At 65.1% G+C, this 113,153-nt stretch carries 107 protein-coding genes and 1 pseudogene (2 of these 108 running past the window's edge); 63 read left to right on the top strand and 45 right to left on the bottom strand.

Features of this window, described 5'->3' with window-relative positions:
• Positions 1-154, bottom strand: partial view of a flavin reductase family protein gene (locus C4S73_RS09360; RefSeq protein ID WP_103872205.1) — the beginning only. The gene continues 365 nt to the left of window position 1, outside the view; the window shows 154 of its 519 coding nt (coding positions 1-154); it begins with the start codon at positions 152-154; its stop codon lies off the left edge, out of view.
• A gap of 148 nt (positions 155-302) precedes the next feature.
• Complete coding sequence (locus tag C4S73_RS09355) at positions 303-1,007, bottom strand: GntR family transcriptional regulator (protein ID WP_103872204.1); 705 nt, start codon at positions 1,005-1,007, stop codon at positions 303-305.
• A gap of 134 nt (positions 1,008-1,141) precedes the next feature.
• On the opposite strand from C4S73_RS09355, the gene C4S73_RS09350 reads away from it, so the two are divergent.
• The 10 genes and pseudogenes from C4S73_RS09350 (at position 1,142) to C4S73_RS09305 (ending at position 10,629) form a co-directional block, all read left to right on the top strand.
• A complete protein-coding gene (locus tag C4S73_RS09350) occupies positions 1,142-2,044 on the top strand; it encodes a dihydrodipicolinate synthase family protein (RefSeq protein ID WP_103872203.1) in 903 nt (300 codons plus the stop codon).
• A 14-nt stretch (positions 2,045-2,058) separates the two neighbouring features.
• A complete protein-coding gene (locus tag C4S73_RS09345) occupies positions 2,059-2,385 on the top strand; it encodes a cupin domain-containing protein (RefSeq protein WP_103872202.1) in 327 nt (108 codons plus the stop codon).
• Positions 2,382-3,614, top strand: a complete 1,233-nt coding sequence (locus C4S73_RS09340) for an NAD(P)/FAD-dependent oxidoreductase (protein ID WP_103872201.1) — start codon at positions 2,382-2,384, stop codon at positions 3,612-3,614. Before C4S73_RS09345 ends, C4S73_RS09340 begins: the two co-directional genes overlap by 4 nt.
• Positions 3,615-3,644: 30 nt before the next feature.
• Positions 3,645-4,655 (top strand): 4-hydroxyproline epimerase, encoded by a 1,011-nt coding sequence (locus C4S73_RS09335; protein ID WP_103872200.1) that lies wholly within the window; start codon positions 3,645-3,647, stop codon positions 4,653-4,655.
• 291 nt (positions 4,656-4,946) lie between these two features.
• Positions 4,947-5,864 (top strand): branched-chain amino acid ABC transporter permease, encoded by a 918-nt coding sequence (locus tag C4S73_RS09330; RefSeq protein ID WP_103872199.1) that lies wholly within the window; start codon positions 4,947-4,949, stop codon positions 5,862-5,864.
• A gap of 3 nt (positions 5,865-5,867) precedes the next feature.
• Positions 5,868-7,262 (top strand): high-affinity branched-chain amino acid ABC transporter permease LivM, encoded by a 1,395-nt coding sequence (livM, locus tag C4S73_RS09325; RefSeq protein ID WP_103872198.1) that lies wholly within the window; start codon positions 5,868-5,870, stop codon positions 7,260-7,262.
• Positions 7,262-8,086 (top strand): annotated as a pseudogene (locus tag C4S73_RS09320) (ABC transporter ATP-binding protein); the annotation flags it as partial. The gene livM and the pseudogene C4S73_RS09320, both read left to right, overlap by 1 nt.
• 26 nt (positions 8,087-8,112) lie before the next feature.
• Entirely contained in the window at positions 8,113-8,844 is a 732-nt protein-coding gene (locus tag C4S73_RS09315) for an ABC transporter ATP-binding protein (RefSeq protein ID WP_103872196.1), read from the top strand.
• Between the two features lie 164 nt (positions 8,845-9,008).
• Positions 9,009-9,383 (top strand): DUF6867 family protein, encoded by a 375-nt coding sequence (locus tag C4S73_RS09310; protein WP_103872195.1) that lies wholly within the window; start codon positions 9,009-9,011, stop codon positions 9,381-9,383.
• 130 nt (positions 9,384-9,513) lie between these two features.
• Entirely contained in the window at positions 9,514-10,629 is a 1,116-nt protein-coding gene (locus C4S73_RS09305; RefSeq protein ID WP_103872194.1) for a branched-chain amino acid ABC transporter substrate-binding protein, read from the top strand.
• A 115-nt stretch (positions 10,630-10,744) separates the two neighbouring features.
• Here the strand turns inward: C4S73_RS09305 and C4S73_RS09300 are convergent, their stop codons facing one another.
• From C4S73_RS09300 to C4S73_RS09275, 6 genes are all read right to left on the bottom strand, one after another.
• Positions 10,745-11,326: an RBBP9/YdeN family alpha/beta hydrolase gene (locus tag C4S73_RS09300; RefSeq protein WP_103872193.1), complete on the bottom strand. Its 582-nt coding sequence runs from the start codon at positions 11,324-11,326 to the stop codon at positions 10,745-10,747.
• A gap of 105 nt (positions 11,327-11,431) precedes the next feature.
• On the bottom strand, positions 11,432-12,388 hold the full coding sequence (locus tag C4S73_RS09295; RefSeq protein ID WP_103872192.1) for a cobaltochelatase CobT-related protein: 957 nt from the start codon (positions 12,386-12,388) through the stop codon (positions 11,432-11,434).
• Positions 12,389-13,696, bottom strand: a complete 1,308-nt coding sequence (gene purB / locus C4S73_RS09290; protein ID WP_103872191.1) for an adenylosuccinate lyase — start codon at positions 13,694-13,696, stop codon at positions 12,389-12,391.
• 144 nt (positions 13,697-13,840) lie between these two features.
• Positions 13,841-14,524, bottom strand: coding sequence for a ribulose-phosphate 3-epimerase (rpe, locus tag C4S73_RS09285; protein WP_103872190.1), 684 nt, complete (start codon positions 14,522-14,524; stop codon positions 13,841-13,843).
• A gap of 117 nt (positions 14,525-14,641) precedes the next feature.
• Positions 14,642-15,319, bottom strand: a complete 678-nt coding sequence (locus tag C4S73_RS09280; RefSeq protein WP_244595517.1) for a glutathione S-transferase family protein — start codon at positions 15,317-15,319, stop codon at positions 14,642-14,644.
• Between the two features lie 45 nt (positions 15,320-15,364).
• Complete coding sequence (locus tag C4S73_RS09275) at positions 15,365-16,342, bottom strand: hypothetical protein (RefSeq protein ID WP_103872189.1); 978 nt, start codon at positions 16,340-16,342, stop codon at positions 15,365-15,367.
• Positions 16,343-16,615: 273 nt separating this feature from the next.
• Here C4S73_RS09275 and C4S73_RS09270 point away from each other — a divergent pair, with 273 nt between their 5' ends.
• The 4 genes from C4S73_RS09270 to C4S73_RS09255 all read left to right on the top strand — a co-directional run bounded on the left by C4S73_RS09270 (position 16,616) and on the right by C4S73_RS09255 (position 22,203).
• Entirely contained in the window at positions 16,616-17,863 is a 1,248-nt protein-coding gene (locus C4S73_RS09270; RefSeq protein ID WP_103872188.1) for an NAD(P)/FAD-dependent oxidoreductase, read from the top strand.
• Between the two features lie 224 nt (positions 17,864-18,087).
• Positions 18,088-19,221 (top strand): dipeptidase, encoded by a 1,134-nt coding sequence (locus C4S73_RS09265; RefSeq protein ID WP_103872187.1) that lies wholly within the window; start codon positions 18,088-18,090, stop codon positions 19,219-19,221.
• A gap of 189 nt (positions 19,222-19,410) precedes the next feature.
• The gene (locus C4S73_RS09260; protein WP_103872186.1) at positions 19,411-21,288 is read left to right on the top strand and encodes a methyl-accepting chemotaxis protein; all 1,878 of its coding nucleotides are present in this window, start codon (positions 19,411-19,413) and stop codon (positions 21,286-21,288) included.
• A 105-nt stretch (positions 21,289-21,393) separates the two neighbouring features.
• Positions 21,394-22,203, top strand: coding sequence for an RNA methyltransferase (locus C4S73_RS09255; RefSeq protein WP_103872443.1), 810 nt, complete (start codon positions 21,394-21,396; stop codon positions 22,201-22,203).
• A 197-nt stretch (positions 22,204-22,400) separates the two neighbouring features.
• Here C4S73_RS09255 and C4S73_RS09250 read toward each other — a convergent pair whose 3' ends face one another.
• The gene (locus tag C4S73_RS09250; protein WP_160115708.1) at positions 22,401-24,686 is read right to left on the bottom strand and encodes a TonB-dependent hemoglobin/transferrin/lactoferrin family receptor; all 2,286 of its coding nucleotides are present in this window, start codon (positions 24,684-24,686) and stop codon (positions 22,401-22,403) included.
• Between the two features lie 404 nt (positions 24,687-25,090).
• On the opposite strand from C4S73_RS09250, the gene C4S73_RS09245 reads away from it, so the two are divergent.
• Both C4S73_RS09245 and C4S73_RS09240 read left to right on the top strand, forming a co-directional pair.
• Complete coding sequence (locus tag C4S73_RS09245) at positions 25,091-26,350, top strand: flavin monoamine oxidase family protein (RefSeq protein ID WP_103872184.1); 1,260 nt, start codon at positions 25,091-25,093, stop codon at positions 26,348-26,350.
• A 190-nt stretch (positions 26,351-26,540) separates the two neighbouring features.
• On the top strand, positions 26,541-27,041 hold the full coding sequence (locus C4S73_RS09240) for a hypothetical protein (protein WP_103872183.1): 501 nt from the start codon (positions 26,541-26,543) through the stop codon (positions 27,039-27,041).
• A 186-nt stretch (positions 27,042-27,227) separates the two neighbouring features.
• Here C4S73_RS09240 and C4S73_RS09235 read toward each other — a convergent pair whose 3' ends face one another.
• Complete coding sequence (locus C4S73_RS09235) at positions 27,228-28,154, bottom strand: bifunctional helix-turn-helix transcriptional regulator/GNAT family N-acetyltransferase (RefSeq protein ID WP_103872442.1); 927 nt, start codon at positions 28,152-28,154, stop codon at positions 27,228-27,230.
• A gap of 143 nt (positions 28,155-28,297) precedes the next feature.
• Here C4S73_RS09235 and murI point away from each other — a divergent pair, with 143 nt between their 5' ends.
• A complete protein-coding gene (murI, locus tag C4S73_RS09230; RefSeq protein ID WP_103872182.1) occupies positions 28,298-29,170 on the top strand; it encodes a glutamate racemase in 873 nt (290 codons plus the stop codon).
• A gap of 10 nt (positions 29,171-29,180) precedes the next feature.
• Here the strand turns inward: murI and C4S73_RS09225 are convergent, their stop codons facing one another.
• Complete coding sequence (locus tag C4S73_RS09225; protein WP_146071309.1) at positions 29,181-30,611, bottom strand: hypothetical protein; 1,431 nt, start codon at positions 30,609-30,611, stop codon at positions 29,181-29,183.
• A gap of 226 nt (positions 30,612-30,837) precedes the next feature.
• Here C4S73_RS09225 and rpsD point away from each other — a divergent pair, with 226 nt between their 5' ends.
• On the top strand, positions 30,838-31,455 hold the full coding sequence (gene rpsD / locus C4S73_RS09220; RefSeq protein ID WP_103872180.1) for a 30S ribosomal protein S4: 618 nt from the start codon (positions 30,838-30,840) through the stop codon (positions 31,453-31,455).
• A gap of 115 nt (positions 31,456-31,570) precedes the next feature.
• On the opposite strand, the gene C4S73_RS28170 is transcribed toward rpsD, so the two are convergent.
• Positions 31,571-31,723 (bottom strand): hypothetical protein, encoded by a 153-nt coding sequence (locus tag C4S73_RS28170; protein ID WP_160115707.1) that lies wholly within the window; start codon positions 31,721-31,723, stop codon positions 31,571-31,573.
• A 208-nt stretch (positions 31,724-31,931) separates the two neighbouring features.
• Positions 31,932-32,561: a Spy/CpxP family protein refolding chaperone gene (locus C4S73_RS09215; protein WP_160115706.1), complete on the bottom strand. Its 630-nt coding sequence runs from the start codon at positions 32,559-32,561 to the stop codon at positions 31,932-31,934.
• Positions 32,562-32,780: 219 nt separating this feature from the next.
• On the opposite strand from C4S73_RS09215, the gene C4S73_RS09210 reads away from it, so the two are divergent.
• The 5 genes from C4S73_RS09210 (at position 32,781) to C4S73_RS09190 (ending at position 38,246) form a co-directional block, all read left to right on the top strand.
• Positions 32,781-33,779 (top strand): P1 family peptidase, encoded by a 999-nt coding sequence (locus C4S73_RS09210; protein WP_103872178.1) that lies wholly within the window; start codon positions 32,781-32,783, stop codon positions 33,777-33,779.
• A 231-nt stretch (positions 33,780-34,010) separates the two neighbouring features.
• Positions 34,011-34,310, top strand: coding sequence for a hypothetical protein (locus C4S73_RS09205; protein WP_103872177.1), 300 nt, complete (start codon positions 34,011-34,013; stop codon positions 34,308-34,310).
• Between the two features lie 11 nt (positions 34,311-34,321).
• A complete protein-coding gene (locus C4S73_RS09200; protein ID WP_160115705.1) occupies positions 34,322-35,782 on the top strand; it encodes a methyl-accepting chemotaxis protein in 1,461 nt (486 codons plus the stop codon).
• 54 nt (positions 35,783-35,836) lie between these two features.
• A complete protein-coding gene (locus C4S73_RS09195; protein ID WP_103872441.1) occupies positions 35,837-36,625 on the top strand; it encodes an ATP12 family chaperone protein in 789 nt (262 codons plus the stop codon).
• A 91-nt stretch (positions 36,626-36,716) separates the two neighbouring features.
• The gene (locus C4S73_RS09190; RefSeq protein WP_103872440.1) at positions 36,717-38,246 is read left to right on the top strand and encodes an acyl-CoA carboxylase subunit beta; all 1,530 of its coding nucleotides are present in this window, start codon (positions 36,717-36,719) and stop codon (positions 38,244-38,246) included.
• A 133-nt stretch (positions 38,247-38,379) separates the two neighbouring features.
• On the opposite strand, the gene C4S73_RS09185 is transcribed toward C4S73_RS09190, so the two are convergent.
• The 4 genes from C4S73_RS09185 to C4S73_RS09170 are packed head-to-tail and all read right to left on the bottom strand — an operon-like array spanning position 38,380 to position 42,099.
• Positions 38,380-39,516: an ABC transporter permease gene (locus C4S73_RS09185; RefSeq protein WP_103872175.1), complete on the bottom strand. Its 1,137-nt coding sequence runs from the start codon at positions 39,514-39,516 to the stop codon at positions 38,380-38,382.
• A complete protein-coding gene (locus tag C4S73_RS09180; RefSeq protein WP_103872439.1) occupies positions 39,513-40,430 on the bottom strand; it encodes an ABC transporter ATP-binding protein in 918 nt (305 codons plus the stop codon). The genes C4S73_RS09185 and C4S73_RS09180 overlap by 4 nt, the downstream gene beginning before the upstream one ends.
• A 20-nt stretch (positions 40,431-40,450) precedes the next feature.
• Complete coding sequence (locus C4S73_RS09175; protein ID WP_103872174.1) at positions 40,451-41,410, bottom strand: HlyD family secretion protein; 960 nt, start codon at positions 41,408-41,410, stop codon at positions 40,451-40,453.
• Entirely contained in the window at positions 41,407-42,099 is a 693-nt protein-coding gene (locus C4S73_RS09170; protein ID WP_103872173.1) for a CerR family C-terminal domain-containing protein, read from the bottom strand. The genes C4S73_RS09175 and C4S73_RS09170 overlap by 4 nt, the downstream gene beginning before the upstream one ends.
• 179 nt (positions 42,100-42,278) lie before the next feature.
• On the opposite strand from C4S73_RS09170, the gene C4S73_RS09165 reads away from it, so the two are divergent.
• The 3 genes from C4S73_RS09165 (at position 42,279) to dksA (ending at position 45,263) form a co-directional block, all read left to right on the top strand.
• Positions 42,279-43,652, top strand: a complete 1,374-nt coding sequence (locus C4S73_RS09165) for an MBOAT family O-acyltransferase (protein WP_103872172.1) — start codon at positions 42,279-42,281, stop codon at positions 43,650-43,652.
• Between the two features lie 43 nt (positions 43,653-43,695).
• Positions 43,696-44,655: a hypothetical protein gene (locus C4S73_RS09160; RefSeq protein WP_103872171.1), complete on the top strand. Its 960-nt coding sequence runs from the start codon at positions 43,696-43,698 to the stop codon at positions 44,653-44,655.
• Positions 44,656-44,840: 185 nt separating this feature from the next.
• Positions 44,841-45,263 (top strand): RNA polymerase-binding protein DksA, encoded by a 423-nt coding sequence (gene dksA / locus C4S73_RS09155; RefSeq protein ID WP_103872170.1) that lies wholly within the window; start codon positions 44,841-44,843, stop codon positions 45,261-45,263.
• A gap of 268 nt (positions 45,264-45,531) precedes the next feature.
• Here dksA and flgH read toward each other — a convergent pair whose 3' ends face one another.
• Genes flgH through flgF form a run of 4 tightly spaced genes read right to left on the bottom strand, consistent with a single transcriptional unit; the run spans position 45,532 to position 48,927 of the window.
• Positions 45,532-46,284 carry a flagellar basal body L-ring protein FlgH gene (gene flgH, locus C4S73_RS09150; RefSeq protein ID WP_103872169.1) on the bottom strand — a complete coding sequence of 251 codons (753 nt, stop codon included), beginning with the start codon at positions 46,282-46,284 and terminating at the stop codon, positions 45,532-45,534.
• 19 nt (positions 46,285-46,303) lie between these two features.
• Positions 46,304-47,356: a flagellar basal body P-ring formation chaperone FlgA gene (gene flgA, locus C4S73_RS09145; protein ID WP_103872168.1), complete on the bottom strand. Its 1,053-nt coding sequence runs from the start codon at positions 47,354-47,356 to the stop codon at positions 46,304-46,306.
• A 15-nt stretch (positions 47,357-47,371) separates the two neighbouring features.
• Complete coding sequence (flgG, locus tag C4S73_RS09140) at positions 47,372-48,163, bottom strand: flagellar basal-body rod protein FlgG (protein WP_103872167.1); 792 nt, start codon at positions 48,161-48,163, stop codon at positions 47,372-47,374.
• Between the two features lie 20 nt (positions 48,164-48,183).
• Positions 48,184-48,927 (bottom strand): flagellar basal-body rod protein FlgF, encoded by a 744-nt coding sequence (flgF, locus tag C4S73_RS09135; RefSeq protein WP_103872166.1) that lies wholly within the window; start codon positions 48,925-48,927, stop codon positions 48,184-48,186.
• 290 nt (positions 48,928-49,217) lie between these two features.
• On the opposite strand from flgF, the gene fliL reads away from it, so the two are divergent.
• The 5 genes from fliL to C4S73_RS09110 all read left to right on the top strand — a co-directional run bounded on the left by fliL (position 49,218) and on the right by C4S73_RS09110 (position 52,579).
• Complete coding sequence (fliL, locus tag C4S73_RS09130) at positions 49,218-49,724, top strand: flagellar basal body-associated protein FliL (protein ID WP_103872438.1); 507 nt, start codon at positions 49,218-49,220, stop codon at positions 49,722-49,724.
• A gap of 123 nt (positions 49,725-49,847) precedes the next feature.
• A complete protein-coding gene (gene fliM, locus C4S73_RS09125) occupies positions 49,848-50,960 on the top strand; it encodes a flagellar motor switch protein FliM (RefSeq protein ID WP_244595538.1) in 1,113 nt (370 codons plus the stop codon).
• Positions 50,961-50,977: 17 nt separating this feature from the next.
• Entirely contained in the window at positions 50,978-51,430 is a 453-nt protein-coding gene (locus tag C4S73_RS09120; protein WP_103872164.1) for a DUF6468 domain-containing protein, read from the top strand.
• Complete coding sequence (locus C4S73_RS09115) at positions 51,427-52,275, top strand: MotE family protein (RefSeq protein WP_244595516.1); 849 nt, start codon at positions 51,427-51,429, stop codon at positions 52,273-52,275. The genes C4S73_RS09120 and C4S73_RS09115 overlap by 4 nt, the downstream gene beginning before the upstream one ends.
• A 97-nt stretch (positions 52,276-52,372) precedes the next feature.
• Positions 52,373-52,579, top strand: a complete 207-nt coding sequence (locus C4S73_RS09110; protein WP_103872162.1) for a hypothetical protein — start codon at positions 52,373-52,375, stop codon at positions 52,577-52,579.
• Between the two features lie 149 nt (positions 52,580-52,728).
• Here C4S73_RS09110 and C4S73_RS09105 read toward each other — a convergent pair whose 3' ends face one another.
• Positions 52,729-53,100 carry a response regulator gene (locus tag C4S73_RS09105; RefSeq protein WP_103872161.1) on the bottom strand — a complete coding sequence of 124 codons (372 nt, stop codon included), beginning with the start codon at positions 53,098-53,100 and terminating at the stop codon, positions 52,729-52,731.
• 332 nt (positions 53,101-53,432) lie between these two features.
• Here C4S73_RS09105 and C4S73_RS09100 point away from each other — a divergent pair, with 332 nt between their 5' ends.
• Positions 53,433-56,852: a hypothetical protein gene (locus tag C4S73_RS09100; RefSeq protein WP_146071308.1), complete on the top strand. Its 3,420-nt coding sequence runs from the start codon at positions 53,433-53,435 to the stop codon at positions 56,850-56,852.
• 6 nt (positions 56,853-56,858) lie between these two features.
• Here C4S73_RS09100 and fliP read toward each other — a convergent pair whose 3' ends face one another.
• Positions 56,859-57,623 carry a flagellar type III secretion system pore protein FliP gene (fliP, locus tag C4S73_RS09095; RefSeq protein WP_425290327.1) on the bottom strand — a complete coding sequence of 255 codons (765 nt, stop codon included), beginning with the start codon at positions 57,621-57,623 and terminating at the stop codon, positions 56,859-56,861.
• Positions 57,624-57,812: 189 nt separating this feature from the next.
• Entirely contained in the window at positions 57,813-59,267 is a 1,455-nt protein-coding gene (locus C4S73_RS09090; RefSeq protein WP_160115704.1) for a flagellar biosynthetic protein FliO, read from the bottom strand.
• Positions 59,268-59,523: 256 nt separating this feature from the next.
• On the opposite strand from C4S73_RS09090, the gene C4S73_RS09085 reads away from it, so the two are divergent.
• The 11 genes from C4S73_RS09085 to C4S73_RS09035 all read left to right on the top strand — a co-directional run bounded on the left by C4S73_RS09085 (position 59,524) and on the right by C4S73_RS09035 (position 70,986).
• Entirely contained in the window at positions 59,524-59,925 is a 402-nt protein-coding gene (locus C4S73_RS09085) for a flagellar basal body rod protein FlgB (protein ID WP_103872158.1), read from the top strand.
• A gap of 90 nt (positions 59,926-60,015) precedes the next feature.
• Positions 60,016-60,426: a flagellar basal body rod protein FlgC gene (gene flgC, locus C4S73_RS09080; protein WP_103872157.1), complete on the top strand. Its 411-nt coding sequence runs from the start codon at positions 60,016-60,018 to the stop codon at positions 60,424-60,426.
• A 29-nt stretch (positions 60,427-60,455) separates the two neighbouring features.
• The gene (gene fliE, locus C4S73_RS09075; RefSeq protein ID WP_103872156.1) at positions 60,456-60,779 is read left to right on the top strand and encodes a flagellar hook-basal body complex protein FliE; all 324 of its coding nucleotides are present in this window, start codon (positions 60,456-60,458) and stop codon (positions 60,777-60,779) included.
• 22 nt (positions 60,780-60,801) lie between these two features.
• A complete protein-coding gene (gene fliQ / locus C4S73_RS09070) occupies positions 60,802-61,068 on the top strand; it encodes a flagellar biosynthesis protein FliQ (RefSeq protein ID WP_103872155.1) in 267 nt (88 codons plus the stop codon).
• A gap of 80 nt (positions 61,069-61,148) precedes the next feature.
• Positions 61,149-61,907: a flagellar biosynthetic protein FliR gene (gene fliR / locus C4S73_RS09065; RefSeq protein ID WP_103872436.1), complete on the top strand. Its 759-nt coding sequence runs from the start codon at positions 61,149-61,151 to the stop codon at positions 61,905-61,907.
• 7 nt (positions 61,908-61,914) lie between these two features.
• A complete protein-coding gene (gene flhB, locus C4S73_RS09060; protein ID WP_103872154.1) occupies positions 61,915-62,982 on the top strand; it encodes a flagellar biosynthesis protein FlhB in 1,068 nt (355 codons plus the stop codon).
• A gap of 61 nt (positions 62,983-63,043) precedes the next feature.
• Positions 63,044-65,563: a cell cycle histidine kinase CckA gene (cckA, locus tag C4S73_RS09055; protein ID WP_425290326.1), complete on the top strand. Its 2,520-nt coding sequence runs from the start codon at positions 63,044-63,046 to the stop codon at positions 65,561-65,563.
• 57 nt (positions 65,564-65,620) lie between these two features.
• Positions 65,621-66,100: a hypothetical protein gene (locus tag C4S73_RS09050; protein ID WP_103872152.1), complete on the top strand. Its 480-nt coding sequence runs from the start codon at positions 65,621-65,623 to the stop codon at positions 66,098-66,100.
• A 271-nt stretch (positions 66,101-66,371) separates the two neighbouring features.
• A complete protein-coding gene (gene recA, locus C4S73_RS09045; RefSeq protein ID WP_103872151.1) occupies positions 66,372-67,457 on the top strand; it encodes a recombinase RecA in 1,086 nt (361 codons plus the stop codon).
• A gap of 174 nt (positions 67,458-67,631) precedes the next feature.
• Positions 67,632-70,274: an alanine--tRNA ligase gene (gene alaS / locus C4S73_RS09040; protein ID WP_103872150.1), complete on the top strand. Its 2,643-nt coding sequence runs from the start codon at positions 67,632-67,634 to the stop codon at positions 70,272-70,274.
• A 64-nt stretch (positions 70,275-70,338) separates the two neighbouring features.
• Positions 70,339-70,986 carry a hypothetical protein gene (locus C4S73_RS09035; protein WP_146071307.1) on the top strand — a complete coding sequence of 216 codons (648 nt, stop codon included), beginning with the start codon at positions 70,339-70,341 and terminating at the stop codon, positions 70,984-70,986.
• A 135-nt stretch (positions 70,987-71,121) separates the two neighbouring features.
• On the opposite strand, the gene C4S73_RS09030 is transcribed toward C4S73_RS09035, so the two are convergent.
• Complete coding sequence (locus C4S73_RS09030) at positions 71,122-72,336, bottom strand: NADP-dependent isocitrate dehydrogenase (RefSeq protein WP_103872148.1); 1,215 nt, start codon at positions 72,334-72,336, stop codon at positions 71,122-71,124.
• A 274-nt stretch (positions 72,337-72,610) separates the two neighbouring features.
• Here C4S73_RS09030 and C4S73_RS09025 point away from each other — a divergent pair, with 274 nt between their 5' ends.
• From C4S73_RS09025 to C4S73_RS09015, 3 genes are all read left to right on the top strand, one after another.
• Entirely contained in the window at positions 72,611-73,426 is an 816-nt protein-coding gene (locus tag C4S73_RS09025) for a hypothetical protein (protein WP_103872147.1), read from the top strand.
• A 62-nt stretch (positions 73,427-73,488) separates the two neighbouring features.
• Positions 73,489-74,226 carry an SDR family NAD(P)-dependent oxidoreductase gene (locus C4S73_RS09020; RefSeq protein ID WP_103872146.1) on the top strand — a complete coding sequence of 246 codons (738 nt, stop codon included), beginning with the start codon at positions 73,489-73,491 and terminating at the stop codon, positions 74,224-74,226.
• Between the two features lie 206 nt (positions 74,227-74,432).
• Positions 74,433-74,978, top strand: coding sequence for a 2,4'-dihydroxyacetophenone dioxygenase family protein (locus tag C4S73_RS09015; protein ID WP_103872145.1), 546 nt, complete (start codon positions 74,433-74,435; stop codon positions 74,976-74,978).
• 273 nt (positions 74,979-75,251) lie between these two features.
• Here C4S73_RS09015 and C4S73_RS09010 read toward each other — a convergent pair whose 3' ends face one another.
• Positions 75,252-75,683: a flagellar assembly protein FliX gene (locus tag C4S73_RS09010; RefSeq protein WP_244595515.1), complete on the bottom strand. Its 432-nt coding sequence runs from the start codon at positions 75,681-75,683 to the stop codon at positions 75,252-75,254.
• A 205-nt stretch (positions 75,684-75,888) separates the two neighbouring features.
• On the opposite strand from C4S73_RS09010, the gene C4S73_RS09005 reads away from it, so the two are divergent.
• The 8 genes from C4S73_RS09005 to flaF all read left to right on the top strand — a co-directional run bounded on the left by C4S73_RS09005 (position 75,889) and on the right by flaF (position 82,510).
• Positions 75,889-77,022: a flagellar basal body P-ring protein FlgI gene (locus tag C4S73_RS09005; RefSeq protein WP_103872144.1), complete on the top strand. Its 1,134-nt coding sequence runs from the start codon at positions 75,889-75,891 to the stop codon at positions 77,020-77,022.
• Positions 77,022-77,417: a rod-binding protein gene (locus C4S73_RS09000; RefSeq protein ID WP_103872143.1), complete on the top strand. Its 396-nt coding sequence runs from the start codon at positions 77,022-77,024 to the stop codon at positions 77,415-77,417. The genes C4S73_RS09005 and C4S73_RS09000 overlap by 1 nt, the downstream gene beginning before the upstream one ends.
• The gene (locus tag C4S73_RS08995) at positions 77,404-77,892 is read left to right on the top strand and encodes a hypothetical protein (protein ID WP_103872142.1); all 489 of its coding nucleotides are present in this window, start codon (positions 77,404-77,406) and stop codon (positions 77,890-77,892) included. The genes C4S73_RS09000 and C4S73_RS08995 overlap by 14 nt, the downstream gene beginning before the upstream one ends.
• 159 nt (positions 77,893-78,051) lie before the next feature.
• The gene (locus C4S73_RS08990; RefSeq protein ID WP_103872141.1) at positions 78,052-78,507 is read left to right on the top strand and encodes a hypothetical protein; all 456 of its coding nucleotides are present in this window, start codon (positions 78,052-78,054) and stop codon (positions 78,505-78,507) included.
• A gap of 416 nt (positions 78,508-78,923) precedes the next feature.
• Positions 78,924-80,225 carry a flagellin N-terminal helical domain-containing protein gene (locus C4S73_RS08985; RefSeq protein ID WP_103872140.1) on the top strand — a complete coding sequence of 434 codons (1,302 nt, stop codon included), beginning with the start codon at positions 78,924-78,926 and terminating at the stop codon, positions 80,223-80,225.
• Between the two features lie 190 nt (positions 80,226-80,415).
• A complete protein-coding gene (locus C4S73_RS08980; RefSeq protein WP_103872139.1) occupies positions 80,416-81,720 on the top strand; it encodes a flagellin N-terminal helical domain-containing protein in 1,305 nt (434 codons plus the stop codon).
• A 42-nt stretch (positions 81,721-81,762) separates the two neighbouring features.
• Positions 81,763-82,155 (top strand): flagellar biosynthesis repressor FlbT, encoded by a 393-nt coding sequence (gene flbT / locus C4S73_RS08975; RefSeq protein ID WP_103872138.1) that lies wholly within the window; start codon positions 81,763-81,765, stop codon positions 82,153-82,155.
• On the top strand, positions 82,139-82,510 hold the full coding sequence (gene flaF, locus C4S73_RS08970; RefSeq protein WP_103872137.1) for a flagellar biosynthesis regulator FlaF: 372 nt from the start codon (positions 82,139-82,141) through the stop codon (positions 82,508-82,510). Before flbT ends, flaF begins: the two co-directional genes overlap by 17 nt.
• A 131-nt stretch (positions 82,511-82,641) precedes the next feature.
• On the opposite strand, the gene C4S73_RS08965 is transcribed toward flaF, so the two are convergent.
• From C4S73_RS08965 to C4S73_RS08940, 6 genes are all read right to left on the bottom strand, one after another.
• A complete protein-coding gene (locus C4S73_RS08965) occupies positions 82,642-84,144 on the bottom strand; it encodes a flagellin (protein ID WP_103872136.1) in 1,503 nt (500 codons plus the stop codon).
• Positions 84,145-84,151: 7 nt separating this feature from the next.
• Positions 84,152-86,020 carry a flagellar hook-associated protein FlgK gene (gene flgK, locus C4S73_RS08960; RefSeq protein ID WP_103872135.1) on the bottom strand — a complete coding sequence of 623 codons (1,869 nt, stop codon included), beginning with the start codon at positions 86,018-86,020 and terminating at the stop codon, positions 84,152-84,154.
• Between the two features lie 62 nt (positions 86,021-86,082).
• Positions 86,083-87,510 carry a flagellar hook protein FlgE gene (locus C4S73_RS08955; RefSeq protein WP_103872134.1) on the bottom strand — a complete coding sequence of 476 codons (1,428 nt, stop codon included), beginning with the start codon at positions 87,508-87,510 and terminating at the stop codon, positions 86,083-86,085.
• 180 nt (positions 87,511-87,690) lie between these two features.
• The gene (locus C4S73_RS08950; protein WP_103872133.1) at positions 87,691-88,698 is read right to left on the bottom strand and encodes a YcjF family protein; all 1,008 of its coding nucleotides are present in this window, start codon (positions 88,696-88,698) and stop codon (positions 87,691-87,693) included.
• A gap of 19 nt (positions 88,699-88,717) precedes the next feature.
• Positions 88,718-90,163: a YcjX family GTP-binding protein gene (locus C4S73_RS08945; protein ID WP_103872132.1), complete on the bottom strand. Its 1,446-nt coding sequence runs from the start codon at positions 90,161-90,163 to the stop codon at positions 88,718-88,720.
• Positions 90,164-90,332: 169 nt separating this feature from the next.
• Positions 90,333-90,860, bottom strand: a complete 528-nt coding sequence (locus tag C4S73_RS08940) for a SixA phosphatase family protein (protein WP_103872434.1) — start codon at positions 90,858-90,860, stop codon at positions 90,333-90,335.
• An 82-nt stretch (positions 90,861-90,942) separates the two neighbouring features.
• Here C4S73_RS08940 and C4S73_RS28900 point away from each other — a divergent pair, with 82 nt between their 5' ends.
• Positions 90,943-91,074 (top strand): hypothetical protein, encoded by a 132-nt coding sequence (locus tag C4S73_RS28900; RefSeq protein WP_280177585.1) that lies wholly within the window; start codon positions 90,943-90,945, stop codon positions 91,072-91,074.
• On the opposite strand, the gene C4S73_RS08935 is transcribed toward C4S73_RS28900, so the two are convergent.
• Positions 91,049-91,894: an AAA family ATPase gene (locus C4S73_RS08935; protein ID WP_103872131.1), complete on the bottom strand. Its 846-nt coding sequence runs from the start codon at positions 91,892-91,894 to the stop codon at positions 91,049-91,051. The genes C4S73_RS28900 and C4S73_RS08935 overlap by 26 nt on opposite strands.
• A 263-nt stretch (positions 91,895-92,157) precedes the next feature.
• Here C4S73_RS08935 and C4S73_RS08930 point away from each other — a divergent pair, with 263 nt between their 5' ends.
• Positions 92,158-93,948, top strand: a complete 1,791-nt coding sequence (locus C4S73_RS08930) for a cation:proton antiporter domain-containing protein (RefSeq protein WP_103872130.1) — start codon at positions 92,158-92,160, stop codon at positions 93,946-93,948.
• On the opposite strand, the gene C4S73_RS08925 is transcribed toward C4S73_RS08930, so the two are convergent.
• Together C4S73_RS08925 and C4S73_RS08920 are read right to left on the bottom strand one after the other, a co-directional pair.
• Positions 93,887-94,999, bottom strand: coding sequence for a glycosyltransferase family 4 protein (locus C4S73_RS08925; protein ID WP_103872433.1), 1,113 nt, complete (start codon positions 94,997-94,999; stop codon positions 93,887-93,889). The genes C4S73_RS08930 and C4S73_RS08925 overlap by 62 nt on opposite strands.
• Positions 94,999-95,826: a UDP-2,3-diacylglucosamine diphosphatase gene (locus tag C4S73_RS08920; RefSeq protein WP_103872129.1), complete on the bottom strand. Its 828-nt coding sequence runs from the start codon at positions 95,824-95,826 to the stop codon at positions 94,999-95,001. Before C4S73_RS08920 ends, C4S73_RS08925 begins: the two co-directional genes overlap by 1 nt.
• A 124-nt stretch (positions 95,827-95,950) precedes the next feature.
• Here C4S73_RS08920 and C4S73_RS08915 point away from each other — a divergent pair, with 124 nt between their 5' ends.
• From C4S73_RS08915 to C4S73_RS08905, 3 genes are all read left to right on the top strand, one after another.
• The gene (locus C4S73_RS08915) at positions 95,951-96,730 is read left to right on the top strand and encodes an SDR family oxidoreductase (RefSeq protein WP_103872128.1); all 780 of its coding nucleotides are present in this window, start codon (positions 95,951-95,953) and stop codon (positions 96,728-96,730) included.
• 148 nt (positions 96,731-96,878) lie between these two features.
• Positions 96,879-97,808 carry a DMT family transporter gene (locus C4S73_RS08910; RefSeq protein WP_103872127.1) on the top strand — a complete coding sequence of 310 codons (930 nt, stop codon included), beginning with the start codon at positions 96,879-96,881 and terminating at the stop codon, positions 97,806-97,808.
• Positions 97,809-97,938: 130 nt separating this feature from the next.
• Entirely contained in the window at positions 97,939-98,559 is a 621-nt protein-coding gene (locus C4S73_RS08905) for a helix-turn-helix domain-containing protein (RefSeq protein ID WP_103872126.1), read from the top strand.
• A 4-nt stretch (positions 98,560-98,563) separates the two neighbouring features.
• Here the strand turns inward: C4S73_RS08905 and C4S73_RS08900 are convergent, their stop codons facing one another.
• From C4S73_RS08900 to lysM, 8 genes are all read right to left on the bottom strand, one after another.
• A complete protein-coding gene (locus C4S73_RS08900; RefSeq protein ID WP_103872432.1) occupies positions 98,564-99,496 on the bottom strand; it encodes a c-type cytochrome in 933 nt (310 codons plus the stop codon).
• A gap of 132 nt (positions 99,497-99,628) precedes the next feature.
• On the bottom strand, positions 99,629-100,060 hold the full coding sequence (locus tag C4S73_RS08895) for a c-type cytochrome (protein WP_103872431.1): 432 nt from the start codon (positions 100,058-100,060) through the stop codon (positions 99,629-99,631).
• A 130-nt stretch (positions 100,061-100,190) separates the two neighbouring features.
• Entirely contained in the window at positions 100,191-102,500 is a 2,310-nt protein-coding gene (locus C4S73_RS08890) for a xanthine dehydrogenase family protein molybdopterin-binding subunit (protein ID WP_103872125.1), read from the bottom strand.
• A 131-nt stretch (positions 102,501-102,631) separates the two neighbouring features.
• Positions 102,632-102,946, bottom strand: a complete 315-nt coding sequence (locus C4S73_RS08885; protein WP_103872124.1) for a rhodanese-like domain-containing protein — start codon at positions 102,944-102,946, stop codon at positions 102,632-102,634.
• Positions 102,947-102,962: 16 nt separating this feature from the next.
• The gene (locus C4S73_RS08880) at positions 102,963-104,282 is read right to left on the bottom strand and encodes a TRAP transporter large permease (RefSeq protein WP_244595514.1); all 1,320 of its coding nucleotides are present in this window, start codon (positions 104,280-104,282) and stop codon (positions 102,963-102,965) included.
• Positions 104,279-104,782 carry a TRAP transporter small permease gene (locus C4S73_RS08875; protein ID WP_103872123.1) on the bottom strand — a complete coding sequence of 168 codons (504 nt, stop codon included), beginning with the start codon at positions 104,780-104,782 and terminating at the stop codon, positions 104,279-104,281. The genes C4S73_RS08880 and C4S73_RS08875 overlap by 4 nt, the downstream gene beginning before the upstream one ends.
• A gap of 18 nt (positions 104,783-104,800) precedes the next feature.
• Entirely contained in the window at positions 104,801-105,853 is a 1,053-nt protein-coding gene (locus C4S73_RS08870) for a TRAP transporter substrate-binding protein (RefSeq protein ID WP_103872429.1), read from the bottom strand.
• A gap of 369 nt (positions 105,854-106,222) precedes the next feature.
• Positions 106,223-106,666 (bottom strand): peptidoglycan-binding protein LysM, encoded by a 444-nt coding sequence (lysM, locus tag C4S73_RS08865; protein WP_103872122.1) that lies wholly within the window; start codon positions 106,664-106,666, stop codon positions 106,223-106,225.
• Between the two features lie 249 nt (positions 106,667-106,915).
• On the opposite strand from lysM, the gene C4S73_RS08860 reads away from it, so the two are divergent.
• Positions 106,916-107,344 (top strand): GlcG/HbpS family heme-binding protein, encoded by a 429-nt coding sequence (locus tag C4S73_RS08860; protein ID WP_103872121.1) that lies wholly within the window; start codon positions 106,916-106,918, stop codon positions 107,342-107,344.
• A 114-nt stretch (positions 107,345-107,458) separates the two neighbouring features.
• Positions 107,459-108,514 carry an NAD(P)/FAD-dependent oxidoreductase gene (locus C4S73_RS08855; protein WP_103872120.1) on the top strand — a complete coding sequence of 352 codons (1,056 nt, stop codon included), beginning with the start codon at positions 107,459-107,461 and terminating at the stop codon, positions 108,512-108,514.
• Positions 108,515-108,577: 63 nt separating this feature from the next.
• On the opposite strand, the gene C4S73_RS08850 is transcribed toward C4S73_RS08855, so the two are convergent.
• Both C4S73_RS08850 and C4S73_RS08845 read right to left on the bottom strand, forming a co-directional pair.
• The gene (locus tag C4S73_RS08850) at positions 108,578-111,082 is read right to left on the bottom strand and encodes a glycosyltransferase family protein (RefSeq protein WP_200827967.1); all 2,505 of its coding nucleotides are present in this window, start codon (positions 111,080-111,082) and stop codon (positions 108,578-108,580) included.
• 200 nt (positions 111,083-111,282) lie between these two features.
• Positions 111,283-112,533, bottom strand: a complete 1,251-nt coding sequence (locus C4S73_RS08845) for a urate hydroxylase PuuD (RefSeq protein WP_103872119.1) — start codon at positions 112,531-112,533, stop codon at positions 111,283-111,285.
• 172 nt (positions 112,534-112,705) lie between these two features.
• On the opposite strand from C4S73_RS08845, the gene uraH reads away from it, so the two are divergent.
• Together uraH and puuE are read left to right on the top strand one after the other, a co-directional pair.
• The gene (gene uraH / locus C4S73_RS08840; RefSeq protein ID WP_103872118.1) at positions 112,706-113,059 is read left to right on the top strand and encodes a hydroxyisourate hydrolase; all 354 of its coding nucleotides are present in this window, start codon (positions 112,706-112,708) and stop codon (positions 113,057-113,059) included.
• 6 nt (positions 113,060-113,065) lie between these two features.
• On the top strand, positions 113,066-113,153 hold the 5' end (the start) of the coding sequence (gene puuE / locus C4S73_RS08835; RefSeq protein WP_103872117.1) for an allantoinase PuuE. The gene runs 1,337 nt beyond the window's last position; the window shows 88 of its 1,425 coding nt (coding positions 1-88); the start codon lies at positions 113,066-113,068; its stop codon lies off the right edge, out of view.

Here is a 113,153-nt window from a genome sequence, read left to right as displayed (position 1 = left end):
AGGCAACAGCCGTCGCCGTCAGCCCCATCCGCCCGGCCGGACCGAGCGTGGTGACGATATGCACGGCGCTCGCCACCTGGGCCATCGCATTGCGAAAAGTCGACGGCGCGGGCTCGATTGCGAGCTCGATTTCGGACTGAATTGTCTTTGTCATCGGCTCGATCTGCCGGAAGGGGCGGGTTCGCCGTTCATGTAGGGGGTTCGAGGCCCAAACACCAGACGCCTTGCCGCGCCCGAATTTGCCGCATCACATGATTCGCATAGATATATCACAATGAATTCACCTCGATGCATGCTGCACATCAATCGCGGCTAAGGGTCGCCAGGAGGCCCTTGCGGAGATGCAGCATCAGCGCATCGCTCGCCCCCATCGCAGCAGTTGGATCGGCCTTCGCCACGGCCTGCGCGAAGGCGACATGATGGGCCGCCGCCGGCACGAGATCGTCCTGCCGCTCGAAATGGTACCAGGCGCGCCGGATCAGGGCCTGGAGCGGCTCGACCGCGCGTGTCGCATAGGGGCTGCGCGCCGCTTCGGCAACCACCGCGTCGAGTTCCTTGTCGAGCCGCATATAGGCGCCGGCATCGCCGATCTCGGCAGCGGCGCGCATCGCCTTGGCAGCTTCGATGATCGCGATCCGCTCACGGGGACTGGCTCTTTTTGCCGCATCCGAAGCGATAAGCCGCTCAAGAACCTCGCGCGCATCGAGCGCCGCCATGATGTCGATCGCATTAATGCCGGCGACGACGACGCCCTTGCGCGGCAGGATTTCGACCATGCCCTGCTGCGCCAGCCGGATCAGCGCCTCGCGTACCGGGGTCCGCCCGACGCCGACGAGGTCGATCATCTGCGCCTCCGTCAGCACGGCGCCCGGGCGCAGCGACAGCGTCACGATGGCCTCTTCCAGCCGGCGATAGGCCACCTCCGACAGGCTTGGCGCGGCCTGCCCCACCAGCATCGGGCCGGCCTCTTCGATGAGGCGGGAATCGGGTCCCGGAGACGCGCTCATGCATGGCCCTTGGTCGAGGAAATCCGGATTGACGCGGCACCGCTTCTTGATATATCAATCATCTCACAGCCGCCCGAGAACACGACTTTGCCATCTGCAAGCGAAACGGGCCAGCGCGCAAGGAGCTTTGTGTCATGACCAAATGGACCGGCGTTCTGCCTGCGGTCACCACGAAATTCACCGTCGACGACCAGCTCGACGTCGCCGAGATGGAGCGCTGCTTCAAGCTCCAGCTCGATGCCGGCGTCCACGGCCTGATCATTGCCGGCTCGCTCGGGGAAGCATCGACGCTGGACCCCGACGAGAAGATCGAGGTCCTGAAGATCGCGCTGCGTGTCGCCGGCGGCAAGGTCCCGGTGCTGCTGACCGTGGCGCAGGGCTCCACCCGGGGCGCCTGCAAGCTGGCCGAGGCCGGCGCCAAGGCCGGCGCCGCCGGTTTCATGGTGCTGCCCGGCATTCCCTACAAGTCAGAGCCGCACGAGACGATCGCGCATTACCGTTCTGTCGCGAAGGCAGGCGGGCTTCCCGTCATGATCTACAGCAATGCCCCGGCCTATGGCGTCGACATCACGCCGGCGATGCTGGAGGAGATGGCCGACGAGCCGCTGTTCACGGCGATCAAGGAATCGTCCGACGATATCCGCCGCATCACCGAAATGAAGACACGCTTCGGCGATCGCTTCGCGATCCTGACCGGGGTCGACAATCTGGCGCTCGAAAGCCTCGCGCTGGGCGCGGACGGCTGGGTCGCCGGCCTCGTCGTCGCCTATCCCAAGGAGACGGTGGCGATCTACGAGTTGGCGAAGGCCGGCCGCATGGCCGAGGCGATCGCGATCTATCGCTGGTTCCGTCCCCTGCTCGATCTCGACGTCTCCGCCCGACTGGTGCAGAACATCAAGCTGGTCGAAGCGCTGGCGATCGGCTCCAATGATCGCTGCCGCGCCCCGCGCATCGCTCTCCAGGGTGCGGAACGCGCGCGTTTGACCGCCATCGTCCAGGCGGCGGAAGCAAAGCGTCCGGCGCTGCCCTCGTTCTGAAGCCGGAGGCCGGGATGGCTTTCACCTGCACGATCCCCGCCACTCCGACCGTCCAGCAGGACGACGAGGCCATCCGCATCACGCGCTGGGATTTCGAACCCGGCGCCGTGACGGGCTGGCACAGCCATGGCTGGCCCTATTTCGTGGTGATGCTGGTGGCGGGCACGCTGCGCATCCATGACGGCAAGAGCGAAACCGACGTGCCGCTCGGCCTGGGGCAGGCCTATATGCGCCCTGCCGGCATCGAGCACGACGTCATGAACGGCTCCGACCATCCGATCGCCTTCGTCGAGATCGAGGTCAAGCAGCCCGCCGCCCTGAAGCAGCTGAGCCTGCCGTGAAGGTCGCGGTCGTCGGCGCTGGCATCGTCGGCTCGGCTATCGCCCATGCGCTGCTCGACGATGGCCACGAGGTCCTGATCATCGACAAGGAGGGACCGGCTTTCGGCCCCTCGCGCGGCAATGCCGGCTGGATCGCCCATACCGATATCCTGCCGATCGCCAGCCCCAAGATCCTGCGGCAGGTGCCGAAATTTCTGCTCGATCCGCTCGGTCCGCTGACGATCCGCCCGGCCTACCTCCCGAAACTTCTTCCCTGGCTCACCCGTTTCGTGCTGGCCGCTCGCCCGCAGGCCTATGAGCGCTCGATCCGTGGCCTCGTCGCCCTGCAGCAACTCGCCTTGCCTGCATGGCTCGCGCGGGCCGACAAGGCCGGGCTGACCCGCCATATCCACCGTCATGGCGGGCTCTACGCCTTCACCGATGCGGCAGCCTTCGCAGAAGCCCGGCTGATCGCCGCAAGGCAGGCCGAATTCGGCATCAGGGTCGACATGATCGGCCCCGACGAACTGTACCAGCTCGAACCCGCGCTCAAGCACCGCTTCGTCGGCGCTGCCTTCCACCCCGACGCCGCCCATATCAGCGACCCGCTCCAGCTGACGCTCGCGCTGTTCGAGGCGGCGCTGGCGCGTGGCGCGGTCTTCGAGAAAGCTGAGGTCGCCAACATCTCGACCGGCGAGCGCCCTGCCTTGATCGGACCCGACGGTTGGCAGCGCGTCGTCGACCGCGCGGTGATCGCGGCCGGCGCATGGTCGAAGCCGCTGGCTGCGGCGCTCGGCGACCGTGTCCCGCTCGATACGGAGCGCGGCTACAATGTCAGCTTTCCCGGAGTGACCGGCCTGACCAGCCGCCCGGTCGGTTTCGAGGGCCACGGCTTTGTCATGACGCCATTGGAGAGCGGCCTGCGCATCGGCGGCGCGGTCGAGTTCGGCGGACTGGAAGCCAGCCCCAACCACGCCCGCACCAGGCTGCTCTACGACAAGGCCACAGGCTTCGTAGAGGGATTGCCAGCCTTCGAGATCGGCAATCTCTGGATGGGTTTCCGCCCATCGCTGCCCGATTCGCTTCCGGTCATTGGCCCCGCGAATCGCAACCGCAACGTGCTCTACGCCTTCGGCCACGGCCATTACGGCATGACGCAATCGACCGCGACGGCCGACATCGTTGCTGCTCTCGTCGCTGGCCGCGCGCCCGCGATCGATATCGCGCCGTTCAGCCCAAGGCGCTTCTGAATCAGACCATCAGCCAACAAGGCCAAGCCCATGACGACCCATACTTTCTTCTGCGTCGACGGCCACACCTGCGGCAATCCCGTGCGCCTCGTGGCCGGCGGCGGGCCCCGGCTGGAGGGCGCCAACATGGTCGAGAAGCGCGCCCATTTCCTTGCCGAATATGACTGGATCCGCACTGGGTTGATGTTCGAACCGCGCGGCCACGACATGATGTCGGGCGCAATTCTCTACCCGCCGACGCGCGCCGATGCCGACATCGCTTTCCTCTTCATCGAGACGTCCGGCTGCCTGCCGATGTGCGGCCACGGCACCATCGGTACCGTGACCATGGCGCTGGAGCGCGGGCTGGTGACGCCGCGCCAGGAAGGCGTGCTGAAGATCGATACGCCGGCCGGGCTGGTGACCGCGACCTATGTCCGCAACGGGCCTTATGTCGACAGCGTCCGCATCACCAACATCGCCTCCTACCTCCATGCGACCGGCCTCACTGCAGAGGTCGAGGGGTTGGGCGAGGTGACGGTCGATGTGGCCTATGGCGGCAATTTCTACGCGATCGTCGACCGGCAGGCCGTGTTCAAGGACATAGCGGACGTCAACCCGTCCGACCTCCTGCGCTGGAGCCCGAAGCTGCGCGCTGCTTTCGGCGCGAAATACGAATTCATCCATCCGGAAAACCCGGCGATCAACGGGCTCAGCCATGTCCTCTGGACGGGCGCACCGACCAAGCCTGAGGCACACGCCCGCAACGCCGTATTCTATGGCGACAAGGCGCTCGACCGCTCGCCCTGCGGCACCGGGACCTCCTCGCGCATGGCGCAATGGGCGGCGCAGGGAAAGCTGAAGGTCGGCGACGACTTCATCCATGAAAGCATCATCGGCACGCTCTTTCGCGGCCGGGTCGAACAGGCCGCGCAGGTCGGCCCCTTCGAGGGAATCATTCCCTCTATCGAGGGCTGGGCCCGCATGACCGGCTACAACACCATCTTCATCGACGACCGTGATCCTCTCGCCCATGGCTTTCAGGTCGCGGACCGGCCCTGAGTCATGGTTCGCCCTCGCGAAACCTCGATTTGCCATGCCCCAGGCGCAGGCCGGCGCCGCTATTGCGCTGCACAACAAGCAATCATGTTGCGCGAATTCGCCTCCGGACGGCAAAGATCACTGCCTAATCCTTTAGCAAGAAGCGGCAGATTGCTTTTGACAGAAAGTTTGTGCGGGGCGATTGTCGGCACCGCACGCCATTGCTAGGCATGCATAGTAATCGCATCCCGCATGCGTCGGTGTCATGCCGACGAAGAGAACGGGAGCTGGTTCGAGGGGTTAGCGTCGTCGATGGAAGTATTCCTGCAGCAGCTCATAAATGGGCTGACCCTGGGGTCGATCTACGGCCTCATCGCCATCGGCTACACGATGGTTTTCGGCATCATCGGCATGGTGAATTTCGCTCATGGCGACATCTTCATGCTGTCGGCCTTCATCGCGCTGATCTTTTTCATGCTGATCGCCTCCTGGTTCGGCGCGGGGCTGATCGTGGTGGCGCTGATCTTCGTCCTGATCCTGGCGATGTTCTTCACCTCGCTGTGGAACTGGACGATCGAGCGGGTGGCCTACAGGCCGCTGCGCGGCTCCTTCCGCCTCGCCCCGTTGATTTCGGCCATCGGCATGTCGATCTTCCTGTCGAATTTCGTGCAGGTCGTGCAGGGGCCGCGCAACAAGTCGATCCCGCCGATGCTCAACAAGTCGATCACCCTGATCGAGAGCACGACCTATTCGGTCCAGATTTCCTACAAGCAGATCACCATCATCGTGACCACCGCAGTGCTGCTCGCGGCCTTCTGGTACATCGTCCAGAAGACACCGCTCGGCCGGGCCCAGCGCGCCTGCGAGCAGGACCGCAAGATGGCTGCGCTGCTCGGCATCGACGTCGACCGCACGATCTCGATCACCTTCGTGATGGGCGCGGCGCTCGCGGCGGTCGCAGGCGTCATGTACCTCGTGCTCTACGGCGTGGTCTCCTTCAATGACGGCTTCGTTCCCGGCGTGAAGGCCTTCACCGCGGCCGTTCTCGGCGGCATCGGATCGCTGCCCGGAGCCGTCATCGGCGGGCTCCTGATCGGGCTGATCGAAGTGATGTGGTCGGCCTATTTCACGATCGACTACAAGGATGTCGCGGCCTTCTGCATCCTGGCGATCGTGCTCGTCTTCATGCCCTCGGGCATCCTCGGCCGCCCCGAAGTCGAGAAAGTCTGACACATGGCACAGACAAGCTCGACCCCGAACGCGACACCTGGCCCCCGCAAGCTCGACCTGAAGGCCGCGCTGAAGGAAGCCGGCTTCGCGGCCTTCGTGACACTAGGCCTCTGCATCCCCATCATCGCCTGGGGCACCCGCCAGAACATGGACAATGTCCTGGTGCTCGACCCGCGCTGGGACGCGGTGGCCTGGGCAGTGGGGATCGTCTTCGTCGGCCGCTTCCTTATGGCGCTGCGCCAGCAGGGCAAGGCCGACCGCAAGTCGCTGGTGCGCTTCCTACCGCATGGCACTTTCGCCTTCTTCCAGCGCAATTCGCGGGTCTTCTCGCTATTCGGGCTGGGTTTCCTCGTCACCTTCCCGATCATCGCGATCAATCTCGCGGGCTGGGGCGGCGCGCTGAAATGGATCGACAATTTCGGCGTCCAGATCCTGATCTACGTCATGCTCGGCTGGGGGCTGAACATCGTCGTCGGCCTCGCCGGCCTGCTCGATCTCGGCTATGTCGCGTTCTACGCCGTGGGCGCCTATTCCTACGCGCTGCTCGCCAAGAATTTCGGCCTGTCCTTCTGGATCCTGCTGCCCATGTCGGGCATCCTGGCCGCGTTCTGGGGCATGCTGCTCGGTTTCCCCGTGCTGCGGCTGCGCGGTGATTATCTGGCGATCGTGACGCTCGCCTTCGGCGAGATCATCCGCCTCATCCTGATCAACTGGGTCGAGTTCTCGAATGGCTATGCCGGCATTTCCGGCATCCCGCGCCCGAGCTTCTTCGGCATTCCGTTCAATGCCAGCGATGAGGGCTTCGCGGCGGTCTTCGGGCTCGAATTTTCGCCGCTCTACAGAACGATCTTCCTATACTACCTGATCCTGGCGCTTGCCCTGCTGACCGCCTTCGTCAGCCTGAGGCTGCGCCGGCTCCCGGTTGGCCGCGCCTGGGAAGCGCTGCGCGAGGATGAGATCGCCTGCCGCTCGCTCGGCATCAACACGACCAATACCAAGCTCACCGCCTTCTCGATCGGCGCCATGTTCGGCGGCTTCGCCGGCGCTTTCTTCTCGGCGCGGCAGGGTTTCATCAGCCCCGAATCCTTCGTCTTCATGGAATCGGCGATCATCCTGGCCATCGTCGTGCTCGGTGGCATGGGCTCGCTCTGGGGCTGTGCGATCGCCGCGATCGTCATGATCGGCGGTACGGAACTGCTGCGCGAGCTCGACTGGCTGAAGGCGATCTTCGGCAACGACTTCGACCCGACCAAATACCGCATGCTGATCTTCGGCTTCGCCATGGTCGTGATCATGATCTGGAAGCCGCGCGGGCTGATCTCGACACGAGAACCGACGACATTCCTGAAGGAAAAGAAGACCATCTCGGCCGATATGGTTCAGGAGGGGCACGGCTGATGGCAACCGTTCCGCTCCACGACCGGCCGCTGCTGCAGGTCGAACATCTGACCATGCGCTTCGGCGGCCTCACCGCCGTCAACGATCTCTCCTTCGAGGCCCGCAAGGGCGACATCACGGCGCTGATCGGCCCCAACGGCGCCGGCAAGACGACGGTGTTCAACTGCATCACCGGCTTCTACAAGCCGACCGAAGGTATGATGACCCTGACGCAGGATTCCGGATCCAGCTATCTGCTCGAGCGGATGCCCGATTTTCGCATCTCCTGGAAAGCCAAGGTCGCCCGCACCTTCCAGAACATCCGCCTTTTCGGCGGCATGACGGTGCTGGAGAACCTGCTGGTCGCGCAGCACAACCCGCTGATGATCGCGTCGGGCTTCACCTTTCTCGGCGTTCTCGGCATCGGCGGTTATCGCTCCCGCGAGAAGGAGGCGATCGAGAAGGCCAAGTTCTGGCTGGAGAAGATCAACCTGATCGACCGCGCCGACGATCCCGCGGCCGACCTGCCCTATGGCGACCAGCGCCGGCTCGAGATTGCGCGCGCCATGTGTACCGATCCGGTTCTGCTCTGTCTCGACGAGCCGGCCGCCGGCCTCAATCCACGCGAAAGCCACGACCTCAACACGCTGCTGCTCTCGATCCGCAAGGATATCGGCACGGCGCTGCTGCTGATCGAGCACGACATGTCGGTGGTGATGGAAATTTCAGACCATGTCGTGGTGCTCGACTACGGCACCAAGATCTCCGACGGCACTCCCGCCGAGGTCAAGGCCGATCCAAGAGTGATCGCGGCCTATCTCGGCGTCGATGACGAAGAGGTCGCAGCTGTCGAAGCGGAGGTCGGACTGGCGTGACCGAAGCAGCTCCCCTCCTCGCCGTCCGCGGCGTCAAGACCTATTACGGCAAGATCATCGCCTTGAAGGGCGTCGACATCGACGTGCGGCAAGGCGAGATCGTGACCATGATCGGCGCCAACGGCGCCGGCAAGTCGACCCTGATGATGACGATCTTCGGCAACCCGCAGGCGCGCGAAGGCACCATCACCTATGAGGGCCGCGACATCACGAAGATGCCGAGCCACGAGATCGCCCGCCTTGGAATTGCGCAATCCCCCGAAGGGCGACGCATCTTTCCGCGCATGACCGTGTTCGAGAACCTGCAGATGGGCGCGTCGCTGCGCGACCTCTCCCATTTCGACGAGGACCTCGAAAAGATCTGCGTGCTCTTCCCGCGCATCAAGGAGCGGCTGCAGCAGCGCGGCGGCACGCTTTCGGGCGGCGAACAGCAGATGGTCGCGATCGCCCGCGCCCTGATGGCCCGCCCCAAGCTGCTCCTGCTCGACGAGCCCTCGCTCGGCCTCGCCCCGCTGATCGTCAAGCAGATCTTCGAGGCTATCCGCGAGCTCAATCGCAGCGAGGGCCTCACCGTCTTCCTGGTCGAGCAGAACGCCTTCCACGCGCTCAAGCTCGCCCATCGCGGCTATGTGATGGTCAACGGCCTGGTGACCATGAGCGGCAGCGGCCAGGAACTGCTGGCAAGCCCCCAGGTGCGCGCGGCCTATCTCGAAGGCGGGCGGCATTGAAGCGACATCTCTCCCAAGCAGCCCTCATCCTGAGGAGCCGCGTAGCGGCGTCTCGAAGGATGGTTCAGAGCGCGCTGGAACATCCTTCGAGACGCAGCCTCAGGGCTGCTCCTCAGGATGAGGGCTGTGGCTGCGATATCGAAGCGAATGTTGGAGCCTAGGCCATGCAAGGCATCCTCTACGAAGAACCGACGATCTGGCTGTTCCTGCTGGTCACGGTGGTGATGGGCGGCTGGCTGGCCTGGATGGCGGGCCGCGCGATCGCCCTGACATGGCGCCCGAACTTCCAGCTCGTGATCTATATGCTTGCGCTCGGACTATTCGTGCGCTTCATCCATTTCGCGTTGTTTCAGGCGACGCTGCTGACGCTGCACTATTACATCGTCGATACGGTCATTCTGATGGCATTCGGCTATGCCGGTTGGCGTTTTAACCGCGCGCGGCAGATGACGACGCAATATCGCTGGCTGTTCGAGCGCTCCGGCCCGTTCGGCTGGAAGCCGCGCCCGGGAGCGCAGATTAAGCCCGAATTAGCCTGAAAAAGGCACCAAGCTTGACGCGTGACAGACCGTTGAAAAAGCGCAAGACTGCGTTTCACGGTGGCAACACGCGCCGAGACGGGCGGATCTTCCAGCCCGTTCATAGTAATAGACAGGGGAGTCTCATCTCATGAAGAAACTGCTGTTGGGCGGTATCGCGCTCGGCGCGGTCCTCGCCTTTGCCGGCGTGGCCAATGCCCAGATCAAGCTTGGCGTAGGCGGCCCCATCACCGGTCCGAACGCGGCCTTCGGCGCGCAGCTGAAGAACGGCACCGAGCAGGCGGTCGAGGACATCAACGCCGCCGGCGGCGTGCTCGGCCAGAAGATCGTCGTCTCCGTCGGTGACGATGTCTCCGATCCCAAGCAAGGCGTCTCGGTCGCCAACAAATTCGTCGGCGACGGCGTCAAATGGGTTGTCGGCCACTTCAACTCCGGCGTCACCATGCCGGCTTCGGAAGTCTATGCCGAAAACGGCATCCTGATGATCAGCCCTTCGGCCACCAACCCTAAGATCACTGAACGCGGCCTCTGGAACACCTTCCGGACCTGCGGACGTGACGATCAGCAGGGCGGCGTCGCCTCGGCCTATCTGCTGAAGAACTTCAAGGACAAGAAGATCGCCGTCGTCCACGACAAGACGACCTATGGCCAGGGCCTCGCCGACGAGACCAAGAAGGGGCTGAACGCCGGCGGCGTCAAGGAAGTGCTCTATGAAGGCGTCAACGCCGGCGAGAAGGACTTCTCGGCGCTCGTCTCCAAGATCAAGGCAGCCGGTGCCGAGTATCTCTACTGGGGCGGCCTGCACACCGAAGGCGGCCTGATCGTGCGCCAGATGCGCGACCAGGGCCTGAAGACCGTGCTCGTCTCGGGCGATGGCATCACCACCGACGAGTTCGCCACGATCGGCGGCCCCGGCGTCGAAGGCACGCTCATGACCTTCCCGCCGGACCCGCAGAAGCGCCCGGAAGCAGCCGCCGTGCTGGCGAAGTTCGAAGCGCGCAAGTTCAAGCCTGAAGCCTACACCCTGTACAGCTACGCCGCCGTGCAGATCATGGCCGAAGGCGCCAAGCGCGCGAACTCCGTCGATCCCAAGAAGATCGCGGCGGTCCTCCAGGGCGGCCAGCCCGTGAAGACCGTGATCGGCGATATCTCCTTCGACAAGAAGGGCGACATCACCCGTCCCGACTACACCGTCTACACCTGGAAGAAGAGCGCGGACGGCAAAATCACCTATGTCGAGAATTGATCTCGACTAGCTGACGGCCAAGACAAAAAGACCCGCCCCGGAGCGATCCGGGGCGGGTTTTTCCATGTCCTGCACAATCGGGGCAGCAAAGACGGAAGGCCCCGAAAAGCGCGCGTTACGACTGAATCTGTTTCTGCGGAACCGCGCTCAAGCCTCTGAGGAAGCCGGCGAAACGCAGCAGCCCATCGGGCCAGGGCCCATGGCCGGATTCGGTGTTGAGATGGCCGCTGTCGCCTGCATCGACGAATTCGGCGCCCCACGCCTCGGCCAGCGCCTTGGCTTCATCCTGCGTGCAATAGGGATCGGTCGCGCTGGAAATCAGCACCGCCGGGAACGGAAGCCTTTCGCGCCGGTGCGTAGTGAAGGCCTGTTCCATGCCGGGAATGGCACGCTTGGCCGTCTCGGAGGCCGGCGCAACCAGAAAGGCGCCAGCGACCTCGCCGGGCTTGAGATATTCAGCCGCATGCGCGACAGCGCTGACCCCGGCCGAATGCGCGACCAGTACCACCGGCCGCGTCGCCGCCCGCACAGCCGCGACGATGCGGCTGGCCCAGGCATCCCGCGCCGGCTTGTACCAGTCCTCCTGCTCGACCAGTTGGGCGGTCGAGAGCTTTGCGAGCCAGCGGCCTTGCCAGTGGTCAGGCCCGGAGCCGGACCAGCCGGGGATGATGAGGATGTCGGCATCGGAGGATTTCATGAAACGGCTCTACAAGTGATTGTATTGGTTGATGTGCGGAAAAGACGCCCGGCGGGCGACGCCGAGCCCCAGTTGCCGCTCAAGCGACGCAGCCGCGTCCAGTCTTCAATTCAAGCACCCTTTTGCTAGATTGGACCGACCAGTCGCAGATGACGAAATCGACCGGGCAATAGAAAACAATGATTCCAACAGCTCATCAGCAGATGATGTTTTAGTTCGATTTCCATAACATAGATTAGGAACGCAATCGACGCCAATCGCAGCGATATCAATATCTCCAGACCTCTGTATCGCGCCAACAGTCTCAACAAGATGAGCGTGCAGAAGCGCACCACCGTTTGCAAGAAAGGTGGCATCATCCATCGGAGCGCCATCAGATATTATGATCAATTGTCGATGCCGCGAATCGTTCAGCATCAATCGCTCCGCCGCCCACGAAACGGCTTCGCCATCGATATTCTCCTTGAGAAGGTCGGGGCGCAAAAGGGTTGGGAAATCTGCGAGCCGCACGCTTTCAGTGTTGTTGCCTGAGCTGGCAATCACCAGATGCAGGATCTCGTTGAGCCGCCCCGGCCATGCAGGCTTGCCATCGCGCAACCATTGCTCACGTGGCCGACCTCCCCTCCACATCGAGGTCGTGAAACCAAGAATCTCGAACTTTATGCCCAGAGCTTCGATCATGATCCCGAATGTCTGGATGGCGGTGAGGCACATCAAGATGCGTTGGCCGCGCATCGAGCCAGAAAGGTCCACGAGAATTGTGATCGCTGTCCCAGCACGAACCTCACGCGTCATCAGTTGCGTGAGTTCATTGCGGACCAAGATGGCCTTTGCATTGGCGAAGGCACGCCATTCTCCGAATGTGTCGCGGTAAGCGATCTTCAGAGCTTCATGTTCAAGGGCCTGACTGGACGACATCGGCTCCAGAACCTGGTCGAGATTTCTCAGGGAAACCTCGCAATCATAGGCTCTCGTATAAACGCGATACCCCGCCGGCTCCGGCATCAAAGCCGGCGCTGCGTGCTCGGCCTTGTGCCATCCAAAAAACCTGGCCCAGCGCAATCACACCTCCCCGAACACCCGGGCAAAGATCGTGTCGACATGCTTGAAGTGATAGCCCTCGTCGAACATCGCCTCCAGTTCGGCCGCTGAAAGCTTCGCCGTGACGTCGGCATCCTTCTTGAGGTTGGTCAGGAAGTCCTCGCCATGCTCCCAGGTGCGCATCGCGTTGCGCTGGACCAGGGAATAGCTCTCCTCGCGGCTCGCGCCGGCCTGTGTCAGGGCCAGCAGCACGCGCTGCGAATTGTGCAGGCCGCCGAGCTTGTCGAGGTTCTTGCGCATGTTCTGCGGATAGATCAGCAGCTTGTCGATCACGCCGGTCAGCCGCGCCAGCGCGAAATCGAGCGTCACAGTAGCGTCGGGGCCGATCATGCGCTCGACCGAGGAATGCGAGATATCGCGCTCATGCCAGAGCGCGACGTTTTCCAGCGCCGGCACGACCATGCCGCGCACGAGCCGCGCCAGGCCGGTGAGGTTTTCGGTCAGGACCGGATTGCGCTTGTGCGGCATTGCCGACGAGCCCTTCTGGCCGGCCGAGAAGAACTCCTCGGCTTCATAGACCTCGGTGCGCTGCAGATGCCGGATCTCGGTCGCAAGGCGCTCGACCGAAGAGGCGACGACGCCCAGCGTGGCGAAATACATCGCGTGCCGGTCGCGCGGGATCACCTGCGTCGAGACCGGCTCGACGGCGAGCCCCATCTTCTCCGCGACATAGGCTTCGACGCTCGGATCGATATTGGCGAAGGTGCCGACGGCGCCGGAAATCGCGCAGGTCGCGATTTCGGCCCGCGCGGCGACGAGCCGCTCGCGGCAGCGCGCGAATTCGGCATAGGCCTGGGCGAGCTTGAGCCCGAAGGTCACCGGCTCGGCATGGATGCCATGCGAGCGGCCGATCGTCGGCGTCAGCCTGTGCTCGAAGGCACGGCGCTTGATCGCGGCCAGCAGCGCATCGACATCGGCGATCAGGATATCGGTCGCGCGCGCGAGCTGCACCGAGAGCGTGGTGTCGAGAATATCCGACGACGTCATGCCCTGATGGACGAAGCGCGCCTCGGGACCGACGATCTCGGCCAGATGCGTCAGGAAGGCGATGACGTCATGCTTGGTGACGCGCTCGATCTCGTCGATGCGGGCGACGTCGAAGGTCGCATCCTTGGCCTTGGCCCAGATCGTCGCGGCCGCCTCCTTCGGCACGACGCCGAGTTCGGCGAGCTTGTCGGTCGCATGCGCCTCGATCTCGAACCAGATCCGGAAGCGGGTCTGCGGCTCCCAGATGGCGACCATCTCGGGGCGGGAATAGCGCGGGATCATTGTCTCGTCCTTGTCACCACACGAGCCCTCATCCTGAGGAGCGCTCCGCAGGAGCGCGTCTCGAAGGATGCTCCAGAAGGCACCCGCTGGACCATCCTTCGAGACGCCGCTTCGCGGCTCCTCAGGATGAGGGCTGATTAAATCTCAAACCCACTGCCCGCGCGCGGCTTCAGCCGCCCTGCGGATCGCGGAAATATTGTCGGCATAGGCCGCAGGCCCGCCCTTGAACACGGCGGATCCCGCGACAAACGCATTCGCGCCTGCCCTGGCGGCCAGCGGCGCGGTTTCAGGGGTCGCCCCGCCATCGATTTCGAGCTCGATCGGCCGGTCGCCGATCATGGCGCGCACGCGGGCGATCTTCTCGACCACCGAATGAATGAAGCTCTGGCCACCGAAGCCCGGATTGACCGTCATCAGCAGGATCAGGTCGACATCATCCAGCATCGGCTCGATGGCGCTCTCATGCGTACCGGGATTGAGCACGAGCCCGGCCTTTTTGCCATGGCTCCTGATCGCCTGCAGCGTGCGATGCGGATGCGGTCCGGCTTCGACATGGAAGGAGATCAGATCGGCGCCGGCCTTGGCGAAGGCCTCGACATAAGGGTCGACGGGCGCGATCATCAGATGCACGTCGAAGAACTTCTTCGTGTGCGGCCGGATCGCCTTGAGCACATCCGGGCCGAAGGTGATGTTGGGCACGAAATGCCCGTCCATCACGTCGCAATGAATCCAGTCGGCGCCGGCGGCGTCGATCGCGCGCACCTCCTCGCCAAGCTTCGAGAAATCGGCCGAGAGGATCGACGGGGCAATGCGGATGGGAGCGCTCATGGCTCGCGGTTTAAAGCATCGCGCCGACAAGTGGGAACCGCTTTTCCGCGAAAAAACGACGCGGCAACAAAAAACTTGGGTCCGCGCGGCTGGCTCAGCCTTCGCTGCGCTCCAATCTCAGCGCGACTTCACCGGAAATGACAGGCGCCGGTCGGCCTCCGCGATCTCGGCGGCGGCCTGAGCGAAGGCCGGGCGCTGCTTCAGCCGTACGAACCACTCCGACAGAGCGCGGTAGCCATCGAGCGACGGCCCTCCCAGCCGCAAGGCGAACAGCACCGTCATGAAGAGGGCGATATCGGCGGCGGTCAGCGCCGCACCGAAGAAGGCACGGCCCGCCAGACGCTCCTCCAGCTCGGCATAATGGCCGGCAAGCACGTCCTCGGCGATCAGCGCGTCCGCCTCCTGCGCGATCCGCCGGGTCTGGTCCGACGAGGGTGGTGCCGTGCGATGCATCAGGGGCCGCAAGGCCGCGAACATGATCTCGTCGGCATAGAGCTCGTCCAGCCGGCAGCGGGCGCGCTCGTTCGGACTTTCAGGAAAAAGCGGCGGCTCGGGATAGGCCTCGTCGAGATATTCGATGATGATCGTGGAATCGTAGAGCACGAGACCGCAATCGCTGAGGATCGGCACCTGCCTCTTGGGGTTCAGCGCCGTGACCTCCGGATGGCGGGGATCATACCCGGTGGTCTGGTTGAAGGGCACCATCACCCTGTCGAAGGGAAGTCCTTTTTCCCTCAGCGCGATCTCGACCTTCCGGGAGAACAGACTTAGCGGCCCCGAATGCAGGGTGATCATGGCGTGGCTCCGGCTGCGATGCCGGCAACCTCGCAAATCGCTCCGTCAAGCTTCGTCAGCAGCCTTGCCGCGCTGGATACGGGCTGCGATCCCGCGCAGAAGCCATGGCAGCAGGTAGATCGGGAACTGCGCCAGCGCAAAGAACAGGAAGGTCGAGGGCGGCACGCCGGCGCCCAGCGCCGCGACCAGCAGGCCCATATTGCGCTGGCCGGTGCCGTAGCCAACCATGAAGCGCTCCGGTGCCGGCAGACGCCGCAGCACGATCCAGGCTGTGACGAGCCCGCCCGCGGACACCGCGAAGACGCAGGCGAGCACGAAGAGGACGAGCCTCGGGTTCTCCATCGCCGCACGCGTGACGCCATCCATCGCAGCGATCGCGAAGATGAAATACATCAGCACGCCGAAGCCATCGAGATTGGCCTTCATCGCCTTGATGCGGGCGCGGCCGAGCCAGTATCGCAGCATCGCCGCGACGACCATGCCGCCGCCGACGAAGAGCACGAGACGCAGCGTCAGCACCCAGCGGTCGAGCGGCACCGCCGCCCCCGCCAGCAACTCGACAAGGACCGGCGCGACGACCGGGCTGACCACCGTCGTGAGGATGACGCTGGCGATGATCAGCGAGGGCTCGAAACCGTAGAGGATGGCGATGGCGGGTGAGGACATGATCGGCGGCGCCGCGCCCATGATGGCGAGGCCGAGCACGATGCCGGGGTCGAGCCCGTCCCGCCCCACCAGCAGGAGCGCGCCGCCGATCAGCAGGACGGGTCCCGCGATCAGCCACGCACAGGCCAGGATGAGGCTCGCCGGCTTGCGCAGGAGCCCGACGGTGATGCCGATATCGACCCGCATGAAGGTGACGGTGGTGAAGCAGAAGATCGTGAATGGCAGGAGCGGCCGCGCGGCTGCCGCAAACTGCGGCAGCGCCAGCCCCAGGACGATCGAGAGCGCGAATCCTTGAGTGCCATGGCGCCCGAGCCATGCAAGGCCGGCGGCGAGAAATGCGGCAAGACGCGTCAGCATGAAGGCCTTGAGTCGAACGGAAAGGAGGCAAGTCCGAAAGGGGCAAGACTGACCGATCGGCAGGCACGCGTCATCAGCCATCGGCGCCGCCTCGCCCTGCGTTGGCAGAAAATTGCGCGATAGCCGAGACATCAGCGGTTCGTTCGACGGCAATGTCGCTGCTGGCGCAAATCTTGCGAAACTTTCGGCGATATCGCGCAAAAAGACGTCGCGACGCTGACATTGCCGCGCAAACGGCTATTTTGCAGGGTCAGGGGCTGGCAGGAGTGGATTATGCGGGCAGATACAATCGTTCTCGGCGCGGGCATCGTCGGCATATCTGTGGCGCTGCATCTGCAGAACGCGGGCCGCTCCGTGCTGCTCGTCGACAGGCGCGGCCCCGGCGAGGAAACCAGCTATGGGAATGCCGGGCTGATCCAGCGCGAGGGCGTCTACCCCTACGGTTTCCCGCATGATTTCGGCGCGCTCATCCGCTACGCGATGAACAACACCATCGATGCGTCCTACCACTGGAGCGCGCTCCCCAAGCTCGCGCCCTTCCTCTGGTCCTACTGGATGCATTCGCGCGCCGCCAAACATCAGGCGATCGCCCATCAATATGCGACGCTGATCGAGCATTGCGTCACTGAGCATGACGCGCTGGCTGAGGAATCAGGCGCAACCGGCCTCCTGCGCCGCGATGGCTGGATGAAGGTGTTCCGCACCGCCGCCGAGCAGGACACGCGCCTGGCTGAAGCCGCACGCTGGAAGAATGAGTTCGGCCTGAACTATCGCCCGCTCGACGTTGCAACCTTGCGCAGCGAGGAACCCCATCTCGACCAGAGCCTGATCGGCGGCCTGCACTGGACCGACCCGGTCACGGTGGTCGATCCGCTCGGCCTGTCGAAGGCCTATGTGGCGCGCTTCGAGGAACTCGGCGGCAAGCTCGCGCTCGGCGATGCCACTACGCTGGTGCAGAACGGCGCCGAGTGGAGCGTCACGCTGGCCGACGGCACCAAGGCGCAGGCCAAGGATGTCGTCGTGGCGCTCGGCCCCTGGGCCGATGTCCTGACCAACAAGCTCGGCTACCGCCTGCCGCTCGCGGTCAAGCGCGGCTATCACATGCACTACAAGCCGCTCGGCAACGCCACGCTGAACCACCCCGTCCTCGACACCGAGCGCGGTTATTTCCTCGCGCCCATGCTGCAGGGCATCCGCCTGACCACCGGCGCCGAATTCGCCGAACGCGATGCGCCCAAGACGCCTGTGCAGCTTGCCCGCGCCGAGCCGATCGCCAGGACGCTCTTCCCGCTCGGCGAACGCCTCGATGCCGAGCCCTGGCTCGGCCGTCGCCCCTGCACACCCGATATGATGCCGATCATCGGCCCGGCTCCGAAGCACAAAAACCTGTGGTTCTCCTTCGGCCACGCGCATCACGGGCTGACGCTGGCAGCTGTCACCGGCCGCATGGTCGCCGAGATGGTGACGGGCCAGAAGGTCTTCGTCGACCCGACACCCTTCGCGCCATCGCGGTTTGGCTGAAAGCGCACACCTTCATGCTCGCCCTTGTGGCGAGCATGCGCGATTTAAACACCCTCATTGCCCGATAAAGACGTGGATGGTCGGGCCAGGCCCGACCATGACGACGGGCAGCCCTGCATAACGCCCCCTCGCCTCTCTGCGCGCGACCTGCCACGATCCCGGCCGCTTTCGATTCCCGCCCAAGCGATTCCAGACTCAAGCGATTCCAGCCCCAAGGTTGCACCATGGCCCTCGCCGAAGCTCCCGTTCAGGACAATGCCTATGCAGCGGCGCTTGCCCTGCTTGACCGCGCCCCGTTGATCGATGGGCATAACGACCTGCCCTACGTCATCCGCCTGAACCGGGCCGCGAAGGGCGATGTCGGCACCTATGATCTGACCAAGGTCCATGCCGAGGGCGACACGGACATCCCGCGCATGCAGGCCGGCAAGCTCGCCGGGCAGTTCTTCGCAGCCTATGTCCCGCCCAACCACCCCAAGCCGGCCGGCTTCGCGCTGGCGCAGATCGCACTGATGCGCGACATCCTCGCCAGGCATGCCGATGTGTTCCGCCCCGGCCTCTCGGCGCACGATGTCACTACGGCGAAAGCCGAGGGCCGGATCGCCCTGTTCATGACGATCGAGAACGGCTCGGCTCTCGACAACGAGCTCGATGCGCTCGACGCCTATTACGGGTTGGGCGTGCGCCTGATGACGCTCTGCCATAACGGCACTCATGACTGGTGCGATTCCGCCACCGATGCCCCCAGGCACAACGGCCTCAGCGCCTTCGGCAAGGATGTCATCCGGCGCATGAACAAGCTCGGCATGGTCATCGACCTCGCCCATGTCTCGCCCAAGGTGATGCATGACGCGCTCGACCTGTCGACCGCGCCGCTGGTCTGGTCGCATTCCAACGCCTTCTCGCTTTGCGACCATCCCCGCAACGTCCCCGACGATGTGCTCGATCGCGTTGCCGGCAATGGCGGCGTGGTCATGGCGACCTTTGTGCCCGATTTCATCAGCCAGGCCTCGCGCGACTGGCATCGCCCGGCCAAGGACCAGTATGGCAAGACGCCAGAGGGAATGGATTCCGCCAAGGCCGAGGCAGAGATCGTGGCGAAGGCCGGCCCTCGCCCCAAGGCGACGCTGCCGCAATATTGCGACCATCTCGATTACCTCGCCAAGCGCGTCGGGCACGACCATATCGGCATCGGCTCGGACTTCTTCGGCTGGGTCAATCCTGACGGGCTCGAAGACACCACCGTCTTCCCGGCGCTGATCGCGGAACTGATCCGGCGCGGCTGGTCGGAAGAGAATCTCGAAAAGCTCGCCGGCGGCAACATGCTGCGCGCGATGCGGGCCATAGAAGTCCGATGAAATTTACACAGCTAAACAACGCCCGCTACAAAAACGTACAAAAACTGCAAAGCCGATATATAGGGCAGCCGCTCAACCCGGATAAATCCTGAAAATCGACCGAAACATTTAGGACACCCAGCCTGCTTCATCCCATCTTAACCCTGTCCGACGAATAGCTGTACCCCTCGCAATGCCCAGGGGGTCGGCATGTTTAATTTGAAAGACGTCAGGATCGGCACGAAGATCGTATGTGCAGTGACCTTGATGGGGCTGGCAGGAATGGCCGGCAGCCTGTTTGCAGCGATGCAGATGAAACGCGTCGATGACAGTTATTCCGTCGTCATCGAAACCCGTCCGAAGGCAATGCTTGCCGCGGCCAGGGCAGCGCGCGCCGCAAACGACGTCACCGCACAGACCTATCGGGTCATCGCCTATCCCGCCGGCAGCACCGGCTTCGCCCAGGCCAAGGCGGAAGGCGAACTCGCCTATAAGGCGACCAACGACTTCCTTGCCGCCGCCGCCGCCGCCTTCCCCGAAGTGAAGTCGCAGGTCGACATTCTGACGGCGGAGGCGCGCGGCCTGAAAACTCTCGTCGACCAGGTCGTGAGTTTTGGCCAGAATGACGAAAACGAAAAGGCGCTGGTCATCATGAACCAGCTCGACGGCAAGCTGCGCACGCTCGTCAACAACATCGGGGCCTTCAACGATGCCCTCCTCAAGGATTCCGACAACCAGTCCACGGTGCTCACGGCCACGACCAACAGCACCGTGATCTGGACGATCGTGAGTTCAATCGCCGGCATTCTGGTCGGGCTGTTCGGTGCGATCCTGATGTCGTCCCGCAGCATTACCGCGCCGCTGAACCGCCTGAAGCTCGCGATGGGCGATCTGGCCGCCGGCAATTACGACGCACAAGTCGAAGACACCGACCGCAAGGACGAGATCGGCGCCATGGCCGGCACCGTGCTCGTCTTCAAGCAGAACGGCCTCGAAATGCGCCGGCTTGAGGCCGAGACCGAGGAATCGCGCGGCCTCGCCGAGACGCAGCGGACCCAGAGCGAGGGCGAACGCGTCACCCGCAGCAGGGAGCAGGAGCGCCTCTCCGCAGAACAGCGCGACGTGATGAACCTGCTCGCGAGCGGCCTCGATCGGCTTTCCCAGGGTGACCTGACCTGCCGCATCGATGTCCAGGTCGCCGAAGCCTATGAGAAGCTGCGCGACGACTTCAATACGGCCGTCTCCCGCCTCAGCGAGACGGTCGCCACCATCCAGGCGACCTCGGCCGATGTCGGAAACTCCGCCCGGGAGATCAACACCGGCGCAAACGATCTCTCGAAGCGGACCGAGGAACAGGCCTCCTCGTTGGAAGAAACCGCAGCGACGACCGAGGAACTCGCAGCCTCCGTCAAGGCTTCGGCACAGTCGTCCAGGGACGCCGTCGCGCTTGCCGAGCAGGCGATGTCGGTCGCCGAAAAGGGCGGCGCGATCGTCACCGATGCGGTCGATGCGATGGCGCGGATCGAGGCGGCCTCCCGCAAGATCTCCGACATCACCTCGGTGATCGACGAGATCGCCTTCCAGACCAATCTGCTCGCCCTCAACGCCGCCGTCGAAGCGGCGCGCGCGGGCGATGCCGGCAAGGGCTTCGCGGTTGTCGCCAGCGAAGTTCGCACCCTGGCCCAGCGCTCGGGCGAAGCCGCCAAGGACATCACGACCCTGATCGGCGAATCAGGACGCGAGGTCGAGCAGGGCGTCACTCTGGTGCGTTCCGCCGGCGAGGCCCTCCGCCAGATCGTCGCTGCGTCGCGCAAGGTCTCCTCGACGGTCTCCGACATCTCCGCCGCCTCCGCCGAACAGGCCAACGGCATCGACGAGATGAGCCAGACCCTGGCGCATATGGACGAGATGACGCAGCAGAACGCCGCATTGGCCGAGGAGAGCGCTGCCAGCGCGACCTCGCTCACGAACCAGATCCAGCATCTCAACGAGCTGGTCGCCAGTTTCCGGACGCATCTTTCCGCAGCGGGCCGCAGGAGCGCTCCCGTTCCAGCCGCGCAGCCGGCGTCCCGGCGCCGCGCCGCCTGAACCTGGCAGCACGCAATCTTCGGCAGGTCCTCGCCACGAGACACTTGCTCAAGCCGTCCGATGGGTTATGGCCTCGCTCTCTCCGAGAGCGAGGCCATTTCATTCATGACCGGATCAGGCACCGACCGCACGCGCCCGCCAGCGACAGCGCCTGCCCCCATCATCATTCTGGTCGAGCCGCAGATGGCCGAGAATATCGGCATGTGCGCCCGCGCCATGGCGAATTTCGGCCTTTCGGAAATGCGCCTCGTCGCGCCGCGCGACGGCTGGCCGACCGGCGGCGGCCTGAAAAAGGGCGCAACCTCCGCGGCCTCGGGAGCCACGCATATCCTGGAGAATGCCCGGCTTTACCCGAACACGGCCGAAGCGATCGCCGATCTCAACCATGTGCTGGCGACGACTGCCCGTGAACGCGGCCAGATGAAGCGCGTGGTGACGCCGGCCGAGGCGATGCCGCCCCTCGCGGAGCGGGTCGGCTCCGGCGAACGCGTCGGCATCCTCTTCGGCCGCGAGCGCATCGGCCTGACCAATGAGGAGATCAGCTTTGCGGACGCGATCCTGACCTTTCCGGTCAACCCGGCCTTCGCCTCTCTCAACCTGGCGCAGGCCGTGCTGCTGGCCGGCTATGAATGGTTCAAGGCCACGAATGGAGAGCCGCCCTTCCGGGAGCACAACACCTCGCCACCGGCCAGCCGCCTGACGGTCCTGTCCATGTTCGACTATGTCGAAAGCGAGCTCGACCTCTGCGGCTTCTTCCCACCGGGCAAGAAGGCGGTCATGACCGCCAATCTGCGCGATATCCTCCACCGGCTGAGCCTGACCGAGCAGGAAGCGCGCACGCTGCGCGGCGTGTTCAAGTCGCTGACCGAGGGGCCGCGCCGGCTGCGCGTGCCCAAGCCGGTCGAGGGCGAATAGAGCAGGCGTTCGACCCGTCGAACCAGCCCGTAATCCCGGACACACGGAAGCGCTGATCCGGGATCAGCGAGGCGGCTCAGCGCCAAGCCCCTTCCGCCAAAGCCCTGCCGCCAAAGCCCCTGCCGCCAAAAAGAAGCAGCCGGCCGCAAGCGGCCGGCTGTTGCATCAAGCTCGCGCTAACGCGCGCAAGCAAACGCTCAGAACTGATACTTCAGCGTCGCCTTCACGGTGCGACCCGGCTCGCTGTAATAGTCGCGCGCCTGCGGACGCGAGAGCGGGACGTTGACGGCATCCCAGTACTTCCGGTCGAAGATATTGTAGACGCCGACCTGCAATTCGAGGTCCGCGATCTCGGGCATCGGGCGCCACCAGGCGGAAGCATTGAAGAGAGCATAGCCCGGCGCCTTGAAGCCGGTGGTCGGCGGGCTCGTCGGGGTCGTCGAGACGTCGTCGCGCGCACCGGCCATCTTCGCCGAAACCTCGGCGCCCCAGCGATCGGTGCCGTAGGCAACGGCGACGATGCCCTGCACCGGTGGGATCGAGTTCAGGAAGGTGTTGTCGGTCTTGTTCAGGCCGCGGGTATAAGCGAAGGAGCCGCGCACCAGCCAGTTCGGCGCGAAGGCGTATTGCCCGTTCATCTCGACGCCCTGGATCTCGGCCTGATTGATGTTCCGGTAGCCGGTGATGCCACCCTGCAGGTATAGCCCATCGACGCCCGCAGCCTGAACCTGATAAGTCTCGATGAAATTGCGGTAATTGGTGTGGAAATAGGTGATCGAGCCGCCGAACAGCTTGTCGCCGAAGCGGGCGCCAACATCGATGCCGTTGCCGATTTCAGGACGCAGATTTGGATTGCCGGTGCGCAGATAGGTCGCGGGTCCGCCGAAGCGGCCATAGAGTTCGTCGGGTGTCGGCGCGCGGAAGGTCTTGGCCCATTGCGCGAAGACCGTCACGTCCTTCACCCAGGGCGCATTCTTCATGATGTCGTATTCGAGCCGGATGCGCGGCGAGAAGGCCGAGTCGCTGGAGGATGGCGGCAAGCCGATGGGGCGTGAACCTCCAAGCGTATACGCCGGTGTGTTCTGCGGCTTTTCCTCATACCAGTCGAAGCGCGCACCGGGCGTGAGACGCAGGCGATTGTCGAGCAGCCCGATCTCGTCATGCAAGTAGAAGCCGGCGAGCTTGCCGTCGATCTTCGGCTGGTCGGCCTGGTTGGTGTGGAGATTATTGCACGTCGCCAATGCGCCGGCGAAACGCCCTGACGCCGGACGTGCCGGGCAGTTGTCGACGCCGGCCGAATACTGCTCGAGCGAGGACATTCGCAGCTCCGTACCCAGCAACATGCGATGCGAGAACGCGCCGGTCTGGAAGTTCTTCACCAGATGGCCATTGAAGCCAAAGGCGTTTTCTTCGTTCGAATTGTCGCGGGCATAAGGGCCGACGATGCTGGTGAAGCGATAAGCGTTGGTCAGATCGTCGCGCTTCAGCCTCTGCCAGTAGAGCGTCGCATGGGCCTCGTCGAAGAAGGTGCCAGGCAGCCTGTAGTCATAGCTCAGCGAAACTCGGTTGCGCTCGACATCCTCGCCCGTCTGATAGGCGCCGGGTCGAAAATTCCCGGTCAGCGAGACCGTGTTGTTCCGGACCTGGGTGCGATCCGCGCGCTTGAAGAATTCGCCGGTGATGCCGAAGCGATGAACCTCGTCGACATAGTGGTAGACCTTGCCGAGGATATTGTACTGGTTGAAGTCGCTCGGATTGGGCGCGGTCCGCGTGGCGCCGATCGACTTGTTCGTGCCCTTGCTGTCGATCTCGTGCCCATCGCGGAAGCCGCCCTGGAGCAGGACCGAGGTGTTGTTCAGCCGCGCGGCGACCGCTGCGCTGCCGAACCAGGCGCGATCGGTGCTGTCGTATCCCGTCTTGGCGAGAGCGCCATAGGAACGACCGTTGCGGATCAAATCCTCCGGATCGAGCGTGCGAACCGCGAGCGCGCCGCCAAGCGCACCGCTGCCGAGCGTGCTGGCGCCGCTGCCGCCGCGCAGCAGGTCGAGTGTCGAGAGCGAATCGAAATCGAAGGCATTGCTTGCGCCGCGGTTGATGCGGGTGTCGACCAGGAATGGCTGGCGGATGCCGTCGATCGTCGTCAGCACGCGCGCGCCGTCGAGACCACGAATATTCAGCGAATTGCTCTGGCGGTTGAAGGTGATGCCGGCCTCGACGCGGTTCGACAGCTCCGACAGGCTCTGGATCTGCTGACGATCGAGCTCCTCGCGCGTCGTCCGGGTCGTGGTCGGTCCGGCGACCAGCGCCGTCCCCGCCTCGCCCTGGACGGTGATCTGGTCCAGCACCACCGGACTTTCGGCGAGCGGCGCGGTACCAACCGCTTGCGGACGGCTTTGTTGTGCGTGGGCCGGCGAAGCCAGTAGAGCCAACATCAGGCTGCCGAGCGCGACGCCGCCGCGCAACCTGCCGGAGTGATCACCCATCATTCAAGTCTAGCCCCCGCCGCCGCGGCCAAACAATGACCACGCCACAGCAATTTAAAATGAATATAAACAAGGCCTTATACTCTCGGACAAGGCTGACATCGGATATGTGCAACATTTCCGACTGTCAATTGTCCGTGAACAGAATGTAAAACTATAGATCTATTCTAATAAACAACTGGATCGCGACCTGGATTGCCTGCAATCCGGACATCCCCTTCATCGGGAGGGATAACGTCGTGCTCCCGACCTCGTGATCGTCACGGCGGCGTCGCAGGCCTGCGGCCTATTGCAACGCACAAGGGCGAGAGCATCATAAGGCGATGCCATCACGGACGCGCCCACGCCTGCTCGATCGCCGGACCCTGTTGACCGGAGGCAGCGCCTTGGCGGCTACGCTTGCCATGACGGGGGGACGTGCGTTCGCAGCCGATGTCGATGTCGTGGTCATCGGGGCCGGTGCTGCCGGCATCGCCGCCGCCCGAGATCTCCGGGCAGCCGGCCGCAGGGCGATCGTCCTGGAGGCGCGCGACCGCATCGGCGGGCGCGCTTTCACCGACACCTCGCTGGGCCCCGCTTATGACGCCGGCGCCATGTTCATCCACTGGGCGGAGCGGAACCCCTGGGTCCAGATCGCCCGCGGACTCGGCATCGAAACCCCGGGCGAGCCTGGGGGCGGCGGCTTCCGGGTCTTCGCCGAGGGGCGGCCCATGCCCGAGACCGATCGGCTGCGACGCCGCGCCGCCTTCGGCCAGATCGACCGCCGGCTCGATACCGTCGACATCACGGCGCGTGACATGTCGATCGCCGAACTGCTCGGCGATCTCGGCCCGGACATGGCCCCGATCGCCTCGTCGGGCCTGCTGCTCTCGATCGGCGAGGAATCGGCCCGGATTTCGGCGCGCGATTACCAGCGGCTCTGGGCCGGCGACGATCTCGTCGTGCCCTCGGGCTACGGCAATCTCGTCGCGCGCTATGGTGCGGGTCTCGACATCCGCCTCGACGAACCCGTCAGCGCCATCCGCTGGGACGGGCCGGGCGTGGTCGTGACGAGCCGGTCCGGCCAGCTTCGCGCCAATGCCTGCATCGTCACGGTCCCCGTCGGCGTGCTGAAAGCGGACGCGATCCGCTTCACCCCGGCCTTGCCGCCACCCACGCGCGACGCGCTGAATGGTCTGGGCATGGGCGCCCTGACCAAGATCGCGCTCAAGGTCGAGGGCGACCGCTTCGGCATCGCGCCCGATATGAGCTTCCTGGAAGCCGGCTCGTCGGACAAACTGATGAATTTCGACTTGTTTCCGGACAACAAGGACATCGTCATCGCCTATTGCGGCGGCGACTATGCGCGCGAACTGTCACGCGCCGGGCCAGCCGAGGCGCGCGCCCATGTCACCGATCTCCTGACGAAGATGATCGGCGAAGACTTTCGCAAGACGGTGAAAGCCGTCTCCTTCCCGGCCTGGTGGACCGACCCCTTCGCCCAAGGCTCCTACTCGGTCTGCCTGCCCGGCCAGGACAAGGCGCGCGAGGCGCTGGCCCGACCGATTGGCGGCCGCATCTGGCTCGCCGGCGAGGCCACGGCCGGCGGCGGCGCGATGACCGTCGGCGGCGCTACGCTGGCAGGGCGCGCGGCAGCGGCGGCGGTAACTAGATTGAAAGTATAAGCTCTCGAGCCGGATGTTTCGCGGGAACCTCGGCGACGTATCGAACGTTTAACCACCCGGAAAGCGAGGACTAGCGTCGCTCGCACGGCAGCCTTACTCGAATGCTCGAAGAGCGGCGCGGTGGCGACCAGTCCGGGTGGCAAAACGGGTTTCGGTGGAGAGCGTAGTGAAGTCTCGAAATCTGGCCGTAATGATCGGTGCGCTTGCGGGCATCACAGTGGCATCCTCGCAGGCTCAGGCCGGCTTGCTGGAAATGCTCTTCGGCGCTCCACGGCCTCCCCGCATCGAAACGCCCCTGGAAATGACGGTTCGCCCGAACAGGGACGCTAAGCCCCGAGCATCGAAGCCCAAGAGCTACGCCGAAACTCCGCCCAAATTGGCCACGCCGATCAACCCAGAAGAGTTTCCGGACTGGTATCTGACCGATCCGACCTTGCGCCGGGGCGACATCGTCGTGCTGCCGAAGAGGGTCCTCGTGTTCTCCGGTGGACGCGGAGCAAGACGTCGGGGCGATTTCGACAATCTCGGCGAAAGCCGCTTGGTCTCGAGCCGCGAGCGCGAGCGCATCAAACTGATGACCGAGTATGCGGACGGGCCGCTGGCGAAGTACAAGATCGTGCCCGATCGCGCGGGCACGCCGCCAGCCTTGAAGCTGGGTGCCGACCGGACCATCAACGTCATTCTGCCCTGACAGGGCGAAAGCATCGTTCTCAATAATTTCGCGTTTACGGTCCTTTGGAGGGCTGGTCATCCCGGACAAGCCGCATAGCGGCGCCGATCCGGGATCCATTCCAGAACGTCTATCGTCAAGGCTCAGGAATGGATCCCGGGTCTCCGCTGCGCTGCGCCCGGGATGACCAACCGAACGGGAAATGCGCTAAAGTTCGAGCTCCCAGTTCTGCCCCACCAGATCCTGCCCGAAGGAGTGGTGGCTCTCCTCGGCCACCAGCCCGAACCCCTCCGCGACATAGATCGCGCGCGCGGCATGCAGAATGTCGTTGGTCCAAAGCACCATGCGGCGATAACCGGCGGAGCGGGCAAAATCGATCGCCTCGCGAACCAGCGCCTTGCCCAGTCCCAGACCCTGTGCGCGCTTCTCGACGATCACCAACCTCAGCTTGGCGACCTCATCCGAATCCCGCACCACAAAGGCCGAGCCCACAGGCGCGCCGTCGCGTTCGGCAATCCGGCAACACTCCTTCAGCGGCTTGAAATCCCGCAGGAACTGCGCCGCGATCTCCGCGACGAACCCCTCGAAGCTGATGTCCCAGCCATAATCCTCGGCATAGAGCCGGCCATGGGCCGACACCACCCAACCGATGTCACCTGGTCGATGCTCCCGGATGATCGGCTTCACCACCGGGCTCGCGCCGCCTGAAAGCAGCGACTGCGCATCGCCCAGCGCCGAGACGAGCCGCGCCTTCGAGGTCGGCGCGAGCCTGGCGACGAGCGCCGCCGCCTGCTGCCGCGATGCCTCGTCGAGCGACTTGAAAGCTGCCCTGCCCGCCTGCGTCAGCCGCAGACTCAGCGCCCGGCCATCCTCCGGCAAGCGTTCGCGCTCCAGCCAGCCGGAGACGGCGAAGCGTTGGAGGATGCGTGAGAGATAGGCCGGGTCCAGTCCCAGATTCCGCGCCAGCTCGCCTGCAAGCCAGCCATCGCGCTGCGCCAACTCATAGAGCACGCGCGCCTCCGTCAGGGCAAAGCCCGACCCGTGCAGGCTGCCGCCCAGCGCGCCGATCCAGCGCGTATGAAAGCGGTTGAAACGGCGAATCGCTGCGACGGCGGCTGCATCGATATCTGTCATCGCGACCTCCATTTCCAAGGATCGATCAAGATAATGGACAGAGTCAACTAAATTTGAGCGCCCAAGCGGAGGCTTCGTTGACCTTCCCTTAACCCCTGTCTGGCGCAATCGGCGCTTCGCCCTCGTCCCCGCGGACAAAACCAATGCAGGTCGACCTTCTCGCTGGAACGGCCTATCGCACGGTTGCGATGCCCCAGCGCCAGCCCACCATCCTCGTTTTCGATTCAGGCCTCGGCGGCCTCACCGTGCTGGCGCGGACGACCCAGGCCCATCCGGGCGCCCGCATCGTCTACGCGGCCGATGATGCCGGGTTTCCCTATGGCCGCCTGTCCGAAGCGGAACTGGTCGAGCGTGTCCTGGCCGTGATGCAGCGGCTGACGGCACGCTTTCATCCCGATCTCGCGGTGATCGCCTGCAATACCGCATCGACGCTGGTCCTGCCGGCGCTCCGCGCGCGCTTCAGCATTCCTTTCGTGGGCACCGTGCCGGCGATCAAGCCAGCGGCAGCATCGACCAAGACCGGGCTGATCTCGGTGTTGGCGACGCCCGGCACCGTTGCACGCGATTACACGCGCGGGCTGATCGAGACCTATGCTGGCGCTTGCGACGTCACGCTGGTCGGCTCGACCCGGCTCGCCGGGCTGGCGGAGGCCGCGCTCAAGGGCGAAGCCGTCGACGATGGCGCGATCCTGACCGAGATTACCCCCTGCTTCGTCGAACGCGCCGGCAGGCGGACGGACGTCGTCACGCTGTCCTGCACGCATTACCCGCTGCTGCTGGAGCGGATGAAACGGGTCGCGCCCTGGCAGGTCGAATGGATCGACCCCGCCCCTGCCATCGCACGGCGGGTGACGCAACTTCTCGCCCCCACCGGCTCAACCGGCCCGGCAGCTGCCGGCGATGCCGTGGCGGTCTTCACCAGCGGCAGCGGCATCACCGGCCCGCTGCGGATCGCGCTGGCCGGCTACGGACTGGCCCAGGTCGCAATCGAGCCGATGTCGCTGGCACAGGCGTAGGTGAGTTGGCTTACTGGCTGGCGGACTGCTCAGCAGACCCGCTCTTACGGCGGTAGGAAGACGCGAGATCATTTTCAACGCCGATCGCGATCTGCCGCCATGAAAGCCGCTGGGCGCAGTTGATCTTGAATTCCGCGCTAAAGCCGAGCGAACCCACATCCAACAAGCGGACTGTGCAGTTTTGCGGCCAGAACGCATCGTACCGCATGTCGCGTGCCGGGCTCTCGCTATCGACCTCAATCACGCGAGACGATTGCGGAAAATAGGAACGAGTCCCGCGAATACGGGCCTTAGGACCGTCACTCTGGCAAAGCAACAGCAGGCGCCCTTTATCGAGATCGCAAGCGGACGTCCCGAGCCAACTCGCCCGAGCGTCGTCCGGGCTACGCGAAAGCTGTGAAACCTCGATTTCGCCCGTAACGACATCCTCCGGCCGAGGACGGATCATCAAGCGCGTCGCGAAAGGAGAGCCGTTCACATAGTGGACGAGCGCGAGTCGCTCGCGTGGCATCAACCATTCGCCCGCCTTGAAATGAAGTGGCTCGGATCGACGCGGGGCGCCTTCCCTGAAGAACAAGGAAAGTCTGTTCAGGGGTTCTGTCGCGACCACCGTGCGGTAGATCGGGCTGCTCGCAAGAGCTTCCAGAGCCGAACCTGTCAGAGTGATCACGACGGCGACTGGCGCGAGAAACCAAATTGCAAGAAGCCACATCGCTGAGCGGCTTCTCTTTTCCCAGAAGCGCATCGACCCAAGACAAAAACCGCTGCAGCACAGAGCAATTGCAAGACTGACGTAAAGCCAAGCCGCGTTTAGATCGGCAGGATCTATTACGCTTCGGCCGACGCCGATGCGCGGCGTCGAAGCTGGGCCGAAGACACCGAACGCGCTGGAGAAGACAAGAGCGGCAAAAATGCCTCCGCCAATATAGGCCTTCCACGACACTGCGATTTCCCGTGGCTCATCGCGCATCATGAGACCGGAGGCAATGTACAGCGGAAGGAAGAGCAGGAATCCGGAAAAGGCACCGGCCGCCGCAATGGCGACAGGAACGGCTATGACTATGCCGATCAGCGTTACGCCCAGCAGCGTTACGCCCAGCAGCGTCCCAACAAACATTCCAAATGTTACCGGGGCATTTATGAGGTTGAGGAAAGCGAACGGAAGAAGAAATAGGAATGTCCCGAGTGCGCGCGGAATCAATTCACCACGGTGGCAAACCAGATGTCCTAACGCGTGCAAGCACCCGAAAATAATGAGCGCCGGATACCAGACGTCGGGCAGGCGCGAAAATGAAGTATCCGAAAAAAGCGATGCCGACGGATCGACTTGAGCGCGTTCGACGACACCAAAGGCTACGAACAGCAGGGCGCCGACCACTGGCATGGTACACGTAGAGACGATTTGCGCGGCATTGACATTACGTGGGCTCGCCTCGGTCATGAGACGTCGTTATCAGCCCCTTGTGAAGATCCGCTTACGCGCAAGCAGCGCTCTCGTGTTGACTTTGGGCAGCTCGCATGGTTCTAAGCCGGCGTCGCGCGGGCCCAAAAGGCCCGCGTGGCTTTTTCCGCACCCGTGATCTGCTCGTAAAGAGCTGGATCTGTCGCCCCGGAAGCGGGGACAGGAGGGCGCGGTCCTCAACTCGCGAACCTAGAGGACACGCGATATGTCGAAGCGTCATGAGGCGAAATACAAGATTGACCGCCGCCTCGGTCAGAACATCTGGGGCCGTCCGAAGTCCCCGGTCAACCGTCGTGAATACGGCCCCGGCCAGCACGGCCAGCGCCGCAAGGGCAAGCCGTCCGACTTCGGCACCCAGCTGCGCGCCAAGCAGAAGCTCAAGGGCTATTACGGCTCGATCTCCGAGAAGCAGTTCCGCCGTTATTACGCCGAGGCGATCCGTCTCAAGGGCGATTCGGGCGAGAACCTGATCGGCCTGCTCGAGCGTCGCCTGGACGCCGTGATCTACCGCGCCAAGTTCGTGCCGACGGTCTTCGCTGCCCGTCAGTTCGTCAACCACGGCCACGTCACGGTCAACGGCAAGCGCGTCAACATCGCGTCCTACCAGGTCAAGCCGGGCGACGTGATCGCGATCAAGGAGAGCTCCCGCCAGCTCGCCATCGTGATCGAGTCGGCCCAGCTCGCCGAGCGCGACGTGCCCGATTATCTCGACACCGACCACAACAAGTCGACCGCCACCTTCACCCGCACCCCGACCCTGACGGACGTGCCCTATGCGGTGCAGATGGAACCGAACCTGGTCATCGAGTTCTACTCGCGCTGATCCGGAAGCTTAGGATCGAGCCGCAAGGCTCTGATCGGAATCAAGAAAGGGCGGCTCGCAGGAGCCGCCCTTTTTCATTTGAGCCGATCATGCGGGATCACCCGCACGACTCGCATTACAAATGCGAGCCAGCCTCGTCGCGGAAGAAATAGCAGCCGGCCCCGAAGCAAGCGATCAGGATCGACAGGCCATAGGGGCCAAACAGGCACAACAGGAAAACCGAGGCGATGAAGCCCCGCATCATCCACGTCAACCATGTGCTCTTCATGGCTTAACCTCCTTCGCCGAAGTTACTGCCAAGAGGTAAACGCCAGAGTATGAATCCAATTTGAACAACTGTGGTAAAGATCCGTTTACCTGTTCAGGAATCCGGATTTACCTTCGCAATCCGGCAATCATGTCCGCTGGCTGGAACGTCACGAAAAAGGGCGGCTCGCGAGAGCCGCCCTCGATCCGTTGGAAGCCGGAGCCGGTTATCAGCCGCGACGGTCGCGCCATTCGTCGCGCCCGCGGCGCGGCCCATGGTCGTCGTCGTCATTCTGGTCGCGGCCACCCCGGCGATCGTCCCAGCGCTCGCGCATCTCCCGGAAACGCTCGTGACCTTCAGCCATCGCCTCGCGAATGGAACGTCGCGCTACCGTCTTCTGCTCGTCGCTGAGCGTCACCCAGAGCGGACGAACCGCATCGGCCAGTTCCTTGGAGCGCGCCGCGCGTTCGCCCTGACGGGTCGCCATCATGTCGAGCCGTTCCATGATGTCGGCATGGCGGAAGTTCTCGCGCTGTTCGCGCATCGCGGGCCAGGTCGAGCGACGCGCCTCGGCCCGCTTCTTCACCAGGCTTTCCACGGTGTCGAAAAGCGGCACCTGCTCGGGCTTCAGCTTCATGTCGGCGCGCAGCTTGGCCAGGCGCTCCGTCATGCGGGCCTGAGCCTGCTCGGCGCGACGCTCGCGCCATTCGCTGCGGCGCTGCTCGCGGGTTTCGGAGCGCTCCTGGCGTGAACTGTCGCGGTCGCCTCCCGGAGAGGGAAGCGGCTGCGGCTGGGCGATCGCGAAAGTCGCTGTGAGGGCCGCAATCGAGGACGCGGCAATGAGGGCGATACGTTTCATGCAAAATCTCCCAAGAAGTCGTCCAGGATATAGATGAGGTCGTCCAGGATAGATGGGGTCGTCCATTCAGTCGCCGAGCGGGTCTCGAAGCCGGTTAGCGCTGATCACACGATGGTCGCGTCGCAGTGACCCGGTGATGGCGCAAGCATGAAAAGATCGTAATGTGGCGGAAGCGGGCCGGCGCCGCCGTCCGATTCGTTTTCCCATCCGCATTCGCCCATGCGCAACCTCATCACGGACGTCAAAGGCCTGCGCGTCGGGCAGGCGCATGACGCGGCCGCCGCAACCGGCGTGACCGTCGCATTGTTCGATCGCCCGACCATCGCCTCCGTCGCCGTGCTCGGCGGCGCGCCCGGCACACGCGACACTGCCCTGCTGGCGCCGGAGATGACCGTCGAGCATGTCGACGCCATCGTGCTTTCGGGGGGCTCGGCCTGGGGCTTGGCGGCGGCTGATGGCGTGATGTCCTGGCTGGCGGGCCAGGGCCGGGGCTTCCCGGTCGGCCAGCTGCGCATTCCTATCGTGCCGCAGGCCATACTCTTCGATCTTGCCAATGGCGGCGCCAAACCTTGGGCGCGCGGCGGCGAGGAAGCCCCCTATCGCCGGCTCGGCACGATCGCCGCCTCGCAGGCAGCAGACGATTTCGCGCTCGGCACGGCTGGCGCCGGTTACGGCGCGACCACCGTCAATCTGAAAGGCGGAATCGGCTCGGCCAGCGCGCGTGCCGCCACCGGCCAGATCGTTGGCGCGCTGGTCGCGGTCAATGCGGTCGGCACTGCCACGATCGGGGACGGCCCGCATTTCTGGGCGGCCCCCTTCGAGCGCGAAGGCGAATTCGGAGGCCTTGGTTGGCCAGGCGCAATCACGCCGGGGGATACGGCACTGCGCTTCAAGGGTGGGACTGGCCAGAACACCACGATCGCGCTGGTCGCGACCGACGCCGTATTGACCAAGGCGCAGGCCAGGCGGATGGCAATGGCGGCCCATGACGGGTTGGCGCGGGCCTTGCGGCCCGCTCATGCCCCGCTCGACGGCGACGTCGTCTTCGCTGCGGCCACCGGCCATAGCGGCGCACCATCGGACGCCTATGCGCTGACGGAACTGTGCGCGACGGCGGCCGATGTCCTGTCACGCGCGATCGCGCGCGGCGTTCATGCCGCGACCGCCCTGCCCTTTGCCGGAGCAAGACCAGCCTGGCGCGACAGGCATGGCGAATGACCACATCCAATTAGCCCGAGCGAGCACTCTCCCGGAGCGAGCACTCTCCCAGAGCGAGCACTCTCCCGAAGCGAGCACTTGGCATGCCGTTGAGACAGTCCCACAACAGGCAACAAACACTTGAAAATATTTACTGATTGGCAAGTCCGGAGCCGGCATATTACGTTGAATATCGCTCTTGTATTTCGTTGATTCACGCTGACAGCACTCGATCATCGAGAGTTTCACGGCATGCGCGAGATTATCTTCGGCGCCTTTTTCAGCCTTTTCGTGGCCATAGCGGCATTTCTCGTTGCCGCCTGGCCCATTCCCGGCCGCCCCGTCGCCTCGTTCTTCCCAACCGGAATATCCGCAGCCGAGGCCTCGGCCGCGATCGGGCGATCTGGAGGCAGCCTGCTCGAATTCGGCGACACGCCGTCTCTCGTCATCAGCATCGGCCAACAGCCCGACTACGTCGCCGAGCTCTACCGCTCCGGGGCGTGGCTCGTTGCCAACGCAGCCCTGGCACGCCTGTGCATGGGCAGATCATGACGAACGCGGACATGACCGACATCCACGGTCTGCGCGCGCGTTTCGCCTGTGTGCTGGTTGCACTGATCTGGCTCAATACGGGGCTTCTGGCATTCGCCGCTCATGTCATGGGCGCCGACAATGCCAATCTGCTCGTCGGCTGCAGCGCTGCATTGGCCGCCCTGACGACCCTGCTCTGGCGCAGCCTGGGCACTGAATGGCTGACCCGACAGGTCAGCTCCATCACCGCGATGGGTCAGGTGATGCTTCTGGTCTATGCCTTCGCGGGGCACCCCTACCAGTCCGACATGCACATGTACTTCTTTGCCATGCTGGCGGTGCTCGCAGGCTGGCTCGACTGGCGCATCTTCATTACGGCGACGATCGCGATTGCAGCCCATCACAGCGCCCTGAGCATCGCCTATCCCGAGGGTGTCTTTCCGAACGGAAACGGCGCCGGCCGTGTCCTGCTCCACGCCGTCATCGTCATCGTACAAGCCTCGGCGCTGAGCTGGATCGTGCACTATCTCAGGGTCGCCCTGGTCGCCTCCGAGACCGAGCGGCGGGCAGCGACCGCAGCCAGACTGGTCGCGGAAGAGGCCCGCAACGAGGTCGCGACGACGACGCAGAAGGCCGCCATCGAGCGCCAGAGCATGCTGCGCGCGGTCGCCGACGATTTCGAGAACAAGGTTGCCGGCATCGCCAGGGATGTGAGCGCGTCGGTTCAGACGCTCCGCTCCGCCTCGCAACAGATGATGGCGGGAGCAACGGAGGTTGCGGAACGCTCCGGCGCTGCGGCCACCTCGTCGAACCACACCTCGGCCAATGTCGTGGCTGTGACCCATGCGACCGCCGAGCTGGTAACATCGATCGGGGAAATCGACAGGCAGATCGCCGAAAGCGCCCGGATCGTCGAGGCAACCACCGCCAAGGCCCGGACGGTGCTCGAAACTGTCGATCGCCTGTCGAGAAAGGCTGACGATGTCGGCAATATCGTCGGGACGATCTCGACGATCGCCAAACAGACGGACCTGCTGGCGCTCAACGCCGCCATCGAGGCTGCCCGCGTCGGCAAGCTGGGCAGCGGCTTTGCCGTGGTCGCGCATGAGGTCAAGGCGCTGGCAAACCAGACCTCGCAGGCCACCGAGGAGATTCAGGGCGAGATCGCGGCCATGCGCCGTTCGAGCGAGGACGCCAGCCGCGCCATCGACATCATGAACCTCACGATCGGCTCCCTGAACCAGATGTCGGCTGCGGTGGCGGTCGTCATGGAGCAGCAGAACGCCGCGACGGCCGGGATCACACGCAACATCCAGGTCACCGCCAACGAGGCCGTGACGATATCGAGCAATATCGAAATCGTCAGCCGCGTCGCCGCCGAAACGGGACAGGCCGCGAACTACGTCGCCGAATCTGCCGATGAACTTGCCCGGCAATCGGCGCATCTCGACGTCGAAGTGGCGCAGTTCCTCGGCCGCATCCGCGCCGCCTGAGGCGCGACGCGAAGGCCGATTTCCGCATGAGCGGAAATGCGCTATTGGCGTGCCATGTCCACCGATGCATTCCTCGCCCGCTTCGGCGCGCCCGGCGCAAGCCAGCCCGATCCAGTCGCCGCCGCACAATCGGCGATGCGCAACAAGCTGCCCAAGCGCTTCTACGAAACCGCCACCGTTCTCGAGCGCGACGGGCTTTTCCATGTCGCGCTCGACGGCAAGACGGCGCGCACGCCCGCCCGCAATCCGCTCGCGGTCGGCTCGCGTCCCGTCGCCGAGGCGCTGGCAGCCGAATGGCAGGCCCAGGCCGAGCGCGTCGATCCCGCGCACATGCCCCTCACCCGGCTGGTCAATTCGGCTCTCGACGGGGTCGCCGACCAGCACCTGGCGGTGCGGGCCGAAATCGTGCGCTATGCCGGCAGTGATGCGCTCTGTTACCGCGCGTCCGAGCCCGAGGCGCTGGTCGCGCGCCAGGAAGAGGTCTGGGAGCCGATCCGCCAGCATGTCGAGACGCTGATCGGCGCGCGCTTCACCCTCACGCAGGGCGTCATCTTCGCCGAGCAGCCTGCGGGCACGCTGGAGGCTTTCGCCGGCCATGTCGACGCGATCCCGGCGCCGCTGGCGCTCGCCGGCGCGCATAATGTCATGACCCTGACGGGCTCGGCACTGGTGATGCTGGCGCTTGCCGATGGCCATCTCGATGCGGACGCAGCCTGGAACGCGGCGCATCTCGACGAGGACTACCAGATCGGCATCTGGGGCCAGGACGAGGAAGCAGCCGAGCGGCGCGTCATCCGGCGCGGCGAATTCGATGCCGCCGTGCTGTTGTTGAAACACGGTTAGCCAAAAGCTGAACGACCGGCCGGTGGACTTGAGCGGCCGCGCCGCTTAATCCGGGATGCAGAGACATTTCGTCGGCTCCGGGGCGCCCGCCATGAAAGATATTCTCGAACAGCTCGAAGATCGTCGCGAGGGCGCGCGCCAGGGCGGCGGCGAGCGGCGCATCGCGGCCCAGCACAAGCGCGGCAAGCTCTCCGCGCGCGAGCGGATCGAACTGCTGCTAGACCGCGACTCCTTCGAGGAGTTCGACATGTTCGTGCAGCATCGCTGCGTCGATTTCGGCATGGACAAGGCCGACAAGATCCCCGGCGACGGCGTCGTTACCGGCTGGGGCACGGTCAATGGCCGCACCGTCTTCGTCTTCTCCAAGGATTTCACGGTATTCGGCGGTTCGCTGTCCGAAACCCATGCCCAGAAGATCACGAAGATCCAGGACATGGCGCTGAAGATGCGCGCGCCCATCGTCGGCCTGTTCGATGCCGGCGGAGCCCGCATCCAGGAGGGCGTCGCGGCGCTCGGCGGCTATGGCGAGGTCTTCAAGCGCAATGTCGCGGCTTCCGGCGTGATTCCGCAGATCTCCGTGATCATGGGCCCCTGCGCCGGCGGCGACGTCTACTCGCCGGCCATGACCGATTTCATCTTCATGGTCCGCGACACCAGCTACATGTTCGTGACCGGCCCCGAAGTGGTGAAGACCGTCACCAACGAGACCGTGACCTCCGAGGAGCTCGGCGGCGCCAAGGTGCATACGAGCAAGTCCTCGGTGGCGGACGGCTCCTTCGAGAATGATGTCGAGGCACTCCTGCAGGTGCGCCGGCTGATCGACTTCCTGCCCGCCAACAACACGGTCGGCGTGCCGGAATGGCCGTCATTCGATGTGCCCGATCGTGTCGACATGAGCTTGGACACGCTGGTCCCGGACAACCCGAACAAGCCCTACGACATCAAGGAGCTGATCCTGAAGACGCTCGACGAGGGCGATTTCTTCGAGATTCAAGCTGCCTATGCCGGCAATATCGTCACGGGCTTCGGCCGCATCGAGGGCCGCACTGTCGGCGTCGTCGCCAACCAGCCGATGGTGCTGGCCGGCGTGCTTGATTCCGATGCCTCGCGGAAAGCCGCCCGCTTCGTGCGCTATTGCGACGCCTTCGAGATCCCGATCGTGACGCTGGTCGACGTCCCCGGTTTCCTGCCGGGTACGGCGCAGGAATATGGCGGCCTGATCAAGCACGGCGCCAAGCTGCTCTTCGCCTATAGCGAGTGCACCGTGCCGCTGGTCACCGTCATTACACGCAAGGCCTTTGGCGGCGCCTATGACGTGATGGCCTCAAAACATATCGGCGCGGACGTGAACTATGCCTGGCCGACCGCGCAGATCGCGGTGATGGGCGCCAAGGGCGCGGTCGAGATCATCTTCCGCGGCGGCGATGCGGAGACCATCGCGCGGCAGACGAAAGAATACGAAGACCGTTTCATGTCGCCCTTCGTTGCTGCCGAGCGCGGCTATATCGACGAAGTCATCATGCCGCATTCGACACGGCGCCGGATCGCGCGCGCGCTGGCGATGCTCCGGACCAAGAATGTCGAACGCCCCTGGCGCAAGCACGACAACATTCCATTGTGACCTCACGGGCACGTCATGCTCGGGCTCGGCCTGAGCATCTCCGGCCGAATGAGCGGCGAGCCCGCGCCTTCTCGTCAGGAGATTCTCGGGTCTGCGCTTCGCTCCGCCCGAGAATGACGGCCTAAAAACCCGCTCAATCCAGCGTGCTCCTGAAGCGCATCAACGCGAGCCCGGCATAGGCCGGAACGAAGACGGCGAGGTAAAACACCTCCCGGCCGACATCGTCGAGCCCCGCGCCTTTCAGCATGATCGCGCGGATAACGCGCAGGAAATGCGTCAGGGGGAAGAGTTCGCCCAGGCTTTGCGCCCATCCGGGCATGCCGGCGAAGGGGAACATAAAGCCAGACAACAGCAGCGACGGCAGGAAGAAGAAGAAGGTCAGTTGCATCGCCTGGAGCTGCGTGCGTGCCACCGTCGAAATAGTGTAGCCGAGCAGGACCAGCGCCAGCACGAAGATCAGCACCGAACCGAGCAGCAGCGCCAGCCCGCCGAGAAAAGGCACGCCGAAGAGCAGCTTCGCGGCGCTGAGGACCACCGCGACCTGCACGCAGCCCACCGCGAGATAGGGCAGAACCTTGCCGAGCATGATCTCGCTCGCCGTCGCCGGCATGGCCAGCAGGTTCTCCATCGTGCCGCGCTCGATCTCGCGGGTCAGCGCCATCGCGGTCATCATCACCATGGTCATCTGCAGGATCACGCCGAGCAGGCCGGGCACGATATTGTATTGGGTAATGCCCTCGGGATTGTAGCGGCGGTGCACGACGAAGGAGAGAGAACCTTCGTCTTGTTCTTTGGTCGCCGCCTGAAGCCCCTGCGCGCGCAGCAGAGCCCGGTTGGCGACGGTCTGGAGCGAGGCCACCGCTCCGCTCGATGCCGCGGGATCGGTCGCATCCGCCTCGACCAGGATGCGCGGTGCGTCGGCACGTTCCACACGCGTGCCGAAATCGCTGGGAATCGTCACGAGGAACGAGATTGCTCCGCGCGCCATCAGGCTCTCTGCCTCCGCCGCGCTCTCCGGCCGCCTCTCGAAGCGGTAATAGCCGGAGACCTCGAGCGCCGAGACCACGGCGCGGGTGTAGCGGTCCTGCCCCAGCGCCAGGATCGCGGCCGGCAGTCCCTTCGGATCGTTGTTGATCGCGAAGCCGAACAGCAGCAGCTGGACGATCGGCACGACCAGCATCATCGCGAAGGTGATGCGGTCGCGCCGCATCTGCACGAACTCCTTGGCGAGGATCGCACCCAGCCGCCCCGCTGACAGGGCCGCGTTCATGCCGCCCTGTCCTGCGCGCCCGTCATGAATTTGATGAAGACGTCTTCAAGGCTGGTCTCGCCCGGCTCGACCTTGATGTCCGGCTGCTGCGCCAAAGGCGCAAGAGCGGCTTCGAGTTTCTCCCGGTCCGTGCCGACGACATGGAGCGTCGTCCCGAACGGCGCCACCTGCTCGACGCCATCGGCCGCGGCGATCTCCCGGATCTGAGCCGGTTTGAGCGAGCCATGGACGACGAAGGTGACGAGACCCGAGCCGCTTACGACCTCATCCACCGTTCCCGTCGCGAGCATGCGGCCATAGGCGATATAGCCGATGCGGTGGCAGCGCTCGGCCTCGTCCATGTAATGCGTCGAGACCAGCACGGTCAGCCCGTCGCCAGCGAGACGGTGGATCTCGTCCCAGAATTCGCGGCGCGCTTTCGGATCGACGCCGGCCGTCGGCTCGTCAAGCAGCAGCAGCCTGGGCTCGTGCATGATGCAGGCTGCCAGCGCCAGCCGCTGCTTCCAGCCGCCCGACAGAGTGCCGGCAAGCTGGTCCTTGCGCGAGCTGAGGCCAAGCCCCTCCAGCGTTCGGGCGACTGCGGCGGCTCGCGGCTTCAGGCCATAGAGCCGCGCGACGAAGGTCAGGTTCTCCTCGATCGTCAGGTCCTCGTAGAACGAGAAGCGCTGCGTCATGTAACCGACCTGACGTTTGATGGCGGCGCTCTGGGTCCGCACATCCAGCCCAAGCACGGTGCCCTCGCCGGCATCGGGCGTCAGCAGGCCGCAGATCAGCCGGATCGTCGTGGTCTTGCCCGAGCCGTTGGGACCGAGGAAGCCGACGATTTCACCCGGTGCGACGCTGAGATCGACATTGTCGACGACAGTCCGCGTGCCGAAACGCTTGGTCAGTCCCCGGACGTCGATCGCGTTCACGAGCGCATTCTCGGACGTGTTCACTTGCGCCCCCGCAGCATGACGTCGACGATCTGGCCAGGCTGAAGCGCGGTCGAGGAGTCGCCATCGGGCCGCGCCTCGATGAGATAGACCAGCTTTTGCCGCGTCTCGGCCGAATAGATCACCGGCGGCGTGAACTCCGGTTCCTGCGCGACATAGGTGACGGTGGCGCTCAGGCCGGCGGGGCAGCCATCGCAGCGGACATCGAGCCGGGTTCCGACCGTCGTCGCGGCAAGCTGCATCTCCGGGACATAGACCATCAGCTTGAGCGCCCCGTCGGGCAGCAAGGTGAGGACCGGCGTGGTCGGGCCGGCCAGCTCGCCGACGCGGCGCACGACATCGGTGATCCGCCCTGGCGCCGGCGCGATCAGGCGCCGCTGCGACAGACGCCATTTCGCCTGGGCAAGGGCCGCATCGGTCTGGGCGACGCGATTCTCCGCCGCCTTGATCTCGTCCTCCCGGGCCGGCAGCCGCGCGACATCGAGATTGGCCGCGATCTCGCGCACACGTGCGGCCGCTACATCGCGCGCCGTCTGGGCCTGGTCGAGATCGGCCTGGGTCGAGACGCCGCGCCGGAACAGATCCTGGCGACGGTCATGCGCGCGATCGGCCTCGCGCTCCTGCGACTTGGCCGAGACCAGGTTCGCCTCGATCACGGCGATCTCCTCGGGGCGCTTGCCGCGCCGGAGATTGGCCAGCTGCGCCTGCGCCTGCACGAGCTGCGCCTCGTTTTCCATGACGCTGTTCACGGCATCGTCGGATTGCAGCGTCGCGACAACCTTGCCGGCAATCACCCTCTCGCCGCGCCGGACCTCGATGCCCTCGATCCGGGCTGTGTCGATCGGCCCAAGACGGACATACTCGCCCTCGACATAGCCGACGATGCGCACCGGCAACGTGCCGCAGGAGGCGATGCTGGAGGCCAGAAAGCCGATCGAGCAGAGGAATGAGAGGATCATGGGCGTGCTCCGCGAGCCGCGACGACCGTCGCGCGAACGGCGCGGCGGATGGTGGCCGAGATCGCCTGCGCTTCGTCCTCGCCGAGCGTCTCCCACTCCATGCGGCGCATCACGGCAGGCCGGGCCAGCCGGAAATAGAGCACCTGCCCGATCATCGCGAAGACGGCGAGCCTGGTATCGCGCGCCTCCGGCTCCATCCCTGTCGCGGCTCCCCAGAGCCGGCAGACCCGGCCGTGCACGGGCCCCACCAAGCCATCATAAAGCAGCTCGAAGGCCGGGGTCGGCTCCATCATCTCGCGCACCACGAAGCGAGCGATCATCTCGCTTTCCGGAGCTCTGGCAGCGAAGGCGACCGCCCTGTCGATGATCTGCAGGATGATTTCCAGCGCTAAATCCGGCGGCAATTCGGCAGGAGGTTCGGAAGGAGGTTCGGAAGGAGGTTCGGCAGGCATTTCGGCGCCGAGCAGCCGGGCACGCATCGTCTCCACGATGAAGGCCGCGCAGGCGCGCCTGAGCCCATCCTTGCCGCCGAAATGATAAGCGATGCCCGCACTGTTGACGCCTGCCGCCTGGGCGATCTCCCGGATCGAGCTCGCATCGAAGCCATGACGCCCGAAGAGATCGAGGCCTGCGCGGATCAGGGCCTGCCGCGTCTGCTCGCCATCGTTCAGATTTGGAGTTCGAGCCATGACGTTTTATAGCACGACCGCCCACGTCAATCAATCGATTGATTGACGGAGGTGATCATCGGATTTCGATGTTTTGGGCGGTCGATACGGCCTGCCCATGCCGCTAGTGCCAGCCGCGACATGACTCCCGGCCGATATTCGGTTAAGGCGGCCCTCGCCTTGAAAGCCCATCCCGTCTGATGCTGTTCAACTCCTTTGCCTTCCTGCTCGCCTTCCTGCCGCTCGCGCTCGGGCTGCATTGGCTTGCCGAACGTTTTGCGCCGCGATGGCGCCTGCCTGTGCTGGTGGTGCTGTCCTTCGCCTTTTACGGCTACTGGGACTGGCGCTTTCTGCCGCTGCTGGCCTTCTCGATCGGGCTGAACTGGCTCATCGCGGAAGCCTTCCAGAAGACCAAGGCGGGTGGCCTGATCACGCTGGCGATCGTGCTGAACCTCGCCGTCCTCGCGCTGTTCAAGTACTTTAACTTCTTCGCCGATCTCGCTGGATTGATTCCCGGATTGCCCGCTCCGAAGCTGGATCTGGCGCTTCCACTCGGCATCTCCTTCTTCACCTTCCACCACGTCATGTATCTCACCGACCTGCGGCGCGGAGAGGCTCCGCGCTACGATCTGGTGCGTTACGCGCTCTACATCGCCTTCTTCCCGCAGGTGCTGGCCGGTCCGCTCGTGCGCTGGCGCGAGATCATGCACCAGTTCGACGAGCGGCCTTATCTGAGGTCGGACGCGGCCGAGCGGATCGGACGCGGATTGCTGCTGCTCACCGCCGGCCTGACGAAGAAGGTGCTGCTGGGCGACCCTCTCGCCGAATATGCCAACCCGGTTTTCGCCGCCGCCGCCGCGGGCAAGATCGTGACGATGGCCGAGGCCTGGCAGGGCACGCTGGCCTTCACCTTCCAGATCTATTTCGACTTTTCCGGCTATACCGACATGGCGCTGGGACTGGCGCTGCTGTTCGGCATCGTACTGCCGCAGAATTTCGACGTGCCCTATCGCAGCCGCAGCATCCAGGATTTCTGGCGGCGCTGGCACATGACCCTGTCGCGCTTCCTGCGCGATTACCTCTACATCTGGCTCGGCGGCTCGCGCCACGGCCTGCCGACGCAAGTATGGGCGCTGTTCGCCACCATGGCGCTCGGTGGCCTCTGGCACGGCGCGGGGCTGACCTATGTCGCCTGGGGCATCGCACATGGACTGGCGCTGATCGCGGCCCTGCTCTGGCGCCGGGCGGGCCTGCCGATGCCCGCGCCGCTCGGCTGGGCCCTGACCTTCCTGTTCGTGACGCTGTGCTGGGTCCTCTTCCGGGCGTCGTCCTTCGAGGCGGCGGTAACGATCTACAAGGGATTGCTGGGGCTGGCTCCGGTGGGAACCGGCTTCAAATGGCGTGCATTGCTACCCGCCGCGGCCTTCGCCATCATCGGGCCCACTGCCTGGGCGCTGGTGCACAAGCTGCCGCCGGCGCGCTGGCTGGCGGCGCTTGCGGCGATCCTGTTCGTCATCATCCTGCTGAAAATCGGCGACGACGCGAATTATGAATTCATCTACTTCCAGTTCTGAGCCTGCCCGGGCGATCCGGTCCGCGGCGGACTGGACCCGCTTCGTGCGTGCCTTCCTGGCCGCGGCAGCGCTGTTTTCGGCGGCACTGCTCGCTATCGCATTCCTGGTCGATCCCTATGATACCGGCCGCTCGCCATTGGCCATCAAGGACGGCTTGCGCCCGCAAGGCCCACGCACGGCGGCCGCGAGCCGGGGGCGCGACCCTGCTTTTCGCGCCGCCATTTTCGGAAACTCGCATATCCAGTTGATCTCGCCGGAGGAATTGCGGACCAGGACCGCCATTCCCTTCGTGTCGCTGATCGCACCCGCGACCAAGCCCAGGGAAATCTTGACGCTCATCGACTGGTTCCTGCGCCATCGGCGCGAGCCGGCGCAGGCGATCGTGGTCGGCATCGACGAATACTGGTGCACGCCCGACCCGACCTTGCCCAACGACAAGCCCTTTCCGTTCTGGCTGTTCAGCCGGAGCCCGGCTGACTATGTGGCCGGTCTGTTCCGGTTCGATATCCTCGAGGAGATCCCGCGGCGGATCAGTTTCCTGATGTCGCGCAAAGCCGAGCGTGCGCCTCCCGATGGCTATTGGAACTATGAGCCTGACTATCTCCGGCTGGGCCATGACGTGGACCCCGTAATGCGGGCCAGGCTAAACCAGCTGAATCCCAGCGGCGGCGGCAACAGCACGGGTCCCTTCCCCGCTGCAACCGCGCTCGAAGCCCTGATGAAGACCGCACCGGCAGAGACCGCACTGATTCTGGTGAGGCCGCCTGTCTACGCGACCGCTTTGCCCGTTCCCGGCAGCCCCGACGCAGCCGCAAACGCTGCCTGCCGCAAGGCCTTTGCCGAATTGGCGGACCGGCGACCGCGCTCGGCCCTGATCGACTGGCGCGTCGACCGGCCGGAGCTGCACGACCCGAATCAGTTCTTCGACCACAGCCATTATCGCCGGAGCATCGCTGATCTCGTCGAGGCCGACATCGCCGCAGCCCTCGCCAAGCTGCGATAAGGCGCAATCAGGCGTGATTCCGGGCTGATCCCGCCGCTTCATCACGTATTCGCGGAAGTGGTTGAAGACAGGCGTCGACCCGATTGTTCCCGCAGATGTCCCCCGCTATAAGGGCGCCAAATCGGCTTCCCTCCCACGGCATAGTCGGTGGGCGCGGCAAGACGGACAACTCAGAGAGTGCGCCTATGTCGAAGCAGATCATTCTCGACGCCGACTATAAACCCAACGACGATGAGCCGTTCATGAACGAACGGCAGCGCGAGTATTTTCGCGGCAAGCTGTTCGCCTGGAAGGAAGAGATTCTGAAGGAGGCCAGAGGGACGCTGGTCACCCTGCAGAGCGAAAGCGAGAACCACCCCGATATCGCCGATCGCGCCTCTTCCGAGACCGACCGCGCGATCGAATTGCGGGCACGTGATCGCCAGCGCAAGCTGATCGCCAAGATCGAAGCGGCGATCGCCCGCATCGATGAAGGCACATATGGCTATTGCGAGGAGACCGGCGAGCCGATCTCGCTGAAGCGCCTGGAAGCCCGCCCGATCGCGACCCTGTCGCTGGAAGCGCAGGAGCGCCACGAGCGCAACGAGCGCGTTTTCCGCGACGATTGATCGAGCACCTGAACCTTCACCGGATGAGACGGCCTTCCGCACAAGCGGGAGGCCTTTTTGTTTGGCCAAATCTTCTTGAGCAGAATCTCTCTTGATAGGAAAAGCCCCGCGCGGGAGGCGCGGGGCTTCCTGGCCACCAGCCGTGAAAGCTTGGGGAGCGTGGCAGGTGGCCGGGGAGATGCGGCTCGGGAGAGACCGCCTGACCGATCGACGCGGAGTTGAGCGGGGAGCGTTCCGCCTCGATCGGGAATTTTGAGAGCGGGAGCAGTCAGAACGGCAGCAGGATGTCCATCACCTGCTGGCCGTAGCGCGGCTGCTGGACATCGGTGATCTGGCCGCGCCCGCCATAGGCGATGCGGGCCTGGGCGATCTTGCTCGAATCGATCGTGTTGTCCGATTCGATATCCTCGGGCCTGATCACGCCGGCGACGATGAGTTCGCGCACCTCGAAATTGACGCGGATTTCCTGCTTGCCCTCGATCACGAGGTTCCCGTTCGGCAGCGTCTGGGTGACCACCGCCGCGACATTGGTGGCAAGCTGCTCGGCCCGTCGCACCGAACCGGAGCCCTCGCTCGAACCTTCCGAATCGAGCTTCAGCAACGAGCCCGACTTGGCGCCGTTGGGCAGGAACTTGTCGACCTTGTTCTCGAAGCCGAAGACGTTCTCCGCGCCGAAATCCTCACCGTTCTTGCGGCTGCGCTTGGTCGTATTGTCGAGCTGGGCGCGGTCAGTGACCTTGACCTTGACGGTGACGAGATCGCCCACGAGGCGCGCGCGCTGGTCCTTGAAGAAGGCGCGCGAACCCGTACGCCAGAGCGAATTCGGCGCGAAGGAGGCATGCTCCATCGCCGGCATCGGCATCTGCACGGGCTTGTAGCCCTTGGTCGCGGTCGGGTCTTCGATCGGCGACAGGGCGGGCGCCTGCCCGACATTGGCCAGGCGATCGGCCGCGCCGCAGGCGCTGAGCGCGACGCCGAGAGCGATGACGCCGGAGAGTTTGACGATGCTTTGCGTGGTCATGATCCGCTTCCGCAACTGGTTACTGGGCGCTGGCGACACGGCCAGCCGAGGTCGCGCGGACGGAAACCCGTCCGGGACCGCTGACCGTGCCTTGCAGCACGCGTTTGGATTGGGGGTTGGTGACGGAGACGACATCGCCCATGGCGCCGGCCTCGCTGGCACGGCCGCGCATGCTGATGAGCAGGCCGGGCGCCTCGTAGACGATGGTGACGAGGTCGCCCTTCGCCACGATTTCCTCGCGCTGCACGTCGCCGCTGCGCAAGGGCATGCCGGCCATCAGCGAGCGGCGGGCGACCTTGTCGATCGCGCCACGGACGTCGCTGATCAGCTCGGCCCCCTGCCCGTCGCGTGGTCGGCGTTCGGTGACGACGTCGCCCTTGCCGAGCGTCTCGCCCCGCGCGATCGCCCGGCGGGGCACCACGACCTCGACCGTCTCGACCAGCTGTCCCGAAATACGCGCGGGCTTCAGCCGCATCGCCATGCTGCCGGGCACTGCGAGCCGTGCCTGCAGCCGCCGCGAGCGCGGATCGAAGGTGAGATCCAGCACCGCGAACTCGCCGGTCAGTTCCGGCTCGACCGCCACCGCCGGCGCACCGCCATCGATGGCGAGCGCGAACATGCGCGCGTCGATGCCATAGCGCTCCTGAAGGCCCGTCTTTACGGCAGCCTCGAAATCCGACGCCATGATGCGGCGCGCCAAGCGGGTCACCACCACCTGCGCGAAACCATGGCCCTCGATATCGCCGGCGTCGCGGACGACGCCTGCGGCCTGTGCCGCCTCGACGATCCGGGCGACCTGGATGGTTCCGGTCTCGCCGAGCGCGGGAGCCCGGAAGGCCGGGATCGCAGCGGCTTCGGTACCGAGCCCGGCGATCAGGTCGCCGAATGTGATGAGATCGCGGGCCAGGTTGAGCTCGGGCCGCAATTGCAGCTTGCGCACGGCCTGTGCTGCGGGAGCCTGGGCGCCCGAAAGAGCCGCGACCGACATTGGCCTCTCGCTGGCATGCGGCGGGGCGGCGAACGCCGCTGTCGAGGCGAGCAGCGCGGCAAGGGGAAGGAATGAGCGGATCATGATGCGCTACCCGCCCTAACCGCGGAACATCTGGGTCGTCGCCGACATCATCTGGTCGGCGGCGGTGATGACCTTGGAGTTCATTTCATAGGCGCGCTGCGCCGCGATCAGCGATGTCAGCTCCGTGACGGCCTGGACGTTGCCTTCTTCGAGATAGTTCTGCTGGAGCGTGCCGAAGCCTTCGCCGCCGCCGACACCGTCGATCGCCTGGCCGGAAGCCGCCGTCTCGATGAACAGGTTGTCGCCGATCGATTCCAGACCGACCTTGTTGACGAAGCGCGAGAGCTGGATCTGCCCGAGCTGCTGCGGTGCCGTCTGCCCCGGCAGCATAGCCTCGACCGTGCCCTGGGCGTTGACGCTGACGCTGGTGGCATTGTTGGGGACCGTGATGCCCGGCTCGACCTGATAGCCGTCGCGGGTGACGAGTTGCCCTTGCGAGTCGAGATCGAACGAACCGTCGCGCGAATAGGTCGTGCGCCCATCGGGCATGCGGACCTTGAAGAAGCCTTCGCCGCGGATGGCGAGATCGTAGGGCTTTTCGGTCGGCGTGATGTTGCCCTGCGTCATGACGCGGCCGGTCGAGACCGTCTTGACGCCCGACCCGATGAAGGTGCCGGCGGGAACCTGCGTGTTCTGGTCGGAGGTGGCCGAGCCGGCGCGGCGGAAGTTCTCGTAGAGAAGATCCTGGAAGTGCACGCGCTGGCGCTTGTAGCCAGTGGTGCGAACGTTGGCGATGTTGTTGGAGATGACCTGAACGTTCATCTCCTGGGCCATCATGCCGGTGGCGGCTGTCTGCATGGCGCGCATTGGACTGGCTCCTTTCCGGGTTAGGCCTGCTGGTCAGCCAGGCGAGAGATCGCCTTGCTGCGCAGCTCGTCGGATTTCGACATCATGTTCGCCATGCTCTGATAGGCGCGCTGGACCTCCATCAGGCGGGTCATCTCGACCACCGCCCTGACGTTCGAGCGTTCGACTGAACCGGGCTCCAGCCGCGCCTGCGGGCCGGCAGGCTGCGGCGCGGTGGTCGATGAAAACAGGTTGTCGCCGTCGCTGACCAGCGCGGCGGGGTTGGCGAAGCGCACCTGGCGGAGCTTGCCGCGGGCGCCCTGATCGGTCGAGATCGTGCCGTCGGCAGCGACGCGGGCGTCGAATTCGCTGGCTCCGAACTGGATGGGGCCGGCCTCGCCGAGAACCCGCTGCCCGGCCTGCGTCACGAGCTGGCCCTGCTGGTTGATGGTGAGCGAGCCGGCGCGGGTGTAGCGCTCGCCATTGGCCGTCTGCACCACCAGGTAGTTGTCGCCGCGCAGCGCTACATCGAGCGGGTTGCCGGTCATTTCGACGGCGCCTTGTGAGAGATCGATCGGCGTGCCCTTGTCGATGACATAGGACATCGGCCGGTCGGCCGGCTTGAAGGCCTCGCCGCTGGCGACCGGCATGACGAATTCATTGAAGCGCGCGCTACGCGCCTTGAAGCCATTGGTGGCGACATTCGCCATGTTGTTGGCGATGACATCCAGCTCGCGCGCCAGAGCCATCTGACGCGACAGGCCGACGAGAAGCGCGTTCTCCACGGCTAGGTCTCCCGATCAATCCCGCGGCCGCTTCGACGCTCCCCAGCGCAGCCACCGCAGAGACAACGCCGCAAGCGCCGTGCCAGCATGGTTAATCTCGCCAAGGCTCTGTAATCATTGCAGTAACCATAACGGTGCGACACAGCTCCTCCTCGGCAGATGGCGACACCAGGGCAAGAATGACCCGGCAAAAAATGCCGTCCTTAACGAGGCGTTAACCGTGATTGATCAGGGTGTTGCAGAGGGGCTGCGCATGCATGCGGCCCGCCCCGGACCAAGGCGCGCTGGCGATGTCGAAGAAGACCTCGAAGACTGACGAAGAGGGCGCCTCGGGCGAAGCCGCACCAAAGGGCGGCAAGAAGAAGCTGATCATGATCGGCGGCGCCGTGGCGCTCCTGGCGCTGGGCGGCGGCGGCTGGTTCTTTCTGAAGAAACCCTCGGCCGAACAGCTCGCTGCGGCCGAATTGGCCAAGGCGGCCAAGAAGCCCGCAGCCTTCGTCGAGATGAAGGACATGATGATCGGCATCTCGAATGGCGGCCAGCAGGACCGCCAGCCCATCATCAAGATCAAGGTCGTGCTGGAGATCGCCGACGCCAAGGTCTCCGACGAGATCAAGCCGCTGCTGCCGCGCGTCGAGGATGCCTTCCAGGTCTTCATGCGCGAGCTGCGCCCTTCCGACCTCGAAGGCTCGGCAGGCATGTACCGCTTGAAGGAAGAGCTGCTGCGCCGCGTCAACGTCACCGTCCATCCGGCCAAGGTCGACGCGGTGCTGTTCAAGGAGTTGCTGGTGCAGTGAGCCCATCGGCGCATCCTCCGCGTGACGGGCTCCGGTCCAGGCGAAGAGCATGCATCGACAGAGAAATAGCCCAGAACCGGCGAGAATGACGACAGGCGCATGAGCAACACCGACCGCGACAACATGGACACGACACCCAAGGACGAGCCGCTGAGCCCCGAGGGCATGGCCGCCGAATGGGCGACCATGTCCGACATGGTCGATGACGTCGACGAGCAGGAAAGCGGCACCGACCGCCTGATGTCGCAAGACGAAATCGACACGATGCTCGGTTTCTCCAGCGGCGACGAGAAGGACGGCCGCAACGGCATCCAGGCCATCGTCGATTCCGGCTCGGTCGCCTATGAGCGCCTGCCGATGCTCGAAATCATCTTCGAGCGCATGGTCAGGCTGCTTTCCACCAGCCTGCGCAACTTCTTCACTGATAATGTCGAGGTCACGCTCGAAAGCATCCGCTCGGTCCGCTTCGGCGACTACATCAACTCGATTTCGCTGCCGGCCATGCTCTCGGTGTTCAAGGCCGAGGAATGGGACAATTTCGGCCTCGTCACCATCGAATCCGCGCTGACCTATTCGGTGCTCGACACGATGTTCGGCGGCAAGCGCGGCCAGCCGGCCCCGCGCATCGACGGGCGGCCCTTCACCTCGATCGAGATCAGGCTGCTCAAGCGCGTTATCGCGCTGATCCTGAGCGACGCCGAAGCCGCCTTCAAGCCGCTGTCCCCGGTCACCTTCACGGTCGACCGCGTCGAATCCAACCCGCGTTTCGTCTCGATCTCGCGCCCGGCCAATGCCGCGATCCGCGTCGAGCTGAAGTTCGACATGGAAGGGCGCGGCGGCTCGCTCCACATCCTCCTCCCCTACGCCACCATCGAGCCGATCCGTGAATTGCTGCTCGAAAGCTTCATGGGTGAGAAGCTCGGCCGCGATCCGATCTGGGAGAACCACCTCGCGACCGAAGTCTGGCAGACCGATGTCGACGTGACCTGTGTGCTTCACGAAACCCGCATGCCCCTGAAGCGGGTGATGAAGCTTGAGATCGGCGACACGCTGATGTTCGATGCACGGCCGGACTCGGTCGTCTCGCTGCGCTGCGGCGACTTCATCGTCAGCGAGGGCCGGATCGGGCGTGTCGACGACAAGATTGCCGTCCAGGTCGTCAGCCCCTTGCGCCGGTCCAAGACCACGATCGCCGCCTTCGACAGCGCCACCAGCCATCTCGGCAGTCCCAACTGACACGTAAGGCCCTCGCCATGACGATCACTCTCATCGCCGATGTGCTGGTTGCCAGCCTCCTCGTCGCCACCATCATCACCTGCTACATCCTCACCCGCCGCATCGAGCGGATGAAGATGGACGAGGCCGGGATGCGCCAGACCGTCGGAGCGCTGGTCTCCGCCACAGACACCGCCGAGCGCGCCATCGCCGGACTGAAGCTGACGCTGGGCGATTGCGACCGCACTCTGGCGGAACGCCTGCGCACGGCCGAGCGCTATGCCGCCGACCTTGCAGCTCAGGTCGAAGCCGGGCAGATCGTGATGGACCGCATCGGCCAGATCGTCAGCGCAGCCACCCTGGTCGCCCCCAAGCCGGCGGCAGAGCCGGCGCCTGAACCCGCTCCGATTTCGCGCATGGCCAACGCCGCGCAATCGGCTGCGGCGATTCGCGCCCGCGCCGCACGCCGCCTGGAGGAACAGGCAGCGTGATCGAAAGGCCTCGCCTTCTTCCTGCAGTCATCCTCGGCGCCATGGGTCTCCTGGCGCTGAAGCTGCTTGCCTGGACGGCGGAGCCCTTTCCCGGAAAGGTGCCGGCCAGCGCGCCGGCCTTTGCCGCGCAGGAGACTGCGAAGCCGGAGCCCAAGGTCTGGGGACTGGCCAAGGTCATCGCGCGGGCCCATGCCCCCGACACGGTCTATTACGATCCGGAGACGACCGGTTCGGTCGACAAGCCCGCCCCCAAGAAGGAGGAGAAGGCCGAGGCCGAAGCCAAGTCCGAAGCCAAGGCCGAAGCCGCCCGCGCCGCCAACCCGATGAACAAGGCTGCCATCGCCAACGGCACGGCCCAAGCCGTCTCGCCATCCGAACGCGCGCTGCTGGAACGCCTCGGCGAGCGCCGCGAAGAAATCGAAGGTCGGATGCGCGAACTCGAAATGCGCGAGCGCCTGCTCGACACCGCCGAAAAGAAACTCGACGGCCGCGTTGGCGATCTGAAGGTGCTGGAGGAGAAGGTCGGCGGCCCGTCCGGCAAGCCCGCCGTGGAGGAAACCAAGGCGATCAAGAACCTCGTCATCATGTATGAGGCGATGAAGCCCAAGGACGCCGCGCGCGTCTTCGACCGTCTTGGCCTCGACGTCCTCGTACCGGTCGTGCAGCAGATGAACCCGCGCAAGATGTCCGAGGTGCTGGCGGCCATGGCTCCCGAGCGGGCCGAGAAGCTCACCGTCGCACTGGCCGCCCCGTCGCGCGGTCTGGGTGTCGAGCGCGTCGCGGCCGATATGGCGCCGCTTCCGGGTAACGAGTTGCCCTCGATCGCGCCGCCTCCTCGTCGTTGACTGGCAGAAGGCCTGCGACCATAGCGCTGCGAGAGCGGCGACTTTGACATGTCGAAAGACATAGCGCGCGTCTGTGACCGAAGTGCATGGTTGAGCGATGAAGTCGAAACTCGACCCCGTACTCGCCGCCGCCTTGCGCAAGCTCTATATCGACCTGCGATTGGCCGTCGCCGACGTCGATAGTGCATTTGGGCCGGCTCCCTGCAATGGTCGGCAGGAGGCCGTCGACTCGAAAGAGTTCTTGACGGCAGATCGCAAGGTCCAATCGATCGTCAGGCAGATCGCCGCGATTCAGGACCGATGATCACCTGACAAGATTTTCGACTACGGATCCCAGAGTGCACGATTTCCAGAAAGATATTGACGCGGTCTCGGCCATCGCGGCCGTTCCCTCGATCCTCGACGTCATCTGCCGGACGACGGGCATGGGATTCGACCACGGCGCCCTGGCATTCAAGCAGCCATCCGCTGCATAGTCTGAACCAGCTCGCGTTCGGGATAAGGCTTGCTGAAGAATCGCGCTCCAGTAGGAAGACTGTCCTCGGCCACGCGGACACGCCCTGACGCCACGATCAAGCTAATGTCCGGCCAGCTGTCGCGCACGAAATCGGCCAGTTTCAAGCCGTTCATGGACCCCGGCATCTCTATGTCGGTGAAGACGAGACGGATGTCGCTGCGCGTCTCGAGGATGCTGATCGCTTCATCGGCGGTCTCCGCTTCCACGGCGGACAGGCCCGCATCATCGGCGATCATGGCTGCGTGCATTCGGAGAATGGGCTCGTCATCGACGATCAGAACAACTGGTTTTGCAATCTGGGAAGGCAAGACGCATCTCCTCTACCGCATATTGGCCCCCCAATCTGGCTGTAGGAGGTAACGTCAGGCGGCGAAGGCTGTTCCGGATTTTCCTGCGTTCGTCTCAAGATCGTTAAAATTTTACTTTTCGCTCCCCGAGGACATCGCTCGAAAATTCACCTTACCTAACGGCAGACGCTTCTCTGGCCCTGCTCATCTTTTTGTGAATATCGGGTCCGCGCGATGTCGGAGCCCCCTCCCAGCCGGCTTAACCTGCCATTATCCTTGACGCGTTAGCCTCACGACAATCGGCCCGGCCCAGCTGTTGCGTGGCGCCTACCGATCATGTGGCGTTGCGTTGAGTGTCCGGTTTGCGTGTTCCGCGTTCCCTCGCCTTCGGTATCGGGTTGGCCGCCCTCGTGGTGGCCGCCGGCCTTGATGCGCCTGTGCTGGCCGCCAGCGCGACCTTGCGCGGCGAGGCTATGCCCGCGGGATTCGGCCGCCTGTCGCTGACCTTCGACGAAGCGACGCCGATCCGCATACGCGTCGCCAATGGCGTGCTCATGGTCGCCTTCGGCGGCAGCGTGCAAATCGATGTCGCCAAGATTGCCCGCGACCTGCCCGATTATGTTTCGATCGCACGGATCGATCCCGATGGGCGCGGCATGCGCTTCGCCCTGGCCAAGCCCTATCGCGCCAATCTGATCGAGGCCGGCGACAAGGCCTTCATCGATCTCCTGCCGGAAAACTGGTCCGGCCTGCTGCCGGGCCCGCCTCCGGAGGTGATCGCCGAACTGACCCAACGCCTGCGCCTGGCGGAAGCGCGCACGAAGGAAGCGGCCCGCCGGCCGCCAGAGCCGCCCAAGACTCTCGGACTGCGCAGCGCGACACTGCCGACACTGGAACGATTGATCTTCCAGACCCCGCCGGAAACGGTCCTGACAGCGGATCTTTCAGACGGCGCGCTACAGCTGAATTTCGATCAGCCGATGAAGGTGGATACAGCGGCACTGCGGAACGCCCTCCCCGCGGACGTGAAGCTCGTCTCGCACGAGAGCGGCAAGGCAAAGACAAGTCTCAGCCTTTCCGTGCCCAAGGACTGGCAGGCGCGGGACTTCCGCGACGATGACGGACTCATCGTCGATTTGCTGAAGCCAGGAAAGCAGCCGGCTCTGACGCTGGCCGGCCTGCAACAGCCGCCCGACGCCACGGCCAAGCCCGCCCCAGGCGTTGCTGCAGAGCTTCCCGGCCCAAACCCACCGAGCAAGGCGGCGACCCAGCCTGCCCCGGAAGCGAAACCGGCAGCAACGCCTGCTCCCGCGATCGATCCCAGGCCGCAGAGCGTCAAGATCGCGGCAGACGGCGCTCGGCTGGACTTCCGCTTCCCGCGCCTGACCGGCGCTGCCGCTTTCGTCGATGCCGGCGTCGTCACGCTGGTCTTCGATACCCGCGACACCATCGATCCCGCCGATTTCAAAGGCGTCCTTCCGCAGCTGGTCGAGGACACGGCGGTCACCCGCGAGGGCAAGGTCACGCTGGTGCGCCTGCGGCTGGCGAGCCAGCAGCTGACGCGTCTCTTCGACAACGGCACCACCTGGTCGCTGAGCTTTGGCGAGCAGGCGGGCAAGCCGGCAGAGCCCGTCACCCCGCGTCGCTCCATGGACGAGCGCGGCCAGACCATCGTCGCAGTCGCCCTCCCCGGGTTGACCGGCGTGCACTGGCTTGAAGCCGGGCCGGCCGGCCTGCCCCTCGCGGTGGCGACGGCCATCGGCTCGACCCATCTCACGCCAAAGCCCTACCAGTTTGTCGAGTTCGCCCTGCTCCAGACCGCGCAGGGTCTCGCCGTCGTGCCGCGCTCCGATGATATCGCGGTGCGTGCCGGAACCGATGAGGTTCAGATCGGAAGGCCCGGTGGACTCTCAGTCACGCTCGACCTGCCCGATCAGGTCAAGGCCGAGCAGGCCGAGGCGCCATCGACGAAGCCGCCGCTGCTCGATCCGGAGCGCTGGGCCAAGCTGCGCCTCGGCTCCGCGCGGGAGGGCTCGCGCGCCTTGCTGCGCGACGTCGCCGATGCCTCGCGTGGCCGCAAATCCGAGGCGCGACTCGCATTGGCACGCTTCTACGCCGCAAACGGCTTGATGGCCGAGGCCAGCGGGCCTCTGTCCGTGATGATGACCGATGATCAGGCCATGCGCGGCAATCGCGAGGCCCTGTTCCTCAAGGGCGTCATCGCCACGCAGATGCACCGCAATCAGGAGGCGATCGCCGCCTTCGATGCCGCTCCGATCAAGGACGATGCCGAAGCGGGCCTGTGGCGCGCGCTCGCCGAGCAGCGTTTGGGCCGCAATGCTCAGGCGCTCGCCGGGTTCCGCCGCGGCGAAAGCCTGCTCGGCGGCTACCCCCAGGATCTGCAGGGCGAGTTCCGCGCGGCCATGGCGAGAGCCGCGCTGGCGATGCAGGACATGGCCATCGCCGAGCGCGAGATCCAGGCGCTCAACGAGCTGCCGGCCGACAGTGCCGACCCGGAAAAGCGCGCGCTGCTGCACGCGATGCTCGACGATGTCAGCGGCCGGCCCGAAGCGGCCCTGAACGGTTACAAACCCCTCTTCGAGGCGCACAGCCGCCCTGTCGCGGCAGAAGCGCAGCTTCGTGCCATCCAGCTGGCCCATGCCGAGAAGCGCAGCGATATTTCCCCCGACGAGGCGATGGCGCGGCTGGAGACGGTCTCCATCACCTGGCGCGGCGGCGATCTCGAAATCGAGGCGCTGGCCGAGCTCGGACGCATCTATGTCGACCAGAAGCGCTGGCGCGACGCCTTCATCACCGCACGTCGCGCCAACGAAAACTTCCCGGACAACCCGCTGACCCGGCGCATGCATGACGAGACCGCGCAGCGCTTCGCCGACCTCTTCGGCGGACGCGGAATCGAGCAACTCTCGCGCATCGACGCTCTCGCATTGTTCTACGACTTCAAGGAGTTCCTCCCGATCGGCCGGCGCGGCGACGAGATCACGCGACTGCTGGCCGACCGGCTGGTCGAACTCGATCTGCTCGATCAGGCCAGCGACATCCTGCGTTACCAGATGGAGCGCCGGTTGACCGGCGCCGCGCGCTCCACGGTCGCAACGCGGCTCGCCATGGTCAATCTGATGAACGCCAAGCCGGCGGAGGCGCTACGGGCGCTGGCCTCGACACGGCTGGTCGAACTGCCCTCGGACGTGAAGCGCGCCCGCCTGCTGCTCGAAGCCAAGGCGCTCTCCGACCTCTCGCGTACCGATCAGGCGCTGGAGCTTCTCGAAAGCGAGCGCGGGCCCGAGGTCGACAGGCTGCGCGCCGATATCTACTGGACCGGGCGGCGCTGGCGCGAGGCCGGCGAACAGCACGAGCGGCTCCTCGACGAGAGCTGGCGTGGCGCGGCAGCGCTCAACGACAGCCAGCGCGCAGACGTGATGCGCGCCGGCATCTCCTACGTCATGGCCAATGAGGCCTTGTCGCTGGATCGGCTGCGCAGCAAATTCGCGACCAAGATGGCTGAAAGCACCGATGCCCGGACTTTCGCCTTCGTGACGGGGGCGAACCGCACCAAAGCGGCCGACATCCGCGAGATGGCGCGCGCCGCGGCCGGCGCCGACACGCTCTCCGATTTCATGACCGCCTATCGCGAGCGTTACCCGGCCTATTCCGCCGCCATGCGCCAGCAGGCTAAGCCCGGCGCAGCGGCGACACCGGCCGGAGGCGAGACCGGCGCGGCAGCAGAGCCGGCGGCGCCGGGACGCGGCTGAGCCGGCTCAGACGCCGTAACTCTTCACCAGCGATCCCGCGACCAGCCCCCAGCCATCGACCAGCACGAAGAAGATCAGCTTGAACGGCAGGGCAACCGTCACCGGCGGCAGCATCATCATGCCCACCGACATCAGGATCGAGGCTACCACCAGGTCGATGATCAGGAACGGTACGAACAGCAGGAAGCCGATCTCGAACGCGCGGCGCAGTTCCGAAATCATGAAGGAGGGCACCAGGATCTGGATCTGGATGTCCTCGGGCCGCTCCGGGCGCGGCTCGCGCGACATTTCCAGGAACAGCATCAGGTCCTTCTCGCGCACATGCTTGAGCATGAAGGTCTTGAACGGCACGACACCGCGATTATAGGCCTCCTGCGGCTGGATCTGCCCCGCGACCAGCGGTTCGATCGCCACCCGGTAGGCCTCCTTGAGGGTCGGGGCCATCACGAAGCCAGTCAGGAACAGGGCCAACCCGACGATCACGGCATTGGGCGGCGCCGTCTGCGTGCCGAGCGCCGACCTCAGCAGCGACAGCACCACCGCGATGCGCGTGAACGCCGTCACCATGATCAGGATCGACGGCGCCAGCGAGAGCACCGTGAGCACCGCGACGAGTTGCAGCGCCCGTTCCGCGACGCCACCGCCCTGCCCCAGATCGAGCGAAAGCGTCTGCGCCAGCGCCGGTTCGGCGAGTAGCGCGAGGGGCACCAGCACGGCACGGATGAGGTGCCGCGTCCTACGCCGTCTTGTCGTGCTGCTGATCGGGATCACGCGCGGCCGCCATTGGCGCCCGACTCACTAGGCCGGGCCGCGTAACGCTAGAGCATGACCCGGAAAATTTGGAACCGGGATTCGGACGATATCACCCTCTAAAAACGAGCGCCGCTGGCTGGCGTCGCATTATCGGGCAATCGTCCCTGGCGACGGCGCGCCGTGGCGCGCCACGGGATTTTCGAGACCTCAGGATTTGGATTTGGGATCACGCCCAAGCAGACGAGCGAACTCCGCCTCGATCGCATCGACCGAGAAGGGATCGATGGCCTTCGGCTCGGACCTGGCCTCGACCTCCGGTTCCGGCTTGGATGCGGCCTGGGAAACGGGCTTGGATTCGGATTCGGGTTCCGGCTTTGCTTCCGGCTCGGGCTTCTCGACGAGCTTGCCCTCTTCGCGATCGGTCTCCGAAGCGGGCTCCGATGCAGCCTCCTTGGCCTCGCTCACGGCGGGGCCGAGTTGCTTGTCGTCCTCGTCCCCATCGTCGCGAGCGGGTTCCGGCTTGATCGGATCGGGCTTGCTCTCAACCGGCCTCGCCTCTCCAACCCGTTCAGGCGGAGCGAATGAGGGCGGCTTGATCGGCCAGGGCGAAGGCGTTTGCAGCCCTGTGCGCTCCGGCCTGAGGCCAAGCGCCATCTCGAGCTCGGCCTCGACATCAACAGGCAACGCAGTCTTGCGTCCCCCGGTCACCGGCGGAGCAGGCGGCGTCGGAGTAGGTGTGACTGGAGCCGGCACGGTCGGAGCCGGCGGAATTTGTGCAGACGGAGCCGCAGCAGGTTGGGCAGGCGCAGGCTTCTCGATCGGCGGCGCCTCGACAACCGGCTTGGGCGGCTCGACCGGCGGCTTGAGCGGGCTGGGAGCATTGTCCCGAGGCTGCGGCTCTGGCGTCGCATTGGACTGGCGCACGGCCGAGAAGGGGCGCTTCAGCGCCTCCTCCAGCTGCCGTGCCATATCGTCGAGCTCTCCGGCGCTGACCGCGGGGGCCGGCGCATGGTCGCGCGCGAAATTCGGAGCCGGCGCGGTGGAGATCGGCGGCGGGGCGCTGGAGGCCGGCGAGGCCGAATAGCCCGGCCTGGCAGCACCGAGCGCAGCTGCGACCCCGGCCCCGACCGCAACCCCAGCCGCCGCTTCGGCCTGGGTCTGGGTCTGAACCGGCCTGTGCGGCAAGGGCGGCAGCATCTCGGGCGCCGGTGGCGTGACGGCGATCGGCGCGGAGGGCGGCGCCCGGCGCGGCTCTTCGATGAGATCGAGACGCGTCGGCTCGGCAGTCGGCACCAAGGATTCGAACGGCAGCGGCCTGTCTGGCGCCTGGAGATCGGTCTGCATCGGCATCGTCGCCCGCGCACCGCTGCGCAGGATGTTGGTTTCGACGACCACGTCGGACGCCCCGCCGATCATGATCAGATGCTCGACATTGTCGCGCCGGATCAGCACGAGCTGGCGCTGCCTGTCGAGATCATGCGTGTCGACGACGCCCAGCCTGGGCTGCCTCGTCCGTCCGCTGCCCTGCCCGCGCAGTCGCAACCGGCCACCCTTGATCTGGCGCACGAAGAGGCCAAGCAGGATGAGAAGGACGAGGATCACGACGGAGGCGACGAGCACCTTCTGCGCGGTCGAGAGATCTAAGCCAAACAAGCTCTGCAAGGTCTGCCCCATATGCGACGGCGACGCCCTTGAGCGGCCGATGTTTCCGCTCAACGTTCAACACGTTAGCTATAGCATAGCGCCTTCATTTTCGGGAAACATGGTGAACGTGTGGTTAACCGCACCCCAGAAAGCTGGCCGTTTTAACCGCTCGTTAACCTTACACCCGGCAATATTTACCCAGTAACGGCACTCAGCCGCAACGGCGCCTTGGTGGTAGTCGGTGGGCGAGTCGGGTCGGATGGGGACAAAAGCCATGGCGGAAAATGCCCTGGGAACCGGAGGCGGCCTGATGCAGGCGCTCAAGATGCGCATGCATTACAGCCAGTCGCGCCAGAAGGTGTTGGCCGAGAATGTCTCGAATGCCGACAGCCCGGGTTTCCGACCGACCGACCTGAAGCCACCCAGCGTCGATCCCGGCCGGGCGGGCGTGGTGCTGGCCCAGACCAGCGTCGGCCACATGGGCCTGTCGGGACAGCGTGGCGGCTTCGACGGCACGAAGGCACCGCGCTTCGAGGTCACGCCCAACGGCAATGCGGTCAATCTCGAGGACGAGATGCTGAAGGTCGCGCAGAACCAGTCGGACTATCAGCTTGCCGCGTCGCTCTACAGCAAAGGGCTCGGCCTGATGAAGATCGCGATCGGCAAGGGTCGATAGCGGGACTGGGCCGGTAGAAGAACTGGGTCGATAGCAGAACTGGACCGATAGCAGGGCCGTATCGCCCGGCATTCGCAACGAGAGCACACCATGGATCTTCTCAAGAGCATCGCAGTCGCAGCGTCCGGGCTTCGCAGCCAGTCGGGCCGCATGCGCGTGATCGCCGAAAACCTCGCCAATGCCGATTCGGGGCCCGAGCGCGCCGGCGCCGAGCCCTATCGCCGCAAGATCCCGACCTTCCAGCGCCATCTCGACCGCGATCTCGATGCCCAGCTCGTGGCGCTCGGCAAGGTTCAGCGCGACCCCAGCGCCTTCCGCACGAAATACGAGCCCGGCAACCCCGCAGCCGACGCCTCCGGCAACGTGCAGATGCCCAACGTCAACTCGCTGGTCGAGACGGTGGACATGCGCGAGGCCCAGCGCAGCTACGAGGCCAATCTCAACCTGATCTCCTCCACGCGCCGGATGATCCAGCGCACCATCGACATCCTGCGCGCCTGATCAGGCTACGGGACAAAGGACGCAACGCCATGGCCACTCCCAGCTTCGCAGCCGGCGCCTATGCCTCGATCCAGGGGATGGGGGCAGGCAATCTGATGCGCAAGCCGCTCGCCACAGCGAGCGGGGCCGAAGGCAATCCCGACTTCTCCGCCATGATCGGCAAGGCCCTCGAGGCGACGGCCGATTCCGGCCGCAAGGCCGACGCCCAGACCGCAAGCGTCGCCGCCGGCCGCTCGGACATCGTCGATGTCGTCACCGCAGTCGCCGAGAGCGAGGCTGCGATCGAAACCTTGGTCGCGGTACGCGACCGCGTGATAGCCGCTTATGAAGAAATCATGCGGATGCCGGTTTGATTCGGCGATTGAGGACGAGATCATGACCTCTGGAGCTGTCATCGACGTCGCGCGCGACGGCATCATCGTCTTCCTCAAGGCAGGCGGGCCGCTCATGATCGTCGCGCTCGTCGTCGGCCTTGCCGTCTCGCTGGTACAGGCCCTCACGCAGATCCAGGAACAGACCCTGGTCTATGTCCCCAAGATCATCGCGGTCTTCGGCGCGCTGATGTTGTTTCTGCCATTCATGGGTGACGCGCTGGCAGGTTATATGGGACGGATCGCCGTCCGAATCGCCACGGGCGAATGAGCCTGTCGCTGCTGCATCCGGCCATGGCCGTTGGTGCGGCCCAGCGGCACCCCGGATGGCGCAAAGGTGGCCGCGGCACGATGCAGATCGCGATCCTGCCCGAGATCAGCGCCATCTTCGTGCTCGTCTTCGCGCGCGTCGGCACCATGGTGATGCTGATGCCCGGCATCGGCGAGCGCTTCATCTTTTCGCGTGCGCGGCTGTCGCTGGCCTTCTTCATCGCGTTGATGCTGGTCCCCCTCGCCCGGCCGCTGCTGAGCGTCCCCGCCGACATGCCCGGCATCGTCGGGCTCCTGGTCGGCGAGATCCTGATCGGCCTCATCATCGGGCTGTGCGCGCGCCTCGTCATGGCCTGCCTCCAGACCGCCGGCATCATCGTGGCGCAGACCATGGGCCTGGGCTTCGCCATGACGGTCGATCCGACCGGCGGCATGCAGAACCCCTCGATCGGCAACCTGCTGACCATGCTCGGCATCACCCTGATCCTGACGACCGACCTGCACCATCTCGCCATCGCTGCGATCCATGAGAGCTACCGGCTGCTGCCGCCAGGCGGCTTTCCCGATGTCACCGATGTGATGACGCTCGCCGTCCGCTCCACCGCGCAGGGCTTCGCCCTCGCAGTGCAGATCGCCGCGCCGTTCATCGTCTTCGGCCTGCTGTTCAATCTGGGGCTTGGTGTCCTGGCGCGCATGATGCCGCAGCTCCAGGTCTTCTTCCTCGCGGTCCCAGCCTCGATCCTGGGCGGCATGTTCGTGCTGCTCGCCGTGGTCGGGGTGATGATGAACGTCTTCCTCGACGATCTCGGCAGCTTCCTGCGCCAGTTCACCGGAAACTGAGGGAGCCATGTCGGAGGAAGCGGACCAGGAAGACAGGACAGAGGACCCGACCCAGCGAAAACTGGATCAGGCCACCGAGAAAGGCGACGTTCCCAAATCGCAGGAAATCGGCACGTTCTTCGTCCTCTGCGGCTTCACGCTCGCGCTGCTCGTCGCCGCCGGCTGGTCGGCGCAAAGCGCCGCGCTCTCGCTGCGCAGCTTCCTGATGAATGCCCATCAGGTGCCCTCCGACGCCGCCGCCTTCTCGAATGTGACCCGCCAGGGCGTCATGACCGGCTTTGCGGCGCTCGGCCTGCCCTTCGGCTTCATCCTCTGCGCCGCGCTTGTCGGCGCGCTGATCCAGCACAAGCCGCTCTGGACCTTCGAGCCGCTGATGCCGAAATTCAGCCGCCTCTCGCCGATGGCCGGCGCCAAGAGGATGTTCGGCAAGGAAGCCTGGGTGAATTTCGCCAAGGGCCTCGCCAAGACCGCGCTGATCGGCGCCGTCATCTGGATCACGCTGTGGGGTCAGCACGACCGGATGGAGGCCTTCACCCAGATGAGCGTCGCGGCCCTGCTGCCGGCGACGCTGACGCTGGCGATCCAGTTGATGGGAAGCGTGCTCGCGCTCTTCGCCGTCATCGCGATCGGCGATTTCGTCTACCAGCGCTTCACCTGGTACCAGCGCCAGCGCATGACCAAGCAGGAGATGAAGGACGAATACAAGAACTCGGAAGGCAATCCCGAGGTCAAGGCGAAGCTGCGCCAGATCCGCGCGCAGCGTGTCCGCAAGCGCATGATGGCAGCGGTACCGAAGGCGACCGTGATCATCACCAACCCCACCCACTTCGCCGTCGCGCTGCAATACGAGCCCGGCATGGGTGCGCCGCTCTGCCTCGCGAAGGGCGTCGATGCGGTCGCCCTCAAGATCCGCGAAGTCGCCGGCCAGCACAGCGTGCCGATCATCGAAAACCCGCCCCTCGCACGTGCGCTTTACGCCACGGTGGACATCGACGAGGAAATTCCTGTCGAACACTATCAGGCTGTGGCCGAAGTGATCGGTTACGTCTTGCGCCTGAAGGGCAGGCGCGCCTAACTCAGCGATACGCGTCAGGTGTATGGGCGGGCCGCGAGACCGTCTGAGCGCTGTCAATGGAATGGACCAAACCGCAATGAGCGGAACCACGGCGACCACTGCGATCGATCGCTCCGACAAGCCCGGCCATATCGGCATCATACTGCTGGTGGCGGGGCTGCTCGTGGGCGCGGCGATCGCGCTCGGCTTCATCGCCAATGAATGGGCTCAGCCCCTGATCCTCGGGCTGCTGGCGCTGCTCTCGGTCGTCGGGGTCTTCGGGCTCTTTGCCTTCGCCATCGGCCTGATCCAGTTTTCCGGCCGCGCCGCCCGCAACGACCTGACCAAGACCATCGTCGACAGCGCCGATGACGGCACCGTCGTCACCGAAGGCGAGAACGACATCGTCTACGCCAACGAGGCCTATCTCGCACTGGCCGGCGCGCGCGGGGCCAGCGACGTGCGGCCCGTGGGGCGTCTTCTCACCGGCCGGGCCGAGGTTTCGGAAGCAATCTATCGTCTCGCCACCGCCTCCCGCGAAAGCCGCCGCCTTGTCGAGGAGGTCCGGCTGGAACCGGCGCTGAACGGACGCGGCGATGTCGGCTGGTACCGCGTGCGCGTCTCGCCCGTGCGCCGCAACGGCAAGACCGCCACGCTCTGGACGGTCTCCGACGTGACGCCGGAACGCGAGCGGCAGGAAAACGCCTTCCAGGAACTGCAGCACGCGATCGACTATCTCGACCATGCGCCCGCCGGCTTCGTCTCGATCGACGCCGACGGCGAGGTCTCCTATCTCAATGCCACCCTGTCGGGCTGGCTCGATTTCGATCTCGCCCGCTTCGGTTCCGGCGGGCTGCATCTCGACGACATCTGCACGCCCAACGCAGCCGCTTTGGTCCAGGCCATTCGCGGCCAGCCCGGCGATGTCCGCGTCGAGGTTCTCGATGTCGATCTGAAGCGTCGCAACGGCACGCCCCTCCCCGTCCGGCTGCATCATCAGGTGGCGTTTGGACATGACGGCCGCGCCGGCCCCTCGCGCACCCTCGTGCTGAACCGCATGTCGGGTGAGGCAGGCTCCGACGGCAGCAGCGATGCCGAGGTCCGCTTCGCGCGCTTCTTCCATTCGACCCCCATGGCGATCGCGACCGTTGACAAGACCGGCGCGATCCTGCGCTCCAACGCAGCCTTCACGCGGTTGACCCCCGCCGGCGCGCAGCCGGCGACGATCCGCGATCTCGTGGCGCCGGGCGTCGGCCTCGATCGCGCCTTGTCCGACGCTATGGACGGCCGTTCCGACATCGCCCCGCTCGACCTGACGCTGGCAGGCGACGAGGCGCGCTCGGCCAGGCTCTATCTCTCGCCGGTCGCTGCCGCCGAGACAGGCGATGGCGAGCGCGCCATCGTCTACGCGCTTGAGACCACCGACGAGCGCAAGCTCAAGGACAATATGGACCAGGCCGGCAAGATGCAGGCGGTCGGCCAGCTCGCCGGCGGCATCGCGCACGACTTCAACAACGTGCTGCAGGTCATCATCAACGCCTCCGAATTCCTGCTCGCGAGCCACAGGCCGACGGACCCCTCCTTCCCCGACATCATGCAGATCAAGCAGAATGCCTACCGCGCCGCCGCGCTGGTCAGGCAGCTGCTCGCCTTCTCGCGCCGCCAGACGCTGCGGCCACAGGTGCTGGAACTCGGCGAAGTCCTCTCCGACCTGTCGCTGATGCTGAAGCGCGTGGTTGCCGACAAGGTGACGCTCGATGTTCGCCAGGGCCGCGACCTCTGGCCGGTCAAGGCCGATCTCGGCCAGCTCGAACAGGTGATCGTCAACCTCGCGGTCAACGCCCGCGACGCGATGGCCGATGGCGGCAAGCTCACGGTGCGCACCCGCAATGTCGCAGGCAGCGAAAGCACTTCGCTCGGCCACGCCGCCCTGCCGGCCGACGATTATGTGCTGCTCGAAGTCGAGGACACCGGCACCGGCATCCCGCAGGAACATCTCGACAAGATCTTCGAGCCCTTCTTTACGACCAAGGAGGTCGGCAAGGGCACCGGTCTTGGCCTCTCCATGGTCTATGGCATCGTCAAGCAGACCGGCGGCTTCGTCTTCTGCGACTCGACCATCGGCAAGGGCACGACCTTCCGCATCTTCCTGCCGCGCCACGTGCCCACGGAAGAGGAGATCGCGGCTGACGCAGCCGCCAAGGAGGCGCCCAAGAAGCTCGCCGCCGACCATACCGGCGCCGGCGTCATCCTGCTGGTCGAGGACGAGGATGCGGTGCGCGCGCTGAACGCCCGCATGCTGGTCTCGCGCGGCTACACCGTCCACGAGGCGGCCTCGGGCGTCGAGGCGCTCGACATCTTCCTGAAGAACGACGGCAAGATCGACCTCGTCGTCTCCGATGTCGTGATGCCCGAAATGGACGGGCCGACGCTGCTTGGCGAACTGCGCCAGCGCAACCCCAACACCAAGGTCGTCTTTGTCTCCGGCTATGCCGAGGAAGCCTTCCGCAAGAACCTTCCCGAGGGCGAGGGCTTTCAGTTCCTGCCGAAGCCCTTCACGATGAAGCAGCTGGTCGAGACGGTGAAGGCCGCGATGGCGTGAATGAGGCGCCGGGGCGTATAAGCTCGGTCCACACCGGCGAGAAGACAAGTATCGGCAATGACGGGCAATTCGCGCAGATACGCCGCTTTCCTGCTCGTCCAGACACTCTGCGCGGCAGCGATCCTCTATAATATTCAATCCGCGTTCCGCATCCTGCTGGAAAACATCGGAACACAGAACCCGGGCTCGCTCGGAAATGCCGCTTCGGTTGGGCTTGCCGTACTGATCGGGCAGTTCTGTTATTGGCAGCGGCTACGAAGCGTCAGCATTCCCAACGGCTACCAGAACATCGTCCTTGGCCACCTGTTCTCCTTCGGCAGCAGAATCGGTTTCATCTTCGGCGGCGCCCTGTTCTCGCTCTATTTTCTACGCCATGTGCCGGCGCTCGATCTCGGCTATCCCGATCTGATCTGGCGCAGCGGCATGCTGCTCGCCATCCTCTTCGCGCTCTATTGCTACACGCTCGAACTCGAGCGGCTCGGCGCAGCCCTTCAGGGCGCATTTCGGCCGCGGCCGGCCAGCCGGAACGCTCCTTGAGGCGTCGACCGGCGGTGCGCGCCTATCGCTCCCTCCGCTGGAGCCCGCCCATCGCCACGAGCACCAAACGCATGCAAAATGACAACACAGCCCCTCGATGCCCACTTCAGGAATGGATCCAGCCGCTCCTGACATCTCCTGTCAGCACTCGACACGCCCGCAGTGACGAGAACGAAAATAGAACTTGATCAAGAGAACAAACCATGACCAATCTCGACGCATCGGCGCGGATTGAGATGTCCCCGCGCCCCTGCCATAAGGAGCGCACCTCGTGAATCAAGCGAATCTCAAGCTCGTGGAAGGCTCCTCGATGGACAAGGCCAAAGCGCTGGATGCGGCGCTCTCGCAGATCGAACGCGCCTTCGGCAAAGGCTCGATCATGCGGTTGGGCAAGAATCAGCAGGCAATCGAGATCGAGACGATCTCGACGGGCTCGCTCGGGCTCGATATCGCGCTGGGCGTCGGCGGCTTGCCGCGTGGCCGCGTCATCGAGATCTACGGCCCTGAATCCTCCGGCAAGACCACGCTGGCGCTGCACACCATCGCCGAAGCCCAGAAGAAGGGCGGCGTCTGCGCCTTCGTCGATGCCGAGCACGCGCTCGATCCGGTCTATGCCCGCAAGCTTGGCGTCAATCTCGACGACCTGCTGATCTCCCAGCCCGATACGGGCGAGCAGGCCCTGGAAATCACCGATACGCTGGTGCGCTCGGGCGCGATCGACGTGCTCGTCGTCGATTCCGTCGCGGCCCTCACGCCACGCGCCGAAATCGAGGGCGAGATGGGTGACGTCCAGCCCGGCCTCCAGGCCCGCCTGATGAGCCAGGCGCTGCGCAAGCTGACTGCCTCGATCTCGCGCTCGAACTGCATGGTCATCTTCATCAACCAGATCCGCATGAAGATCGGCGTGATGTACGGCTCCCCCGAGACGACGACCGGCGGCAACGCGCTGAAGTTCTACGCATCGGTCCGCCTCGATATCCGCCGGATCTCGACGCTGAAGGATCGCGAGGAGGCGACCGGCAACCAGGTCCGCGTCAAGGTCGTCAAGAACAAGGTCGCGCCGCCCTTCAAGCAGGTCGAGTTCGACATCATGTTCGGCGAAGGCATCTCCAAGGTCGGCGAGTTGGTCGACCTCGGCGTCAAGGCCGGCATGGTCGAGAAATCGGGCGCCTGGTTCTCCTTCGACAGCCAGCGCCTTGGCCAGGGCCGCGAGAACGCCAAGGCCTTCCTCAAGGCCAACCCCGACATGGCCGCGAAGATCGAGGCCACCATCCGGCAGAATTCCGGCCTCGTCGCCGAACGCATTCTCGACGAGGCGACGCCAAGCGCCGAGGATCTCGACGAGGGCGAGGCCTGATCGCCTCGGCCGGTCCGGCCATGAGCAGCGGGCGGCCCTTCCGGGCCGCCCGTTTTCGGTTCAAGGCAATGTGCCGGCACGGGCTTTCTGGACAGGCGCTAACGGCCTGACTAGAACCGGTCGTTCCCGCCGGGTTTCTCCGGCCTCCTGCCCAAGACCAGAGCCCGAAGAGCGATGAGCGGCGTCAACGAAATCAGGTCCACCTTCCTCGACTATTTCAAGTCGACCGGCCACGAGGTCGTGCCGTCGAGCCCGCTCGTACCGCGCAACGATCCCACGCTGATGTTCGCCAATTCGGGCATGGTGCAGTTCAAGAACGTCTTCACCGGCCAGGAGAAGCGCCCCTATTCGCGCGCCACCACCGCGCAGAAATGCGTTCGCGCCGGCGGCAAGCACAACGACCTCGACAATGTCGGCTACACCGCGCGCCACCACACCTTCTTCGAGATGCTCGGCAATTTCTCCTTCGGCGATTATTTCAAGGAACAGGCGATCACCCATGCCTGGACCCTGGTCACGCGCGAATTCGGCCTGCCGAAGGAAAAGCTGACGGTCACCGTCTATTCCGAGGACGACGAGGCCCACGCCCTGTGGAAGAAGATCGCGGGCCTGTCGGACTCGAAGATCATCCGCATTCCGACCTCCGACAACTTCTGGCGCATGGGCGATACCGGCCCCTGCGGCCCCTGCTCCGAAATCTTCTACGACCATGGCGACCACATCCCCGGCGGCCCTCCCGGCTCGCCCGACGAGGATGGCGACCGCTTCATCGAGATCTGGAATCTCGTCTTCATGCAGTATGAGGAGGCCGCCGGCGGCACTCGCACCAATCTGCCGCGCCCCTCGATCGATACCGGCATGGGGCTCGAGCGTGTCGCCGCCGTTCTCCAGGGCACGCATGACAACTACGCCATCGATCTCTTCGCCGCGCTGATCAGCGCCATCGCCGACCTGACATCGGTTGCTTCCGACGGGCCGATGAAGGCGAGCCACCGCGTCATCGCCGATCATCTGCGCTGCTCGGCCTTCCTGATCGCTGACGGCGTGCTGCCCTCCAATGAGGGCCGCGGCTATGTCCTGCGCCGCATCATGCGCCGCGGCATGCGCCATGCGCAGTTGCTCGGCGCCAAGGAGCCGCTGCTGCACAAGCTCGTTCCGGTGCTGACGCGCGAGATGGGCCGGGCCTATCCCGAGCTGCTGCGCGCCGAGACGCTGATCTCCGAGACGCTCCAGCTCGAGGAAACGCGCTTCCGCACCACGCTGGCTCGCGGCCTGACACTGCTCGACGATGCGTCCAAGGAACTCGTCTCCGGCCAGAGCCTGAAAGGCGATGTCGCCTTCACGCTCTACGACACCTACGGCTTCCCCCTCGATCTGACGCAGGATGCCTTGCGCGCGCGCGGCGTCTCCGTCGATACCGATGGATTCGATGCGGCAATGCAGCAGCAGAAGGCCAAAGCCCGCGCCGCATGGTCGGGCACCGGCGAAACGGCGACAGAGAAGCTCTGGTTCCCGCTGCGCGATCGCGTCGGCGCCACCGAATTCCTCGGCTACGATACCGAGATCGCCGAGGGCGTCGTCACGGCGCTGATCCGCGGCGATGCCGAGGTCGATGCGCTCAAGGCCGGCGAAAGCGGCTTTGCGATCGTCAACCAGACGCCGTTTTATGGCGAGTCCGGCGGTCAGATCGGCGATGCCGGCACCATCAGGGGCGCTGGCGTCCTGGCTGAAGTCAGCGACGTCCAGAAGAAGCTCGGCGATGTCTTCGCCCATAGCGTCAAGGTCACGGAGGGCGAGCTGAAGCGCGGCCAGGCGGTCGAGCTGCATGTCGATCACGCCCGGCGCAGCGCGATCCGCGCCAACCACTCCGCGACACATCTGCTGCACGAGGCGCTGCGGCTCGTGCTCGGCGACCATGTCGCGCAGAAGGGCTCGCTGGTCTCGCCCGAACGTTTGCGCTTCGACTTCTCGCATCCCAAGCCGATCTCTGACGCAGAGCTCGCCAAGGTCGAGGAGATCGCCAACGCCATCGTGCTGCGCAACGAACCGGTGACGACGCGCCTGATGAGTGTCGACGAGGCCATCGCGGCTGGCGCCCGCGCCCTCTTCGGCGAGAAGTACGGCGACGAGGTCCGTGTCGTCTCGATGGGCACGACCGATGCCGGCAAGGCCTTCTCGATCGAGCTTTGCGGCGGCACCCATGCACAGCGCACCGGCGATATCGGCCTTGTCAGCGTCGTCGGCGAGAGCGCGGTCGCAGCCGGCGTGCGCCGCCTGGAAGCGATGACCGGCACTCACGCCCGTCGTCAGCTCAACGCCGATTCCCGCCGCCTGCAGGATCTCGCGGCGCTGCTCAAGGTTCCCGCGACAGAAGCCGAGGCCCGCCTCACCGCGCTGATCGAGGAACGTCGCAAGCTCGATCGCGAACTGACCGATGCCCGCAAGAAACTTGCCATGGGCGGCGGCGGTGCGGCCGAAGACCCCATTCGCGAGATCTCCGGCGCGAAGCTGCTGGCCCGCGCGGTCACTGGCGTCGAGATGAAGGATCTGAAGAGCCTGGTCGACGAGGCCAAGACCCGCGTCGGCTCGGGTGTGGTCGCCATCGTCGGCGTGGCCGAGGATGGCAAGGCCGGCGTTGTCGTCGGCGTCACCGAGGACCTGACCGAGCGGTTCGATGCCGTCGCGCTCGTGCGCGCGGCCTCCGAACAGCTCGGCGGCAAGGGCGGTGGCGGACGGCGCGACATGGCCCAGGCCGGCGGCCCCGATGGCACGAAGGCGCAGGAAGCGCTCGACGCCGTCGCCGCCGCGATGGGCTGATCGGCAGATTGCGCCCTCGGCCAAGGATACGCGGCCATGAGAACGCGGCCATGAGAAACCGGCCATGAGAACGCGGCGTCTCCTTCTGGCGAGGCTTGCAGTGGCGGGATTTGCCGCCCTGCTCGCGCCCGGCCTTGCCGGCGCGCAGCAGCCGCGGGCGAGCCGCACGCCTGCGGCCCCGAGCCTCTCGGCTTCGCGCAGCGTGATGGCGGGCTCGATGCTGAGCGTCTTTCTCAGCCGGATGCCGGCAGGCGCGCGCCTCGCCATCGCGCGACCGAACGACCCCGCGGCATCGGCCATCGTCGTGGTCGAGCCGACGACCTCGGTGCCGAGCCTCCAGACGCCCGGCGAAACCGGGAACTACGAACTCAGGCTCACCGTGCAGAAGGATGGCGGCGTGCCGGAAATTCTGCTGCGGCAGCCGCTGGCGACGACAACCCCGAGCGCGACGCTCGCCGCGCCTGTCCGTGTCGGGCGCGCGCAGGGCCTGCCGGTGCGCGGCATCGGCCCCAATGGCGAGCAGGACCGTGTCGTCCTCGTCGCGCCCGACGCTCCCGCCGATGCGACGGGGCCATCATTCTACCCGTCGGAGAATGTCGAAGCGACGCTCGAGGCTCCCGACCAGCCCGGCATCTATGAGCTGCGCTATGTGATGGATGCGCCCCTGGCCGCCCACAGGATCCTGGCGCGCCGGCAGATCACCGTCGAGTAACACGCAACCGTTCCCGATCGAATGTCGGCGCGAGCCCGGTTCGCAAACCATCATGAACGACCCACGCCACCGGCAATAAAAAAGGCGCCCGGATCCTCATCCGGGCGCCTTCACAGTTCAGAGTGCTCGCCTCGCTCAGGCGGCCATGGCCTTGCGCAGGTTGTCGCTGACCTTGTCGAGGAAGCCGGTGGTCGAGAGCCACTTCTGCTCGGCGCCGACCAGCAAGGCCAGATCCTTGGTCATGTCGCCGGCCTCGACCGTGTCGACCGTCACCTTCTCGAGCAGCAGCGCGAACTTGGCGAGCTCGGCATTGCCGTCGAGCTTGGCGCGATGCGACAGGCCACGGGTCCAGGCGAAGATCGAGGCGATCGAGTTCGTCGAGGTCTCCTTGCCCTTCTGGTGCTCGCGATAATGGCGCGTCACGGTGCCGTGGGCGGCTTCGGCCTCGACGGTCTTGCCGTCGGGCGTCATCAGCACCGAGGTCATCAGGCCCAGCGAGCCGAAGCCCTGCGCCACCGTGTCGGACTGCACGTCGCCATCATAGTTCTTGCAGGCCCAGACATAACCGCCCGACCACTTCATCGCGGACGCCACCATGTCATCGATCAGGCGGTGCTCATAGGTGATGCCGAGCTTGTCGAACTCGGCCTTGAACTCCGCCTGGTAGATCTCCTCGAAGATGTCCTTGAAGCGACCGTCATAGGTCTTGAGGATCGTGTTCTTGGTCGAGAGATAGACCGGGTATTTGCGGATCAGGCCGTAGTTCAGCGAGGCCCGGGCGAAATCGCGGATCGAATCGTCGAGGTTGTACATCGCCATGGCGACGCCGGCGTCGGGGGCCTTGAAGACCTCCTTCTCGATCACCGCGCCGTCGTCACCGACGAACTTGATCGACAGCGTGCCCTTGCTCGGGAACTTGAAGTCGGTCGCGCGGTACTGATCGCCATAGGCATGGCGGCCGATCACGATCGGCTGGGTCCATCCGGGAACGAGCCTCGGGACGTTCTTGCAGATGATCGGCTCGCGGAAGATGACGCCGCCGAGGATGTTGCGGATCGTGCCGTTGGGCGACTTCCACATCGACTTCAGGTTGAATTCCTTCACGCGGCCTTCATCGGGCGTGATGGTCGCGCATTTCACCGCGACGCCATGCTTCTTGGTGGCGTTGGCGGCGTCGATCGTGACCTGGTCGTCGGTCGCGTCGCGGTTCTCGACGGAGAGGTCGTAATAATCGAGTTCGAGGTCGAGATACGGGAAGATCAGGGTGTCCTTGATCTTCTGCCAGATGATGCGGGTCATCTCGTCGCCGTCCATATCGACGACCGGGTTGGCGACCTTGATCTTGCTCATGTGAAACGACCCCTGCTTCTGGCCAGACTGGAATGGTTCCGGCCTGCGGCAAGTGCACCGCAGGCGGTTGCGCGCTTCCTAGCGGGTTCGGGGCAAAGGGGGAAGCGCGGCTTTTGGGCGAGATGCCCAAGCCATTATGCTGCACTGCCGCAAAAAGTGCATTTTCTCGTTTTAGCCTTTGCTTGCCGATCGTCATCGAGCAAGGACGACCGTCTTGGATCATCGCCTCTGCAGAACTGAATTTTCCCTGCCCCCCGGGATGCCCGCAGGTTTGATGTGGGCAGGTCTGATCCGCGCAGCTCTGGTGGGCGCTGTGCTCGTCTTCGCCGCATCGGCGAAAGCCGAGGACAGCGTGCCGTTCAGCCCCCGATTCCCCATCCCGCGAGCGATCATTTCAGTCGAACTGGCAGACGCCGAGCCGCAGGCGGAGCCTCAGCTGGAGGCGCAGGACGGCGCCGTCGAAGCGGAATCGTTCCTTTTCGACGCAGATCTGACGAAGGTCGCGGTTCGGGCGACAGTCTCGAACGCCCATGCTCAGGCGCGTGCGCCAATCCCCGTCGACATCATTCGCAAGGGCTTTTCGGCACGCAGCACCATGGACGGCTCGCTGCCGGAGCGCTCCGTCGGCTTTAAGCTGGGCGCCGACATCTTCTCGGTCTCGACCAAGCTGGTCGCCCCGCCCGGATATGAGCAGGGCCGCGATGCCCGTATCGACTGGCGGCTGGCCCGCCCGATCGCCAATGCCGGCCCCGGTTTCATCTGGACGGTCTCGACCGGCGGTGGCGGCGGTGTTGTCGGCAATCCCGAGCAGAACGCCAATCTACTCGTCGGCTATCGCCATCAGCTGTTCCAGCACCTGACCCTGACCTCGCAGATGTCGATGGGCGGCAGCTATGTCTTTGCCCCCGGCGACGGCGTGCATTCGACGCTGGTGCCCGAGGTCAAGCTTTCCGCCGATCTCGCCGCTTTGGCGGACCTCCCCTGGGAGGCGTCGCTCGACGTCGCCCTGGCGCGCCAGATGCCGCTGGTCGCGAGCGATTTCGAAACGCGCGGCACCGCCATGCTGCGCTTCAAATACAGCCTCAACTGAAGAGCCCCTGCCCTGCCTTGGGCGACCTTCCCCGTTTGCGCCGGTCGCTCTAGCTTGTTCGGATGATCGAAAATCAGAATCCCAGATTCGCCCTCGTTACCGGCGGCACCCGCGGCATTGGTGCCGGCGCCGCCCTCAGCCTCGCTCAGGCCGGCTACGATGTCCTCGCCACCGGGCTCACGGCCGAGGAGGTCGCGGTCGCACCGCCTCACCCCGCGATTCGCCATGCTCGCCTCGACGTCACCAAGGACAGCGAGGTCGCGGCCATCGTCGCGACCTGCCCGCGCATCGATGCACTCGTGAATTGCGCCGGGATGATCCAGCGCAACGGCAAGGAGTTCGAAATCGACGCCTTCCGGCTGACCATCGAGGTCAACCTCAGTGGCACCATGCGCATGTGCCTCGCCGCGAAGGACAAGCTCGCGGCCAAGCATGGCGGCCAGTCCGAGGGGGCGATCGTCAACATCGCCTCGATGCTGACCTTCCACGGCTCGGCCTTCGCGCCGGGATATGCGGCATCAAAAGGCGCGATCGGGCAGCTCACCAAATCGCTTGCCGCTGCCTGGGCTCAGGATGGCATTCGCGTCAATGCCGTCGCGCCCGGCTGGATCGCCACCGAACTGACCCGGCCGCTGGTCGAGGACGCCGCACGCTCCGCGCCGATCCTGGCGCGCACGCCGATGGGCCGCTGGGGCGAGCCCGGCGATGTCGGCGGCGCGATCCTGTTCCTGCTGTCGGACGCGGCAAAATTCGTGACCGGCGCGATCCTGCCCGTGGATGGCGGCTATCTCGCGGTATGAAACATCCGCAATGTCAGAACCTTGCGCAGATCCCCGGAATCAAATTGCGAAGCCTTTGAATCGATTTGGCAGCGTCGAGCCCGTCGTCATTGCGAGCGCAGCGAAGCAATCCAGAAAGTCTCGCTCGACGTCTTCTGGATTGCTTCGCTGCGCTCGCAATGACGAAGACGCATATGGACAGCACGATAGAAACCTGAGGAAACGCCATGACCAAGGTCAGCCCCATTCCCGTCCAGGCATCAGACGCAGAGCGCTGGACCCCTTATCGCCACGCGCAGCCCAAGGATTCGCCGCCGGAGCTGATCGTGCCCAACGTCATTCCCGAGGATGACCGTGTCTGGGTGCCGGTCGATGACAATGTCTGGTTCCGGCCCCTGCTGCTATGCGTGACGCGCGGCTACTGGATGAACCTGCTCAAGGTGCGCCGCGCCGGCGTGCTGTCACGCCACCGCCATCCCCAACCGGTTCACGGTTATGTCCTGAAGGGCAAATGGCGCTATCTCGAACATGATTGGGTCGCGACCGAAGGCGCCTATGTCTACGAGGCGCCCGGCGAGACTCACACGCTGGTGGTCGACCCCGAGACGGAAGAGATGATCACTATGTTCCAGGTCAATGGCGCGATGATCTATGTCGACCCCGACGGCAAATGCCTCGGCTATGACGACGTCTTCACCCGCCTGGACAAGTGCCGCGCGCATTATGCCAGCAACGGGCTTGGCGCTGAATATGCGGACCAGTTCGTCCGCTGAGACTGCGTCTCGACGGGCGCGAACCAGAGTCTGCTGGGAACCACGTTGTCATCCTGGACAAGCGGCCCTCGGGTCCTGCCTTCGGCAGGCCCAAGGACAGGCTCCGCCGCGCAGGTTGATCTCGGTTGGTCATCCCGGGCGTAGCGAAGCGGAGACCCGGGATCCATTCCTGAGCCTTGACGATAGCGGTTCTGGAATGGATCCCGGATCGGCGCCGCTATGCGGCTTGTCCGGGATGACCAGAACTCTCAAACAACCCAAACGCGAAAAGCGCTAGCGCCCCAGCTTTGCCAGCTCGACGGCCGCCCGCAATTCGATATGGGCCAGCACCTCGTCGAGCCGGGGGTCGTCGGTGGTCTCGCGCCGAAGGGCCAGCATGCCCTTGAGCCGCTCGAGTTCCGACATCTGGACCCGGCCCGACAGCAGCGCCGCCTTCAGCTGGTCGAGCCCATCCAGAAGATCGTGGCCGCGCTTGGCCTGGCGCTTCTTGCGCTCATGCGGCTCTTCATAGGCCTGAACGGCGAGAAGCGTGTCGAGCGGGCCGGCAGAGCTTACGGCTCCGCCGCGCGTGCTGCTGGCGGATTCCTTGGTGGGAAGCGTGAACGCCGCACTGCCCGAACGCCTCGCGGAATTCGACGCTCCGGCGTTCGTGACAGGCGCGCGCTGGTCGATCCTGATCATGGCGCCCTCGTTAAAATGGATCATTCGACCCTCAGGCCGGCACGGTTAACAACTGGTAAATCACCCGGCAGAAACTGCCGGCCCGGCAGGACCGGCACGCCGGAAACTGCCACGCCATCTATCCGCCAAATTTGCAAACCACTGACAAATAAAGGCTTTCGGATTTTCTGCGTCTGGCACGCGGATCGCAGGGAGGAAACGCAATTCGTCGTCTCCAACCGGTGCATTCATGCTTCGCCTGCCCGCCCTCAAATCCCTGGTGACGCCGCTGGCCGCGCTGCTGGCGATCGGCCTGGCCATGGCGGCGGGCCCGGCACAGGCCTTGTCGCGCATCAAGGACCTCGCTTCGGTCGAGGGCGTGCGCACCAACCAGATCCTCGGCTACGGCATCGTCGTGGGCTTGAACGGCACCGGCGACACTCTCAACAACGCGCCCTTCACCAAGCAGTCGCTGACCGCGATGCTGGAGCGGCTGGGCGTCAACACCCGCGGCGCCAACATGCGCACCGCCAATGTCGCCGCCGTGATGGTGACCGCAAACCTGCCGCCCTTCGCGACGCAGGGCACGCGGCTCGACGTCACGGTCTCGGCGCTGGGCGATGCGAAATCCCTGCAGGGCGGCACGCTGCTGGTCACGCCCCTGCTCGGCGCCGACGGCGAGGTCTATGCAGTTTCGCAAGGGCCAGTGGCGATCTCCGGCTTTTCGGCCGAGGGCGAGGCCAGCAAGATCACGCGCGGCGTGCCGACAGTCGGCCGCATCGCCAATGGTGGCGTCGTCGAGCGCGAGATCGACTTCGCGCTGAACAAGCTGAAGACGCTGCGCCTGTCGCTGCGCAATCCGGACCTGACGACCGCGCGCCGCATGGCCGCCTCGATCAATGACTTCCTCGGCGGCGACGCAGCAGAGCCGACCGATCCCTCAACCGTCGTGCTGCAGATCCCGCCGCGCTTCCAGGGCAACATGATCCGCATGCTCACCGATATCGAGCAGCTGCGCATCGAGCCCGACCAGCTTGCCCGCATCGTCATCGACGAGCGCTCCGGCATCATCGTCATGGGCAAGGATGTCCGCGTCTCCACTGTCGCCGTGGCGCAGGGCAATCTCACGGTGACGATCACCGAGGATCCGCAGGTCAGCCAGCCCAACGAGCTCGCGCGCGGCCGGACGGTCGTCACGCCGCGCACCAGCGTCAAGGTCGACACCGAAGGCGGCAACAAGCTCGCTATGGTCAAGGAAAGCGTCACGCTTGCCGAACTCGTCGACGGGTTGAATGCGCTGGGCATCGGCCCGCGCGACCTGATTTCCATTCTCCAGGCCATCAAGGCAGCCGGCGCGCTGCAGGCCGAAATCGAGGTGATGTGATGAGCGCAACCCTTGCCCTCCCCGCCGCCAAGCTGGCGCTCAACGTCGCGAGCAGCCTGGCCAGCGGCATCGCCGGCGGTCTCGCCAGCGCGCTCGATCCCGCCAAGGCCAAGACCAAGAAGCAGGCCGATGATTTCGAGACCATGTTCCTCGAGCAGATCACGGACCGTCTGACGGCGAGCAGCGAGACCGAGGGACCGCTCGGCGAGAACGGCACCGGCGGCGACATCTGGCGTTCGCAGCTGAGCCAGCAATACGCCAAGCAGATTCAGAAAGCGGGCGGCGTCGGCCTGTCCAACCAGATCATGCGCGACCTGCTCAGCATGCAGGAGCAGGCGACTGCACAGGCGACCGCCGTCACATCGGCCGCCGGAGCACAGAATGTCGGTCGCTAGGCGCGTTCTCGACGAGCGGCCGCGTATTGCGGGACCGGTCGAAGCCCAGGCTCTGATCGAGGCCGTGCTGGAGGCTCTGGGCGCGCTCGCCCATCTTGTCGGCGAGGAAACCGAACTCGTCCGCGCCGGGCGCCTGCCGGAGGCGATGACGCGCGAGCCCCGCAAGGCCGAGCTTGCCGGCATCTACATGCGCGGCGTCGAGCAGGTGAAGCTCAACGCCGTCGCGCTGGCGCGCTTCGTACCCGATCAGGTCAAGCGCCTGAAAGCGGCCCATATCGCCTTCCAGACCCTGATCGAGACCAATCAGATCGTGCTTGCCACGGCGCGCGCCGTCTCGGAATCGATCGTCCGCGATCTCGCCGCCGATGCCAACAAGCCGATGCGGGCGGCCGGCTATGGCCCGACGGCGACCGTCGGCGCCGGCGCTTTCGCCCGCCCCAATTCAGGCCCGCTGGTGGTTTCGCGGCGGCTGTGACGCGGCTGCCCCGGTAACCCTCAATATTTACCTAATTCCCTTACGTCGGATTCAATCTTTTCTGGCAGCGTCGTCAGGTTCGGACAGGTTCGCCCTGCCCGTCCCGCACGGCAGTGAGCGGCGCATTCGCGTCGCGCCCTACTCCAGAAGGAGTGAACCATGGATTTCGGCAACGCGCCCAGGATGGCCGCAATAGGCAGCGTCAACCTTCCCGCCAGATCTGACATCGTCGCGACGCAAGGCAGCGTCTCTGTCGACCTGCCCCCCGAAAAGACCGTGCAGTCGGCCTCGGCAGGCGATGCCGTCCGTGTCGAAATCCGCGCCCAGACCCGCGATGAGCAAAATCGCGCGGCAGCCGAACGGCGCACCACCAACGATCGCCAGGATGCGCGGCGGGCCGACCAGACCATCAACGACTCGATCGAGCGCCGGCTGGTGATCGAACCGCGCACGCGCAGCGTTGTCCTGCAGAAGAAGGACACGGAGACAGGCGAGACCATTTCGCAGCTGCCCGACGAGACATTGCTGAAGCTGCGCATCTATTCCCGCGAGCTTGCCGATCGCGCCGTCGAAGCCGACGAGGCGCGGCACCATCTCGTCGAACGCACCGCCTGAGCCGAGCTCCGAGTCTTCGAAAGCTTAGCGCTGTCTTCGAAAGCCTAATTATTCGCGGTCAGGTTGGTTTGGAGCGTTGTCATCCCGGACAAGCGGCGTAGCCGCGCCGATCCGGGATCCATTCCGGAACCTCAATTGGAAGCGCTCGGGAATGGGTCCCGGGTCTTCGCTACGCTTCGCCCGGGACGACCAACCGCCGCCCGCCCTGTGCGGGCGTTTTTCGTTTGCCGGCGTGGACTGCGGGCGCGCTCCGACGGCCTTCACGCCCGCTTAACCACGTAGCGGCTTCCCCGGCGCTACCACCAATTCTCTCTTCAAAATTTACCGCTTGTTACGAGCTGGGGCCCGAGGGTCTGCGGGTCGAGGCCAGAAAGGCCGCGACGCCAGAAGGCATCATACCAGAAGGGTATTCTACAATGGCCACCGTTTCCGTTTCCTCCGGCGTCCGCGCTGCGCTCGGCTCCCTCGCTTCCACCAAGACCGAAGCCCAGCAGGCCCAGTACCGTCTCGCCACCGGCAAGAAGGTCAACTCGGCCGTCGACAATCCGGTCAACTTCTTCACCTCCGCCAGCCTGAACGATCGCGCCAGCCAGTTCACCGGCCTGCTCGACGGCATCTCCAACGGCATCCAGACGATCACTGCTGCCTCGAAGGGCATCGACTCGATCACGAAGCTCGTCGGCTCGCTGCAGTCCACGATCAAGCAGGCGCAGAACGAAGCCGCCGCCAACCGGCCGACAGTCGCCGGTACCGTTGCGCTCGGCAACCAGGCAGAAGCTACCGCGACCAACAGCACCATCAAGGACGTCGCGCTGAACAAGCTCGTTCAGGGCACCGTTGCCGCCGCAACCGCCGGCACCCCTGGCAATGCGGGTCTTGCCGCGGCGTCGACGACGATCCGCCTGACCGCCGCCACCCCGACTGCGACGACCTTCGACATCGCCATCACCGCGACCACGACCGTTCGTGACCTCGTCGAAGGCATCAACAAGTCCGGAATCGCCACCGCCTCCGTCGGCAGCGACGGCAAGCTGTCGATTGTCGGCACCGGCTCGGACGCCCTGTCGGTGGATGTCGGCACCGGCGTCGGTGCTGCCTTCGCCGCAAGCGCGACCAACGCTGCGGAATCGGCCCTGCTCATCGGCACCGCCGACGTCACGGCAGCGGTTCAGGCCGGCTCCTCCGCCACCCGCACCTCGCTGGTTGCGCAGTTCAACGACCTGCGCGACCAGATCGACTCGCTCGCCAAGGATTCCGGCTTCAACGGCATCAACCTGCTCGGCGGCGACAAGCTCTCGATCACGCTGAACGAGAAGACCGGCACCAACAAGAACAAGATCGACGTGCAGGGCGACCTGCTGAGCTCCGCATCGCTGGGCATCGGCAAGGCCAACAGCCTCCAGACGTCGATCGCGGGCGAATTCAGCCTGCAGAACGACAACGACCTCAACAAGGCCGCCGATGCCCTGACGAACTCGCTTTCGTCGCTGCGGGCCACGTCGTCTTCGCTGGGTTCGAAGCTCCAGGTCGTCCAGACCCGTCAGGAGTTCAGCAAGGACCTGATCAACACCCTGACCGCGGGTGCCGACAACCTGGTCCTGGCCGACACCAACGAGGAAGGCGCCAAGCTCCTCGCGCTGCAGACCCGCCAGCAGCTCTCGCAGACCGCCCTCACCCTGTCGAACCAGGCTGACCAGGCCGTCCTGCGGATGTTCTGATCCTTCGTCCGCAGAAGCGGGCTTGCCCACAGAATGTGGGCCGAAGACAACAGGCGGTGGAGCGCAAGCTCCGCCGCCTTATTCATTGCAAACCGACGTCTCCGGTTAACCAAATATTAGCCTTAACAAACAATGATCGGTCCAGAACAAACCGGACAGGCGCCGAGTCGCGCGTTCAGGGGACCCAGAGATGGCCAACACGATTCTTTCCAGCGGCGTTCGCAACAATTTGCTGACGCTGCAGCAGACCACGGCGCAGCAAGGCGTGCTCCAGAACCGCCTGGCGACGGGAAAGAGGGTCAACTCCGCAATCGACAATCCGGTGAACTATTTCACCGCGCTCAATCTGAACGATCGCGGCGGCCAGCTTAAGGGCCTGCTCGACGGCATCTCCAACGGCATCCAGACGATCACCGCTGCCTCGAAGGGCATCGACTCGATCACGAAGCTCGTCGGCTCGCTGCAGTCGACGATCAAGCAGGCGCAGAACGAAGCCGCCGCCAACCGCCCGACAGTCGCCGGCACCCTTGCTCTCGGCAACCAGGCGGAAGCTATCGCGACCAACAGCACCATCAAGGACGTCGCGCTGAACAAGCTCGTTCAGGGCACCGCTGCCGCCGCAACTGCTGGCACCCCCGGCAATGCGGGCCTTGCCGCAGCGTCGTCGACGATCCGCCTGACCGCCGCCACTCCGACGGCGACCACCTTCGACATCGCCATCACCGCGACCACGACCGTTCGTGACCTCGTCGAAGGCATCAACAAATCCGGCATCGCCACCGCCTCCGTCGGCAATGACGGCAAGCTGTCGATCGTCGGCACCGGCTCGGACGCTCTGTCGGTCGATGTTGGCACCGGCGTGGGCGCTGCTTTCGCGGCAAGCGCGACCAACGCTGCGGAATCGGCCCTGCTCGTCGGCACCGCCGACGTCTCGGCAGCGGTTCAGGTCGGCTCCTCCGCCGCCCGCACCTCGCTGGTCCAGCAGTTCAACGACCTGCGCGACCAGATCGACGCGCTCGCCAAGGATGCCGGCTTCAACGGCATCAACCTGCTCGGCGGCGACAGGCTCTCGATCACGCTGAACGAGAAGACCGGCAGCAACAAGAACAAGATCGACGTTCAGGGCGACCTGCTGAGCTCCGCATCGCTGGGCATCAGCAAGGCCAACAATCTCCAGACGTCGATTGCGGGCGAATTCAGCCTGCAGAACGACAACGACCTCAACAAGGCAGCCGATGCCCTGACCAACTCCCTGGCGTCGCTGCGGGCCACCTCGTCTTCCCTGGGCTCGAAGCTGGCCGTGGTGCAGACGCGGCAGGATTTCACCAAAGAGCTGATCAACACGCTGACGACCGGCGCCGACAACCTCGTTGCAGCCGATCCCAACGAGGAAGGCGCCAGCCTGCTCGCGCTCAACACCCGCCAGCAGCTGTCGCAGACCGCCCTATCCTTGGCCAACCAGGCCGATCAAGGCGTGTTGCGTCTCTTCCAGTAACGCGGGCCGTAAAGCGCCGCCCAGCCAGAAGGCAGGACAGACATGGCCCTCAAGGTCGAGCTCAAGCCGAACGAACGTATCATCATCGGCCAGGTGGTGATCCGCAACGACGAACAACGCACGCGCTTCTTCATCGAGGGCGAAGCGCCGATCCTGCGCGAGAAGGACATTCTCACGGCGGCAAGCGCCAATAGCCCGGCCAAGAAGATCTATCTGGTGATCCAGCTGATGTATCTGGCACAGGATCCGATGCATCAGCACGAGACCTATTTCGAGCTGGTGCGCGACTTCGTCCAGGCGGCTCCGAGTTCCCTGCCCTTCATCCATGAGATCAATAACTGCATCTTAAGCAGCGATCTCTACAAAGCTCTCAAGGCAGCCAAGAAGCTGATCGCGTACGAAGCGGAACTCATCGAGAATGCAACACGGGTTTAACGCCTACGCTTCCGCCGCCCGGACGGCTCAAGCCACCGTCTCCCCTCGCGAACTCGAAGCCTCGCTGCTGATCAAGGCCGCCACGCGTCTGCAAGCCGTCGCCGACGACTGGGATGGCCGCGCCCGCGACCTCGACGAGGCCCTCACCTATAATCGCAAGCTCTGGACCCTGCTGGTTTCGGCCATCATCGCCGAAGACAATCCCCTGCCTGTCGGCATCAAGCAGAACATTCTCGGCCTCGCGAACTTCATCTTCAATCACACCTTCCGCGTCGCTGCCGATCCGCGGCCCCAGGCGCTGGCCGTGCTCGTCAGCATCAACCGCGACATCGCGGCCGGCCTGCGCGGCCGCTGAGCCCGCTCTTCGATCAGGTTTCGAGGCTATAGCTACCGATTTCACTCGGAAACGCAGCATGCTCAAAAAAGAAAGGCGCCGCCCTGCTGGGGCGGCGCCTTCTGCTTTCAGCCTACATATACCGACTAGGCTCAGAGATAGTTGGTCAAATTCAGTTTCGACAGCAGCGACGTCACCTGATAGCTCGCCTGCAGCTGGTTCTGCAGCGCCAGGATCTGCGTCGCGACCTCTTCGGTCGTCACATTTTCGATCCCCGCCAGCGTCGTGTTCAGATAATTCTTGGTGCTCTCATGGCGTTCCTTGGCCTGAGCAAGCGAGGTCTGCGCGGAACCGAGCTCGGTGATGATCTCGGCCGGCTTCTGCACGCCGCCACCATAGCTGAGCTGCGTCCTCACGCGGTCGGTCATGGCCTCATAGCCGGCCTGAGCGTTGGCATCGGCGGCCGGAAAGGTCTCGATCGCCAGCACGGCGAACTGCGCCAGGCCGACGGCGAAGGCCTGCTCGTTGGCGCGTGCGCCCGTCCCGACGATCTGGTTCTTGTCGACCTGCACACTGGCCGTACCGCGCGCTGGGTCAGAGGCGTCGTCGCCCTTGTACCAGATTACCGTATCGGCGGGCGTTCCCGCAGCTGGCGGATTCACCAGCGATGCAGGAATGCGATCGGGTGGGTTGCTCGTGCTGGATTCGAAGAAATTCAGCGAGGTCAGCGACGATGAAGCCGCGCGCAGCGTCGTCTGCGCTTCCTTGCCGAGCGCGGCCGTCATCGTGTCGCGCAGGTTTATGGCCGTGGTCGCGGCATTGGGACCGATCTCGAAGCTGTTCGCCGGTACCGGCGTCATGCCGGGCGCGCGCGCAGTCAGCACGACCTCCTCGGAGGTGCCGTCCGGCAATTTGAGCTGGATACGCAGGGTATCGCCCGGAAGCGGCTGGCCTGTCACCGCCACCGACACATCCGCCGGCGGTCCGGCGTTGAAGGTCGCAGCCATCGCTGCGGAACTGGTCTGGGCGTTCGTCAGGTTGAAGCCATAGCTTTGATTGACGGCCTCCCGCCCGATGGCGACTGTAGTGGTCGTCGGCATGGCAACGGTCAGCCGGCCCATGCCGGTGATCCCGTCGGCTGCCTGCCGCTCGCTGATCAGCGTCTTCAGCCCCGCGTGAGTGGCATCCCCGTCCATGATCTCGGAATAGCTCGCAACCGGCTCCTGATCCGAGGTCCGCCCGGAAAACAGATAGCGCCCGTTCGAGCTGATGTTCAGCAGGTCGAGGGTCTGCTTGAATTTCTCCTCGGCGAGAAGCTGGGGCGCAGAGCGCCCCGTCGAGGTCGGGACATAGCTGTTCGAGACGACGTCGTTGCGGCTCTCATTGGTCAGCTTGGCAAAATTCTCGACGGACTTGGTCTGCAGGTTGAGGTTCACATTGGCGAGCTGGATACCCGAAAGCCATGAATCGATCGACGAGACCTTGGCGTTGATATCGAGGCTGGTGCGCCGGTCGATGCCGAGATCGCCATAGGTCTCGCTACGCTGCTTCGTCGAGAGCTGGCGCTGCAGATCGTCGAACTGGCTGCGCGTCGAGACGAATTCGCTCGGCTTGGCGGCGCGATAGGCGCCGGTACCATAGGAGGTGATGGTCATGGCGTGCTCACACTCTCATCAGCAGGTCCATCATCTCTTTCACGGTCGAGATGATGCGGGCATTCGCGGCGTAAGCCGCCTGCAATTCGATCAGCGTCGCCATTTCCTGGTCGACATTGACCTTCGAGGTCTCCTGGAAGCGGCTCTGGACCGAGGCCAAAGCCACCTGCTGGCCCTCATCAAGGCGCTTGGCGGCTTCCACCGCCTGCCCCTGCGAGGCGACGACGCGCTGCACGAAGTTCGACACCGTCTGGTTCGACGTCGCGGTCGAGCCGTTCAGTGACGTGCCGTTGGTGAAGCTGCGCTGGCTCTGGGTCAGCCTTTGGAGCAGGAATGCGGGCCGGGTCGAGTCGCCCTGCGCGGTCGCAGGCGAAGTGTTGTAGGCAACGAGGAGCGAGCGGTCGGCGATGATCGCCGGGTTGATCGAAATCCGCCCGGCAAAGCCTGTCGCCTGCGAACCGCCCTCGAACGAACCGGTAAAGGCCGCACCACCGCCATCGACGAAGAAGGGCAGCTCGACAACGCCGCCGACCGAGGACAGCGACGTATTGGTCGGGCGCGAGGTCAGGCCCACGACATCGCGCGTGCCGGCGGCGCCGTCATCGACGATACGCAGCACCGAACCGGTGTTCGAAACCGTGAAGCCGCTGCCGATCGCCGCCTGGATCTGGCTCGCGACGGCAGCGTCGCCTCCGGAGAAATCGATGCCGATGACGCGGTTGTTGGCATCGCCGCCAGCGGAGCTCGGCAGGGGTAGCGACGCCGCCGATTCAACGCGCACGAAGGTGAAGCGCTGCGTCGCCCCGCCCGGCGTGACCTTATAGTCCAGCGTGATGCTGTTGCCTGATTTCAGGCCGGCCATATCGACGTCGAAGCCACTTGCCGCACCAGCGGTCACGGCCGTGCCGGGAATCTCGCGATCCGACAGCGCCCGCGACAGCTGAGCCGCGATCTCGTCGAGCTGGGCCTGCGCCTGGACGAGCGTCTTGTCGCGCAGCTCGATATTGGCGGCGATCTCGCCGGAGCGGAACACATTGCCGGCGATGGCGTCCTTCACATTGCCGGACGAGTCCGTCATCGTGATCGTGCCGACGCCGCGCTGCGCCGGGTTCGTGCTCCATGTCGACTCCGGCCCGAGCGACGAATGCTCGTCGAAGCCGAAGGTCACCGCCGCCTGGCCGTCGAAGATCTGCGTGCCCGAATTCGTGACGATGCTGACCGAGCCGCGCGCATCCTCTGTGGTGCGAATGTCGATATATTGCGACAGCTCCGACAGGATCAGGTCGCGCTGATCCTTCAGACCCGCACTGCCGGCGTCGTTGGGGCTGCCGACGACACGGGCGTTGACCTTGGCCAGCGCGCCCAGCAGGTCGTTGACCTTCGCCACGCCGCTGGCGATGCCGCCTTCCGCCTGCGTGCGCAGCGTCTGCACGCCATCGGACAGCGTGTTCAGCCGGTTGGCGAGCTGGGACGCGCTATCCACCACCGCCGTGCGCAGGCTGTAGGAGGACGGATCGTTCTGCAGGGCCTGCAAGGCGCTGGTGAATTTGCTGTAGACAGAGTCGAGCGCCGTCGCGCTGCCGGGCGCGCCATACAGCTTGTCGAGATTGGACAGCGAGTTGGCCCGCGTCGAGGTGTAGGCAGCGCCCGACGATTCCTGCCAGAGCTGATGCTGGACGATCTTGTCGAGCAGGCGCTGAACCTGGGTGCTCTGCGTCCCGACCGTCAGCCCGCTCAGGCTGTCGGCGGTCGAGACAGTGCGCCGCACATAGCCGGTCGTGCCCGCATTCGAAACGTTCTGCGAGACGACGCCGATGCCGATCTGCGTGGCGTTGAGCCCCGAGATCGCCGTGTTCAATGAGGTGCTGAGACCCATCGTCAACTCCTGCCGCTACCCGAGGCCCTTCTGGACCTCGACGAACTCATCGTCAGGACGGCTCAGCGGATGATGCTGAACACGTCGCGCAGCATCTCCTGCGCCGTGGTGATGACCTTGGTGTTCGCCGAATAGGCCTGCTGGGTGACGATCATCTTCGAGAACTCGTCGGCGATATCGGTGTTGGATTGCTCGACATTGCCGCCGATCAGCTGCGAGGTGCCCAGTCCGACGATCGACGGACCGGACTCGATCGTCTCCTCGAAGGCGCCGCCATCGAGCCGCTTCAGCGCGTTGCTGGCGTTGAAGCGCGCGACCGCGAGCTGCGCCAGGGCCACGACCTGGCCGTTGCTGAAGGTGCCGATGATCTGCCCCGATGCTGAGACCGAGGTCCGGTCGAGCGTGCCGGCGGTATAGCCATCCTGACGGATGCTGCGGGCGTCGATCTGGCCGGTGACATCGCCGTTCTGCGTCAACCCGTTGCCACCCGTGTTGATGACGACACCCTGCACGTTGGTGCCATTGATCGTGAGATTGGGGATCGTGATGTTGCCGCCGGGCGGGGTGACGAGCTGGCCGGTCATGCCGAAGGCCACGTTGACGTTGGCGTTCTGATAGGCCACCGCCGCACCAGGCGCACCGGTGTCGACGCCGATGAAGAGGTTCCAGGTTCCAGAGGTAGGCGGCGTGGCAGCCGCATTGCCATTGTCGACCTTCGCCCAGCGCAGCTCGACGCTCGTCGCCTTGCCGAGGGAGTCGTAGACCGTCACCTGACCGCCCGGAATCGAATCCTTCAGGAAGTTCGGCAGGGTGTTGCCGTTGACGATGCCGTCTCCGGGCGGCGTAGCCGTCGTGGAGAGCGGGTTTGGATTCACTGCGGGCAGAACCGCCACATAATTCGCGGGGTTGAGCAGCTCCGACCCAGGCGTTGCCTTGTTGGCGTTGCCGGTCGCCGGGTAGGCTGGGATATTGGCGCGATATTCGATCGAGGTCGTCGCCTTGGCCGGAAACTGCTCCTTGGTGATCCGCAGCACTTCGGGCTGGGTGCCGACGAGCTGGCCCGTCACCTGATCGATCTTCAGGCCCTTCAGATAGTAGCCGGCGCCATTGACCAGATAGCCGTTGGCGTCGAAGTCGAAATCGCCGCGCCGGGTATAGAGATTGCTGTTGGCGAACTGGGTGTTGCCGCCGATGCCGCTCTGGCGCTGGTCGACAACGAAGAAGCCGTCACCATTGATCGCCACATTGGTGTCGATGCGGGTGGCGTTCAGATCGCCCTGGATCGTGTTGGTCGACTGGCTGTAGGCGGCGACCGAACCCGAAATCTGGCGGTTCAGGGCCGTATCCGGCACGAGATCGGCAAAGGTCGTGTCGACCCGCTTGTAGCCGGCGGTTCGCGAATTGGCGATGTTGCCGGAGATGTTCTCAAGCGCATAGGACTGCGCCTGCATCCCCGAGACCGCCGTCGTCAACGCACTGAAAACACCCATGATACCCTCGCCTCGACAGGCGCCCCCCGGGGCAGCCCTAAACTTCGAGGCGTTCTCTGCACGGGCCATGCCATGCATTCAGCCGTTATTTTTCAACAGGTTGAATGCTTTAGAAAAGGTTCTCGGTCGTTTTCGACCGGGCAGATTCGCCTGCTCCCGGCAGATTCTGCCGGGCAGGAATCAAGCGTCCGCCGCGTTGCCGCGCCAGGAGGTCAGGTCCCCCGCGACATCCGACAGCGTGGGCGGCAGCGCCTCGATGAAAGGCAATGGCCGGCATACGGCCAGCGCCGCAAGCCCGATCCGCGCCGTGAGAAGGCCGTTCAGCACGCCCTCGCCCAGCTTGGCCGAAAGGCGTGCGGCGAGCCCCTGCCCCACGACCTGCTGGATCACGGCGTCGCCTGCCGCGATCCCTCCGGTGACGACGAGGTGGCCGAGCACCTGCCTGGCCAGCCTGAGCAGACCGAGCGCGCCGGGCCGTCCGGCATAAATCCCGGCGATCGCCCGCAGCAGCCTTGCACAGGCGACCAGCACGAACACGACATCAATCAACGCCCTCGGGCTCACGGCTGTCACCAGCGACACGCGCCGCGCCGCCTGCGCGATCTGCGCCTGCGCGAGCAGATCGAGCGGCGTCATCAGGCTGCGCTCGGCGACGGCCAGCACATCGCGGGCCGCGAAAAGCTGCGGCAGGGCGTCGTCGAGCGCGGCGCGGCCCTTCGCCGTCTCCGGGCGCGAGGCATAGAGCCCCTTCAGCTCGGCGGAAATCGCCTTGGCTTCACCGGCGCTGCCGCCGGCCAGCGCCATTGTCGCGCGCTGGCGCAACGCCTCGACCTTGCGCTCGCGCAGGATGTCGCGCAGCACGCGCCCGAGCATCACGAGCAGAGCTAGCCCGGCCAAAGCAGCGCAAGCCAGCGCCGCATAGCCGAGCACCGGATTGTCGTTCATCAGCGAGACGATCATGCGCTCGGCCCAGACGCCGATCGACAGCGTCAGGAAACCGGAAAGGCCGGCGACGAACAGGCTGCCCCAGGAAAAGCGGCGCCTGGCGACAGGCAGGGCCGCCGGCTCGACGGCGTCAGCCGGCTCGCTCTCGGGCAGGATGGTGACGCCGGCTCCACGAGCGAAGCTTTCGTCAGCCGCATCCGGCGTCGCGGGATCGAGGCGAATGGCGCGGGGAGCCTTGCTCATGCTGTGCCTGCCTTCACCCTCATGCCAGCCGGTCGCCGATCAGGAATTCGAGCGCACGGTCGAGGCGGATCTGAGGCGGCGGCGCGGTGCGCCCACCGGCATCGGGCACGACCAGCGGCGGCCTGAAGCGCGGCGCGCGAATCTGCCAGCGCGCTTGCGGGTCGAAGATCGCCTCGGGACGCTCGGGCAGTTCGCCTGGAAAGATCGCGGCCTCGCCCAGCCCGTCGAAGATCTCGCCATCGACCTTTTCGCCGGCCTCCGGCACGCCCGCGATCGCCGGCAGATCTTCCCGGCCCTGCTTGATCCTGACCTCGCGCGTCGCCCGCACCGCAGCAAGCGCCACGGACTCGACCCGCGCGCCGGCGCCTTGCGCACGGGCAGTCGCGCGGGCAACGAGATGCGACATCACCGCAGCCAGCCGGTCATGGCTGGTGTGGTGGATATGGTCGGCCTTGGTCGCAGCGAAGAGCACGCGCTCGATGCGTGGAGAAAACAGGCTGGACAGCCAGGAATTGCGCCCGACCTGAAAGGCGGCGAGCGCCTGACCGAGCGCCGTTTCCAGATCCGCCAGCGCGGGCGCGCCGGCATCCAGCGCCGCGAGCACGTCGACCAGCACGATCTGCCGGTCGAGACGGGCGAAATGATCCCGGAAGAACGGCGCGACCACGACGCGCTTGTAGGCCTCGAAACGCTCCGCCATCAGCCCCGCCAGCGTGCCGGGCGCCGCTTCCGTGTCGTGCCGGAGGTCGAGCGGTGCGAAGGTCAGCGCCGGCGAGCCCTCGAGATCGCCCGGCATCAGGAAGCGCCCGGGCGGCGTCACCGCGACGGCCTCCGGATCGGCGCGAAGCCGCGCGAGATAGGCCTTGAACAGGTTGCTGGCAGCCTCGGCAGCCAGTTCGTCAGTCGGACCGGCAGGATCGCGCGTCGCGAGATCGGCGAGCCAGGGTTCCGACGCCGAGCGCCGATGCGCCTTGCGGGCATCGGAGACGGCCTGAGCCGACCATGTCTTGTAGTCCTGCCCGATCAGCGCGAGATCGAGCAGCCATTCGCCGGGATAATCGACGATGTCGAGCGTCAGCGTTGCCGGCCCCTTGAACCAGCCCGCCGCACGCTCATAGTCGATTTCGACACGCAACTCCGAAATCCGCCGGGTTGAATCCGGCCAGCGCCGCTCGGTGCCGGCCAGCGCGGCGCGATGCGCCTCGTAGGGAAAGCGCGGGATATCGGGGTCGGGCTGCGGCACGAGGCGCACGCGCGTGATCCGCCCCTGCGCGGACGCCTTCAGCACAGGCAGCTTCGCGCCCTCGATCAGGTTCTGAATCAGCGCCGTCGTGAAAACCGTCTTGCCGGAACGGGACAGGCCGGTGACGCCGAGCCGCAGGCGCGGGCGGGCAAGCCCCAGCAGGCTATCGCCAAAAGCCAGCGCCGCGTTGCGGGCATCGTCGAGATAGGAGTTCTGGCTCATGCGTTCAGGCAATGCGCAGCGCGGCGAAAAGATGGTGCGAGACGCCGCCAAGGCGAGTCGGCTGGCGTGACCGTCGAGAACCGGAGCGGAGCGGACTGTCGTCCGTGAGCACCGGAAGCGCAGAGGGTTGCGTCAGACGGCCGCCCCGGCGGATGGATCGCTCCATCTTTCACTCGTCGGGGCCTTCGCCGAGCGAGGCCGGCGTCACGAAACGGTCGAGCCGCCCGCCGCGCGCTGCCACATCGCGCCAGTCCTCGACCGCGAAATCAAGCACGGCAAGCCCGCATGTCGGGAATTTCTGTGCCATGCGCGCCGCCGCATAGCGGTCGCCATGCCCCGTCAGCAAAGCGGCCAATTCCTCAAAGCCGGGATTATGGCCGATCATCAGGAGGGTGCGGACATGGGGCTCCGTCTCCTGCACCACATGCAGCAACCGATCGATTTTCGATTCGTAGATGCGCGGCTCGAAATGCGTACCAGGCTTCTCCGGCAGCATCGGAAGCACAAGCTCCCAGGTTTCGACCGTACGCCGCGCCGGCGAGATCAGCACGAGGTCAGGTAGCAGCAGCTCTTCGGCCAGATAGCGCCCCATCAGAGGTGCAGCTTCATGACCGCGCGTGGCGAGCGGGCGTTCCCGATCGGCCACGCCGGCGGGCCAGTTCGATTTGGCATGGCGCAGGAGCATGAGGCGTCGCATGGTCGCCATCTAACCATGCCGGGCAGAATTTGCGAGGCCCTGTACGGCAAGCATCAAAACGTCGGAGACGCAGGAATACGTCATGCTGACGCGCGATCTCGATCTGCGCGATGCCATGCGAGAAGTCGACCCGAAGATCGATCTCGCAACCGCGATCCCGCCTTGCAGCGCGCTCGACGCCAAACCAGTCAGCGCTGCTCGCGCCGCACCATGAAGGCCAGCTTCTCGAACAGCGAGACATCCTGCTCGTTCTTCAACAGCGCCCCGTGCAGCGGCGGGATCAGCTTGCGCGGGTCGCGCTCGCGCAGCACCTCGGGGCCGATATCCTCGGCGACCAGCAGCTTAAGCCAGTCGAGCAGCTCGGAGGTCGAGGGCTTCTTCTTGATGCCGGGGACGTCGCGCACCTCGAAGAACAACCTCAGCGCCTCCTCCATCAGCCGCTTCTTGATGCCGGGGAAATGCACCTCGACGATCTGCGTCATCGTCTCGGCATCCGGAAAGCGGATGTAATGGAAGAAGCAGCGGCGCAGGAACGCGTCCGGCAGCTCCTTTTCGTTGTTGGAGGTGATGATCATCACCGGCCGGCGCGCCGCCTTGATGGTCTCGCCGGTCTCGTAGACGTGGAATTCCATGCGGTCGAGTTCGAGCAGCAGGTCGTTGGGAAACTCGATATCGGCCTTGTCGATCTCGTCGATCAGCAGCACAGGGCGCTCGGCCGAGACGAAGGCCTCCCAGAGCTTGCCGCGCTTGATGTAGTTGGCGATGTCGGAGACGCGGGCGTCGCCGAGCTGGCTGTCGCGCAAGCGGCTGACGGCATCGTATTCGTAGAGGCCCTGCTGCGCCTTGGTCGTCGATTTGATGTGCCAGGTGATCAGCGGCGCGCCCAAGGCAGCAGCGATCTCTTCCGCCAGCACGGTCTTGCCGGTGCCGGGCTCGCCCTTGACCAGCAGCGGCCGCTCCAGCCGGATCGCGGCATTGACGGCGACTGTGAGGTCTTCGGTGGCGACATAGTTCTCGGTGCCGGCAAAACGCATGGACAGGCCCTGTGACTATCAGCGCTGGCAACGCTGGATCGTGATGGAGGCGGCAAGGGTTGCGCCGCAGATGATCCGGTCTAGCGCAGCCGCGTCAAAACCGGAAAGCGCTTTTCGGTGAGTTGATGCAGAAGCAACGACGTCCCACCTCGCAGGCGAGCAGGTTAATTCAGCCATTCGATCGTCATCAAAGGTTGTGTTGAGACGACGCAGAACGCAAAGTTCCCCAACGCAATCCCCCGCATCGAATCGCAAGGCAGGCCGTGGCCGGAACCGTCGATCCTTCCGTCTACAAGGACGCTGTCGTCGTGCTCGCGACGGCCGGCGTCATCGTGCCTTTTGCCAAGAGCCTCAAGGTCAATTCGATCGTCGCCTTCATGGCCTGCGGCGCCCTGCTGGGACCTTACGGCCTGGGTGGGCTGGTCTCGTCCATTCCCCTGCTGAGCACCATCACGGTCTCGAATGCGGAAGCCCTGGCGGGTCCGGCCGAGCTCGGCGTCGCCTTCCTTCTCTTCGTGATCGGGCTGGAACTGTCGTTCGAGCGTCTGATGACGATGCGCCGCCTCGTCTTCGGGCTGGGGCTCGGTCAGGTCGCGCTTTCGGCCGCTGCCATCGGTGCTGTCGCCTATGCGCTGGGCCAGCCGGCGCCAGCCGCGCTGATCATCGGCTTTGGCCTGGCGCTCTCCTCCACCGCCATGGTGGTGGAGCTGCTCTCGGCCAAGAAGCGCATGATGTCCTCGGCCGGCCGCGCCAGTTTTGCGATCCTGCTCTGCCAGGACATTGCGGTGATCCCGCTGCTGTTCCTCGTCAGCGTGCTCGGCGCGCAGAATGGCGGCGGCTCGCTGCTCGCCGGCCTCGCCCAGGCGCTCGTGCAGGCTTTCGGCGCCATCGCCGCCATCGTCGTGATCGGACGGCTGGCGCTGAGACCGCTGTTTCGGCTCGTCGCCTCGACCGATTCCTCCGAGAGTTTCATGGCCGCGACGCTGCTGACCGCGCTCGGTACCGGGTTGATCGCCGCCACTGCCGGCCTGTCGATGGGGCTCGGCGCGTTCATCGCCGGCCTGCTGCTGGCCGAGACGGAGTATCGCCGCGCCATCGAAGTCACGATCGAGCCGTTCAAATCGCTGCTGATCGGCGTCTTCTTCCTCACCGTCGGCATGAGCGTGAACCCCGCACAGCTGGCAGCACACCCCTTCACCATTTTCGGCATTGCCATCGGGCTCTTTGCGGCGAAGTCGCTGCTGGTCTTCGGCCTCGCCCGCAAGTTCAGGCTGACGAAGGCAACAGCGCTGGAGACCGCGATCATGGTCGGCCCGAGCGGCGAGTTCGCGTTCGTCCTGCTAAACGGCGCCGTCGCGGCCAAGCTGCTGGCACAGGAACCGGCGAGCCTCGTACTGGCCGGCGTCTCGCTGACCATGATCGCGCTGCCACTGCTGGCGCGCATCGCGCGTACTTTGGCGATGAAGCTGGCGCCCACGGTCAATTTGCCCGACGAGGCGAAGGTTCTGCCGCCCGACGATCACTCCGCCCGCGCCATCGTCGTCGGCGGCGGCCGGGTCGGCCGGCTTGTCGCCTCGATGCTGGAGGAGCACGGCAAGCCTCACATCCTGATCGATTCCGACCCGGCTTTGATCGCAGCGCAGCGCCGCGCGGGACGGCCGGCATTCTACGGCGACGCCACTCAGCCCGACTTCCTGCGCCTGTGCGGTCTTGAAGAGGCGACGGCCCTGATCGTGACCATCGACAACCCGCGCGCCGTCGAACAGGCGGTGCGCGCCGCCCGCGCACTCAAGCCGGACCTCGTCATCGTCGCCCGCGCCCGCGACGCAGCCCATGCCCGCCATCTCTACGAGCTCGGCGTCAACGACGCGGTTCCCGAGACGATCGAGGCCAGCCTTCAGCTCTCGGAAGCAGCGCTTGTCGGGCTTGGCGTGCCGATGGGGCTCGTCATCGCCTCGGTCCATGAGCGGCGCGACGGCTTCCGCGCGCAGCTCAAGCCGGCTGGCGTCCCCTTGCGAACCCTTCCGCGACACGCGCGCTCGCGAAGGCTGTGACGCTGGGCGCCGGAGCCAGCGCCGCTCCGCCGCGCGGAATGTGTCCGGCCTGCTGCGCGACCTGCCTGATATGGCCGTAGAACTGCGCCGCGCTGCGCTGCCAGCTATAGCCAGCGGCGAGTTCGAGGCAGGCTTCGCGCGGAATGCGCAGCGCAGCCAGCGCCGCGCCCCGCAGATCGCTGTCCAGCACGGCGGCTCCGCTACCGGCAAAGACATCGCTCGGCCCCTGCACCGGGAATGCTGCAACCGGCAGGCCGCTGGCAGCCGCCTCCAGCAGCACGATGCCGAATGTGTCGGTCAGGCTCGGAAAGACGAAGACATCGGAGGAGGCGTAGATCGCCGCCAGATCCTCGCCCTCACGGGTGCCGAGGAAGGTGACATCGGGATAGGTGCGCTGCAGATCGGCCCGCGCCGGCCCGTCGCCGACCACGACCTTGCTGCCGGGCAGGCGCAGAGACAGGAAGGCATCGAGGTTCTTCTCGACCGCGACCCGCCCGACGCTGAGGAAGATCGGCCGCGGCAGATCCAGCACGCTCTCCGGACGCGGATGGAACTGACCGAGATCGACGCCGCGCCCCCAGCGCACGATGTTCTGGAAGCCGTGCAGCCGTAGTTCCGTCTCGACCGACGCGGTCGAAACCATCACGGCGGCGGCGGGCCCATGGAAACGGCGCAGGAAGCGATAGCTCCAGCTTTCGGGAATCGGCCAGCGCGCCGCGACATATTGCGGAAAGCGGGTGTGATAGCTCGTGGTGAAGGGACGCTTCTGGGCCAGGCAGACTGCCCGCGTCAGCCAGCCGATCGGCCCTTCGGTCGCGATATGGATATGGTCGGGCCCGAATTCAGCGATCCGCCGTGCCAGCGCGCGCCGCGTCGCCAGCGCGATGCGGATATCGGGGTAGCTCGGCAGGCCGATCTGCCGGAACCCTTCCGGCGTCAGCATCTTCGTGGTGACGCCGAAATCGGGCCCCGCCTCGGCCATCCGCTCCAGCGAACGGACCACGCCATTGATCTGCGGACGCCAGGCATCCGTCGCGATCATGACGCGCATCATGCGGCCTCGACCAGTGCGGGCGCCGAAGCCGGATGCGCCGGAACGATCACCGCCGGCGCCTGCCCCTTCGCCCGGCCCTGCGGCCAGCGGATCAGCTCGAAGCGCCCGTCATGATGCTCGATGAAGGCCGTGCAGCTTTCGACCCAGTCGCCGGTATTGATATAGGTCAGCCCGTCGATCTGGCGGAAGGCGGCATGATGGATATGCCCGCAGACGACGCCGTCGGCATGATGCCGGCGCGCCTCGGCCGCCAGGCAGGTCTCGAACTCGCCGATATAGTTGACCGCGTTCTTGACCTTGTTCTTCGCCCAGGCCGACAGCGACCAGTGCGGCAGATCGAGCCACTTGCGCACCTTGTTGACGACGGCGTTGGAGGCGAGCGCGATCGTGTAGGCCCAGTCTCCCAGCAGCGCGAGCCATTTGGCGTTGCGCACGACGAGGTCGAACAGGTCGCCATGGATCACCAGCAGGCGCTTGCCGTCGGCGGTTTCGTGGATGACCTCGTCGACCAGCGTGATGCCGCCGAATTGCAGCCCGGTGAAATCGCGCAGGAAATCGTCGTGGTTGCCGGTCACATAGATCAGCTTCGAGCCCTTGCGCACCTTGCGCAGCAGCTTCTGGATGACGTCGTTATGCGACTGCGGAAAATACCAGCCGCTTTTCAGCCGCCAGCCATCGATGATGTCGCCGACCAGATAGATCTGCGGCGCGTCATAGGCGCGCAAGAATTCAAGCACCAGGTCGGCCTGCGCCCCTCGTGTTCCCAGATGTAGATCCGAGATGAAGATGCTGCGAACCTGCTTCGCGTCGTCCTCGTCGCCCATGCTCGCCGGCCCGTCTCGTTGCGATGCTTCCGGCGTGTGTCTGATTTGCATTGCGCTTTGATGACGGAACCAGCGATCCGTGCTCTGGCTGGGGCTTGAGGCAGCACGTCTTCGGAGAAACATCATGGATCTTGGAATTTCCGGCCGCACGGCCATTGTCTGCGCCTCCAGCAAGGGACTTGGCCGCGGCTGCGCCCAGGCTCTGGCCGAGGCCGGCTGCATCGTCGTCATCAACGGCCGCGATGCGGCCACGCTCGAGGCCACCGCGAGCGAGATTCGTGCCAGCACCGGCGCGACCATCATCGCCGTGGTCGCCGACGTCTCGACAGCGGCCGGCCAGGACGCGCTGCTCGCCGCCGCGCCCGAACCCGACATCCTCGTCAACAACAATGGCGGGCCGCCGCCCAAGCCCTTCCGCGACGTCTCGCGCGAGGCGCTTCTCGAAGGTGTCGCCCAGAACATGGCGACGCCGCTGGAACTGGTTCAGCGCGTCGTCGACGGCATGATCGCCCGGCGCTTCGGGCGCATCGTCAACATCACCTCCGCGAGCGTGCTGACCCCGCTGACCGGGCTCGACGTGTCCTCGGCGGCGCGCGCCGGCCTGACAGCGTTTTTGTCCGGCGTGGCGCGCGAGGTCGCCCATGCCAACGTCACCATCAACAACATCCTGCCCGGCATGTTCGATACCGACAGGCTCAAGGGCGGCCTGACCAAGATGGCCGCGATCAAGGGCGTCAGCACGCAGGAGATCGCCAAGGCGCGCATGGCCGACGTTCCCGCCGGCCGTTTCGGCACGGCAGAGGAGTTCGGCAAGGCCTGCGCCTTCCTGGCGAGCGCCCATGCCGGCTACATCACCGGCCAGAACCTGCTGATCGACGGCGGCGGCTTCAGGGCGAATTTCTAAGAACGCACGTCTGCACCGCCGCATCGGCCGTCATCCCGCGCACCGCCTATCAGGGTTGCAGAGTTGACGCTTTGAGGCTCAGCCTGGGCGTGTTCTAAGGAGGGCAGTCTTCTACAAGACTGCCCTCTCCTCCCGCTGCGCCAGTCCGTTGTCTCCTCTTCTCGGCATTAGCCTCAAGCTCATCTCGGCGCTGGCCTTCACGCTGATGTCCGCCGGCATCAAATCGATGGCAGCGCGCTATCCGACGGGCGAGCTCGTCTTCGTACGGTCCTTCTTCGCCCTGATCCCCCTGCTGATCTGGCTGGCATGGCGCTCGGAGCTTCCCGCTGCACTGAAGACGAACAATCTGCGCGGACATCTCAAGCGCGGCATCATCGGCTCGACCGGCATGTTCTGCGGTTTTGCCGCCTTGCAGTTCCTGCCCCTCTCGGATGCGGTGGCGCTCGGCTATGCTGCGCCGCTGGCCGTCGTCGTGCTTGCAGCGCTGGTCCTCAAGGAGCGGGTCCGCATCTACCGCTGGAGCGCGGTGACGATCGGCTTCGTCGGTGTCCTGATCATGCTGTCGCCCCATCTCGGCGCCGGCGCGCTGAGCCAGGGCCTCCAGGCCGGCCCCGCGCTTGGCGCGGCGCTGGGGCTGGCCGGCGCCTGCTGCTCGGCTTTCGCTTCGATCGAGATCCGCCTTCTCACCCATACGGAGAAGACCGGCGCGATCGTGTTCTATTTCATGCTGCTCACGAGCCTGCTCGGTCTCGCCACCATCTTCCTGGGCTGGCGCATGCCCGACCTTCAGGACGCTGCGATGATGGTGGCGATCGGCATTCTCGGCGGCCTCGGGCAGATTCTGATCGTCCAGGCCTATCGCTTCGGCGACGCCTCGCTGATCGCACCATTCGAATACTCGACGATGCTCTGGGCGGTGGCGCTGGGCTGGTTCATGTTCGGCGACTGGCCGGCCAACACCATCCTGATCGGCGCGACAATCGTCATCGCGTCAGGGATTTACGTGATCCTGCGCGAGCAGCAATTGGGCCTGATCAAGCGCGAGCAACGCGAGGTCGGCCCCAGCCGCTCGACCTGACAGCGCCGGCAATTCCGGAGCCTTTGCCCGCGAAAGACTTGCCCGACGCGGCCGGAACGGGCATTGTCCGCTTAGTCAAACGATCGTTCGCTTCCGCAAACGATCCAGTCGCTGAGGCAGGCCGCACCGAATGGGTATCGAGACGAAAGAGCGTGGCGGACGCGAGTTCGAATCCGGGGCTCAGATCATCTCGGGCCAGCTCGGCAAGACGATTCAGCGCCTGCGCAAGGCCTATAACTTCTCCCTTTCCGAACTCGCCGAACAGTCGGGCGTCGCGAAGTCGATCATCAGCCAGATCGAGCGCAACGAGACGAACCCGACGCTGGCGACGATCTGGCGGCTCTCCCAGGCCCTCGACATCTCCATCGAGCGCGTGCTGTCCAGCGGCGAGGAAGAGCCCTTCATCGAGAAGACCGCCAAGGCAGACACGCCAATCCTGGTCTCCGAGGACGGCAAGCTCCGCCTCGCCATCGTCGGCTGGATCAAGACGGTCGAATGGCTGCAATGGTACGATGTGCAGGCCGAGCCCGGCGGCGAGCTCGATTCCGAAGGCCACCAGCGTGGCTCGATCGAGTCCCTCTCCGTCACCTCGGGCGAATTCGAGGTCGAGGTTGGCGACATCATCCAGCGCGCCAAGGCCGGCGAAACCTTGCGCTACCGCTGCGACCGCCGCCATGTCGTGCGCTGCGTCGGAAGCGAGCCGGGCACCGCTATGATGATCTGCATCCTCAAGGCGGCGGTGATGGAGTAGCCGCTCAGCCCTCGGGCTTTTGCGGCCTCGGCGGTCCCTGCACCGCCGGCAGTGACTTCAGATATTCGGCCATAGCCATCCGATCGGCCTCAGGCAGCTGCGCGATATTGCGCACCACGGCCGCCATCGAACCGCCGACACTGTCGAAATTGGGCGTAAAGCCGGTCTTCAGCAATTCGGCGATTTCGTCCTTCGACCATTTGCCGAGCCCGCTTTCGGCCTGCGTGATGTTGGGCACCCAGCCTTTGCCCTCCGGATCCGGCCCTCCGGCAAAGCGGGTCGCCTGCACGATGGCGCCAAGCGCGTTGCGGCTCGAATGGCACTCCGCGCAATGGCCCGGCCCCTGAACGAGATAGGCGCCGCGATTCCATTCGTCGCTTTTGGTGGGATCGGGCCTGAAGGGCTCGCCGTTGAAGAACAGCAGCTTCCACCCGCCGACGACGCGGCGAATATTGAAGGGAAAGCGCAGATCATGCCCCGGCGCCCGCCCCTCGACGGGTTGCAGCGTCCGGATATAGGCGAAGAGATCGGCCAGCGCCTTGGGCGGCATCAGCCTGTAGGAGGTATAGGGAAACGCGGGATAATAATGCTGGCCCGCCGGCGAAACGCCGCTGGCCATCGCGTCGACGAAATCCTTCACGCCCCAATTGCCGATGCCATCGCGGGTATGGGGCGAGATGTTGGGCGCATGGAAGGTGCCAAAGGGAGAGCCGAGCGCCAGCCCGCCGCCGAGCCTGAGCTTGTCGTCCTGGCCCGGCGTCGCATGGCAGGAGGTGCACCCGCCGGCCGCGAAGAGCAGCCTGCCATTGTCGAGGTCGGGCGCCGGCAGCGCGCCGATCTCCGGCGATGGCGACACCACGCGTGGATCAGTCAGCGCGACGAAGCCGCCCAGGCCCAGCAAAGCGAAGACGACCAGCGTTATCAGCAGACGGCGCATCCGAAGAAACCTCAGCTCGACCGGGTCGGCAACGAATGGAATTCGCGAGAATCCCATTCGTCCAATGCGAAAGAGCGTACAGATCTTTCAGCGCAGACCGAACCCTCCCGCGATCATAAATCGCGCCCGATCTCATTTCTTGATGCGATAGGCCTCATGGCAGGTGCCGCAATTCTTCGTCGCGGCGCCGAAGCTGGTGCGGAAACCCGCCAGATCGGTCACTGCGGCGCCTGCGGTCGCATCGGTCTCGAACTTGACGAACGCAGCCTTGAAGCCGGCCTGATCCTCCCAGATCTTCGGCGAAGCTGTCGTTTCGCCACCGGTCTTGGCGTCGTCAGGGTAGAGCGTCGGCATTTTCTTGGCCGCATCGGCATAGGTCTTGAAGATCGCCTGTACCTTGGCTGCGTCGAAAGGCGTCTCGCCCTTGGCGATTGCCGCGCCGTCGCGGGTGGCAGCGCCGACACCCTTCATCGTATCGCGCCGTTCGCCGATCGAATTGGAGTTCGCGAAGACGGCGGTCAGGCCGAGGCCAAGCCCGGCGATGACGAGAGCGGTGCGGATCATGTTATTCCCCATGGAGCAGGGTGTCCCGAACGGGCCCCTTTAGAACTCCTCCAGATCACAACAGGATCGCGCCGCCGCCAACCCATGCTCACATAATTGGCATTTGCATTAATGCAAATACGATCTTGCGTCAGACAGGGTAACCCGCTTCCTTCAGCGCCTTGAAGACCTTGACCGGCGTCGCCGGCATGTCGATCGCCTTGATGCCGGCGGCGCGATCCAGCGCATCGACCATGGCGTTCATCACCGCCGGGCAGGCTCCGATCGCGCCCGCCTCGCCTGCGCCCTTCACGCCGATGGCGTTGGTGACGCAGCGGACGTTGCGGGTCTCGAAATGGAAGTTCGGGATGTCGATCGCGCGCGGCAGGGCATAGTCCATGAAGGTGGCGGTCAGCATCTGCCCCTCCGGGTCGAAGCGGATCTCCTCCATCAGCGCCTGGCCAATGCCCTGCCCTGCGCCGCCATGGACCTGCCCCTGCAGCATGATCGGGTTCAGCGTCACACCGAAATCGTCGACCACGACATAGTTCAGGATCTCGGTCGCTCCCGTCGCGGGATCGACTTCGAGCTCGCAGACATGGGTCCCGTTCGGATAGGTCGCTTCCGGCGGTTGCCAGCTCTGATGGACCTTGAGCATGGCAGGCGTCGCGCCTGGCAGCGCCGCGATGGCGGCCAGGTCAAGCGACTTGTCCGTGCCGACAATGCGCACCGCGCCATCGACGATCTCGAGATCGCCGACGCCGGCTTCGAGTTTCTCCGAAGCGAGCTGCTTGAGGTTGTCGCTCAGGATTTCGGTGGCCTTGTTGAGCGCCGCCCCGCCGACGGGAATCGAGCGCGAGCCACCGGTGCCGGAGCCGGTCTCGACCTTGTCGGTATCGCCCTGGATGACACGGATGCGGTCCATTGGAATATCGAGATGCTGCGAGACGAGCTGCGAATAGGCGGTTTCATGGCCCTGCCCGTTCGACTGCGTGCCGATGAGGACGGTCACCATGCCGTCCTTCTCCAGAATCACCGTCGAGGCTTCCGGGCCGCCGCCGCCGCAGGCCTCGATATAGCAGGCAAGGCCGAGCCCGCGGATCTTGCCGGCCTTGGTCGAGGTCTTCAGGCGCGTCTTGAAGCCCTTCCAGTCCGCCACCTCCATGGCGCGGCGCATATGGCCTTCGAACTCGCCGGAATCATAGACCGGACCGGTCTGCGTCTTGTGCGGCATCTCGGTCGGCTTGACGAAGTTCAGCGCGCGGACGGCATCGGGCGTCTTGCCGGTCTCGCGCGCGATCGCATCGACCAGCCGCTCGATCAGATAGGCAGCCTCGGGGCGGCCCGCGCCACGATAGGCATCGACCGGCGTCGTGTTGGTCAACACGCCCCGGAACAGCACATGCACTGCCGGAATGCTGTAGCAGCCCGGCGTCATCGTCGTGCCGACCCAGGGGATGAAAGGCCCGTATTGCGAGAGATAGGCCCCCATCTCGGCAGCGAGATCGACCTTGAGGCCAATGAACTTGCCACGCTTGTCGAGCGCCATCGTCGCGGTGGCGAGATTGGCGCGGCCGTGGGTATCGGCCAGGAAATGCTCGGTACGGTCGGAGACCCAGCGCACCGGACGCTTCAGCTTCTCGGCCGCGACCATGGTCAGCGGATATTCGCGATACATGAAGATCTTGGTGCCAAAGCCGCCGCCGACATCAGGCGTGATGACGCGGATACGGGCGGGGTCGACCTTCAGGATATAGCTGGCGAGAATGTCGCGCGTGCCATGGCTGCCCTGGCTGCCGAGCGTCAGGGTCCAGCGCTTGCTGTCCTTGTCGTATTCAGCGATGCAGGCACGTGTCTCCATGTAGTTGGAGGCCAGACGATTATTGACGACCGTCACGGAGACCGTGCGGTCAGCCTTGGCGAAGGCGGCTTCCGTCTTGGCCTTGTCGCCCTGCTCGGCCTCGAAGGCGACATTCCCTGGCCGGTCGGGCCAGACCTGCGGCGCCCGGGGGTCGAGCGCCTCGGCGATCCCATTGATCGAAGGCAGCGTCTCCCAGGCGATATCGATCGCCTCGGCGGCATCGCGCGCCTGGTCGAGCGTCTCGGCGACGATGAAGGCGACGGCCTCGCCGACATGGCGCACGATGTCCCTCGGCAGCACCGGAACGGGCAGCGGCACGACCTGCTCGCCCGACAGCGTCTTGATCAGGCCCTTGCAGGGAATGTCGCCGAGATGGGCGACGTCCTCGCCGGTCAGGATCAGCTTCACGCCCTTCATCTTGCGGGCGGTGTCCTTGTCCCGGATCGTGAATTTGGCATGCGCATATTGCGACCGGAGCACGAAGGCATGCAGCGCGCCTTCGACCGCCGTATCGTCCGTGTAACGGCCAGCCCCTGTGGTCAGGCGGTGGTCCTCGACGCGCCGCACGGGCTGGCCGAATCCGAACTTCATGGGACGCATGGGCTGATATCCTCACATAAGTCGAATGAAAGAGTGGAGCAGGACCGCGCCTTCGTCAGCCCCGGCAAGCGGTGTGCCGGGATGCGTGCGGCGCAGACCTCGAAAATGCATTCGGGTCGTCTCAAAGCCGGTCAGTGCTCGACCGGCTCTCCCGACATGACCCAGTCCTTGAAGCCTCCGATATAGTGGCTGTCGATGTCCAGACCAGCGGACTGCGCAAATGCGAGCGCGCGCAGCGAGCGCACGCCGGCGGCGCAGGACAGCACGATACGCTTGCCCGGCTCGTTTGGCAGGTCGGCGGGGTCGAATTGCGAAAGCGGACGGGAGACTGAACCGGGAATGTGCCCGGCGGCGAATTCATGCGGCTCGCGCACATCGACGATCAGGATCGAGCCAGCATCCAGCCCGGCCTTGATGTCGTTGATATCGAGATCGTTCACGGTCAAGGCGACGGCTCCGCGCTCACTCCAGCAGCTTCACCAGATAGAGCGTGAGCACCGGAAATGCCACCACGATACCGAGCCGGATCACATCCGACAGCACGAAAGGCAGCACGCCCCGATAGATCCTGGTCACCGGGACATCGCGCGCCAGCGACGCCACGACGAAGACATTCAGGCCGATCGGCGGGCAGGTCATGCCTATTCCCACCACGATCAGCACGAGGATACCGAACCAGATCGCGATGTCGTCGACCGGCATGCCGAAATCGAGCGCGGTCACGATCGGGAAGAACACCGGCAGGGTCAGCAGGATCATGGCGAGTTCGTCCATGACGCCGCCAAGCACGATGTAGAAGGCCAGTAGCCCGATCAGCACGGTATACGGCGCCCAGCCTGAGGCCGCGATCATCTCGGCGGCCGCGGTCGGCACCTGCGTCAGCGCCAGGAATGCGTTGAACACCTCGGCACCGAGCAGAATGGCGAAGATCATCGCCGAGATTTCCGCCGTCTGCAGGATCGCCTGCCCGATCCCCTGAAGCCCGAGCGTCCGGCGGCCGACGCCGATCAGAAGCATGATGAAGGCCCCCACCGACGCGCCCTCCGTCGGCGTGAACACGCCGCCATAGATGCCGCCGACGACGATAAAGGCGACGGCCATCGCCGGAAGAATGCCCAGCAGAGGCCTGACCCGGTCAGGCCAGGCGATGCGCTTCTGCGCCGGCCCGAGAGCGGGGTTGAGCCGCGTCATGATCGCAATCGTGATGCAATACATCGCCGCTGCCATCAGGCCGGGAATCAGCGCCGCCTTGAACAGCTTGGCGATGTTCTGCTCGGTCGAGATTGCATAGACGACGAGAATGACCGAGGGCGGAATCAGGATGCCCAGGGTGCCGCCGACCGCGACAACGCCGCAGGAAAAGCCGGGGTCGTAACGATAGCGCCTGATCTCCGGCAAAGCCGCCCGCGCGAAGGTCGCGGTGGTCGCGACCGACGAGCCGCAGATTGCGCCAAAGCCGGTGCAGGCGCCGATCAGCGCCATGCCGAGCCCCCCGCGCCTGTGCCCGACGACTGCCGAGGCCGCCTTGAACAGATCGCCCGCCAGCCCGGAGCGCTCCGCAAACGCGCCCATCAGAACGAAGAGCGGGATCACCGAGAGCGTGTAATTGGCGAAGATCTGGTAGGGCGTGGTGCGGATATAGTTCAGGAACGGGTCGAGCCCGTTGAGCTGGATATAGCCGAGACTGCCGACGAGCATCATCGCGAGCCCGATCGGCAGCCGCAATGCCATCAGCGCGAGAAGGCCGGCAAAGCCGGTCACGGCCAGCGAAAAGCCGCTCACGCGGATGTCCTCACAAGGCGCGACGCGCTGACGAAAGCCGTCAGCGAAACCAGCCCCGCCAGCATTGCGCATAGCGCGATCGGGAGATAGCTCGGCAGCTGCAGCACCATGGTGTTCTCGCCGCTGGCGAAAGCGGCACGCGCGCCGACCCCGAGCCGCCAAGCGATCAGCGCCATGACCAGCGCATAGACGACGTCCCACATCGCATCGATGCGGCGCTGCCAGCTCTGCGGCAGCTTCAACGTGAAGGTATCGACGAAAATGTTGCCGCGTTTCAGCTGGCAATAGGGCAGGAAGCAGAAGGCCGCGATGGCGGTCGCCATCTGCACGAGCTCGAAATCACCGGGCACGCCGGCTGCTCCGACAAGGTCGCTACGCAGCGTCACGCTGACGACGACCATCGTCGCCAGCGCGATCAGCAGGGCGCCGCCGACAAGCGCGACGCACTGAACCGCCCGGTCGAAACCGGACGGCGCCTCCTTTGCCCCCAGCTCATCCATGCCTTGGCGCACCTTGGCTCAAGCCGCCTTTTCATGCTTGGCCAGCGCGGCCCGCGCTTTTGCCAACAGCTTGTCGCCGTCGAGGCCCTTGTCCTTGGCCGTCTTGAGCCAGCCTTCGATCACCGGCTCGGTCGTCTTGCGCCAGCGCGCGGCCTCGGCTTCATCGAGCATGGTGATCGTGTTGCCGCGCTTGCGGACCATCTCGGACACCACGACCGCCTGCTCGTCCCAGACCCGACCAGCCATGGCCGCAGCAGCAGCCCCGGAGTTCTTGTCGATGATCGCCTTCAGCTCCGGCGCGAGCGAATCGTATTTCGCCCGGTTCATGGCCAGCACGAAGGTCGCGACGTAGAAGGTCGGCGAGCCCGGAATCTCGGTGTGGAACTTCACCAGTTCCTGCACCTTGATCGAGGGCACGACCTCCCAGGGAATGACGCAGCCATCGATGACGCGCTGCGCCAGCGATTCCGGCACCTGCGGGATCGGCATGCCGATGGCATTGGCGCCAAGCGCCCGCAGCGCCTCCCCGGCCAGCCGCGTCGGGAAGCGCAATTTCAGACCCTTGAGGTCCTCCATCGTCTTCACCTGCTTGTTGGCGTGGATCAGCCCATGATCATGCGCCCAGAAGCAGATCGGCTTGACGTCCTTGAACTCGTCCTTGAGGTTCTCCTCGGCATAATCGGTCAGCGCGAGCGAGTTCACCAGCGCGCGCTTGTTGGCCACGAAGGGCAGTTCGAAAGCCTCGATGCCGGTAAAGCGGCCAGGCGTATTCCCTGGCAGCGTCCAGACCAGATCGGCGACGCCATCGCGCGCCTGGTCGAACAGCTGCGGCGGCGTGCCGCCAAGCTGCATCGACGGGAAAATGTCGATCTTGATGCGCCCGCTTGATTCGGCCGCGACCTTGTCGGCCCAGGGCTTCAGGAACTTGGCGTGGCCATTGGCGACCGGCGGCAGAAAGTGATGCATCTTCAGCGTCACCTCCTGCGCATTGGCGCGTGTGACGCGCAGGACGGCCGGCGCGGCAACCGCCGAGCCGGCCAATGTCAGGAATCGACGACGATCGAACTTCATGGCTCCCTCCCCGGGATATAGCGTCTGCGCGGCTTGAACGATCATTCCCCATGGGAACGCAACCGCCCTGCCACGTTCGGATGACAGCATGACTGGCAATGAGCGGTACGTGCAAGTATCGAGACCAAGTATCGATACCGAGTATCGCAACGCGCATGTCCCGCAACCACGACGTTGTCCTCGCAGTCGGACGAGATAGTTGCCGACGCAACTATCCACGTCAAGCCTCACCTCTCGGCAGGCGAGACCGCGCGCAACGTCTCTCCGCCGACGCCGGCCTACAGCCTTCGCAAAAGCCCAAAAATTTGGCTGCGTCCGGGGTCGGGCGCAGCCATCTTGAAATCCGTTGTAGGATCGGGCCGAAGCGTATCAGGCCTTCGGCGGAATACGCAGAACCCAGCCGGGCAGGATCAGATCGGGATTCTTCACCGGCGGCGTATTGGCCTTGACGATCTCGGTGTATTTGGCGCCCTGGCCCTTGCCGTAATGTGCCTCGGCGATCTTCCAGAGCGTATCGCCCTTTACGACCGTATAGAACACGGCAGCAGCCGCTTCCTTGTTGACGGCAAGATCGGACTCGACGGCGGCGACGCCGGCTGTGTTTCCAAGCGCGAGGATGATCTTCTCGGCTTCTTCGGTCGAAACCGCCTTGCCGGAGACCTTCACCTTGTCGCCATCGATCTGGATCGAGACGTCGGACGGCAGCCCATGGCCGGCAAGCTCTTTTTGCAGGTCATCGGCGGTCGCGGCCTTGGCCGGGCTCGTGCCGAAAATCTTGGCTCCGGCTTCCTTGATGAAACTGAACAAACCCATGGTGTTTCCTCCATCCGTCGGGAGGCCATGAAACCCGTTCAAGCCGACAACTTCAAGACAGCTTTCGCGCTTTGGTCCATATCGCCGCCATGAAGCGTCCGTTTGGTTGCATTCTCTGGCAAGGCTACGAGCCGGCAAGCTACTTCCCGGCAAGCTAGTTCCCGGCAAGAGAGCTTCAACCTGGCCGGCCCTTCCCCCTGGCGCCATGGACTGGCACAAGCGCCACGCAACATAACCGGAGTTTTCCCGATGCTGACGCTCGCCCAGGCCCAGACAATTCTCGCCACTGCCCTCGCACAGGCTGAAAAGCTCGGCTTGAAGCCGCTCGCCATTGCCGTACTCGATGCGCGTGGGGCCCAGAAGGTGTTTGCCGCGCAGGACGGCACCAGCCTGAAGCGGGGGGAGATCGCGCTCGGCAAGGCGCATGGCGCGGTCGCGCTCGGCCTGGGCTCGCGCGCCATTCACAAGATGGCGCTGGAGCGTCCCTATTTCGTCGAAGCCGCCACCCATGCAGTCGGCGGCTCGCTTGTGCCGGTGCCGGGCGGTGTTTTGATACGCAATGCCGAGGGCGCCCTTCTCGGCGCGGTTGGCGTGTCGGGAGACACCTCCGACAATGACGAGGCCGCTGCGGTCGCTGGCATCGTCGCGGCCGGACTCGCAGCCGATACCGGCGCCTGAACGGCGACCCGCAAACATTGGGTCGAAAAGACTTGCCAGACGCCGCGCGAGGCATCATGTCACGCGCGGCGACGTTCGGTTTGCCGGATTTTTGAACGTTTCAAAGGAAATGAGATGAGCGACGTGACCGTTGCCGACGAGATCATCACCACGGATGTCGTGATTGTGGGGGCGGGTCCGTGCGGGTTGTTTGCGGTGTTCGAGCTGGGCCTGCTCGACATCCGGGCGCATCTGGTCGACATCCTGCCCAAGGTCGGCGGGCAATGCGCCGAGCTTTATCCGGAAAAGCCGATCTACGACATTCCCGGCTTCCCCGTCGTCACCGGCCAGGGCCTGGTCGATAATCTGATCGAGCAGATCAAGCCGTTCGGCCCGACCTTCCATCTCAACCAGATGATCCAGGCGCTGGAGCCGACCGGCACGGCCGAGGCCCCGCGCTTCCGCGTCGTGACCGACGCCGGCACCGTCTTCGACACCAAGACCGTGCTGATCGCCGCCGGCGGTGGCTCGTTCCAGCCCAAGAAACCGCCGATCCCGGGCATCGACGCCTATGAGGGCAAGTCTGTGTTCTATGCCGTGCGCAAGATGGAGGCGTTTCGCGGTCGCGACGTGCTGATCGTCGGCGGCGGCGATTCCGCGCTCGACTGGACCCTGAACCTGCAGCCGATCGCGCGCCGCGTCACGCTGATGCACCGCCGCGACGATTTCCGCGCCGCGCCCCATTCGGTCGAGCAGATGCGCGCGCTGGTCGCGTCAGGCCAGATGGACATGAAGCTCGGCCAGGTCACCGGCCTGCGCGGCGAAGGCTCGACGCTCGAAGCCGCGATCTGCCGCGACGCTGCGGGCGAGACCTTCGAGATCGCCTGCGATACGCTGCTGCCCTTCTTCGGCCTGACCATGAAGCTCGGCCCGATCGCCGATTGGGGCTTGAACCTCAATGAGAACCTGATCCCGGCCGATACCGAGAAGTTCGAGACCTCGACGCCGGGCATCTTCGCCATCGGCGACATCAACACCTATCCCGGCAAGCTCAAGCTCATCCTCTCGGGGTTCCACGAGGCCGCGCTCGCCGCCCAGAAGGTCCATCGCTACGTCTATCCCGACAAGCGCCTGACCTTCCAGTACACGACATCCTCGACATCCCTCCAGAAAAAGCTCGGGGTCGCCTGATGCAGACCTGAAAGCGGCGCCCCGAGGGACGCCGCTTTCAGTCCGATGACGTCATCTGTCGGGTCAGTAGATCTGGGCCCAGCTCGTATTTCCATGCCCGGCCGGCGACACAGCTGATCCGGCCACCGCAGGCCCGAGCCCCAGCGAACCGCGGATCCCCGGAGATGGGCCTGCCAATGCGGCCGGCGGCGAAGCCGGAGCCGAGCTTATCTGCGGCTGCGCCGGCTCCGGCGGCAACGGCACGCCATCCTCCGGCTCCTGCGGGCTGACGCGCTCCCTGAACTCGGCGATCGCGCCCTCGATCGGGTGGAAGCTGAAGCGCACCTTATGCGTTCCCACGGGCACCTGGACGGCGCGGAACAGCACATTGGCCTTGAGAATTTCAGTTTCGACACCGTCGACCTCGGCCCGCCACCAGGGATGCCAGATGTCGTTGAGCACGACGAACCCGGCGCTCGACGCCGTGACCTCGATCTCGACCTCGGTGTTCTGATAGCGCGTCAGCTTGACGTCCGCCTGCACCACGGCAGGCCCTTCGGGCGCCGCCACCGGGGGCTCGTTCTCGAGAAGCACAGCCTGCGCCGGATCGATTTCGGGCCAGCGGCCGGCCAGCTTCATGCTCTCGAAATCGGCGAACTGCCAGCCGCCGACGAACTGCACGCGCGGCAGGGCGCGCGGGTTCTCGTAGATATAGCCTTCTTTCGTCCGCGCGATCAGGGTGACGTCGCCGTCCTTCAGCGAGTGGTCGACCTGATTGATCGGCACCGGCGTCGCGATGTAGCGCAGGCCGAGGAAATCGGCCAGACGGCAGCGATAGGACGGGAACAGCGGCGTGAACTTGCGCTGGTCGGGGCCTGCAATGCCGTCCCGCGTGCCCACGGCATCGGAGAAATCGGCAAGCCGCAGCGGGTTGTAGCCGAGCGTATGGTCGAAGCCGTGCACCATGCCGGCATTGGGCCATTCGAAGCCCATGCCCAGCAGTTCGACCCTGTCGCGGCGCGGCGAACCGGCCGGCTGCGCCACGAGCCGCTTCAGGACGCGGACGGTCTCGTTTTGCGTTTCGGGGCGCAGAACATCGTAAAGCTGCGGCGAAAGTGCCGTCGACTCGTTGGGCCCATTGTTGACGCCGAGATCGGCGGCGACGACGCCGGTCACAAGAACGGCGGCCGCGACCGGGCCAATCGCACCGCGCCAGCGGCGCAAACCGGCGACGACCAGCCACGCCGCGGCAAACCACGCTGCAGCCATGGCAGACGGGCGCCAGGCATCGCCAAGATGCCCTTCCCGCAGCGCGACGACCAGTGCAACCGCCAGCAACAGGCCAACGATGGCTCCGGCAACGAGCAGATCGCGTCGGAAGGACAGGACCGCCCGCTCAGTCAGGATTTTGTGCAGGACATAACCCGCCAGCACCGCGCCGAGCGCGCCGATCAGGAAGGTGGCGTCGGCGGGGCGGCGAAACGCGCTCACACCCGGCAGGTAGTCATAAGCAACGTGGAAGAGAGGCGTGTAGCGCCCAAGCGCGAACAGGACCATGAACGCGAACAGCAGGGTGAACGGCCGGATCGCCTTGTCCCACAGCCAGCCGCGCGTCAGGCCGGGCGCGATCAGCAGCAGCAGCGGCAGCGCCCCGAAATAGACCTGCCCCATATTCTGCGACAGGAACAGTTCCTTGGCCCAGCCGGGATTGTTGTAGGGACCCCAGAACTCGACGGCTGGATCGCTCGCGCCAAAGAGATCGGCGACAAAGGCGGTGAGCAGCGAAGCGGGGTGCAGCGAACCGCGACCGGCCTCCACCAGATCGACCTCGGGCCGGGTGGTCGCTTCGGCGAAGAGCCAGGTCCAGAGCAGCGGCAGCGCGATGGTGGCGACACCTGCAAGGCAGGCCATGGAAATCGCCGGCAGGCTGGCGCGAACGGCTGGCCAACCACCGGAAAGCCAATGAGCGACGACCATGCCGATCAGGACATAGGCGCCGAGCAGCGCGACCTGATCGGGTTCCAGAACCATCATCCCGGCGGCCAGGCCCGCGAAGGCACCCGACAGCAGCGACGAGCGCTGCAGCATCCGCGCCGTCAGCCAGAAGGCGATGGCGAAGAAGGCGAGGCTTGCGATCTGGCCGACATGCTGCACCCGCCAGGCGGCCGAAGCGCCGAAAGCGAAGACGATCGCCGCCACAAGGCCGCCGACAGGGTGCCAGCGCCGGTCGCGGAAAAACATCATCAGCGCGAGGCCGCCCGCCAGCAGATGCGCCAGCACATAAGCGTCGACCTCGCGGAAGCTCGGCGACGGCGACAGCAAGGCGAGCAGGATCGCGGGGGAAAAGATCAGCGACTGCGGATCGGCCACCTGCGGCGAGCCACCGAAAACGTTGTGATTCCAGAACGGCGACTGGCCCGAATGCAGGGCCTGCGCCAGGAATTGAATCTGGGCCTGGAAATGCGCCTTGGCGTCGAAGGGAATCGTGACGGCACCCGAAAGCCAGGGCCAGCACAGGATCACCCAGACACAGACAAAGCCTATGGCCGCCAGCCGATAGCCGGCGCCCTTCGTCAGAAACGCGTTCAAGCGGACCCCCCGGTCCCTAGCCAGATTGTGATGGTCCCGGGCTTGGAACCAGCCTCCATCCTGTCAGTCGCGAGGACCATGCCGGCCGCGAGGTGAACCGAAACTGAATGAAATCGGCCAGCCGTTCAGCTTGTCGGAAAGATGCTCAAGGCTTGGTTGAAACCACCAGACAGAGGCTTTTCTGCCTCACTCCCAGCTGCTCACTTGCCCGGCACGAGCCAGGCGGCGACGACTCGCCGCTCGGCCGGCGTCATCCCCGAGAGATTATTGGGCGGCATCGCATGCGTCATCACGGCCTGCGTCCTGATGGCGCGGGCATGGAGCGCGATCTGCGCGGGCTCGTGCAGCAGCACACCCTTAGGCGGAAGCTGGATGCCGGGCCATGACGGTTCCGGCGTGTGGCACATCGCGCATCGCCCGGTGATGATATTGGCGACCTCGGCGGGCGGCAGGCTCATGCCTGCGAGCAGAACTGGCGCGGGCGGATCGAGCGGCTTCAGCCCGAGCCGCTCGCGCCCGCCCGGAGACGAGGCCATCGCCACCCAGAAGGCGAGCCACAGCGCGAGAATAGCCACGCCCCAGGTCCACCATGGCGATTTCGCATGGTCGGCATGGCGCACATTGAAGAAATGCCGGATCAGCGCGCCCGCGACGATGATCAACGCCACCAGCGCCGGGATCATCGCCGAATTGGCATAGGTTACCGGATAGTGGTTCGACAGCATCAGGAACAGCACGGGCAGGGTGATGTAATTGTTGTGTGTCGAGCGCTGCTTGGCCTGCTTGCCGTATTTCGGATCGGGCTTCTCGCCGGCGCTCAGCGCCGCGATGACCTTGCGCTGGCCGGGCATGATGTTGAAGAAGACGTTAGCGGTCATGATCGTCGCCATCAGCGCGCCGGTATGGATCAGCGCGCCGCGTCCCGAAAAGACGCTGGCGAAGGCCCAGCTCGCGGCCACGACATAGCCGAAACCGAAGAGCCCAAGCAGCACGTCGTTCTTGCCCAGCGGCGACTTGCACAGGAAGTCATAGAACAGCCAGCCCAGCGCCAGCGCCGCGATGCCGATCGCGCCCGCCGCGAAAGGCGAGAGCGCCATCACCGCCGGGTCGATCAGATAGAGTTCCGACTGCGCGTAGTAGACCCAGACCAGCAGGAAGAAGCCGGAGATCCAGGTCCAGTAGCTCTGCCATTTGTGCCAGGTCAGCTCGGCCGGCATCACGGCGGGCGCGACCATGTATTTGCGCATCTCGTAGAAGCCGCCGCCATGCACCTGCCAGGCAAGAAACTGATCAGGACTCGCACCCCCGCCCGCCGGAATGTCTGCAGCAGGCCGGAGCGAGGCGTCGAGATGGATGAAGAAGAAGGACGAACCGATCCAGGCGATCGCCGTGATCACATGCAGCCAGCGCAGCAGCATGCTGCCCCATTCCACGAGATAGGCGTCAAACATGACGGGCCTCTCCGGCGGCGGGACCCGCGGGCGATTGACAGGGGCGAATCCGGGGTAGAATTCTCATGATGCGTCCAGACTAGGGTTGCGCGATTTCGGAAGGCAAGCGCGTTCCGGAAAAGCTGCAGCCCGCCTGTCGAGACGCGATTGCCCTCCCGGAGAACGGCAGCGAATGGGACGTCTCTCGACGCATGTGCTCGACACGGTCAATGGCAGGCCGGCGCCCGGCGTCGCGATCACGCTCGACCGGCTCCTGACCGGCGGCGGGCGCGAGACTGTCGCGCAGACCGTGACCAATGCGGACGGACGCACCGACGCAGCCCTGTTGAGCGGCTTGCTGAGCCCCGGCACCTACGAGCTCACTTTCGCGATCGGCGCCTATTTCCGCGGCCTCGGCACCAACCTGCCCGAGCCCGCCTTCCTCGACAGCGTGCCGATCCGCTTCGGCATCGCCGATCCCGACGGCCACTATCACGTTCCGCTCCTGGCCTCGCCCTGGAGCTATTCCACCTATCGCGGCAGCTGAAAATCCATGAACGAGAGCAAATACCCCCGCGACCTCGTCGGCTATGGCCGCAACGCGCCCAATCCGCACTGGCCGGGCAAGGCCCGCATCGCCG

Origin of the sequence: Allobosea lathyri (assembly GCF_900108245.1) — a bacterium.
GTDB classification, from domain to species: Bacteria; Pseudomonadota; Alphaproteobacteria; order Rhizobiales; family Beijerinckiaceae; genus Allobosea; species Allobosea lathyri.
Note: the sequence above shows the minus strand (reverse complement) of the source record. Positions and strands in the feature narration are given on the sequence as shown.

Bases quoted from the DNA above. Each gene is read 5' to 3' on its own strand.
- C4S73_RS09170 (WP_103872173.1), bottom strand. From the start codon at position 42,099: ATGGCTCGAACTCCAAATCTGAACGATGGCGAGCAGACGCGGCAGGCC.
- uraH (WP_103872118.1), top strand. From the start codon at position 112,706: ATGGGACGTCTCTCGACGCATGTGCTCGACACGGTCAATGGCAGGCCG.
- flgG (WP_103872167.1), bottom strand. From the start codon at position 48,163: ATGCGCGCCATGCAGACAGCCGCCACCGGCATGATGGCCCAGGAGATG.
- C4S73_RS08855 (WP_103872120.1), top strand. From the start codon at position 107,459: ATGAGCGACGTGACCGTTGCCGACGAGATCATCACCACGGATGTCGTG.
- C4S73_RS08965 (WP_103872136.1), bottom strand. From the start codon at position 84,144: ATGACCATCACCTCCTATGGTACCGGCGCCTATCGCGCCGCCAAGCCG.
- C4S73_RS09270 (WP_103872188.1), top strand. From the start codon at position 16,616: ATGCGGGCAGATACAATCGTTCTCGGCGCGGGCATCGTCGGCATATCT.
- C4S73_RS09085 (WP_103872158.1), top strand. From the start codon at position 59,524: ATGGCGGAAAATGCCCTGGGAACCGGAGGCGGCCTGATGCAGGCGCTC.
- C4S73_RS08860 (WP_103872121.1), top strand. From the start codon at position 106,916: ATGCTGACGCTCGCCCAGGCCCAGACAATTCTCGCCACTGCCCTCGCA.
- C4S73_RS09345 (WP_103872202.1), top strand. From the start codon at position 2,059: ATGGCTTTCACCTGCACGATCCCCGCCACTCCGACCGTCCAGCAGGAC.
- C4S73_RS08955 (WP_103872134.1), bottom strand. From the start codon at position 87,510: ATGGGTGTTTTCAGTGCGTTGACGACGGCGGTCTCGGGGATGCAGGCG.
- livM (WP_103872198.1), top strand. From the start codon at position 5,868: ATGGCACAGACAAGCTCGACCCCGAACGCGACACCTGGCCCCCGCAAG.
- flhB (WP_103872154.1), top strand. From the start codon at position 61,915: ATGTCGGAGGAAGCGGACCAGGAAGACAGGACAGAGGACCCGACCCAG.
- C4S73_RS09025 (WP_103872147.1), top strand. From the start codon at position 72,611: ATGTGGGCAGGTCTGATCCGCGCAGCTCTGGTGGGCGCTGTGCTCGTC.
- C4S73_RS08900 (WP_103872432.1), bottom strand. From the start codon at position 99,496: ATGCGCCGTCTGCTGATAACGCTGGTCGTCTTCGCTTTGCTGGGCCTG.
- C4S73_RS09355 (WP_103872204.1), bottom strand. From the start codon at position 1,007: ATGAGCGCGTCTCCGGGACCCGATTCCCGCCTCATCGAAGAGGCCGGC.
- C4S73_RS08940 (WP_103872434.1), bottom strand. From the start codon at position 90,860: ATGCGACGCCTCATGCTCCTGCGCCATGCCAAATCGAACTGGCCCGCC.
- C4S73_RS09275 (WP_103872189.1), bottom strand. From the start codon at position 16,342: ATGCTGACGCGTCTTGCCGCATTTCTCGCCGCCGGCCTTGCATGGCTC.
- C4S73_RS28900 (WP_280177585.1), top strand. From the start codon at position 90,943: ATGCTGACGCGCGATCTCGATCTGCGCGATGCCATGCGAGAAGTCGAC.
- C4S73_RS28170 (WP_160115707.1), bottom strand. From the start codon at position 31,723: ATGAAGAGCACATGGTTGACGTGGATGATGCGGGGCTTCATCGCCTCG.
- C4S73_RS08875 (WP_103872123.1), bottom strand. From the start codon at position 104,782: ATGGATGAGCTGGGGGCAAAGGAGGCGCCGTCCGGTTTCGACCGGGCG.
- lysM (WP_103872122.1), bottom strand. From the start codon at position 106,666: ATGGGTTTGTTCAGTTTCATCAAGGAAGCCGGAGCCAAGATTTTCGGC.
- C4S73_RS09205 (WP_103872177.1), top strand. From the start codon at position 34,011: ATGCGCGAGATTATCTTCGGCGCCTTTTTCAGCCTTTTCGTGGCCATA.
- fliL (WP_103872438.1), top strand. From the start codon at position 49,218: ATGTCGAAGAAGACCTCGAAGACTGACGAAGAGGGCGCCTCGGGCGAA.
- C4S73_RS09215 (WP_160115706.1), bottom strand. From the start codon at position 32,561: ATGAAACGTATCGCCCTCATTGCCGCGTCCTCGATTGCGGCCCTCACA.
- murI (WP_103872182.1), top strand. From the start codon at position 28,298: ATGCAGGTCGACCTTCTCGCTGGAACGGCCTATCGCACGGTTGCGATG.
- C4S73_RS08905 (WP_103872126.1), top strand. From the start codon at position 97,939: ATGGGTATCGAGACGAAAGAGCGTGGCGGACGCGAGTTCGAATCCGGG.
- C4S73_RS09165 (WP_103872172.1), top strand. From the start codon at position 42,279: ATGCTGTTCAACTCCTTTGCCTTCCTGCTCGCCTTCCTGCCGCTCGCG.
- C4S73_RS09005 (WP_103872144.1), top strand. From the start codon at position 75,889: ATGCTTCGCCTGCCCGCCCTCAAATCCCTGGTGACGCCGCTGGCCGCG.
- C4S73_RS09310 (WP_103872195.1), top strand. From the start codon at position 9,009: ATGCAAGGCATCCTCTACGAAGAACCGACGATCTGGCTGTTCCTGCTG.
- fliE (WP_103872156.1), top strand. From the start codon at position 60,456: ATGGCCACTCCCAGCTTCGCAGCCGGCGCCTATGCCTCGATCCAGGGG.
- fliM (WP_244595538.1), top strand. From the start codon at position 49,848: ATGGACACGACACCCAAGGACGAGCCGCTGAGCCCCGAGGGCATGGCC.
- C4S73_RS09235 (WP_103872442.1), bottom strand. From the start codon at position 28,154: ATGACAGATATCGATGCAGCCGCCGTCGCAGCGATTCGCCGTTTCAAC.
- C4S73_RS09200 (WP_160115705.1), top strand. From the start codon at position 34,322: ATGACCGACATCCACGGTCTGCGCGCGCGTTTCGCCTGTGTGCTGGTT.
- C4S73_RS09020 (WP_103872146.1), top strand. From the start codon at position 73,489: ATGATCGAAAATCAGAATCCCAGATTCGCCCTCGTTACCGGCGGCACC.
- flgK (WP_103872135.1), bottom strand. From the start codon at position 86,020: ATGGGTCTCAGCACCTCATTGAACACGGCGATCTCGGGGCTCAACGCC.
- alaS (WP_103872150.1), top strand. From the start codon at position 67,632: ATGAGCGGCGTCAACGAAATCAGGTCCACCTTCCTCGACTATTTCAAG.
- C4S73_RS09240 (WP_103872183.1), top strand. From the start codon at position 26,541: ATGATCGGTGCGCTTGCGGGCATCACAGTGGCATCCTCGCAGGCTCAG.
- rpsD (WP_103872180.1), top strand. From the start codon at position 30,838: ATGTCGAAGCGTCATGAGGCGAAATACAAGATTGACCGCCGCCTCGGT.
- C4S73_RS09190 (WP_103872440.1), top strand. From the start codon at position 36,717: ATGAAAGATATTCTCGAACAGCTCGAAGATCGTCGCGAGGGCGCGCGC.
- purB (WP_103872191.1), bottom strand. From the start codon at position 13,696: ATGATCCCGCGCTATTCCCGCCCCGAGATGGTCGCCATCTGGGAGCCG.
- C4S73_RS09185 (WP_103872175.1), bottom strand. From the start codon at position 39,516: ATGAACGCGGCCCTGTCAGCGGGGCGGCTGGGTGCGATCCTCGCCAAG.
- C4S73_RS08995 (WP_103872142.1), top strand. From the start codon at position 77,404: ATGTCGGTCGCTAGGCGCGTTCTCGACGAGCGGCCGCGTATTGCGGGA.
- C4S73_RS09300 (WP_103872193.1), bottom strand. From the start codon at position 11,326: ATGAAATCCTCCGATGCCGACATCCTCATCATCCCCGGCTGGTCCGGC.
- C4S73_RS08985 (WP_103872140.1), top strand. From the start codon at position 78,924: ATGGCCACCGTTTCCGTTTCCTCCGGCGTCCGCGCTGCGCTCGGCTCC.
- C4S73_RS09280 (WP_244595517.1), bottom strand. From the start codon at position 15,319: ATGATCACCCTGCATTCGGGGCCGCTAAGTCTGTTCTCCCGGAAGGTC.
- C4S73_RS09210 (WP_103872178.1), top strand. From the start codon at position 32,781: ATGCGCAACCTCATCACGGACGTCAAAGGCCTGCGCGTCGGGCAGGCG.
- C4S73_RS08945 (WP_103872132.1), bottom strand. From the start codon at position 90,163: ATGAGCCAGAACTCCTATCTCGACGATGCCCGCAACGCGGCGCTGGCT.
- C4S73_RS09335 (WP_103872200.1), top strand. From the start codon at position 3,645: ATGACGACCCATACTTTCTTCTGCGTCGACGGCCACACCTGCGGCAAT.
- C4S73_RS09175 (WP_103872174.1), bottom strand. From the start codon at position 41,410: ATGATCCTCTCATTCCTCTGCTCGATCGGCTTTCTGGCCTCCAGCATC.
- flaF (WP_103872137.1), top strand. From the start codon at position 82,139: ATGCAACACGGGTTTAACGCCTACGCTTCCGCCGCCCGGACGGCTCAA.
- C4S73_RS09350 (WP_103872203.1), top strand. From the start codon at position 1,142: ATGACCAAATGGACCGGCGTTCTGCCTGCGGTCACCACGAAATTCACC.
- C4S73_RS09305 (WP_103872194.1), top strand. From the start codon at position 9,514: ATGAAGAAACTGCTGTTGGGCGGTATCGCGCTCGGCGCGGTCCTCGCC.
- C4S73_RS08920 (WP_103872129.1), bottom strand. From the start codon at position 95,826: ATGGGCGACGAGGACGACGCGAAGCAGGTTCGCAGCATCTTCATCTCG.
- C4S73_RS08925 (WP_103872433.1), bottom strand. From the start codon at position 94,999: ATGCGCGTCATGATCGCGACGGATGCCTGGCGTCCGCAGATCAATGGC.
- C4S73_RS09120 (WP_103872164.1), top strand. From the start codon at position 50,978: ATGACGATCACTCTCATCGCCGATGTGCTGGTTGCCAGCCTCCTCGTC.
- cckA (WP_425290326.1), top strand. From the start codon at position 63,044: ATGGACCAAACCGCAATGAGCGGAACCACGGCGACCACTGCGATCGAT.
- C4S73_RS08890 (WP_103872125.1), bottom strand. From the start codon at position 102,500: ATGCGTCCCATGAAGTTCGGATTCGGCCAGCCCGTGCGGCGCGTCGAG.
- C4S73_RS09110 (WP_103872162.1), top strand. From the start codon at position 52,373: ATGAAGTCGAAACTCGACCCCGTACTCGCCGCCGCCTTGCGCAAGCTC.
- C4S73_RS08990 (WP_103872141.1), top strand. From the start codon at position 78,052: ATGGATTTCGGCAACGCGCCCAGGATGGCCGCAATAGGCAGCGTCAAC.
- C4S73_RS08845 (WP_103872119.1), bottom strand. From the start codon at position 112,533: ATGTTTGACGCCTATCTCGTGGAATGGGGCAGCATGCTGCTGCGCTGG.
- C4S73_RS09010 (WP_244595515.1), bottom strand. From the start codon at position 75,683: ATGATCCATTTTAACGAGGGCGCCATGATCAGGATCGACCAGCGCGCG.
- C4S73_RS09250 (WP_160115708.1), bottom strand. From the start codon at position 24,686: ATGGGTGATCACTCCGGCAGGTTGCGCGGCGGCGTCGCGCTCGGCAGC.
- C4S73_RS09265 (WP_103872187.1), top strand. From the start codon at position 18,088: ATGGCCCTCGCCGAAGCTCCCGTTCAGGACAATGCCTATGCAGCGGCG.
- flgA (WP_103872168.1), bottom strand. From the start codon at position 47,356: ATGATCCGCTCATTCCTTCCCCTTGCCGCGCTGCTCGCCTCGACAGCG.
- C4S73_RS09255 (WP_103872443.1), top strand. From the start codon at position 21,394: ATGACCGGATCAGGCACCGACCGCACGCGCCCGCCAGCGACAGCGCCT.
- C4S73_RS09030 (WP_103872148.1), bottom strand. From the start codon at position 72,336: ATGAGCAAGATCAAGGTCGCCAACCCGGTCGTCGATATGGACGGCGAC.
- fliQ (WP_103872155.1), top strand. From the start codon at position 60,802: ATGACCTCTGGAGCTGTCATCGACGTCGCGCGCGACGGCATCATCGTC.
- dksA (WP_103872170.1), top strand. From the start codon at position 44,841: ATGTCGAAGCAGATCATTCTCGACGCCGACTATAAACCCAACGACGAT.
- rpe (WP_103872190.1), bottom strand. From the start codon at position 14,524: ATGAGCGCTCCCATCCGCATTGCCCCGTCGATCCTCTCGGCCGATTTC.
- C4S73_RS09330 (WP_103872199.1), top strand. From the start codon at position 4,947: ATGGAAGTATTCCTGCAGCAGCTCATAAATGGGCTGACCCTGGGGTCG.
- C4S73_RS08870 (WP_103872429.1), bottom strand. From the start codon at position 105,853: ATGAAGTTCGATCGTCGTCGATTCCTGACATTGGCCGGCTCGGCGGTT.
- C4S73_RS08895 (WP_103872431.1), bottom strand. From the start codon at position 100,060: ATGATCCGCACCGCTCTCGTCATCGCCGGGCTTGGCCTCGGCCTGACC.
- C4S73_RS08915 (WP_103872128.1), top strand. From the start codon at position 95,951: ATGGATCTTGGAATTTCCGGCCGCACGGCCATTGTCTGCGCCTCCAGC.
- C4S73_RS09245 (WP_103872184.1), top strand. From the start codon at position 25,091: ATGACGGGGGGACGTGCGTTCGCAGCCGATGTCGATGTCGTGGTCATC.
- flbT (WP_103872138.1), top strand. From the start codon at position 81,763: ATGGCCCTCAAGGTCGAGCTCAAGCCGAACGAACGTATCATCATCGGC.
- C4S73_RS09260 (WP_103872186.1), top strand. From the start codon at position 19,411: ATGTTTAATTTGAAAGACGTCAGGATCGGCACGAAGATCGTATGTGCA.
- C4S73_RS09015 (WP_103872145.1), top strand. From the start codon at position 74,433: ATGACCAAGGTCAGCCCCATTCCCGTCCAGGCATCAGACGCAGAGCGC.
- flgH (WP_103872169.1), bottom strand. From the start codon at position 46,284: ATGACCACGCAAAGCATCGTCAAACTCTCCGGCGTCATCGCTCTCGGC.
- C4S73_RS09050 (WP_103872152.1), top strand. From the start codon at position 65,621: ATGACGGGCAATTCGCGCAGATACGCCGCTTTCCTGCTCGTCCAGACA.
- C4S73_RS09225 (WP_146071309.1), bottom strand. From the start codon at position 30,611: ATGACCGAGGCGAGCCCACGTAATGTCAATGCCGCGCAAATCGTCTCT.
- C4S73_RS09035 (WP_146071307.1), top strand. From the start codon at position 70,339: ATGAGAACGCGGCGTCTCCTTCTGGCGAGGCTTGCAGTGGCGGGATTT.
- flgC (WP_103872157.1), top strand. From the start codon at position 60,016: ATGGATCTTCTCAAGAGCATCGCAGTCGCAGCGTCCGGGCTTCGCAGC.
- C4S73_RS08980 (WP_103872139.1), top strand. From the start codon at position 80,416: ATGGCCAACACGATTCTTTCCAGCGGCGTTCGCAACAATTTGCTGACG.
- fliR (WP_103872436.1), top strand. From the start codon at position 61,149: ATGCAGATCGCGATCCTGCCCGAGATCAGCGCCATCTTCGTGCTCGTC.
- C4S73_RS08950 (WP_103872133.1), bottom strand. From the start codon at position 88,698: ATGAGCAAGGCTCCCCGCGCCATTCGCCTCGATCCCGCGACGCCGGAT.
- C4S73_RS09195 (WP_103872441.1), top strand. From the start codon at position 35,837: ATGTCCACCGATGCATTCCTCGCCCGCTTCGGCGCGCCCGGCGCAAGC.
- C4S73_RS09000 (WP_103872143.1), top strand. From the start codon at position 77,022: ATGAGCGCAACCCTTGCCCTCCCCGCCGCCAAGCTGGCGCTCAACGTC.
- C4S73_RS08935 (WP_103872131.1), bottom strand. From the start codon at position 91,894: ATGCGTTTTGCCGGCACCGAGAACTATGTCGCCACCGAAGACCTCACA.